This window comes from Pseudomonas serbica (genome assembly GCF_028823535.1).
Lineage (GTDB): Bacteria > Pseudomonadota > Gammaproteobacteria > Pseudomonadales > Pseudomonadaceae > Aquipseudomonas > Aquipseudomonas serbica.
On the sequence record NZ_JAQIYM010000090.1, the window covers coordinates 561024 to 666244 of the forward strand.

The 105221-nt window shown below is 54.2% G+C and carries 131 protein-coding genes (1 of these 131 only partly in view); 43 read left to right on the forward strand and 88 right to left on the reverse strand.

Going from position 1 to position 105221, the window contains the following annotated elements; all coding sequences use genetic code 11:
* Together NQL71_RS33235 and NQL71_RS33240 are read left to right on the forward strand one after the other, a co-directional pair.
* A protein-coding gene (locus NQL71_RS33235) for a hypothetical protein (RefSeq protein ID WP_274643844.1) crosses the window boundary here: on the forward strand, nt 1-303 show its 3' portion. 273 nt of this gene lie to the left of the window's left edge; 303 of the gene's 576 nt are visible here — the last part of the coding sequence; its start codon lies off the left edge, out of view; it ends in the stop codon at nt 301-303.
* A gap of 185 nt (nt 304-488) precedes the next feature.
* The gene (locus NQL71_RS33240; RefSeq protein ID WP_274643845.1) at nt 489-1502 is read left to right on the forward strand and encodes a hypothetical protein; all 1014 of its coding nucleotides are present in this window, start codon (nt 489-491) and stop codon (nt 1500-1502) included.
* A 70-nt stretch (nt 1503-1572) separates the two neighbouring features.
* Here the strand turns inward: NQL71_RS33240 and NQL71_RS33245 are convergent, their stop codons facing one another.
* Entirely contained in the window at nt 1573-2001 is a 429-nt protein-coding gene (locus NQL71_RS33245; protein WP_274643846.1) for a hypothetical protein, read from the reverse strand.
* A gap of 182 nt (nt 2002-2183) precedes the next feature.
* On the opposite strand from NQL71_RS33245, the gene dnaG reads away from it, so the two are divergent.
* The 3 genes from dnaG to NQL71_RS33260 all read left to right on the forward strand — a co-directional run bounded on the left by dnaG (nt 2184) and on the right by NQL71_RS33260 (nt 7960).
* Complete coding sequence (gene dnaG / locus NQL71_RS33250; protein ID WP_274643847.1) at nt 2184-4046, forward strand: DNA primase; 1863 nt, start codon at nt 2184-2186, stop codon at nt 4044-4046.
* Nucleotides 4047-4094: 48 nt separating this feature from the next.
* Complete coding sequence (locus NQL71_RS33255; RefSeq protein ID WP_274643848.1) at nt 4095-6419, forward strand: DEAD/DEAH box helicase; 2325 nt, start codon at nt 4095-4097, stop codon at nt 6417-6419.
* 422 nt (nt 6420-6841) lie between these two features.
* Nucleotides 6842-7960, forward strand: coding sequence for a hypothetical protein (locus NQL71_RS33260; RefSeq protein WP_274643849.1), 1119 nt, complete (start codon nt 6842-6844; stop codon nt 7958-7960).
* A gap of 49 nt (nt 7961-8009) precedes the next feature.
* On the opposite strand, the gene NQL71_RS33265 is transcribed toward NQL71_RS33260, so the two are convergent.
* Nucleotides 8010-8483 (reverse strand): hypothetical protein, encoded by a 474-nt coding sequence (locus NQL71_RS33265; protein WP_274643850.1) that lies wholly within the window; start codon nt 8481-8483, stop codon nt 8010-8012.
* Nucleotides 8447-9217, reverse strand: a complete 771-nt coding sequence (locus NQL71_RS33270) for a metallophosphoesterase family protein (RefSeq protein WP_274643851.1) — start codon at nt 9215-9217, stop codon at nt 8447-8449. The genes NQL71_RS33265 and NQL71_RS33270 overlap by 37 nt, the downstream gene beginning before the upstream one ends.
* A 96-nt stretch (nt 9218-9313) precedes the next feature.
* On the opposite strand from NQL71_RS33270, the gene NQL71_RS33275 reads away from it, so the two are divergent.
* On the forward strand, nt 9314-10048 hold the full coding sequence (locus tag NQL71_RS33275; RefSeq protein WP_274643852.1) for an EAL domain-containing protein: 735 nt from the start codon (nt 9314-9316) through the stop codon (nt 10046-10048).
* 42 nt (nt 10049-10090) lie between these two features.
* Here the strand turns inward: NQL71_RS33275 and NQL71_RS33280 are convergent, their stop codons facing one another.
* The 5 genes from NQL71_RS33280 to NQL71_RS33300 all read right to left on the reverse strand — a co-directional run bounded on the left by NQL71_RS33280 (nt 10091) and on the right by NQL71_RS33300 (nt 14457).
* Nucleotides 10091-10516, reverse strand: coding sequence for a DUF7831 domain-containing protein (locus tag NQL71_RS33280; RefSeq protein ID WP_274643853.1), 426 nt, complete (start codon nt 10514-10516; stop codon nt 10091-10093).
* A 1-nt stretch (nt 10517) separates the two neighbouring features.
* On the reverse strand, nt 10518-12818 hold the full coding sequence (locus NQL71_RS33285) for a DNA topoisomerase 3 (RefSeq protein ID WP_274643854.1): 2301 nt from the start codon (nt 12816-12818) through the stop codon (nt 10518-10520).
* 65 nt (nt 12819-12883) lie between these two features.
* Nucleotides 12884-13525: a lytic transglycosylase domain-containing protein gene (locus tag NQL71_RS33290; RefSeq protein WP_274643855.1), complete on the reverse strand. Its 642-nt coding sequence runs from the start codon at nt 13523-13525 to the stop codon at nt 12884-12886.
* Between the two features lie 3 nt (nt 13526-13528).
* On the reverse strand, nt 13529-14167 hold the full coding sequence (locus tag NQL71_RS33295) for a DUF1064 domain-containing protein (protein WP_274643856.1): 639 nt from the start codon (nt 14165-14167) through the stop codon (nt 13529-13531).
* Between the two features lie 47 nt (nt 14168-14214).
* On the reverse strand, nt 14215-14457 hold the full coding sequence (locus NQL71_RS33300) for a hypothetical protein (RefSeq protein ID WP_274643857.1): 243 nt from the start codon (nt 14455-14457) through the stop codon (nt 14215-14217).
* Nucleotides 14458-14638: 181 nt separating this feature from the next.
* On the opposite strand from NQL71_RS33300, the gene NQL71_RS33305 reads away from it, so the two are divergent.
* The 6 genes from NQL71_RS33305 (at nt 14639) to NQL71_RS33330 (ending at nt 21908) form a co-directional block, all read left to right on the forward strand.
* On the forward strand, nt 14639-16771 hold the full coding sequence (locus NQL71_RS33305) for an ATP-dependent helicase (protein ID WP_274643858.1): 2133 nt from the start codon (nt 14639-14641) through the stop codon (nt 16769-16771).
* A gap of 93 nt (nt 16772-16864) precedes the next feature.
* Nucleotides 16865-17854, forward strand: coding sequence for a Holliday junction branch migration DNA helicase RuvB (ruvB, locus tag NQL71_RS33310; protein ID WP_274643859.1), 990 nt, complete (start codon nt 16865-16867; stop codon nt 17852-17854).
* A 78-nt stretch (nt 17855-17932) separates the two neighbouring features.
* Nucleotides 17933-18241, forward strand: coding sequence for a hypothetical protein (locus NQL71_RS33315; RefSeq protein ID WP_274643860.1), 309 nt, complete (start codon nt 17933-17935; stop codon nt 18239-18241).
* A 12-nt stretch (nt 18242-18253) separates the two neighbouring features.
* Nucleotides 18254-20239, forward strand: a complete 1986-nt coding sequence (locus tag NQL71_RS33320; RefSeq protein ID WP_274643861.1) for an AAA family ATPase — start codon at nt 18254-18256, stop codon at nt 20237-20239.
* Entirely contained in the window at nt 20232-21137 is a 906-nt protein-coding gene (locus NQL71_RS33325; protein ID WP_274643862.1) for a hypothetical protein, read from the forward strand. The genes NQL71_RS33320 and NQL71_RS33325 overlap by 8 nt, the downstream gene beginning before the upstream one ends.
* A 183-nt stretch (nt 21138-21320) precedes the next feature.
* Complete coding sequence (locus tag NQL71_RS33330; RefSeq protein ID WP_274643863.1) at nt 21321-21908, forward strand: hypothetical protein; 588 nt, start codon at nt 21321-21323, stop codon at nt 21906-21908.
* A 53-nt stretch (nt 21909-21961) separates the two neighbouring features.
* Here the strand turns inward: NQL71_RS33330 and NQL71_RS33335 are convergent, their stop codons facing one another.
* From NQL71_RS33335 to NQL71_RS33345, 3 genes are all read right to left on the reverse strand, one after another.
* A complete protein-coding gene (locus tag NQL71_RS33335) occupies nt 21962-22396 on the reverse strand; it encodes an NADPH-dependent FMN reductase family protein (RefSeq protein ID WP_274643864.1) in 435 nt (144 codons plus the stop codon).
* Between the two features lie 83 nt (nt 22397-22479).
* Nucleotides 22480-25410 (reverse strand): hypothetical protein, encoded by a 2931-nt coding sequence (locus NQL71_RS33340; RefSeq protein WP_274643865.1) that lies wholly within the window; start codon nt 25408-25410, stop codon nt 22480-22482.
* A gap of 74 nt (nt 25411-25484) precedes the next feature.
* Entirely contained in the window at nt 25485-26630 is a 1146-nt protein-coding gene (locus tag NQL71_RS33345) for a hypothetical protein (RefSeq protein ID WP_274643866.1), read from the reverse strand.
* A gap of 343 nt (nt 26631-26973) precedes the next feature.
* Between NQL71_RS33345 and NQL71_RS33350 the strand changes: the two genes are divergently transcribed.
* Nucleotides 26974-27138: a hypothetical protein gene (locus NQL71_RS33350; protein WP_274643867.1), complete on the forward strand. Its 165-nt coding sequence runs from the start codon at nt 26974-26976 to the stop codon at nt 27136-27138.
* An 11-nt stretch (nt 27139-27149) separates the two neighbouring features.
* Here NQL71_RS33350 and NQL71_RS33355 read toward each other — a convergent pair whose 3' ends face one another.
* Together NQL71_RS33355 and NQL71_RS33360 are read right to left on the reverse strand one after the other, a co-directional pair.
* The gene (locus NQL71_RS33355) at nt 27150-28484 is read right to left on the reverse strand and encodes a hypothetical protein (RefSeq protein ID WP_274643868.1); all 1335 of its coding nucleotides are present in this window, start codon (nt 28482-28484) and stop codon (nt 27150-27152) included.
* A 2-nt stretch (nt 28485-28486) separates the two neighbouring features.
* Nucleotides 28487-29170: a hypothetical protein gene (locus NQL71_RS33360; RefSeq protein WP_274643869.1), complete on the reverse strand. Its 684-nt coding sequence runs from the start codon at nt 29168-29170 to the stop codon at nt 28487-28489.
* Between the two features lie 71 nt (nt 29171-29241).
* On the opposite strand from NQL71_RS33360, the gene NQL71_RS33365 reads away from it, so the two are divergent.
* Nucleotides 29242-29742: a hypothetical protein gene (locus tag NQL71_RS33365; protein WP_274643870.1), complete on the forward strand. Its 501-nt coding sequence runs from the start codon at nt 29242-29244 to the stop codon at nt 29740-29742.
* A 51-nt stretch (nt 29743-29793) separates the two neighbouring features.
* On the opposite strand, the gene NQL71_RS33370 is transcribed toward NQL71_RS33365, so the two are convergent.
* The 4 genes from NQL71_RS33370 to NQL71_RS33385 form a co-directional block, all read right to left on the reverse strand.
* On the reverse strand, nt 29794-30915 hold the full coding sequence (locus NQL71_RS33370) for a hypothetical protein (protein ID WP_274643871.1): 1122 nt from the start codon (nt 30913-30915) through the stop codon (nt 29794-29796).
* Between the two features lie 135 nt (nt 30916-31050).
* Nucleotides 31051-32769: a DNA topoisomerase gene (locus NQL71_RS33375; protein ID WP_274643872.1), complete on the reverse strand. Its 1719-nt coding sequence runs from the start codon at nt 32767-32769 to the stop codon at nt 31051-31053.
* Between the two features lies 1 nt (nt 32770).
* The gene (locus NQL71_RS33380; protein WP_274643873.1) at nt 32771-33223 is read right to left on the reverse strand and encodes a hypothetical protein; all 453 of its coding nucleotides are present in this window, start codon (nt 33221-33223) and stop codon (nt 32771-32773) included.
* 45 nt (nt 33224-33268) lie between these two features.
* On the reverse strand, nt 33269-33733 hold the full coding sequence (locus NQL71_RS33385) for a hypothetical protein (protein WP_274643874.1): 465 nt from the start codon (nt 33731-33733) through the stop codon (nt 33269-33271).
* 364 nt (nt 33734-34097) lie between these two features.
* Between NQL71_RS33385 and NQL71_RS33390 the strand changes: the two genes are divergently transcribed.
* From NQL71_RS33390 to NQL71_RS33405, 4 genes are read left to right on the forward strand one after another with little or no spacing between them, the layout of a single operon-like run.
* A complete protein-coding gene (locus NQL71_RS33390; RefSeq protein ID WP_274643875.1) occupies nt 34098-35225 on the forward strand; it encodes a hypothetical protein in 1128 nt (375 codons plus the stop codon).
* 10 nt (nt 35226-35235) lie between these two features.
* Nucleotides 35236-35874 (forward strand): hypothetical protein, encoded by a 639-nt coding sequence (locus NQL71_RS33395; RefSeq protein WP_274643876.1) that lies wholly within the window; start codon nt 35236-35238, stop codon nt 35872-35874.
* Nucleotide 35875: 1 nt separating this feature from the next.
* Nucleotides 35876-36343: a hypothetical protein gene (locus tag NQL71_RS33400; protein WP_274643877.1), complete on the forward strand. Its 468-nt coding sequence runs from the start codon at nt 35876-35878 to the stop codon at nt 36341-36343.
* Complete coding sequence (locus NQL71_RS33405) at nt 36340-38829, forward strand: DotA/TraY family protein (RefSeq protein ID WP_274643878.1); 2490 nt, start codon at nt 36340-36342, stop codon at nt 38827-38829. Before NQL71_RS33400 ends, NQL71_RS33405 begins: the two co-directional genes overlap by 4 nt.
* Nucleotides 38830-39106: 277 nt before the next feature.
* Here the strand turns inward: NQL71_RS33405 and NQL71_RS33410 are convergent, their stop codons facing one another.
* From NQL71_RS33410 to sbcB, 3 genes are all read right to left on the reverse strand, one after another.
* Nucleotides 39107-39472, reverse strand: a complete 366-nt coding sequence (locus tag NQL71_RS33410; RefSeq protein WP_274643879.1) for a hypothetical protein — start codon at nt 39470-39472, stop codon at nt 39107-39109.
* A 390-nt stretch (nt 39473-39862) separates the two neighbouring features.
* On the reverse strand, nt 39863-40834 hold the full coding sequence (gene thyA / locus NQL71_RS33415) for a thymidylate synthase (protein ID WP_274643880.1): 972 nt from the start codon (nt 40832-40834) through the stop codon (nt 39863-39865).
* A 70-nt stretch (nt 40835-40904) separates the two neighbouring features.
* Nucleotides 40905-42608 (reverse strand): exodeoxyribonuclease I, encoded by a 1704-nt coding sequence (sbcB, locus tag NQL71_RS33420; RefSeq protein WP_274643881.1) that lies wholly within the window; start codon nt 42606-42608, stop codon nt 40905-40907.
* 107 nt (nt 42609-42715) lie between these two features.
* Between sbcB and NQL71_RS33425 the strand changes: the two genes are divergently transcribed.
* Nucleotides 42716-43075 carry a hypothetical protein gene (locus NQL71_RS33425; protein ID WP_274643882.1) on the forward strand — a complete coding sequence of 120 codons (360 nt, stop codon included), beginning with the start codon at nt 42716-42718 and terminating at the stop codon, nt 43073-43075.
* 64 nt (nt 43076-43139) lie between these two features.
* Here NQL71_RS33425 and NQL71_RS33430 read toward each other — a convergent pair whose 3' ends face one another.
* From NQL71_RS33430 to NQL71_RS33555, 26 genes are all read right to left on the reverse strand, one after another.
* Nucleotides 43140-44183, reverse strand: coding sequence for an ATPase, T2SS/T4P/T4SS family (locus tag NQL71_RS33430; protein ID WP_274643883.1), 1044 nt, complete (start codon nt 44181-44183; stop codon nt 43140-43142).
* Between the two features lie 75 nt (nt 44184-44258).
* The gene (locus tag NQL71_RS33435) at nt 44259-44825 is read right to left on the reverse strand and encodes a type 4 pilus major pilin (protein ID WP_274643884.1); all 567 of its coding nucleotides are present in this window, start codon (nt 44823-44825) and stop codon (nt 44259-44261) included.
* Nucleotides 44826-45119: 294 nt separating this feature from the next.
* The gene (locus NQL71_RS33440; RefSeq protein ID WP_274643885.1) at nt 45120-45686 is read right to left on the reverse strand and encodes a type 4 pilus major pilin; all 567 of its coding nucleotides are present in this window, start codon (nt 45684-45686) and stop codon (nt 45120-45122) included.
* A 221-nt stretch (nt 45687-45907) separates the two neighbouring features.
* Nucleotides 45908-46975, reverse strand: coding sequence for a type II secretion system F family protein (locus NQL71_RS33445; RefSeq protein WP_274643886.1), 1068 nt, complete (start codon nt 46973-46975; stop codon nt 45908-45910).
* Between the two features lie 2 nt (nt 46976-46977).
* Nucleotides 46978-50175 (reverse strand): ATPase, T2SS/T4P/T4SS family, encoded by a 3198-nt coding sequence (locus NQL71_RS33450; RefSeq protein ID WP_274643887.1) that lies wholly within the window; start codon nt 50173-50175, stop codon nt 46978-46980.
* 173 nt (nt 50176-50348) lie between these two features.
* Nucleotides 50349-50717: a hypothetical protein gene (locus NQL71_RS33455; protein WP_274643888.1), complete on the reverse strand. Its 369-nt coding sequence runs from the start codon at nt 50715-50717 to the stop codon at nt 50349-50351.
* Nucleotides 50718-50743: 26 nt separating this feature from the next.
* Entirely contained in the window at nt 50744-51697 is a 954-nt protein-coding gene (locus NQL71_RS33460) for a hypothetical protein (RefSeq protein ID WP_274643889.1), read from the reverse strand.
* 8 nt (nt 51698-51705) lie between these two features.
* On the reverse strand, nt 51706-53070 hold the full coding sequence (gene pilO2 / locus NQL71_RS33465) for a type 4b pilus protein PilO2 (protein WP_343228896.1): 1365 nt from the start codon (nt 53068-53070) through the stop codon (nt 51706-51708).
* 10 nt (nt 53071-53080) lie between these two features.
* A complete protein-coding gene (locus NQL71_RS33470; protein ID WP_274643890.1) occupies nt 53081-54676 on the reverse strand; it encodes a secretin GspD/PilQ domain-containing protein in 1596 nt (531 codons plus the stop codon).
* Nucleotides 54677-54693: 17 nt separating this feature from the next.
* The gene (locus NQL71_RS33475; protein WP_274643891.1) at nt 54694-55527 is read right to left on the reverse strand and encodes a TcpQ domain-containing protein; all 834 of its coding nucleotides are present in this window, start codon (nt 55525-55527) and stop codon (nt 54694-54696) included.
* A gap of 67 nt (nt 55528-55594) precedes the next feature.
* A complete protein-coding gene (gene icmT / locus NQL71_RS33480; RefSeq protein WP_274643892.1) occupies nt 55595-55846 on the reverse strand; it encodes an IcmT/TraK family protein in 252 nt (83 codons plus the stop codon).
* 124 nt (nt 55847-55970) lie between these two features.
* On the reverse strand, nt 55971-57164 hold the full coding sequence (locus tag NQL71_RS33485) for a type IV pilus twitching motility protein PilT (protein ID WP_274643893.1): 1194 nt from the start codon (nt 57162-57164) through the stop codon (nt 55971-55973).
* A gap of 20 nt (nt 57165-57184) precedes the next feature.
* Nucleotides 57185-58078: a type IV secretory system conjugative DNA transfer family protein gene (locus NQL71_RS33490; RefSeq protein ID WP_274643894.1), complete on the reverse strand. Its 894-nt coding sequence runs from the start codon at nt 58076-58078 to the stop codon at nt 57185-57187.
* Nucleotides 58079-58086: 8 nt separating this feature from the next.
* Nucleotides 58087-58599: a DotD/TraH family lipoprotein gene (locus NQL71_RS33495; protein WP_116262820.1), complete on the reverse strand. Its 513-nt coding sequence runs from the start codon at nt 58597-58599 to the stop codon at nt 58087-58089.
* Between the two features lie 68 nt (nt 58600-58667).
* Complete coding sequence (locus tag NQL71_RS33500; protein ID WP_274643895.1) at nt 58668-61715, reverse strand: putative type IV secretion/conjugal transfer ATPase; 3048 nt, start codon at nt 61713-61715, stop codon at nt 58668-58670.
* On the reverse strand, nt 61712-61951 hold the full coding sequence (locus NQL71_RS33505; RefSeq protein ID WP_274643896.1) for a hypothetical protein: 240 nt from the start codon (nt 61949-61951) through the stop codon (nt 61712-61714). Before NQL71_RS33505 ends, NQL71_RS33500 begins: the two co-directional genes overlap by 4 nt.
* Nucleotides 61944-63134 (reverse strand): hypothetical protein, encoded by a 1191-nt coding sequence (locus tag NQL71_RS33510; RefSeq protein WP_274643897.1) that lies wholly within the window; start codon nt 63132-63134, stop codon nt 61944-61946. Before NQL71_RS33510 ends, NQL71_RS33505 begins: the two co-directional genes overlap by 8 nt.
* A gap of 90 nt (nt 63135-63224) precedes the next feature.
* On the reverse strand, nt 63225-63890 hold the full coding sequence (locus tag NQL71_RS33515; protein ID WP_274643898.1) for an HNH endonuclease: 666 nt from the start codon (nt 63888-63890) through the stop codon (nt 63225-63227).
* Nucleotides 63891-63947: 57 nt separating this feature from the next.
* Nucleotides 63948-64331, reverse strand: a complete 384-nt coding sequence (locus NQL71_RS33520) for a hypothetical protein (RefSeq protein WP_274643899.1) — start codon at nt 64329-64331, stop codon at nt 63948-63950.
* 127 nt (nt 64332-64458) lie between these two features.
* A complete protein-coding gene (locus NQL71_RS33525) occupies nt 64459-65913 on the reverse strand; it encodes a hypothetical protein (protein WP_274643900.1) in 1455 nt (484 codons plus the stop codon).
* An 88-nt stretch (nt 65914-66001) separates the two neighbouring features.
* Nucleotides 66002-67450 (reverse strand): DotG/IcmE/VirB10 family type IV secretion system protein, encoded by a 1449-nt coding sequence (locus NQL71_RS33530; protein ID WP_274643901.1) that lies wholly within the window; start codon nt 67448-67450, stop codon nt 66002-66004.
* Nucleotides 67451-68524, reverse strand: a complete 1074-nt coding sequence (locus NQL71_RS33535) for a DotH/IcmK family type IV secretion protein (RefSeq protein ID WP_274643902.1) — start codon at nt 68522-68524, stop codon at nt 67451-67453.
* Between the two features lie 119 nt (nt 68525-68643).
* Complete coding sequence (locus tag NQL71_RS33540) at nt 68644-69360, reverse strand: DotI/IcmL family type IV secretion protein (protein ID WP_274643903.1); 717 nt, start codon at nt 69358-69360, stop codon at nt 68644-68646.
* 6 nt (nt 69361-69366) lie between these two features.
* Nucleotides 69367-69678, reverse strand: a complete 312-nt coding sequence (locus NQL71_RS33545) for a hypothetical protein (RefSeq protein ID WP_274643904.1) — start codon at nt 69676-69678, stop codon at nt 69367-69369.
* A 704-nt stretch (nt 69679-70382) separates the two neighbouring features.
* On the reverse strand, nt 70383-70850 hold the full coding sequence (locus NQL71_RS33550; RefSeq protein ID WP_274643905.1) for a hypothetical protein: 468 nt from the start codon (nt 70848-70850) through the stop codon (nt 70383-70385).
* On the reverse strand, nt 70837-71562 hold the full coding sequence (locus tag NQL71_RS33555; RefSeq protein WP_274643906.1) for a thioredoxin domain-containing protein: 726 nt from the start codon (nt 71560-71562) through the stop codon (nt 70837-70839). Before NQL71_RS33555 ends, NQL71_RS33550 begins: the two co-directional genes overlap by 14 nt.
* A gap of 1001 nt (nt 71563-72563) precedes the next feature.
* Here NQL71_RS33555 and NQL71_RS33560 point away from each other — a divergent pair.
* The 5 genes from NQL71_RS33560 to NQL71_RS33580 all read left to right on the forward strand — a co-directional run bounded on the left by NQL71_RS33560 (nt 72564) and on the right by NQL71_RS33580 (nt 75336).
* Nucleotides 72564-72746: a hypothetical protein gene (locus NQL71_RS33560; protein ID WP_274643907.1), complete on the forward strand. Its 183-nt coding sequence runs from the start codon at nt 72564-72566 to the stop codon at nt 72744-72746.
* A 131-nt stretch (nt 72747-72877) separates the two neighbouring features.
* The gene (locus NQL71_RS33565) at nt 72878-73192 is read left to right on the forward strand and encodes a hypothetical protein (protein ID WP_274643908.1); all 315 of its coding nucleotides are present in this window, start codon (nt 72878-72880) and stop codon (nt 73190-73192) included.
* Nucleotides 73193-73203: 11 nt separating this feature from the next.
* Nucleotides 73204-73530, forward strand: a complete 327-nt coding sequence (locus NQL71_RS33570) for a hypothetical protein (protein WP_274643909.1) — start codon at nt 73204-73206, stop codon at nt 73528-73530.
* A complete protein-coding gene (locus NQL71_RS33575; RefSeq protein ID WP_274643910.1) occupies nt 73527-74051 on the forward strand; it encodes a hypothetical protein in 525 nt (174 codons plus the stop codon). Before NQL71_RS33570 ends, NQL71_RS33575 begins: the two co-directional genes overlap by 4 nt.
* 124 nt (nt 74052-74175) lie before the next feature.
* The gene (locus NQL71_RS33580) at nt 74176-75336 is read left to right on the forward strand and encodes a ribonucleotide-diphosphate reductase subunit beta (protein ID WP_343228897.1); all 1161 of its coding nucleotides are present in this window, start codon (nt 74176-74178) and stop codon (nt 75334-75336) included.
* Nucleotides 75337-75720: 384 nt separating this feature from the next.
* On the opposite strand, the gene NQL71_RS33585 is transcribed toward NQL71_RS33580, so the two are convergent.
* Nucleotides 75721-76260, reverse strand: coding sequence for a hypothetical protein (locus NQL71_RS33585; RefSeq protein ID WP_274643911.1), 540 nt, complete (start codon nt 76258-76260; stop codon nt 75721-75723).
* Nucleotides 76261-76341: 81 nt separating this feature from the next.
* Between NQL71_RS33585 and NQL71_RS33590 the strand changes: the two genes are divergently transcribed.
* The 4 genes from NQL71_RS33590 to NQL71_RS33605 are packed head-to-tail and all read left to right on the forward strand — an operon-like array spanning nt 76342 to nt 77653.
* Nucleotides 76342-76779, forward strand: a complete 438-nt coding sequence (locus tag NQL71_RS33590) for a hypothetical protein (RefSeq protein WP_274643912.1) — start codon at nt 76342-76344, stop codon at nt 76777-76779.
* Between the two features lie 16 nt (nt 76780-76795).
* Nucleotides 76796-77032, forward strand: a complete 237-nt coding sequence (locus tag NQL71_RS33595) for a hypothetical protein (protein ID WP_274643913.1) — start codon at nt 76796-76798, stop codon at nt 77030-77032.
* Nucleotides 77033-77064: 32 nt separating this feature from the next.
* Nucleotides 77065-77391: a hypothetical protein gene (locus NQL71_RS33600; RefSeq protein ID WP_274643914.1), complete on the forward strand. Its 327-nt coding sequence runs from the start codon at nt 77065-77067 to the stop codon at nt 77389-77391.
* Nucleotides 77392-77416: 25 nt separating this feature from the next.
* Nucleotides 77417-77653 (forward strand): hypothetical protein, encoded by a 237-nt coding sequence (locus tag NQL71_RS33605; RefSeq protein WP_274643915.1) that lies wholly within the window; start codon nt 77417-77419, stop codon nt 77651-77653.
* A gap of 757 nt (nt 77654-78410) precedes the next feature.
* Here NQL71_RS33605 and NQL71_RS33610 read toward each other — a convergent pair.
* A complete protein-coding gene (locus tag NQL71_RS33610; protein ID WP_274643916.1) occupies nt 78411-79112 on the reverse strand; it encodes a hypothetical protein in 702 nt (233 codons plus the stop codon).
* Between the two features lie 279 nt (nt 79113-79391).
* Here NQL71_RS33610 and NQL71_RS33615 point away from each other — a divergent pair, with 279 nt between their 5' ends.
* From NQL71_RS33615 to NQL71_RS33665, 11 genes are all read left to right on the forward strand, one after another.
* On the forward strand, nt 79392-80057 hold the full coding sequence (locus NQL71_RS33615; RefSeq protein ID WP_274643917.1) for a hypothetical protein: 666 nt from the start codon (nt 79392-79394) through the stop codon (nt 80055-80057).
* Between the two features lie 154 nt (nt 80058-80211).
* On the forward strand, nt 80212-80727 hold the full coding sequence (locus NQL71_RS33620; RefSeq protein ID WP_274643918.1) for a hypothetical protein: 516 nt from the start codon (nt 80212-80214) through the stop codon (nt 80725-80727).
* A gap of 356 nt (nt 80728-81083) precedes the next feature.
* Complete coding sequence (locus NQL71_RS33625) at nt 81084-81449, forward strand: single-stranded DNA-binding protein (RefSeq protein WP_274643919.1); 366 nt, start codon at nt 81084-81086, stop codon at nt 81447-81449.
* 71 nt (nt 81450-81520) lie between these two features.
* Nucleotides 81521-81673: a hypothetical protein gene (locus NQL71_RS33630; protein ID WP_274643920.1), complete on the forward strand. Its 153-nt coding sequence runs from the start codon at nt 81521-81523 to the stop codon at nt 81671-81673.
* 94 nt (nt 81674-81767) lie between these two features.
* Nucleotides 81768-82172 (forward strand): single stranded DNA-binding domain-containing protein, encoded by a 405-nt coding sequence (locus tag NQL71_RS33635; RefSeq protein WP_274643921.1) that lies wholly within the window; start codon nt 81768-81770, stop codon nt 82170-82172.
* A gap of 112 nt (nt 82173-82284) precedes the next feature.
* Nucleotides 82285-82638 carry a hypothetical protein gene (locus tag NQL71_RS33640; protein WP_274643922.1) on the forward strand — a complete coding sequence of 118 codons (354 nt, stop codon included), beginning with the start codon at nt 82285-82287 and terminating at the stop codon, nt 82636-82638.
* The gene (locus tag NQL71_RS33645) at nt 82639-82824 is read left to right on the forward strand and encodes a hypothetical protein (protein ID WP_274643923.1); all 186 of its coding nucleotides are present in this window, start codon (nt 82639-82641) and stop codon (nt 82822-82824) included. It abuts the gene before it with no gap.
* Between the two features lie 47 nt (nt 82825-82871).
* On the forward strand, nt 82872-83090 hold the full coding sequence (locus NQL71_RS33650; protein WP_274643924.1) for a hypothetical protein: 219 nt from the start codon (nt 82872-82874) through the stop codon (nt 83088-83090).
* Nucleotides 83091-83194: 104 nt separating this feature from the next.
* Nucleotides 83195-83425 (forward strand): hypothetical protein, encoded by a 231-nt coding sequence (locus NQL71_RS33655; RefSeq protein ID WP_274643925.1) that lies wholly within the window; start codon nt 83195-83197, stop codon nt 83423-83425.
* 16 nt (nt 83426-83441) lie between these two features.
* Nucleotides 83442-83750 carry a PapB/FocB family fimbrial expression transcriptional regulator gene (locus NQL71_RS33660; protein WP_274643926.1) on the forward strand — a complete coding sequence of 103 codons (309 nt, stop codon included), beginning with the start codon at nt 83442-83444 and terminating at the stop codon, nt 83748-83750.
* An 840-nt stretch (nt 83751-84590) separates the two neighbouring features.
* The gene (locus tag NQL71_RS33665) at nt 84591-84956 is read left to right on the forward strand and encodes a histone-like nucleoid-structuring protein, MvaT/MvaU family (protein WP_274643927.1); all 366 of its coding nucleotides are present in this window, start codon (nt 84591-84593) and stop codon (nt 84954-84956) included.
* A gap of 153 nt (nt 84957-85109) precedes the next feature.
* Here NQL71_RS33665 and NQL71_RS33670 read toward each other — a convergent pair whose 3' ends face one another.
* A complete protein-coding gene (locus tag NQL71_RS33670; RefSeq protein WP_274643928.1) occupies nt 85110-85268 on the reverse strand; it encodes a hypothetical protein in 159 nt (52 codons plus the stop codon).
* 33 nt (nt 85269-85301) lie between these two features.
* On the opposite strand from NQL71_RS33670, the gene NQL71_RS33675 reads away from it, so the two are divergent.
* Nucleotides 85302-85586 (forward strand): hypothetical protein, encoded by a 285-nt coding sequence (locus NQL71_RS33675; RefSeq protein WP_274643929.1) that lies wholly within the window; start codon nt 85302-85304, stop codon nt 85584-85586.
* A gap of 67 nt (nt 85587-85653) precedes the next feature.
* Here NQL71_RS33675 and NQL71_RS33680 read toward each other — a convergent pair whose 3' ends face one another.
* From NQL71_RS33680 to NQL71_RS33850, 35 genes are all read right to left on the reverse strand, one after another.
* Nucleotides 85654-85908 carry a hypothetical protein gene (locus NQL71_RS33680; protein WP_274643930.1) on the reverse strand — a complete coding sequence of 85 codons (255 nt, stop codon included), beginning with the start codon at nt 85906-85908 and terminating at the stop codon, nt 85654-85656.
* A gap of 10 nt (nt 85909-85918) precedes the next feature.
* Entirely contained in the window at nt 85919-86104 is a 186-nt protein-coding gene (locus NQL71_RS33685) for a hypothetical protein (RefSeq protein WP_274643931.1), read from the reverse strand.
* Nucleotides 86105-86200: 96 nt separating this feature from the next.
* A complete protein-coding gene (locus NQL71_RS33690) occupies nt 86201-86506 on the reverse strand; it encodes a hypothetical protein (protein ID WP_274643932.1) in 306 nt (101 codons plus the stop codon).
* A 43-nt stretch (nt 86507-86549) separates the two neighbouring features.
* Nucleotides 86550-86753 (reverse strand): hypothetical protein, encoded by a 204-nt coding sequence (locus tag NQL71_RS33695; RefSeq protein WP_274643933.1) that lies wholly within the window; start codon nt 86751-86753, stop codon nt 86550-86552.
* Entirely contained in the window at nt 86746-87069 is a 324-nt protein-coding gene (locus tag NQL71_RS33700; protein WP_274643934.1) for a hypothetical protein, read from the reverse strand. The genes NQL71_RS33695 and NQL71_RS33700 overlap by 8 nt, the downstream gene beginning before the upstream one ends.
* Nucleotides 87070-87072: 3 nt before the next feature.
* Nucleotides 87073-87333, reverse strand: coding sequence for a hypothetical protein (locus tag NQL71_RS33705; RefSeq protein ID WP_274643935.1), 261 nt, complete (start codon nt 87331-87333; stop codon nt 87073-87075).
* Between the two features lie 15 nt (nt 87334-87348).
* Entirely contained in the window at nt 87349-87588 is a 240-nt protein-coding gene (locus tag NQL71_RS33710; protein ID WP_274643936.1) for a hypothetical protein, read from the reverse strand.
* A 15-nt stretch (nt 87589-87603) separates the two neighbouring features.
* Nucleotides 87604-87999, reverse strand: a complete 396-nt coding sequence (locus NQL71_RS33715; protein ID WP_274643937.1) for a hypothetical protein — start codon at nt 87997-87999, stop codon at nt 87604-87606.
* A gap of 149 nt (nt 88000-88148) precedes the next feature.
* Nucleotides 88149-88562 carry a hypothetical protein gene (locus NQL71_RS33720; protein WP_274643938.1) on the reverse strand — a complete coding sequence of 138 codons (414 nt, stop codon included), beginning with the start codon at nt 88560-88562 and terminating at the stop codon, nt 88149-88151.
* A complete protein-coding gene (locus NQL71_RS33725) occupies nt 88535-88744 on the reverse strand; it encodes a hypothetical protein (protein ID WP_274643939.1) in 210 nt (69 codons plus the stop codon). The genes NQL71_RS33720 and NQL71_RS33725 overlap by 28 nt, the downstream gene beginning before the upstream one ends.
* Before the next feature lie 13 nt (nt 88745-88757).
* On the reverse strand, nt 88758-88940 hold the full coding sequence (locus NQL71_RS33730) for a hypothetical protein (protein WP_274643940.1): 183 nt from the start codon (nt 88938-88940) through the stop codon (nt 88758-88760).
* 35 nt (nt 88941-88975) lie between these two features.
* Nucleotides 88976-89254 carry a hypothetical protein gene (locus tag NQL71_RS33735; protein ID WP_274643941.1) on the reverse strand — a complete coding sequence of 93 codons (279 nt, stop codon included), beginning with the start codon at nt 89252-89254 and terminating at the stop codon, nt 88976-88978.
* A gap of 168 nt (nt 89255-89422) precedes the next feature.
* The gene (locus NQL71_RS33740; protein ID WP_274643942.1) at nt 89423-89989 is read right to left on the reverse strand and encodes a hypothetical protein; all 567 of its coding nucleotides are present in this window, start codon (nt 89987-89989) and stop codon (nt 89423-89425) included.
* Between the two features lie 135 nt (nt 89990-90124).
* On the reverse strand, nt 90125-90349 hold the full coding sequence (locus NQL71_RS33745; protein WP_274643943.1) for a hypothetical protein: 225 nt from the start codon (nt 90347-90349) through the stop codon (nt 90125-90127).
* A gap of 279 nt (nt 90350-90628) precedes the next feature.
* The gene (locus tag NQL71_RS33750; RefSeq protein WP_274643944.1) at nt 90629-91102 is read right to left on the reverse strand and encodes a hypothetical protein; all 474 of its coding nucleotides are present in this window, start codon (nt 91100-91102) and stop codon (nt 90629-90631) included.
* A 193-nt stretch (nt 91103-91295) separates the two neighbouring features.
* Nucleotides 91296-92003, reverse strand: a complete 708-nt coding sequence (locus NQL71_RS33755) for a hypothetical protein (protein ID WP_274643945.1) — start codon at nt 92001-92003, stop codon at nt 91296-91298.
* Nucleotides 92004-92006: 3 nt separating this feature from the next.
* Nucleotides 92007-92528, reverse strand: a complete 522-nt coding sequence (locus NQL71_RS33760) for a hypothetical protein (RefSeq protein ID WP_274643946.1) — start codon at nt 92526-92528, stop codon at nt 92007-92009.
* On the reverse strand, nt 92528-92998 hold the full coding sequence (locus NQL71_RS33765; protein ID WP_274643947.1) for a hypothetical protein: 471 nt from the start codon (nt 92996-92998) through the stop codon (nt 92528-92530). The genes NQL71_RS33760 and NQL71_RS33765 overlap by 1 nt, the downstream gene beginning before the upstream one ends.
* Nucleotides 92995-93363, reverse strand: a complete 369-nt coding sequence (locus NQL71_RS33770; RefSeq protein WP_274643948.1) for a PapB/FocB family fimbrial expression transcriptional regulator — start codon at nt 93361-93363, stop codon at nt 92995-92997. The genes NQL71_RS33765 and NQL71_RS33770 overlap by 4 nt, the downstream gene beginning before the upstream one ends.
* 70 nt (nt 93364-93433) lie before the next feature.
* Nucleotides 93434-94552 (reverse strand): hypothetical protein, encoded by a 1119-nt coding sequence (locus tag NQL71_RS33775; RefSeq protein ID WP_274643949.1) that lies wholly within the window; start codon nt 94550-94552, stop codon nt 93434-93436.
* Nucleotides 94553-94649: 97 nt separating this feature from the next.
* Complete coding sequence (locus NQL71_RS33780; protein WP_274643950.1) at nt 94650-95312, reverse strand: hypothetical protein; 663 nt, start codon at nt 95310-95312, stop codon at nt 94650-94652.
* A 102-nt stretch (nt 95313-95414) separates the two neighbouring features.
* On the reverse strand, nt 95415-95918 hold the full coding sequence (locus tag NQL71_RS33785) for a hypothetical protein (protein ID WP_274643951.1): 504 nt from the start codon (nt 95916-95918) through the stop codon (nt 95415-95417).
* Between the two features lie 27 nt (nt 95919-95945).
* On the reverse strand, nt 95946-96353 hold the full coding sequence (locus tag NQL71_RS33790) for a hypothetical protein (protein WP_274643952.1): 408 nt from the start codon (nt 96351-96353) through the stop codon (nt 95946-95948).
* Nucleotides 96350-96580 carry a hypothetical protein gene (locus tag NQL71_RS33795; protein ID WP_274643953.1) on the reverse strand — a complete coding sequence of 77 codons (231 nt, stop codon included), beginning with the start codon at nt 96578-96580 and terminating at the stop codon, nt 96350-96352. The genes NQL71_RS33790 and NQL71_RS33795 overlap by 4 nt, the downstream gene beginning before the upstream one ends.
* 93 nt (nt 96581-96673) lie before the next feature.
* Entirely contained in the window at nt 96674-97144 is a 471-nt protein-coding gene (locus tag NQL71_RS33800) for a hypothetical protein (protein ID WP_274643954.1), read from the reverse strand.
* Nucleotides 97145-97155: 11 nt separating this feature from the next.
* The gene (locus NQL71_RS33805) at nt 97156-97533 is read right to left on the reverse strand and encodes a hypothetical protein (protein ID WP_274643955.1); all 378 of its coding nucleotides are present in this window, start codon (nt 97531-97533) and stop codon (nt 97156-97158) included.
* Between the two features lie 40 nt (nt 97534-97573).
* Nucleotides 97574-97855 carry a TA system toxin CbtA family protein gene (locus NQL71_RS33810; RefSeq protein WP_274643956.1) on the reverse strand — a complete coding sequence of 94 codons (282 nt, stop codon included), beginning with the start codon at nt 97853-97855 and terminating at the stop codon, nt 97574-97576.
* A gap of 111 nt (nt 97856-97966) precedes the next feature.
* Nucleotides 97967-98677, reverse strand: a complete 711-nt coding sequence (locus NQL71_RS33815) for a hypothetical protein (RefSeq protein ID WP_274643957.1) — start codon at nt 98675-98677, stop codon at nt 97967-97969.
* Between the two features lie 109 nt (nt 98678-98786).
* Complete coding sequence (locus tag NQL71_RS33820; RefSeq protein WP_274643958.1) at nt 98787-99110, reverse strand: hypothetical protein; 324 nt, start codon at nt 99108-99110, stop codon at nt 98787-98789.
* Between the two features lie 14 nt (nt 99111-99124).
* Nucleotides 99125-99583, reverse strand: coding sequence for a hypothetical protein (locus tag NQL71_RS33825; protein ID WP_274643959.1), 459 nt, complete (start codon nt 99581-99583; stop codon nt 99125-99127).
* Nucleotides 99573-99821, reverse strand: coding sequence for a hypothetical protein (locus NQL71_RS33830; protein ID WP_274643960.1), 249 nt, complete (start codon nt 99819-99821; stop codon nt 99573-99575). The genes NQL71_RS33825 and NQL71_RS33830 overlap by 11 nt, the downstream gene beginning before the upstream one ends.
* An 11-nt stretch (nt 99822-99832) precedes the next feature.
* Nucleotides 99833-100030 (reverse strand): hypothetical protein, encoded by a 198-nt coding sequence (locus NQL71_RS33835; RefSeq protein ID WP_274643961.1) that lies wholly within the window; start codon nt 100028-100030, stop codon nt 99833-99835.
* A gap of 14 nt (nt 100031-100044) precedes the next feature.
* Nucleotides 100045-100422, reverse strand: coding sequence for a hypothetical protein (locus NQL71_RS33840; protein WP_274643962.1), 378 nt, complete (start codon nt 100420-100422; stop codon nt 100045-100047).
* Nucleotides 100419-100802 carry a hypothetical protein gene (locus tag NQL71_RS33845; RefSeq protein ID WP_274643963.1) on the reverse strand — a complete coding sequence of 128 codons (384 nt, stop codon included), beginning with the start codon at nt 100800-100802 and terminating at the stop codon, nt 100419-100421. The genes NQL71_RS33840 and NQL71_RS33845 overlap by 4 nt, the downstream gene beginning before the upstream one ends.
* 14 nt (nt 100803-100816) lie before the next feature.
* Entirely contained in the window at nt 100817-101227 is a 411-nt protein-coding gene (locus NQL71_RS33850) for a hypothetical protein (protein ID WP_274643964.1), read from the reverse strand.
* A gap of 111 nt (nt 101228-101338) precedes the next feature.
* Between NQL71_RS33850 and NQL71_RS33855 the strand changes: the two genes are divergently transcribed.
* Nucleotides 101339-101692, forward strand: a complete 354-nt coding sequence (locus NQL71_RS33855) for a hypothetical protein (RefSeq protein WP_274643965.1) — start codon at nt 101339-101341, stop codon at nt 101690-101692.
* A gap of 16 nt (nt 101693-101708) precedes the next feature.
* Entirely contained in the window at nt 101709-101987 is a 279-nt protein-coding gene (locus NQL71_RS33860; RefSeq protein ID WP_274643966.1) for a hypothetical protein, read from the forward strand.
* Nucleotides 101988-102113: 126 nt separating this feature from the next.
* Here NQL71_RS33860 and NQL71_RS33865 read toward each other — a convergent pair whose 3' ends face one another.
* The 4 genes from NQL71_RS33865 to NQL71_RS33880 all read right to left on the reverse strand — a co-directional run bounded on the left by NQL71_RS33865 (nt 102114) and on the right by NQL71_RS33880 (nt 104825).
* Nucleotides 102114-103427 (reverse strand): glutathionylspermidine synthase family protein, encoded by a 1314-nt coding sequence (locus tag NQL71_RS33865; RefSeq protein WP_274643967.1) that lies wholly within the window; start codon nt 103425-103427, stop codon nt 102114-102116.
* On the reverse strand, nt 103424-104335 hold the full coding sequence (locus NQL71_RS33870; protein WP_274643968.1) for a hypothetical protein: 912 nt from the start codon (nt 104333-104335) through the stop codon (nt 103424-103426). Before NQL71_RS33870 ends, NQL71_RS33865 begins: the two co-directional genes overlap by 4 nt.
* Nucleotides 104336-104446: 111 nt before the next feature.
* Nucleotides 104447-104578 (reverse strand): hypothetical protein, encoded by a 132-nt coding sequence (locus NQL71_RS33875; protein WP_274643969.1) that lies wholly within the window; start codon nt 104576-104578, stop codon nt 104447-104449.
* Between the two features lie 10 nt (nt 104579-104588).
* The gene (locus NQL71_RS33880; protein ID WP_274643970.1) at nt 104589-104825 is read right to left on the reverse strand and encodes a hypothetical protein; all 237 of its coding nucleotides are present in this window, start codon (nt 104823-104825) and stop codon (nt 104589-104591) included.
* Between the two features lie 193 nt (nt 104826-105018).
* Between NQL71_RS33880 and NQL71_RS33885 the strand changes: the two genes are divergently transcribed.
* A complete protein-coding gene (locus tag NQL71_RS33885) occupies nt 105019-105195 on the forward strand; it encodes a hypothetical protein (protein WP_274643971.1) in 177 nt (58 codons plus the stop codon).
* Nucleotides 105196-105221 lie beyond the last annotated feature (26 nt).

Below are 105221 nucleotides of genomic sequence, written 5' to 3' on the forward strand. Positions count from 1 at the left end.
TATCCCGACATGGGGATCTTCTTCTGGGTGCAATGGCCTGAAGGGATCAGCAAGGACGGGAAATTTGCGCCGCAACCCTACAAATGGGCCGTCTACTTCACCACCATGGGTGAGGTTCTGCGCATGATCGATCAGGGAATCGCCCACTGTCACAGCTATCAAAAACGCGCCGAGGAAAACACTGAAGAGTGGAAGAAAGAGCGGGGCATGACCAATGACGGTAATGCTGCGGCTAGTTACATTCTCGACACGCGTTGGATGACGCCCATTGCTGTCACCAGCAAAGATCCACGCGCTGCTTAACCCCCAAAACAATATCAATATATTGACCGCCTTGCCGGCGCTGGGTATATTCCTCCATAACTGGAAGAAATCCAGCGCCACATAATAATAAAAATAAGAGGCGTAGCCCCATGAAGATCTTCGGTGACGAGATCAGGGCGCTTATTGCGGCAGCATATCCCGCAAATGAGCTCCGTGTGCGAGACATGAACATCACCTTGAGGTTGTATGGCTGGGATGGCGGCGGTGGCTGCAGTCTTCAGCAAGCCGGTGACGAGTTTGGACTGACCCGCGAACGTGTTCGTCAAATCTCCAAAGCCTTTGCCAGTGAACTGACCCCCTTCGCGCACCAGCACCTGACCACCGTGCAACACCTGGTCACTGAAATCGCCCAACTGGCACCAGCCAGTGCCAATCGCATCGAATCCGTGCTGAAAGATAATGGCCTTGGCCCTGATCGACTGGAAGGCGTGCTCAAAGCCGCCTCGCTATTCTTTGACGGTCACAAGGCCATCCGAGTAGTGCAGGAAGCTGAAGCTCGACTGGTCATCTTTCCGTCAATGGAAGGCTTGTCCCTGAAGATTAATGCCCATGCACAGAAAGCCTGCACCCATTTAGGCGCTGTTCATATCGAGTCGCTGTTATACCTCGTGCCAGGCTTACCGACTGAAAAGGGTCTTTCATTCATCCGTGACGTCTTGGCGGAGCGGTCTGACACCGTGTGGCTCGATCCTGATCAAACCTGGGCCTGGCTTAAGAAAGCCCCGCGTAACCGCCTGATCACCTGCTTACACAAAATGCTGAGCGTGTTCAGCAGCACCACCGTCGAATCGGTGGTCGCCGGCACCAACCGGTATTTCCGCAAGACCAAGGAGGAGGGCACCGAGAGCCCGACAGTCTTGACGGCGCCAGTCGAGGTCATCCAGGCATTGATCAATCACTGGGGACAGGCGAGCTGCTCAGAAGAAGGCCGAGTGCGTAAAACACCACGCTTCAAATCCAAAGCCAAGCTCACCGAGTTCGAGAAAGGCATTGTCGAAATGATCTGGGCCACGCCCGAGAAAATCTGCCGCGAAAAGACACTGGAAAACGCGCTGGTGCCACTGGTAGGTGATAAAGCCCACCCGAAAAAGCACAGCTTCTCCAATGCTTTGAACTATTCACCGTTGATTGCCAAGGGCACTCATCGCGGCGAGTACATCGCAAACGGCGTAGTTTGACCACAAAAATGGGGAGCCTAAAGGCTCCCCTTGTTCAGCCCAGCCACGGCTGGGAGTACCGATCCTCTCCTCAAGCAAACGCCAGCGCCCTGATCAGTTTCTCCTCCTCTGTGTCCTGACGTGGCCCTAGCGCCGCAACTTTGTATTCCACCTGCGCCATCAAGGCACGAAGTCCGAACGGATTCGGGTGCGCATCCACGGCTTCGCTCAAATGCTCGAGCATCGTGCACAAACGACCATCTTTGAGATGAATCAGCGTCTGGAGCGCACGCTTTACTGTACGCTGGGTCACTTTGCAGTCATTCGCCGACCAATCCAGTTCGGAGCAAACCGATCTGAGCTGCAGGTCATCGATTTCGTCCCACATCTTCGCGATTTCGAAGGTGTAGTTGGCGTGGTAAAGCTCCGACCAGGTAGAGGCGTCACCCGAGTTTAGGCGGCAGTAACGCTCGACCCAGGGTTGAACGAGCGATTGTGTAGAGAAGCTAGAGAGATCCATCAGTAATCATCCAGAAATCGGGAGAACGGTAGGTCTTTTGCGGCTTTATTGCCTGGCCATGCCGGGTATCAACCCTGGCGAACTTACCGAAGAAATGTCGAGGACGCGCATCCTATGCAGTAGACTGGATGATGTCAATACAGTATAAATGTTGTCCATTTTTACAAATTGAGCTGCACGTGATGAGTGACAAAGGCCTATTAACGATACCGCAAAACGTTATCGATAAATGTATCGACCAAGTCGACATCCTGGAGATCGTCCAGGCCGACGTGAAGCTCAAGAAGTCCGGTCGCGACTACGTTGGCCTTTGCCCCTTCCACAAAGAGCGCTCACCCTCCTTTTCGGTTTCACCGGAGAAGCAGTTTTTCTATTGCTTTGGTTGCGGGGCAGGGGGCAATGCACTCGAGTTCATGAAGAATTTTCACAACCGATCCTTCATCTCGGTGATTCAAGAGTTTGCCGACATTGCCCGCGAGGATCTCACTCCCTACCTGATGAGCTCGCAGCAGGACAAACGGGCGATCAACCTGCTACCGGCGCTACAGGCCGCCAACGATCTGTTTGCCAATGGCTTGAATGACACCGTTGACAACCCAAAGGCTGAATTTGCACTGCAGTACCTGGACAGCCGTAAGGTTTCAGCCGAACTGATTCAACGATTCTCCCTCGGTTATGCCGGCTACGGGCCAAAGATTGTTGAGTTGCTTTCAGACCACCTGACTGCCCTGCTGGAGGCTGGGGTCTTTGGCCAGAAAGACCATGGCCCGTACTCCATGTTCCGCAACCGGCTCATGCTGCCGATCCGTGACATCAAAGGCAAAGTGGTCGCCATGTCCGGAAGGGCTCTGGATCCCGAGGATGAGCCGAAGTACCTGAACAGCAAGGAAAGCTCCGCTTTTACGAAAACAAACCTGCTGTACGGCTTCTACGAGTCCCTGAAGGCCTTCGGGCCGAACTTTGTCGATCAAATCTATGTCGTTGAAGGACAGTTCGACGTTATCGCGCACCATATGATTGAAAAGCCTGCGGCGGGCGCGCTGGGCTCATCGATCTCCATTCAGCAGTTGCGCCTATTGCGGCGCCACACCCGGCACGTCACCTTTGTGTTTGACGGCGACTCTGCGGGCCTCAAGGCATTGGTGAGCACCGGCATCTTATTGCTCGAAAGCTTGACCGACTACGACGTGACCTATGACATGGTGATCCTGGACAAAGGCGACGATCCCCACTCGCTGATCACCACCGTTCCGGATGTGTACCTGGCCAAGCTTGAAGACCGCCAACCGTGGCTGGATGCGCTGCTGGACAATCTCGACGCGAGCCCCCACCTGGCGACCCAGGAAGGGCGCATGGCCTATGCCAACGAGGCTATTGAGCTGATTCAACAAGCCCGCGACCCCCTGCTGCGCTACCAGACCTTGGAAAAAGTGGCTGAAAAGACCGGTTTCCCGGTGAAAGCACTGGAAGAGAAACTGGAAGCGATGCCGTTGCCGCGTTCTGGGCATGCCAAGAGCAAGGTGACACCGACGAAATCCATGAACGAGGCCGCCATTCGCCTGACCCGTATGCTCTGGGACAATCCATCCCTGAGCAAGCTGATTACCGAGCCGGTGCTCTGGATCCACCATGGCGACGAACTGGTGTCCCTATTGGGCTCGTGGGCACAACAGCATCAAGCCGGCGAACTTGATGCCAGCCTGACACCTGAAGACCAGGAGAAACTGGATCGGCCAGGTGACTGGAGCAAAAATGTGGCACAACACCGGCGATACCGTGGCGGCGCTGCTGCACTGGGGCGCATGCTGTCTGAGCTCCCGTCTCACTACATGGAACAATTGATGCGGGGAGAGCCTGAGGCCGTAGAGTCCACGGCGGTTAGCCTCAGTTGGCACATCACGGGCATCTGCGCTCGCAAGGTCATGGTGGAGCTATCCAGCAAGGCAGGGCAAGGCACCATGACGGATGAAGACCGGACGAACTTCGCGAACCTGGTAACGATCAACCGCAACGCAATGAATCGCTCGAAGTCAATTGATACTTAATGTTTGCTCATTTGGTAGACTGCGGGAACAACGAACAAGGATTTCACTATGTCGGTAGATTTCAACGCCAATTTGCTTTCACGCCTATTCAAACTGGACATCGAAAAGCCGACGGATCTGCTTTATCGCCTGCCGAACAGTTATGACAACTTCACAGTACCGCTGAAGAACGTCTCCACCATCTTGAAGATGCAGAAAGGCGCGTCGTTCTACGCAACGTTGCGCCTGGACAGTGTCACCATCAAGACCAAGGAGGAGGTTATCGCCACCAAGAAGGCGAGGGGCGAAACGCCTGATAAGAACACCAGGGGTTATGCCATCGTCGAGCTCAGTGATGGTCTGACCAAGACCAGCGCCTTCATCTTCGGCCCTACCGAGCCGTGGGCGCAGCTGAAGAGCTATCAGCTCGGTAAAGTGGTGCACGTCTGCGGAAAGATTGGCTTTAAAGACGGCTACACCAACCTCAATAACCTCGAAGTTGTGCCACCGGGAGATCGCAACCGAATTGTGGCCCGGTACAACGGCAGGGAAAAGGTGATCACGCCGGCCAAGGTCGCCGATTGCACCCGTTCCGTCCTGGCCTCAAATGATTGCGTAGCCGAAGTGGTCAGTGAAATCGTTGAGCGCTTCGATGAGGATGAAAGAAGCATTATTCGGATCTGCAACCTCGGTTATGGCTCGTTAAACGAGGTGATTCTGGCCCTCCACGAGCCAAAAAGTGTGGAAGATCTTGAAAAGGCGCTGAAGGCCGCCCGGAAACTCAACGCTTACTACGAGATCCGCAAGGCGCTCAATGCCACCGAACGCAAGCCGTGCCCGGAGGCAGCGATCCCTGTCGACCGCACCCTGATTGCCAAACTGGTGAAAGATCACCCATTTACGCCAACCAAAGATCAGCGTGCGGCCATCTGGGACATTATCCAGAACCTGGCCGAGCACAAACCCATGGACAGGCTGTTGTCCGCCGACGTGGGTAACGGTAAGACCATGGCGTATGGTATTCCGGCTGCGTACATGTGCTCCAAGGGCAAGAACACTGTGGTGCTGTTGCCGACCGAACCGCTGGCCGGCCAGGTGGCTGCAAACATTCAAGGCTGGTACCCGGACATCAAGGTGCACCTGGTCACTGCAGGCTTCAGCGATGAAGTGAAGCAGGGGGACATGCTGGTCGGCACAACAGCGGTCATTACCTGGCTGAAAAACCACCCTGAGTGGATCCCAGACTTCGCCATCACTGACGAACAACAAAAAATGGGTACCGGCCAGCGCGACGCCATGACCCATCCACGCACCCACGTGCTGGAGGCGACCGCCACACCAATCCCGCGCACCATGGCGCAAACGCAGTTTGGCAGCAAATCCGTGTCCTTCATCGATGACTGCCCGGTGGTCAAGTCGATCAAGACCAAATTGATCGGCAATGGCAAGGACGACCGACTCGAGGCCCTAAAAACCCTCAAGGGCTGGGTCAAGCAGGGCCGTCGCGTGGCGGTTATCTACCCGCTAGTGGCGGAGCAGCAAGCTTACGTCTTCCACATCAAAGCCGAGACACAGAAAGAGGCCGAGAAGATCGCCAAGCTGCTGAAGGCCAGTGGGGTCTCGGTACAGAGCGTAAAACCGCTGGCAGAGGCCACAGAGCTCCTCAACGAGCTCGATAACACCGCCTCCGACGGTTTCATTGCAGTTGTTCACGGCGAAGAACTCGAATTTGCCCGCCTGCAAAAGAAATACAACAAGTACATGGGCGACCATGCCTTGAATTGCCGCTACTTGGGTTCCCAACTGGATGATGACCTCAGCCGGAAGAACCGCACCACGATTGAAAGCGCTGCGCAGGGCTGGGAAAAGATCTACCCAGGACGCATCGCGGTCATTCACGGGCGTTCGCACAGAACCAAGAAAGGCGAAATCATTGAATTTATGAACAATGGCGGCGCAGACGTTCTCTTATCGACCACACTTATTGAAATCGGTGTCGACGTTAAAGACCTTAACTGCGTCATGGTGGTAGGCGCCGACAGGATGGGGGCCTTTACCTTGCACCAACTGCGCGGTCGGATTGCCCGAAACGGCGGTACCGGTGATTTCATCATGATGGCCGGGTCGGCATTTAACGATATTGATCCGATTGCCAAGGCGCGAATGGAATTGCTTGTTAAATACACACGTGGATCCGATATTGCCCAGTACGACATGGAGCAGCGTGGATTCGGTAACCTGGCGGCAGGCGGCCAGGCGCAGAAAGGCTTCGATGACGGCCTGTTCCCTGGGCTTAAGGTCTCAACCGCCGAGATAGAGAGCTTCCTGGTGGAGGTGGCGCAAGCCATGAAGGCAGAGCGGGAGGCCGGGCTCGGTTTGTCATTATCCGCGTAATGTCCTGATGGTTTGTAGGCAATACAAAACAAACATTTAGCATTCGGACACAATCGTTAACATTTGCCATGAAATGCCTGTATGAATGTACAGGCATTTTTTTTGGAACTTATTTGAAACACCGCAGTCTTATCACTCCGACACTTAGCATATCGCGACAAAATCCCCACAATTCAATGAATTAAGAACCACGTTTAGGAGTATTGATGTCAATTCATATCTTTTTAAGTCAACTGTATTGACACCTTGTCAAAACATGGCTATAAATTTACTCAGAAACGCAAATTTGGCAGGCCGAATGACTTGGCCTTCATTAGGGAAGTCCCTAAAAAATCCTCATGGAGGCGGTTATGAAATCGGCATCTAATATGAAAAAGACAGAATCTAATCAAACCCTGACACTTCCAAAAGAATTTGCGGCAGTGAATCAACGTCTCGCAACGTTGGGTGATGCTGTTGATCAAATGCTATCGACCTTCCAACGGTCGGTTTCAACTGCTTCCTCCCTCGACGATGTACGTCGTGAGGCCTTGAAGACTCACCTTGAGCTTCAGGGATTGCGCGAGGAGTATGACAACACCCTGGGCCTGGAAATGGTTGAGCCCTCCGAGCACCCAGCTCTGGAAGCCGTCACCGAAATCAGGAACCAATTGGGCGAATTGTACTTCACGTACAAAATGCGCTACGAAGCAGTGCGCGACACCATCAAGGCGGTCAAAGCCAAGGTGGCCCCAGATGTGATCGAAGGCCTGATGAACCTGCACAACCTGATCAAACAGGAAGGGGTGACGATCCAGGAAATGCTGAACACCGTACCGGAACTGGGGATGACCCAGGCGGAATGGGACAGTCTGGACAACGATCAGCGTCGTGGCCTGCGCAAACCAGGTCGCTCAAAGGCGCCTATCGAAGCGATGCTGCTTCGCACTGAACGTCACCTGCTGGATCTGGTGGCTACGGCGAACATGCTGTCCAAAGGCGAGATCAGGACGGTCGAGCAGGCTATCAAGGGCACTGAACTGAGTAGGCGCGGGCGCCCAGAGGTCAGCACTGTCGGCAAGATGGATCGTAAGCTGGTGAATCTGAAGAAGAAATTGGAGCTCACCGCTAGAACACCAAGCAAGATGCAAGAGCTGAAAATTGCACGCTTGCAAGCGCAGATCGAAGACGTTCAGTTGGAGATTGAAGCGCACGACGCGAACCTGACCGGTGCGGCACTGCACAAGCGTGAACTGGAAAAATTGCGTGCCAGACACCGTGACCTGGCAGTTGCTGAAGTCACTTCGACTGATCGCGAGCAGGCATCCTTGCTGATGGCGATTATGCGTAACGAGACCGAGCAGCTGGAAGTGATCGACAAGATCCGTGAGCTGGAGCCTGATGCGCGCATTACCGTGACGCACAAGGTTAACCCAGCCCAGACCATGGACAGGATCAAGCGCCTGCGCACTAACGGTCGCCTGAAGGAGAAAGAGCTGGAAGAAGTTGATCGCATGGAAAAAGCGCTCACCAACTACAAGTTCTCTCGCAATCGTTACTAAGCGGAATGAAAAAAAGCCCAGGGAAACCTGGGCTTTTTTATGGGCTGGATTATTTCGGGTTTTTTTTATTGGAGTGAAAATTGACAACCAGGGTTTCGCCTGGCTTTTTCACCCAATAAAAGTGCAGCCAGTAGCTTTTGGTCAACAAATCACCCAGCAGGGTAGTGGAGTGGCGGTTACGCACAATGTGCGCCGCGAGCCAACCCAGAACGCCTCCGACCGCCATAATCACGTAGCTGACCCACAGCGGATAGATCTCGATCCTCCCGTTGGCAATCAGCTTTGTGCCGATTTCCTGCAGCTCCTTCGTCCAGCCGTGGGCGTTGGCGTATTCGATCCACAACAGCGGGATGGTGGATTTGGCAATAATCGGTATGAACGACGCCAAAATCAGACCAAGCGCCACAAGGCCCAGCACGATTCCCAGCGCCAGGCGTTGGGTTGAGCGACGTTTGAGGGCAGTCTCGTACAAAAGCGCATCTTCGCTTACGAGTTTGACAGCGTGTCCAGCAGGCCTTGGCATTTTGACTTCTCCAAATTTTGTTCAATTAAACTGCTAAGTTCGACAAAGGGCAAGAGAGCAGGGCAGTCAAACCGGCGTCCCTGGTTAATCGGCGCGGAACTTAACAGGATGCAGCGGTTGGCATTTCTTGAATATATTCGAGTCGGTTTCTCAACTACCAGTGAAGAAATGTTAAGGCAAATATCATCTATTGCCTTATGTTCGGGCTTACCAATAAAACCACCCGCTTTTAGGCCATCCAAACGCGAACCCATTTTGCCGAGCGCCTCCGAATAGCTGGTCGATGCCTCCATTTGAGCCTTTGTTCCTGACCAGGATGCCCCCAAGGGGATGTGACGATGGCTGACCAGGCTGACCGAGTCCGCCTTGCGGAGCTCGAGAGTCATGGGGAGAACACCAAGCTGAGTCTTCAGCAGAGCCTGCTGTTCCTGACTCATCTTGCGTAGCCATTGGCCCACGAGCGTTGGCGTGCGCTCACCGCGCAGCTGCGCGATCAAGGCAATTTCATGCTCGCCCAGGATTGCCTTAACCCAGGGCTTGGCCAGCCAAGCTGGCGCCATGCGCGACGTCGGCGTAACGCCCAGGAAGTTCCCCGGCAGTACCAGCAGATCCGTTGACGGCTGAAAGTCGACCTTGATCAGCAGGCGTTGCAACGCATCAAAGTGCCCACCCAGTTCACCCACGCAGATCCAGCGCGACTTGGAATCCACTTCATGTCGTTCACTGATAATCATAAAGTTCCTTATTCAAATAATATAACCAACTTCCAGAAATACCGCGCCTATTCAAATCTGATTTAGCCTCGTACCATAAAAGAAAAAAGTGGTTTTATGGGGACTATTAACCTCCAATATCAATATCAGCCTATTGTTGATCTCAATACCCTGGACATTGTGCGACAGGAAGCCTTGTTGCGAGTCGAGGGGGTGACCGATATCGAAGCCTACGTCCGGGCCTTCGAGAAGCGTGGCTCTGTCATTGAGATCGATCTCCACGCGTTGGCGCACGCACTGGAGCAGATTGATCGGCTCGGGAAACCGCCTGTACCCATCGCCATCAACGTTTCGGCGCTGAGCCTGCTCAATCCCTGCTTTCAGCACGAAGTGCTCTCCAGTCTGCTGCAGATGCGCCCCTTGGGCCTGTTGAGCTTTGAAATCACTGAAACCTGGCCCATCCAGCACATGGATAGGGCGCAGGGGTTTGTCCGCCGCCTGAAACAGCAGGGCTGCAGTGTTGGCCTGGACGATGTCGGCGACGGCTTTGCCAAACTCTGTGTGGTGCAGCACCTGCATCTCAACTACCTCAAGCTTTCATCCAAACTCACGACACGGGTATTGCACTCTAAAACCGCGCAGGAGGCCGTCAGAGCCGCGATAAGCTTCGCGGCGATGCTCGCCATCCCAATCGTCGCCGAACACATTGACAACACGGCTCAACTCGCTTGGCTTCGATCTGCCGGCATTACCCATGGGCAGGGTTGGTTGTTTGCCAAACCTACCGAGCTGATCACGTCAGGGGCGGAGTTTAGTGCCGCACTACGCGCCCGACTCCGTCACGCTCCATAAAAAAGGCCCTTGCGGAGCAAGGGCCTCTTTCGTCGACAGTCTTCAAGGCGTCAGATCTGGGCTCTTGATCTTCATCTTCTTGCCGTTTTCCACCTCAAAATGTTCCTCGAGGATCTTGTTCAAGTAAGCCCAGGCTTTTGGACTCTTCTCCGACATTTTCGCTCGGCCTGTCCCGATCCCATCCAAAGGGAATACCAGCCGTTTGGTCTTGGCGAGTCTGTAGAGGTTCGCCAGAGCGTCCCGAACAGCCTTGATCTCATCTTCCTGGTCGCTGAAATACGCCTCATCCTTGGTGCTTGGCAAGCGTTTGGTGGGAATTCCGCAAGCATTTGGCTCAAAGCGGATCTCCGCCTGCCCGGCACCTTTGCGCTGGCCGGCATGAATCAAGTTGTCACCAAAGACAAAGATCTCATCCGGGTGCGCACGGCACAATTCCACGGAATAGAGTTTTTCAAAACGAACGCGCATATCAGGGTTTTCTCCTGCCTGTGGTGGAGCTGGATCTAGCCGCCCCCCTAGAGGCGCCACCCGCCGCACCGCTCTTAGTGCCGCCCTTCGCGCCACCTGAGGAACTACCAGTTTTACCAGAACCACCCTTGCCGGAGCCATTCTTCTTCGCCATTTGAGCGTCGATGAAGGCCTTGCACAGGTCACGATTGGTGAACGTCTCCGGCTTAGGCTGCTTGTCAGCCGGCAACTTGGCCGCCAGGTCACGGGCGAACTTCACCTGCGCTTCAGAAGGCTCCGTCGGTTTATGACGGTCGATGAATGCACGGATCAAATGACGATCCGCCTTTTCTTCATCGGTCGCTTTAACACCAGCCGCTGCCTCGACCTGGGCCAGAAACTTGACCTGCGCCTCACTCATGACAAAGGGGCCCGTCTGGACGGGGCGGGCGGTGGTGCCTTTGCTCAGGAAATTGGTGATCACACCGCTGTTGGCCGCTGCCACCTGGGCGCGAACAAACTCTTCCTGCGAGCGAACGAAATCTTCCAAGCCATGCCCGGTGCGTTCGATGTCTTTGAGCATCCGCTCGAACAACGCGGTCAGGATTGGGCTGCGCACCTCGTCAGGTACCGCGTCGATCAAGCTTCGACCTAACGCCGTACTGACAATCGCCTTACCTTTGAGCTCCAGGTATTCCTTGCGCTTGAGTTCGGTGATGATCGAAGCGCGGGTCGCCGAGGTACCGATACCGTCACCGTCCTTCAACTCTTTCTTGAGCGCAGGATCGCTGATGAATTTATGGATGTTCTCCATCGCCTTCACCAACGAACCTTCGGTAAACCGCTTAGGCGGATCGGTTTTGACCGCTTTGATCGCTGCCTTGGCGCAATTGACCGAGTCGCCTTTTTTCACCGGAGGCAGAATCTGCGCCGGCTTCTTTTTCTTGTTGTCTTCTTCGTCTTCGTCAACGTAGACCGCTTTCCAGCCCATATCGGTGACCGTCCTGCCAGAGACGCTGAAACGCTCACCTTCAACTTCGATCACAATCTTGGTGCTCATGTACGCATGCATCGGGTAGAACTGGGCCAGGTAACTGCACACAATCAGGTCATACAGGTTTCGCTGTTCCGGCGACAAACTGCCCAAACTGCCGATGTGCGAGGTCGGTATGATGCCGTGGTGAGCGGTAACCTTGGAGTCATCCCAGGTTTTCGATTTGATCTTCGTGTTCGCACCGTCGATGTACGAATCCGATGCTGCCTGGTTTTTCTTCAGGGCTGAAAGGATCCGGGGGGCGTCGCCAAACTGCGATTCAGGCAGGTAAGGGCAATCGGTACGCGGGTAGGTGGCCAATTTGCCGTCGTACAAAGCCTGGCAAATCTTAAGCGTCTGATCGGCTGAATAACCGAACTTCTTGGACGCCGCCAAAGTTATGTCTGCCAGCGAATAGCACTTCGGGTGACCTTCCTTCTCCGCTTCGTGGCTATGACCAACCACGAGGCCATCTTTCCGGTTGACGCGGTCGACGAGTGTTTTCGCTTCCGCCTCAATCGTCAGGCGGCCTTCAGCGTCCAGACCGGGCTGATCCTCTTTGAAGTCCATGTCCGCGCTGAACGTGCCATTGGCATGGACAAACCCACCATTGACCTTGAAGTGGTCTACCGCCTTGAAGGCTTCGATCTTGCGATCTTGCTCAACCACCAGCATCAGGGTAGGCGTCTGGACTCGGCCCAGGGCGAGGAGGGCGTTACCACCACCGCGTTTAGCCCGAAGGGTATAGGCACGCGTCAAGTTCATGCCGATCAACCAGTCGGCACGACCACGGCCCTGCGCCGCATATCCCCAGCCCACGTAACCTTTGTTGTCCTTCAGGTCAGCCAGGCCACGTTGAATACTCACGGAGTCGACGGCGGCGGCCAGGTAGCGTTTCACCGGCGCCTTGGCGTGAAAATGCTCAATAACCGCATCCACGAGCAATTGACCTTCTCGGTCGGGGTCGCCGGCGTTGACGATGAGGGTTGCTTGTTTTAGAAGCTTGCCAATGACAGCGAGCTGATCTTTGGACTCTTTTTTCGGGTGCAGCTTCCACGTCGTGGGAATGATGGGCAGATCACACTCGCGCCAGACCTTGTTGCCTGATTTGGTCGTTGGGATGTTATCCGGCAGGTATTCATCCGGGGGAGCCTGCTCCAACAAGTGGCCAAAACACCAGGTGACGTAGTCAGTCCCGCACAGGATAAAGCCATCACCTTTGCTGGTAACGCCCAGTTCAGCCGCAAGGGCTCTGGCGACAGTCGGTTTTTCCGCAATAAATAAACGCATGGTTCACACCCCCTCAACTGGTGAAAAGGAGGAGGGCGTCCCCGGCAATATCGGTATACGTTTCATCAATCAATAAACCTCAAGGTTTTGCGCCGGTTATCGATGGTAATAACCTTTGGCTTTGGTGGCTCTTGTCGCGCAATAGAGCGGCCCACGGGCGCCTGCAGGGCCCCTGGGTTGGTGTTGATTATTTCTTCCAGGCGGGTCAGGGACGGCACGACCATGCTCGGGTCTCGGCCCCAGTTGGTGGAGCGACCCATTGCTTGCGATTCCTGCCCGGTTCGACTCCCCGCCAGCAGTCGTGCGTAGGCTTCCCCCACCTTTCGCAGGTAGATCGACCGCCGCGATGGGGTTTTCGAGTGGTAGTTGCCCATGGCCAGCCAGTAGTGACCATCAGCGTCCTTCATGTGCTGGGCCAGTAGCCAGGCGCCGGCAGAGATGTTCTTACAGGCATTGAACACCAAATCTCGAGCACTAAACCCCAGCTGTCGAAAGATATTGGACAGGTGGATGGTATTGATCTGCATGGGCCCGAGGTCATACGAACCGTCGGTATTCTTTCGGATGGTGCCGATCTGGCCGCCCTCTACCGCCAGTAGGGTCTTTAGCATCCACGGCGAAGCGCCAGGATTCTGCTTGGCAGCCTGACTGACGCAATAATCAATCTGCATCAGCGTCAGTGGTTGTTCGGGTGGGAGATCGCTCACAGCTTATCCTCGAGGCCGCTTGGCTGATGGTGGGCGAGAGCAACTTTTGCCCGTTTCGAGGATGGTGATGCCGTGGATTTCTTTCATGAGCCGGCGCTTCTGGATGTAAGTGGCCGTCTTGAACCCTTTCGAGTCCTCAACGACCACCTCGCCCTCGCTGACGTACACGAAGTCGGCCACGTAGTTGCTGATGTGCACACCACCGGCGTCAAGCGAATAGGTTACTTGCCGGCGCAAGTCCGAGATCACACCGCCCGCCTGCAACATTTTGAGTGTCAGGTAGCGACGATACTCTTCCTTGGAGTCGAATTTACCTTCTTCGGTATAGACCTTGATGGCACCCATTTTATTGGGCTTTGACTCCCGCACGCCCTTGCCGCCGCCCGCCATGAGTTCACGGTATTGAGCGCTGGTCATGGTTTGCTGAGAGGTCGACTTTCCGGATGGCTTGCCAGGCGGCTTGCTCTTGGCATTAGACGTGGCCTTTTTAGCCTTTTCTGGAGCTGCCGGCAATTTATCGCCTTTGTTCTCGCCGCCCGGTGCCATTTCAAGGCGCAAGGGCTGACGCTGGCGAGGGGTAGAGGGCTTTGCAGCGCTCGCAGCACCACCTTGGGTCAATGCCCGATAGTCAGTCAGCGACATGCGCTGAACATCAGGCAATTTGAGTCCGGATAGCGAGCGGGTGCTCATCACTCAACCGATTTATCGGGAGACTTCCTGCCATAGCGCATTGCGCTATCTTCAGCAGCTTGCCAGTCGTCCATGCAGCTTTTGTCACACCAGCGGCGCGGCTTGGCCAGCGGTTCAAAACAAAACAGGCATTCGCCCTCGGGCTCAACCTCCAGTTTGTTGGGATCGGCCTGCGCATTGAGGAGACTAACCCTGAGGAAAACCTCTTCCGCTTCTGCTGCCTGATCAGCTTCATTAGCCATGTTGAACCTTTACATTAATTTGATTATCGATGGGTGGGGGCATAGACCTGTCACAGGATAAATGCCTGCTGTCAGTTATTCTTCCATTGAAGCTCCGGAGTGTCAATATAACGCTATTGTTCTGGATTGGCGTTTGATGCGATCATGAATCAAAGGAAGCCTTCCCCGTTTGGAGCAGCCCGTGAGCGTACCGATCACCCTTGCCAATATCAGAAGCCTGACCGACAAAGACGCTCAAATTGAGTTGCTCTTGTCCGGCATGAACGACGCCCAGCGCAAAGCTGTTTTGGTCGAGGAAGGCCCGTGGGCTGTGATCGCAGGCGCTGGTTCGGGTAAAACGACCGTACTGACGCGTCGTACCTGCATGATGCTGCATAGAGGTACTCCCGCCACCCAGTTGATGTTGGTGACCTTTACCAATAAAGGTGCTGGCGAAATCGTTGAACGTCTGCAGGTCATGGTTGGTGAAGAAGCCCAGCACATTGCCGCAGGTACCTTTCACTCGCTGATTTTCCGCCACATCCTCAAAGCGAATTTTGAGCACCCCTATTTGTTGAGTACAAACCTCAACATGGCGGAATGCGTAATTCTCGATGAGAGTGAAGCCGAAACCATCTTTAACGAAGCCATCAAGTCGCTGGATGAGCCATCCCAGGAACTTATTGATGAACTCGGCTTTGCCAAAGTGATCAAGGTTGAAATGGCGGCGGCGCGTGCCAGGGGTCTTACCCCTGACATGTATGGCCGGGAGAAGATCGGATTTGGCGATGTGAATGAAGTCGCCTACCGCTTGACCGTCGACGTCTGGAATCACTACAACGCGTTGTGCCGGGCAGCCAATGGCATCGACTTTGACGACATCATGGTCACTGCACTGACTTTGATGAAGAAAGACCCGACAGTCGGCCAGGATCTGGCCCAAAAATTCCGCCACATCATGCTCGACGAGTACCAAGACACCAACCCGGTGCAGGATGCAATCATTGAGGAAATCGCCAAGCACCACAGAAACCTGTTCGTGGTGGGCGACGACAAACAGGCCATTTACGGTTTCCGGGGATCGGATAACAGAATTATTCTTGGATTCGCCAAGCGCTGGAATGCCGGCGTAATTGAGCTGGATTTTAACTACCGCTCCACAGCTCCAATTCTCGAAGCCGCCAACTGCGTGGCTCGACACATGAACGAAAAGGCAACCGATGGGCAGTTGCAGAAGGGCAAGAAATACACCGGTAACCCGCCGAAAGTGTCCATTGTCGAGTTCAAAACCGCACAAGAAGAGGCGGAAATGCTCGCCCAGGCGATCAAGCGCGACATGAGCCGTGGCGTCAAGGGCAAAGACATTGCCGTTCTTTACCGCAAACGTGCCACGAAAACGCTGATCGAAGCAGAGCTGGTCAAACAGGGTGTCGACTACCAGATCATCGGCGACGTCGGTTTTTATCAACGTGCTGAAGTTAAAAACTCCATCGCGTTGCTGCGGATGACCTTCCGCCCCTGGGATCACATGGCCATTCTACGGGTACTGGAAAACACCTCTTTTGGGGTGTCTAGCTCCAGTGCGAAGAAGGCCATTGCCAAGGAAAAAATTTCGGCCCATGCCTACCTTGCCAGTCTGTCCACCAAGACCCGTGGCACCAAGGGCGAGCTGTCCGCCGTGGCGCAAAAGGTCGCGCCGCTCCAGGAGTCGATGCAACTCATTCGCCAGCTGGTTGCCTGCAATGAAGACCCCGAGTACATCCACGAGAGTGTCTACCGCCTGTGGGACTACTACATGGGCGCCAAACTCAAGAAAGCAGCAGCCAAAGACAAAGGCGCCGTTGACGAAGCGGCTGAAACTCGCATGACCAACGTCAAAATGCTATTTGACCGGTTTTTCGCCGAGTTGGGTCAAGGGCGCAAGCCTGAGGACATCCTTGATGAGCTCAGTCTGCTAATCGACCGCAAGCAGAAAACCGAGCGTGAATTGGAAAAGATGGTCGTCTTGGCCACCTTACACGCCTCCAAAGGTCTCGAGTTTCCACATGTTTACCTGCCTGGCATGGACGAAGACAATACGCCGGGGCTAGGTGGGGAGAGACAACCGTCCTACGAGGAAGTCGAGGAAGAGCGTCGCCTTACCTATGTGGGTATTACCCGCGCAATGAGCAAGCTGGGTATCAGTTACGCGAAGTACAAAGTCAAATTTGGCAAGCCGGCGTACACCAAGGCGTCTCCATTCGTGCTTGAACTGTCGAGGGGGACGAACAACCCCATCTTCAAGTACCCAGGCCAGGCGCTGTCAGGCCCCTCGAACTCAGGCCCGTCCCGGTAAGCAGCCGCTGCGCGAAGCACCGACTCACGTAGCAAACATCATCGCCATGCCCGCATGGCGATTTTTATTGTCCGGCGCCCTCGGAAGTGATGAATGACCACCGATGTTGTTGAAGATGTCTACCTACAAGATAAAGCACTACGCCCGCTGACCCTGAATCGCTTTGCCGGCCAGCCGGTGATCGTCGAACAGTTGGAAATTTTTATTGAGGCCGCCAAAAAACGCGGGGAAACGCTCGACCACGTCTTGCTGTCCGGCCCGCCTGGACTCGGCAAGACGACCTTGGCCAACATCATCGCCAATGAGATGGAAGGGCCTTTTACCTCCACGTCAGGGCCTTTGCTGCAAGACGCGACAGCGCTAGCGCCGCTTCTGGTGAGCCTGGAGCCTGGCGCCGTGCTGTTTATCGACGAAATCCACCGGATCCCTATCCAGGTGGAAGAAATCCTGTATTCGGCGATGGAGGACGGCATGCTCGATGTGATGGTGGGGGAGGTAGAAAAGAAGACCTTGCGCATCCAGCTGTCCCCATTCACCCTGATCGGCGCAACCACCCGGTCGGGCAATCTCTCCGCGCCGCTGCGCGACCGCTTTGGTATGACCTTCCGGTTTGAGTATTACCAGTTGGCTGACCTGACCACTGTGGTGTCAAACGCCGCAGAGAAACTGGGTATGGACGTAAGCCGGGCCAGTGCCGAACTGATCGCCCGGCGCAGCCGAGGCACCCCGCGAATTGCCTTGCGCCTTTTACGCCGGGTGCGGGACGTGTTGGAGACAAAAAACTACTCTGGTCAGGACATTGAGCACATCACACTGGCGCTGGAGCTGCTGCGCATCAACGACAAGGGTTTGTCGACCCAAGACTTGAACTATCTGCGAGCCCTGGTGGACGCGTTCTCTGGGGGCCCCGTGGGCCTCAATACGCTATCCGCTGCGTTGAGTGAGGACAGTGGCACCCTGGAAGACACCGTCGAGCCCTATCTGCTCCAGGAAGGCTACATTCAACGCACGCCACGGGGTCGGATGGCAACACCGTTGGCTGCCAGTTTACTGGGGCTGCCTGGCACTGTCGTGACGAAATAAACCCATAAACATTGGCCATAAATTGACGTTCTGGCAATTCATGGTATATTGATATCAACACCAACCCGGAGTAATCCCATGTCTCAAGAAGCTCAAATCTCCCCGAACCAGCGTCTGGCCAAAATCAAAGAGCGCCAGGTCGCAGCCCGTCGCGATCTGGATCGCATGGCCATGAGCCTGGAAAGCATCCAGGAAGAGCTCAAAAAAGCCACCGAAAAGTCCATTGCTGCCCACGGCACCGACAACGTGTCGGAGTTGCGTACTAAACTCCAGGCCGATAAAGCCATGGACGCAACCATTATGAAGGACGCTGAAGATACCCTGGACGTGGTGGAAGCGATTATTTCTACGGCCAACGCTGCCGTTGCTGCGCTGCGCGTGAGCTAAGGAGCCAGGCCCATGAAGAACCTTCAGCAAAAGGTGATGCAAACGGCCAGTAAGTTTTCTGTCCTGACCGAAAATGCCAAGCACGCTCAAGCTGAGGTCGCTCGCATTTCTCAAGAGATGGCCGAGCTAGACCGTCTTCTGGGGCGCAAAGACGACATTCTGAAGGCGTTGAACGAAGCTCAGACTCGCGCACAAGCCAAGAACAAGGGCGTGTATGAAGGACTCCTGACTGACCTGATCAAGGAGGTCATGCCCGAAAACCACAGCAAGGTCGTCTTGACCACCGGCATCAAGAACAATAAGGCAGCCCTGGACTTCGACATCGAGGTTGACGACGGGGATCTGGAAAGCATTGCGGAAGACCAGGGTGGCTCCATCTGCAACATCACCGCCATGGCCATCCGCTTTATCGTGCTTGCCCGCCACCCCAACCGCCGTGTGCTGCTGCTGGACGAATCCGACTGCCATTTGCGCGAGGAATACATCCCTGCGTTTGCCGCTGTGATCAGTCAGATGGCCATTAAGTTGGGCATTCAGGTGCTCTACATCAGTCACCACCCCGCCAGTCACTTCATGGGCTATGGCCGGGTCATTGAGCTGCATCGTGAAGGTCGCATTACCCACTCACGGATTCTGAGTGAAGAGGGCCCAGCGCCGGAGGGCTATGAACCGCCTGCCACGGCCCTGCGCTACGTCCGTCTGCAAAACTTCGGGCGCCTGCAGAATGCCCTGATCGAACTCTCGCCTGGTCTGAACGTTATCACTGGCGATAACAACCTCGGCAAGAGCAAGCTGATGCAGGCCATCTCCGAATTGTCGACGTTTGATGCGAAGGCGCGTCGAATCACCCACAAACGTCCGTTCTTCGAGGTCGAACTGGGCCTTGAGGAAGGCATGTCGCTGCACTGGCGCTATGCTCGCAGCGGTGAGGGAAAGACCGAGATCACCTTGAAGGATGCTCAAGGCGCTACCATCAAATATTCCAATGATGGTAAAAACCAGCCTGACTGGTTGCAAACGTACCTGGCTATGCCACTGGTAAACGGACAAAACATCCACTACCACAGTCAAAAGCTGCCCAACTACTTGCTCGGGGCGGAATTCTCGTCCACCGACCGCGCTGTGATGCTGCCGCTGGGCCGGGAATCACGTGACGTGTTACAGATGATCCAGGAGTTCAACGCCCGCCTGAACGCCGCCAGGCAAGACCGCACCCGCCTGGCCAAAGAGTTGCTCAATCATCAAAACCGTTTGGCCGTGATGTCGATCATCCTTGAGAAGGATTTCGACAGCGATGCCATGTTTGCCCGGTGCAAGCAGCTGGAAGACTCCCAGCGTGAGTTGCAGGGCCGCGAGGCTTTCATTGACGAGCTTGAGCGCTTGCAGACGCTGGCCGCCTTCTATCACGAAGGTATTGCAGCCTGTAATCAGGAACCGATTATCGATGTCGAACTCACCGGTACGGCAGCCCGTGAATCGCGGATCAGCGAGTTGGAGCGTTTACAGAAGCTGGAAGTCATTTACCGTGAAGCCCGCGATAAAATCGAGCGACAGGTGCTGATTGACGTCGAGCTGATGACCGATCCTCAAATGGAAAGTGACATCGGCCAATTGGAAAGCCTGCAAGGCCGGAAAAAAGCCCTGCTGCCCATCCTGGACGTCAAACCCTTCGCTCCTCTACCGGAATTGCATGACCTCGCCGCCATCATTGAAAGCGGTCAACAGCTGAAAAAGCTCCGCGCCCAGGTAGAAGCGCTGTCCAAAATTAAAGATGTCATCCCGTTCGAAGCCGTTGAGATCACCGATCACACCGAGACAGAGACGCTGATCACCAGCGTTGAAACCCTGCAGGCTCGGCTAGTCAGAGGCAATACGATGATCAATGCCAATAAGGCTCTGCAAGAAGAACTCGACCGTGAATACGCTCAAGTCATCGAGGAGCTGGGCGGGATCTGCCCAACCTGCGACCAACCTTTTGGAGTCCATCAGCATGGGTGATCAACTGCTCAGCAACATCGAAACCACCACCCTGATGGGCCTTTCGGGTTTTCTGGTGATTGGTGACCCCTGGCTGGGTTCGCCTCGCCGGGTAGGCCGGGCAGACGACGCCTGGGCCGCCTCCTTCAGCAAGCTCGAACAAGGGATCAAGCTAGCCAAGGAAAAGAACCTGTTGCCCATTATCGTAGGCGACATGCTCCATGAAACTCGTGACATCGGGCAGTTGTTGCCGATCATCAACCTCCTGAGCGGCGCTCGGGCGCTCTTGATGCCGCACAGTACCCGTTGGCAGGAGAGTTCGATTGCGGCCATCCTGCTAGCCGCAGGCATCGTCCAGGTGGCCGGCGCCAGTGCCAAACGATTCCAGTTGAAGATCGCCCGCGAAGGGAAAATGCACGGCATGATGCTGGAAGCGTTTACCTCATGGGGCGGTCATGAGCGCCTGGAGCCTGGCTGCCCGGCTTACCTCAATGTCGCGGACATGAACCTCAAGATCATGCAGAGCCGTCAGCTGCCCCTGATGGAAGGCGATGAAAGTGGCAACCGCATCGTTGCGGGCCGGCTACTGCGTTTGACTCCGGTCGAAGAGCAGATGACGGTGAACATCTACGCGGTGACCCTGGACGGCGTGGAGGAAATTCCGCTGACGGTGTTGCCAAAGGTGTTTTCAACGGTTGACGCCAACGCCCATGCCCAACACCTGGACTTGAAGCGCGACAGCGTATTTGTGGACAACCTGCGCAAGGCCGCCGCCGAAAGTGCCGAGGAAGAGGGGAAGGGGAGCTTGATCACCTTCATTGACACTCTGTGTGATGACCTCAAGTACGACGACTGGATGCGCGGTACCATGTTGTCTCTGGCCAAGAAGGTCATCAGCCAGGAAGCCAGCGCCGCTTGATGCAAGGATCCCGCTTCGGCGGGATTTTCAATTCGGCGATGCCACCCAGGAAATCGAGGCCCAAGGCATTCAGCGCGGCTCAATAGCGTTCTGCCGGGTTCCTTGAGCCATTGACCATCGTGTACCGGCCAAGCGCCCAAAACGGACGAGACGGGGCTTCCCCAGCTCCAACCGAGGTAACCCATGACTTATACCGATGCTCGCTCTTATCCAGGCAACGACGCGCAGAAGCCCGTGACCGAAGCGATGCTGTGCGAGCCGCATGGTCGGCACAACTATCACGAATACCGGCACGTGCTGACCGTCTCCAGCGGCAGTGCTGAGGGCATTCATTTCTGGGCCAGGTACGGCTTGCTCCGCACCTTGCATCGAAACTGCAGTTGGTTTCACGCCGCCCTAAGGTTCAACAGTTCGCACCTGGCCGCTGACGAATACGAGCAGGGACTGGATTACCTTCGAACAGTCGACCCGCTGCGGCGGGAGTTTTTCGACACCAATGCGACGATAGAGGCCTTTGTACTGGCAATCACGGACTACGCCGCGATTGAACGCTTGCTGGAGCAGCCGGCAGATGCGGATCAGGACGTTGTGCACTGGGCCTGGCGCGGGGTGATACTGGGACTGGAAAGCTGGCGCCACATGGCGACCATGATACTGGCCGGTAAAATGGAGGATTTCGCGATAACCATTCCCGGCACGGATCTGAAAGCCTTCATGCAACGTTCCAAGGGGCTGCTCGAGTTGTACAAGGCCGCTGGCGCCGGCCAATAAAAAATCCCGCAGACGCGGGACTTGTGGCAATTCATCTAAATGTTGGTTGTGCATCAGCCGTAGCTGAAGCTCAGCGACTCAGGCTGGCGAGAAACCGTTTTAGCCACGTGCTGCTCAATTGCCTTCCAACCCGCCGAGTTGGTGTGAATGATCAACTCGTCGTAGTGAGCCAGGTCAAAAAAGCCTTTCTCGGCCAATGTCTGTGCCTCAAGTAGCCATTTATCCTCCAGCTGCACGACCAGGATTTCACTGGCCACGCGCTTGAGCTTGCCCACTTGGCTGGACACGGCACGAAGCACCTTCATTTCCGACGGCGTTGGCATCAGTGTGAGCGCTTTATGGCAGTCCACACCCTTGAGGACGGCCTCCTGCTCAGATCGGGCCGACACGCGAAACACCCAATGCGTATCAGGGAAATCATGAGTGATCGGCGACACATGCCATTGGTTACTCGTTGGCTCGAGACTGACGTAATACGTTTCCTGCATGGTAAACCTCCTTTAATCAGGCCCTTGTGTCGTCACGGGCGCTGATCTTAGGCAATTAACATCAAATGTCAATTGCCCGTGAATCACAACTCGGGAGCTGCTGATTTTTCTTTGCTGAACGCACTCAAAAGCATCTTGATCAGCTTCATCAGCGCCTCAACGATTTTGTTCATCGCCGCCTGAACCTCCTTGGCAGCTTCACCAACCTTGCCTGGCTTCTTGGCTGACTCATCCACCAGCGGCTTGGTGTCATTGACAACTTTGCTCGCATGCTTCAAAGACGCCACCAGATCATCGGTGATTTTGCCATCCGGCAATCGTGCAACGCCCTTCAGGCCGGTTTTGATGTTCTGCACAGCATTCTTAAGCCCGCCCCAGTTCTGCAGCAGCTCATCCGCCGTCAATGTTCCGCCGGCAGCGTTTTTACCGGTCTCCAGCCGCTCGCGGATCGCCACGATCTCGTCAGCGTTCGTGTTCAGGAGCGCGGCCCGCTGCTCAACGTCGACCGTTATGCCCGCAACCCTGCTGCCAACACCCTCTATGGTTGCTCGACCAGCACGACGCAGACCGCCAAACAAGGTGCTCAAACCGAGATCGATGTTGTAGGTCGGCGGAAGATGCGAATTATTGCGCATGCCAGGCATGCCCATACCGCCCATACCGCCCATACCACCGCCCATACCCATGCCGGGCATACCACCGCCAGGCCCACGCGGGTTCATGGGTCGCTGCTGCTCCATCTGCTTGAGTCGCTCAGACTGCTTCTCTTCGAATTTGCGCTGGCGCTCCTTCTCGGCCTCACTGCGTTTGACGCCTTCCTCGTGCTTGGCATTCGCCTTTTCAACACGAGGGTCGTTATTTGAAATCACAGAGCCTTTGAGTGCCTCTGGGATCTTTCCGGTCTTCATCCACTCATCTACCTCTGCACGCATTTTCGCGGATACCGGAGGTATCTTTGTATCTTCAGACACCCCATGTTCTTCGATTAGATGGGTTTTAAGTTCTTCTTCATCCATTCCAAAAAGGGCGTGTGCGTCTACGAGATTCTGCAATTTGGCGGCCAGTTCATCGGCAGTCAGTTCTGGATTACCCGGCTTGGCAGGGGCGGCAGTTGGTGCGGCGGATGCTGGATTCAACTCCCTGGCGACATCAAACTGAACCAGAATGTCATTCTCACTATCGTCCACCGGTTTTTTTGCATCAGCCTCCAGATCAGGGGCCTGCGCGGACGACGTATCCGAAAGTACTGGATCGACTGAATCAGCAGCCGTTTCAACTGCCGGTTTTTCAACGGGAGCATCACCTACCTCGGCAGAAGTTGGAGAGTCCAATGCAATCCCAGGCTCAGCGTCCAAAACAGGCTCATCTTGGGTGTTCGGAACATCGCTGGAAGCTTCTACCGGAGAAACCTCGTCAGCAGGCGCGGAAGGGGGCGAGGAAGGCGCAGGAGAGGAGAGGTCGTTAACTTCACCCGTAAGGGTGCCTTCTTCCGCCAACGGCGCAGACGGGCTTTCAGGAGCCTCATGGTTCTGATTCGGTACCACGGTATTCACCTCGTGTTCTTTCTTACTGGCCAGTTCGGCCAGACGCTCATCGATATCTGCATCGAAGGCTTGCATTTGTCTTTCCTCGACCAGGTCTTCGTCATCATCGAAACCGTCTACCATGGTCACCAGGTGTTGCAATTCTGGAGGGAACTCCCATTCCAGCTTTTGAGGCACCTTCTCGACCTGGGGAATAGGCTCAATGTGGTACTTCCTGACCAGCGGGGAGTCCTCCAAGGCTAGCTTGGCATCCTCCTTGTCGTTGGCAGCCTTTAGCGCCATGACTTGATCCATGGTGAAGGTCTCGACCTCCAGGTTATTGAAAACCAGGCGGAAGCGTTTCTTCTCCGGGTCGAGGAACTCGATACGGTGAGGGGTTTGCAAAATGCCAAGAAGGCCATCTTCCTTTTCTTCCAGGACGGCTCTCACGAAATTACGGGGCACGTCATGCCGGCGCATAGGGCCGTTCACACCGCGATTGACCTCACTCATGTTGAAGTCTCTCAACGCCCAGTCAGACATCGCAAAAGCACGCACCCGAACCGAATCAAAGCTGAACTTGAGGAACCGTGGGTCAGATCGCTTGATCAAGTTTTCTTTGTGGTAGGCCATTAGACGGTCTTTGAACTCCGTCTGGCGGCCCATGATGCTTTCGAATGAGTTGTGCCAGTCCAGATTGTAAGGAGTTCCGACGGCAGGCAGTTTGAAAGCGTCGCCCAAGGGAGCAAACTTTTCCTTCATCTCGGCCTCGCGGCTGAGCTTAGCTGCTTTCAACGCCTCGATTTTTGCCAGGGGTGCATGCATTTCGGGGTGAGCGTCAATGTAGGCTTTCTGAAACGCATCGTCCGGAAGGATATTTTCTTCGAATATTTTGGCCCTGGCCACATTCCCATACTCGTTCCAGGTGCTGCTCGTCAGCTCCTCGATTTCGGCATCGAACTCCTGCAGATAGCCTTTGGGAGCCATCAGGCTGGCGATCTCCAAACGGGCAGCATCAATGTCTTCACGTTTCTGCCAGACTTCCGGCAAAAGCGTGAGTGGGAGCACTTTGATAGTGGGCTCAACCGCGAAATGCCGCTTGTTCTCAAAATCATAGATGCCATCAATCCCGCAGTACGCGAAAAACTCTTTCAGCTGCAGGTAGTCAATGGCATCACCACGGCGATAAGCCATGTGAGATAAGGTCGCGTCCAACTGCTTGATGATGACCTTGTCCACACCGCCGCCTTCGAGCAGGTGAAAAACGCCATTCCAACCATAAACCGGGCGATCATGGGGACGGGCATTCTGACCCTCGTCGTAAATGCTGCGCAACGCGGGCGTAAGGCGACTGTCGCACCAGGCGAAGGTTTCTCGAACGAGATTGTTGAGGTAGTCGCTACCCCGGAGAATGTTCCGGTAGTAATACCAAACCCCCAGCCCCATCGAGGATGGTACCTGCCATTTCTCAAGGGTGCTTAATTCAGACATACGAATGCTCCTGGGATCTCTTTATTTATTCTCGGCTTGGAGCAAACCCAAGAGCAAGTTCGTTAAAAACAGACTCACCCGCGCTTAGCAGGCGTTTCCAATTTCACGAGGTAACGGTTCAGCATCATCTGTTCCGTGACCAGTTGCGACTTGTAACGCTCCAGTGCCTGGTTGAATTTGAGACCGGTCATCAACAATGACTCCTTGCTCATCTCAGCAGGGGTGGTGTTGTTGTTCAGCGCTACCTTGTGAATCCAAGATTCACCAGTCGTATCGATTTCGCTGTTGCCATCAAACTTAATAGCCACAGGCATACCCAGAGCCATCAGCTTCGAAGGCTTATTGGGGTCAAGGCTGGTACGCATACCGATTTGTCGAGCAATGGTGGCGTTGGCCGTTTCGATGCGGAGTTTCTTTCTCAAGTCCTGGACGGCTTCACGCTCATTTACCGGATCCTCGCCATATTTGCGGACAAAGGGAGGGTAGGTGAGTCGTGCCATGTTCAACGCCATCTCCAGCTCCTCTGGGGAGTACGCAGGCGCCATGTCAGAGGTAACCAATAGAAGGGTTGGATCATTCGCTTTGAGAGCTTTTCCTGCGTCTACCCAGGCCTTGTTTTTGTCTACCGCAGCGATTTCATCCGCTACAAATCTCTTATAGGCCTTTGTGCTTTCTGTATCTGCATCGGCAGCGCCGGAACCGGAACCAGAACCAGAACCGGAACCCGGCGCGGCGGCACCGATTACTTTTGGGAGCAAAGAACCGACGATGGTTTTGGCCTTCTGCAAGATCTCCAGCGGGCCGGCGTCACTGATCCCCATCTGCTCAGCTACAGCATCGGCAATTCCGCCTTCTCCGCAGACCGCCTCAGCAAGACCGCCCTGCACAGATACCGTGGAGCAGGCATCCTGACTGGGCATACTGTTGGCCTTCTGATTAAGCATAAACACATCGGTAGCTTGCTGGTTCACCCTGGCGACCCAGTTGGCCGCGCCGTTGTTCCAACCATCAATCCTGGCTTGGTAGTCATAAGCGCGGGCAGCATCAATGGCTTGATACAGACCCGTTTTTTTGATGAAGTCCATGGAGCGATTCACATCATCCATGACCATGATCGAAAACTTCTTGAAGTCGGTGTTCGGCACTATGAAGGCCTGAGCCGAGGAGCACACGGCGCTCAACACGGCAATGGCCAGCAGGCTCTTTGCGTACTTATTCATATGAGCTCCCTGAAAACGCTTGGCTTGGCGCCTCTGTAACATGAACCATGAATTGCCCAGTGCAACGATTCGCGCCGTTTATTCCGGTCTGAGTTATCGATACACCTAAGTATTTCACCGCCGATGTCCTACTTTCCAGCAACTGGTGGGTGAAACGGTCAAAACAGTGACCCGCGTCCATTGATGGTGTGTAAGTCAGAAGCTCTTGGCGTTGAAGATCAGTCATGGCGTAAACCTCAGCGAGGAAATCCATGGCCGCAACTTCCCAGCAGCGGGCTAACAGGCTGTCGATCTGGCGAATAAGCTCGCTATGCCAAGGGCGGGTGACACGTAAACATGACCGGTGAAGCCCAAACGCAGGAAGCAGGCCCATGATCAACGTTCTGGCCCGGTGCAGCAGTTCGACTTGAGCCTGACCTGCATGCCCTACATCAAGCTTAAGCACCGCCTGCTCGAAGCAGGGGAGTGGGAGTTTAACCCCAACATCCCGATGAGCCTGCCGGTGTGAGTTCCCGATCATCAGGTGAACTCCTCACGAACACATTCCTTCCTGGCGACGATCAACGAGTCTGAAATGGCCCAGAGCCAGGCAAGGTGGCGCTTGGCGCGGTCTGCCACCTTGGAGAAGTCGATCTCCACATCAGCCAGGGGGGCCTCTATTTCATCCAGATGATCCATAAACCGATCAAAACACCGATTGGCGTCCATCAAATGGTTCTCTTCCACATACTTCGCCCGCTGCGGGGCCGTCATCGCATGCATCTCGGTCATGAACGCATTGGCGGCATCGTTCCAGCTTCGGGCCAACAGGCGATCAACTTCGGCGATATAGGCTGAGTACCAGCGGCAGGTGTCATTTAACGGCAATGTCGGCGGGCGCAGCTTCGGAAACAAGCCGAGCACCATGGCGCGAGCACGCGTAAACAACGCCTCGCGATCCTCATCCTCATAACCCACGTCCATGTCATCCACTGCATCCTCGAAGCGTGGCAGCTTCATGGCGGTGTCCGTGTAGAGGTATTCAATGGGTGGCAATTCTTTGAGAACGATCTCTTTGTAAGCGGTCTCAACGATTTCCAGGCAGTGGGGCAGGGAGGTCTGAAAGAGGTTTTCCTTGTCAGAAATCTCCGAGCGGACACTCCAGTTGTAGGCCAACTCATTGGCGAGGCTGACCGCGATCTGCTGGAGCTCCTGGATGACCTCAGCTGGCGTGAAGGAGCACCACATCGACTCAAGGTTCAACTGTGTCTTCAACGCCGCCGTAAACAGGGTCATGCGCACGGCAAGCAGGTTATCCGGACTGTTGTAGTCAGCACTGGCATTTTCGAAGTCCGTGCTGCTGAGCATCCACGACTGGGCCACCTCGACGAGCCCACGCACCTCACTGATCGGTGCGTAGCGGTAGAGATTGGCAAGGGCCGTTGCTAGTGACCTGCGCTGATAACGCAGCATAATGTCGGCAGCGTCAGCGTTGTTGACCTTCAGACACAGGTCAACCAGGGCCAGGTGGTCGTTGCAGGCAGCACCTATTCGCGCCCTGAGGGCCTGATCGTCCAATTCAGGATGGCGAAAACGCTCGCCCTGGTACAGCGGCCCCGATTCACGGATGGCTTGCAGGAACCCCTGCAAGGCTCGGTAATACTGAATACGGTGAATCCCCTCATCCTTTTTGGTCATGGGTGACGTGGAGGCCGGGGGCTGGTTTGGGGTCGTCGGACGTGGACGCTTAGGGCGACTGCGCGTGCTGCTTACTTTATCGTTATCGTCCAACCCATCCAGAAAGGTGAGGGCGTCATCGTCGTCCTGATCTTCAAGGATGTGGTTGGGTTTATCAGAACTCGTGCGCGAGGCCATGGTTAAACTCCGCTGCTCATTGCCGGTTCATTGTTGTCTTCACGGCGCTGGGCGATCAGGCGGTTTAACTCTTCCGCTTTCAACCTGGCCAAGTTCAATGCTCGCAGCGGCCCTTCTTGTCCAGCCAAGCCATGCAACTCGTTAATTGCCAAATAGTCGGCAGTGAGTAATGGAATGCATTGGCCATCAGTGTAGTTAACCGTTTGCTTGAAGGTTTTGTGCACGGTTAAGTTCAAATCCTTGGACTTGAGCAACTTATTTTCATGGTCGATATCAAAACATTGAGTGATCGCTTGATCGAACAACATCCCTTGCAAACCGTAGGTCAAAGTCGTCTCATCGGCGACAGGAATGGCCAGGGTACGCAGGGCGTTTGGGTCGTCCTTTTGCTCGCCAGCCAGACGGCTGGTTTCGGTGAGGACAAAGCCCGAGGCCATGTCGGTCTTGACCGTGTAGACCATGGACGGAAAGAGCCTGACCCCACAGATCAGGACGGCAAGCTCTTCAGCACGAAGAGCCAGACGAGGCAAAAAGACATAGGGATGAGTGGCGGCTTCAAGGGGGAATTCCGCACCATCGACGCTTACTTTGTACCCATCCAGGTTTAAACGCTTCAGCGATCTGACAAAACCTTCTTCAATCGCAAAAACATCAGTGAGCGTGACGGTATTATCCGGGTAAGACATCTGGTCATCCCTTGAATTGTTTTATAATTAATCCTACTATCTGGCAAAACAATTGACAAGGGAAAGTCCTTATGGCTAACAACCATCAATTAGTTGAAGGCAAAACGCCAGAAGAAACCTTGTTGCTCAATATTGGGCATGAGATAGAGAACTTTAAGCCGAATTTCCCGAAAGCAAATCTTAAACACACCTTTATCTTAAGCCCTTATGGCTCGAGCATGTTTGGACTTACGCCACTCAGCAGTGGGCAACTGTACTTCGGAATCCCACAACTGTTTTACGAAAAATTCAAATCTGCAAAATGGCTATACATGGCGCGGGTGAAAGGGCAGTCAGGGCTATACCTAGTGATGCAGATCGGCTTGGGAAAGAGTCAGCATCCGATTGCCTTGCGTATTTTCTTCAGGTCGCGCCGCCTGGGGGCGCTTGATGAGTCGATCACCAGTTTGCGCGCCGTTCCGATGAATAAAGACGGCGGTACTACACGGGAGATTGATGTACTGCAGGGCTTCAACCTCAAGCTGTTGCAGCTTGATTCGTTTGTTTGGGAGAAGCGGGACGAGAATCCCTAGGGTCTGCGTTGGATGGATCAGGCCGGGGTTTCCCGGCCTTTTCCTGAGGGGTTAGTTCAGCTTTGTCAGCTTTGCAGCCAGGCCGCTGAGGGCGTCAATTGCGGACTGGAATGCTTGAGTACACACCAGAATACCTTCGCTAACTTCGGCAACGGCTTGGCGATGCGCTTCTTGCTCTTCGCTCTTCACGCGCAGCTCTTCAACCAACCCGTCGAGTCTGTCTTTGAAAATTTGCTCGACAACCCGGCTGATTTCCTGGGAAATCTCGCCGAAGACCGGTGGCAGAGTGGGTTCTTTTGAGGCTGGGGCAGCGGGTACCGTGGCTGCCGGGGCTGCTGGTGTAGGGGCTGCTGCAGCGGGTTTTCTGCCAGCTGGCTTGGCCGCTGGTTTGGTCGCTGGGGCCGGAGTGGTTGGCGCTTGAGTAGCCTTTTGAGGCTCTACCACAGCAACTACCGGCGCTACGGCGGCAACAGGGGCTGGCTTGTCCTTGAGCTCCGGATAGACCACAAAAGCCTTATCTGCCAGATTGTAGACGTAGGAATCGATGATGTGTTGCTGCTCGATCAGCTGCTCTTTTTTCAATTCTTCCAGAACGTCGTCGACTGGGCCTAAAGCGTCCTGCAGATCGACTTTACGCAGGTCGGCGTCAACCAGCATGCGCAACACCGCCATTTTGAGATCGCCGCCTTCTACCACTGCGGCCTTGATCGGCGTCACGTTGGCGGAAGTGGTTGGCGCTGCAGCAGTGCTCGGGGTTTTGTCAGCAGGGCGTTCGAACTGGTGAACGTTTGACTCAGCCTTAGCTGCCGGCTTGCGGCCTGGCTTCTGCGCAGACGCCGTGGTGGCTTTCGGGGCCTTGGCAGCAGGTTTGGTCGCAGCCTTGGTAGCAGTCTTGGTTGAAGGCTTAGTAGCGGACTTGGCTGCCGGTTTGCTCGGCTTCGTGCTGATCGGGGTAATCAGCTCGTTCGCGGCAGTTTCACTGATCTTGAACAGGATCGGTTGATCAGCTTCACGGACTTCGATGACCTGACCGGTCGTGACCATTTTTTTCAAAAATGGGGTCACGCGATTACGCAGGGTGTCCGCCTTTTTCGCGATCTGATCAGCACTCAGGGGCTTGTTACTGGATTTGAGAATGCCGAGCAATTCAGGTATTTCAAAATTAGTACGCATTTTCAGCAACCTCCAAGGTTCGCCTGATAGAGCGCCGCGACAGCAGTGCAAGGATGATGGCAATTCATATGCAACTGAGTATAAGGGAATTATCAGGATCGACAAGAGGTTGGGATCACTTTTTTTGACAAGCTGTCAATACATTCCATATGTATTATCTATAAATTGCCCGATTTTCTTATCCCCTTGAATTTCCGTAGGTTTTTTGTCGGCTGCTGGTGCCGTTTTGACCCCAGAAGGTGCCCCAGTGCCGAGCAACACAGGGTTTTTCTTGAGAATTTCCCAAGCTCTGGCCAAACGAGTGCCAATTGAAGCCTCTTGCGACACATCCGAAACCACGTCTTCGATAGACCTGGCCGCCTCGTGACTCAAGAGCTCAGGCAGGCGCCGCATAACCTTTTCAATCATGATTCGACCACGCCCGTTCACCGATCCGTGCGAATCCAGGTATGAGGTGAAGGCTTTTTCAGAGAGCTTGAGCAGGGTAGAAGGGCGACCGAGTCCCAACGAAATCAGTCGTTCCATCACGACCTGGGTGGGCGAATGTGTCCATTTGGCGACCATTGCTTCTGTTCGGTCTGGTGCTCTGGCCAGCTCATGCCGCAGGGGATCCTGACGAAAGCCCGAAGGATCCGTATCGCGCACGAAACTCAATCGACTACCCCAGGCCTTGAGCACTTGTGCCCATTTGATGCTGGCAGGATCTTCTACCGATAAATTGCCGATTTCACGGGTGAACGCTTCAGCAGGTTCACCGATGTGCGCACTGTGACTCGCAATGCAGCGTATAACCGCCTGGTCGATGGATAGGAACGATGAAGGAATAGACGATGCGGCAATGTCATCCCCAAGCGGCAAAAGCGCCTGGTGAGCGTCATAGGAGCGATCCAGCACCTCACTTTGGCGCGTGTTGGCCAACGCTGGGTCGAACGGAACACCTTCTCGACCTGCTGCCCGCTCAATCCACTTCAGGCCCACCTCACTCAAGGTGCGGCTGTCCGTGCGCGGATAGCTAAGACGACCACGCTCATAGCTTTTTTGAATGGAGGCTTGAATTTGGCTCGGGCTATACGACAGGCTGCGCATGCACAGGCTCAGTGCCTCAGGGCCCGTAAGCGGTTTGTACTCAAACTCATGGGCCGTGGTCGCCGTCACCGACAACTGCGGAGGGGGGAGGGCGTGCAAGATGCCCAGCAAAGTATCGGCATGTATTGCCTGGGTGGTCTCAAGCCGTACAATTGCACTCCAGCCGTGATCCAGCTTCTTGCGCACTACGACGGCCTCACCGGGATTTTCCAGTAAGCTGGCCACCAAGGGCGTTACCACCCTGCCAATGCTTAGTCGCCAAGGATCTTCTGGATCATGCAGCCGGTAGCCAAGCAGGCGATCCAACACCCGACGGGCCTTGGCTGCACGCACCTGATTGGCTTCGATCACGCCGGCGTTTTTCAAACCAAGCTTCAAATCGTGACCGGTGATCGCCGCAATATGCACCCGGCGAATCGTCTGAGGCTGTGATCGATTGCGCTGGGCAATTAGGCACAAACCTTCAACCTGGCTGGCGATAAGCTCACCCTCCAGGTCGCTGTCCGTGGCAATGGCGATGTCGTCGCCTTGTGACAGCAGCTCGATCAACTTGCGAACCTGGTCGGCCCGTTTCGGCTCCCAGTGAATCTCCGAAGCGGTGGTGGGCTGACTGATCATGCTTGGGTCAAAACCCAATTCGTCGTCGGGCAAGTCGAACAAACGACCATATGTCGCCAATACAAGCTCACCTTTGAACCCGGCATCATTTAAAGCCCACTGGAACGCCTCTTTTTTTCCAGGGGCTTCAATAACCCAGATTCGCTTCATTTTAGTTCACAATGCCGCCAGGTAACGGGGCATTAGGTGCCATTTTGTCGTAGTTGGCCTTCACCGCCTGACCCACGTTGATACCGCCCGAGGCCTGAACACCAATGGTATCCACGGCAATATCGTCTACAGCCGACACGGCGGCGTTAGCTGCCGTCTGCATGCCCTGGTTGACCTCGTTGACCATTGTGCCGGTAATCGCTTTGGCAATTGAGCACATATTAAAACCGCCGCCGCCAATCCCGAATCCAGGCAGACCAGGCAATGCCAGGCCCAGATCGCACTGCGCATCCGGGTTGGTGTAGACGAACGGGTTATTCACCAGACTGGGCTCTCTGTTCAGGTTTACGCAGTGGTTGCCAATTGCGCCGTAAACACGGGCCAGCTTGGCTTTCGCCTCTTCGCAAATCCCGGCAGAAGCCGTCGAACTGGCCAGCGCCAGGGTGGTGAACATAACCGATCCGAACAAAAGTGTTGATGCTTTCATCTCGAAGTACCTTTAACTCGCTTTTAACGGCCAATTGGAGGCCATACCCATTGCCTGCCTGGCCTGCATCACCGTTTTGATGCGGGCCACCATAGCCTTCGCCATTGCGTAATGAATATGGTTGGGAGTGTTGTTCTGGATGTTCAGCGCTTCGAGGTAGATCAGCGTACCCCAGCCGATACGGCTCTCCTTGGCACGGTCATTGAGCCAATGCACAGCAAAAATGCTCTGCATGAGCGGCATGCTGGTCATCAAGGGGATCATTTTCACCAGGAGTTCCTGGTTTTTGCTGTCCATCGGCATCATCGCAACGTCCGGAAGGATCGCGGACATTTTGATGAAGAGCTCAGGGGTCTCATCAAAATTGTGCGTGAAGCGCTCTTTCTTCTCCAACAGTTCAAACAAGGCTCGCGTATCAGGATGCATGGCATCCCAAAAAGCCTTCTGAGCTTCTGGCGAAAATAGCATATAAGACATAGACATATCTGTCATATTGCCGTGCTCTTATTCTTGTTTTTCATATATTGAATGATTGACTGGAAAAATACCAGTCCGTATGATCAAGAAACAACAAAATAAAAAGAGGCATTACAATGCCCGATCTCCAGTCAGAACTTCAAATCGCGGTTAATCCATCCCGCGCATACGACTGTCAAACAGTCCTCGATTCCCTCGAGCGAAATGCCTCATACCGTGAATTCTCCCCCGCCAGACACGAGGTAGAAGCCTCTATCCTGGGCCTGAACCGGTATTTCGCTGAATTTTGCCGAGAGCGTCCAGTCCTGCGCAAAGGGCGTGATATCACTCCATCAAAAGAATTTTCTGCCTAACAGGTAAACTTATGAGCCATAAGCCATCATTTAAAATGAGGCCCTTAGTTGCTGCCTTAATTACGGTTACTGCTCTTACCGTTTCGTTGCCTGCCGTAACTCCAAAGGCTAATGCCCTTTTGCCGGTATCCGACTGGCCCGCTTATGTTCAAAACACATGGGCGGACATGAACCGAAGCTTGGAGGCGCTGAAAGAGCAGTCCATTCTTTTCCAAACGTTGAAGTCGATTGGTACGTTCTCCGGGATGTTGGTGGACAGCGCGAACAACGGGTTTGCCAACGTGATTGCGCGCCTGGGCAAAGGCGAAGAAGAACGCCAAAACATCGAGCAGCTTGAGCGCTCAATGCCGGCTCAAGATGCCTGTTCGACCGTCACCGTCTCCGAAGGGCTTGGGGATGCACTGTGTGACGGCATGGACGCGATTGCGAATGCGGTAATGGGGCGCTCTGGCAACAACAAAATGGCCACTGGTGGTGGGCACTATGAGTGCACTGGCGACACCTGCACCTTCAGGGAGGGTGTTCCACCGACCGCCGATGACGTTAACAAGAAAAACAAGGCCGACGCCAAAGAAGTGGTTGATACCTGCACCGCCTTGAGCGGCCCTGGCGGAACGTCGTTGTGCAACCAGCCAAGCCTTATGTTCAACCCGCCTAATGGCACGCTCGACGACAAAGAGTACAAAGCCGTTCAGCAGCAGATCATAATCGCAGGCAACGTCGAGAAACCGGTTCCGTACGCGGACGCGTCGATTAAGCTGGACAGTCCACAGTTCAAACGCGCTGTAGCCCAGGACATGCGTCGTGAAAACATGCGGGAAAGTGCCGTGATGGCGCAGACCAACCTGAACATCCTCATGAACGGCACTCTGGATGGATCAACGCGTAAAAAAGGTGAGGTTGAAAACCTTCAGCAATACCTGAACGACCGTCTGGGTAGCCAAAACTGGCTCTGCGAGGTGACCAACACCTGCCCACCCGGCGCTAAGTACGTACCGCCCGCCGAGTTGGAAAAACGCAAAATCCAGATGGACGCGGTAATGCTCTACATCCAGCTGCAATCCTATAAATCACAACTGCGTACTGAAAAGTACCTGACTGACATGGCTCTGATGGAGATCGACCCAGTCGGCAAATAAGGCATACCTGATGAAAGCCATAAAAATAACAACAGCTTCAGTCGGTTTACTACTCTCGACACCACTGTTCGCCGCAGAGGCCCCGGACGTCGCTGCCAATTTTGGTATATTGTTTGACGTCGCCGGGCTTGTAGCTTTCGTGATCGGCTTCTACATGGTCGCGACGGCGATCTACTCGCTATACACCTGGTCGAAAGGAAATCAGGGAAAGTCCATTGGTTCGGTCATCCTAAACATTCTGGTGGGCACCTTCCTGGCGTCGATTGGCTGGATCTACCAGCTGATGAAGGGCTCTTTAATTGGCGACTATGAAAAAGGCGTCAACATCACAGATGGGGGCGCATTCACACTCGCGTTGGACACCGCAGCCGCCGCTGCCGCGACCAGCGTCCATGCCTCAGGTTTCGGTAGATTCATCCCAGACTCAACGATCAAGACCATTTTGGCCTTCGTATTTTTGGTGGGATTTGTGGCGTTCATCTCCGGCGTTTACGCCATCAAAGACATCGGCACCCAACAAGGCGGACAGCACCCGCTGCTTAATCCTATCGTCAAGATCATTGGTGGCGTGCTCTGTATGAACATCACTTGGTTCGGCTGCTTTGTATCCGCACTGCTCAACATTCCAGCACTTTGCTCAGGGGGCTAAGATGGGTTTCATTGCAAGCACCATTACACAGTTGAAAAATGCTTTTACCCCCAAGCTGGACTGGCCTGCGATGGGCGATTCGGTCAAAGGTGCCTTCAAGCGTGGGCAAACAGCCGTTTTAATCAAGGACAACGATCTCGACGAATTCCAGAAGCGTTATAAAAACCTCCGAGGTACCGCAATTATCTCCTTGGTGTTCACTGGGATTGCTTTTTTTAGCATTCTCTTCGCTGGCAATTTTAGGGATTTCTTTTACTCCTGCAGTGCTACCACATTGTTTGGGATGTGCTATTTCCGCTATGCCTACATGCTCTGGGTATGCCGCTATGCCGTGGCAACTGGGGCAGACCTGAGCGCCCCTGTACAAGCCACCGGTGGCAATTTCCTGAGCGCTATTGCGGCCAATCCGCTCTCGCTTTTGCCACTCAAACTCCCTGAAGCCCGCCCCGAAAAAGGAGCATCAAAATGATCAAAAAAATGGGGGCGCTCCTCGGGGCGGTGATGTTGTTTTTGACATTATTCGCATCCTCGCCGGCTCATGCTGCCGATGCGGTTGGCGCGGGTACAGCAGAAGGCTACATGACTCACATCATGTCGATGCCCTACGACAGTACGGACTTGGCTCACAAGAGTATGGTTCGCCTCTTCGGAGGTTTTGTCTTTACCCCGTTTGGTGGGGCTCCATCAGACGCGCCAACGGTATTGGCAAAGGTACTAGGCTATACAAACATCGTTGCCATGATTTTGGGCGTCATCATCATGGGCTACGTCATTCTAGCCGGCACACTGAACACTGCAGCATCAGGTGAAATGCTTGGACGCAGCTGGTCAAGTGTATGGTTACCGCTGAGAACCTCGGTCGCCTTCGGCATGATAATGCCGGCTACCACTGGCGATGGTACATTTTCTGTAGCCCAGTCCCTGGTGATGTGGATGATCATCGTCGGCTCCAACTCGGCGACTTGGTTATGGCAAAAAGGCGCGGAAGAGCTTGCAACCGGCACACCGGTGATGCCGACCACGGTTCACTATACGTCTAATGAATACACCGACATTGTGAACACAGTGTATTGCAGCGCTGTGCGTAATAAAGTGCTTACCACCAAAGACAAACAGGCGCCATTTGTTGGTGAAGTTGAAAGTGCTGTTCCTGGATCCGGCTCACTCACAAGGTCAGTCGCATTCAAGTATGACGGCATTGCCGGACTTGATTTAAGTAAAGCAATAAGCATCAAGTTCACAGGATGCGGACAGGTCGACTTCCCAGTAGCCCAAGGCATCTTGGATGGAACTGCGCTTGAAAACGCAGCTGCTGATAGTAGTTTCTGGCACCACTCATCGCCGTGGGAAGTTGCCCTTCAGACAAAGTTCAACCAAGCCGTTCTTACAGATTACAAAGCCGTTCTTAACGCCTCAGTCGCGGTTGCCAACAACATAATAACCAACAACTTGAACGCAAAGAACTATAAGTCAGCCATGGAGCAGGGTGAAGAAGAAGCTGCTGACATGAAAGTTAAAATTGAAACAGCTGCCGTTACTTATGCCACTGTTGGTACGGCTTACGACAATTACATCGAAGGGGTTCGAACCAAGACAACCGCAAGTGGTGCTACGTCTGGATGGCGGGAGAGCATGACAAGAGGAGGCTGGATGAGAGCTGGCGCCTGGTTCTTTGAGGCTTCCAGACTCCAAGGGTTCGTACAGACATTGCTCGGTGGTATGAGTAGCATGGCCAAATATTCCAACACGCCGACGTTGGAAGCTTCTGGCTGCATGTTTACATTCGGCTTCGGAAAATGCGGTGAACAAGAGGAAGAGTTTAAATCCTGGATGAGCATCATTGAAGTACTAGCAAAGAGTGCGGATTCAAAAAGTTCTGGAAGGACAGCCATTACCAATGGTGCGGGTACTGGTAAAGTTGACATCATTTCTAACGAAAGTGGTCACGGGCTCTTTGACGAAAACGCAGTAAAGACTCTTTCGGTCTCTGTGTCCCAAACATTCCTTGATGGCATTATGCAAATGGGTGCAGATGACGCCAGGGGGCTAGCAGGTGGTGACGGGGCAGTAACAAGTTCTACTGCGACTGGAATGATATCGCCTTTCACGGCTGTATCAAGCATTGGCCGTGGGCTACAACAAGTGGCAGTGATGGTCTGGTCATCTGGCTTGATTGTCGCGACTGCCTTGGGCTGGATGGAATCACCGCCAGGTATATTGGCTAACGGTGGATCATTTGGTTGGCTCGGAGGCCTCGCGGGGATGGCAAAATATGTGATGGCCAGTCTTGCCCCGATTATCGCGGGTGTGGGCGCCCTAGCATTTGTGATGGCCTTCGCAATCCCCTTCATGCCGGTAACTGTTTGGATCATGCTGGTCTGCGGCTACCTCGTGACCATCATCGAGGCAGTCGCGGCGGCACCCCTAGCAGTCATCATGCTTGCGACACCGGAGGGCGAGGGCATGAGTAGCGGCAACTTCACCAAAGCCCTGCAGATGGTGAACGCGGTGGTCTTACGACCGACCTTGTCGATTGTGGGGCTGTTTGCAGCAATGACCTTGTCCTATGCCGGCTTCTCGATCTTGAACGATCTGTTCTGGTCGGTAGCAAATTTGACCTCGGACTTCAGCATATTCGAGATCATGGCCCTGATCTTCATCTACGCTTCGGTGACCTTCAAGGTCTGCGAGTACATGGTGTCGGTCATCCACAAAATCCCAGACCAGATCATGGACTGGATGGGTGGCGGTTTGAGCAGACCATTTGGTGAAGACTCTGCAGCCAGCGATGTCAGCGGTTCCCTGAAACAGAATGCCGGCGCAAGCGGCCTAACCGCCATGGCAGGCATGAAGACAGCTGGGGGTATCGTTCAGCAGCGCCGTGATAAAGCCAGGCATAAGGAGATGCTGAAGGCGATGGGTGGCGACAAACCAAAAGATGAGCCAGCCTCCTAACGTTTCCAACAAAACCCCAGCGCTGCTGGGGTTTTTCTTTACCACATATGCATCAAGCCACCGCTCTGCGGTCGGAATACTCTAGACCTTGCTCCGGGTGCCTGATCGTGCACCACCTCATGGCTGATGCCGTAGGTGCGGGCATGAAAAAGCCCAGCATCGCTGGGCTTTTTCTATTTCTCCATCAAGGCCTAGTAGCCACCGCGCTGCGGTCGGAGTGGTGGTTCACCTTTCAGGCCGGGTGAACCTTGCTAGCCACCGCAAAGCGGTCGGAGGGTTATTTACCCACCAGCAACTCATTGGCTTCCAGATCGGTCTTGCTGATCATCCAGCTGAACACTGGCGGCCTGATCAGGGCAAAGAGCAGGAAGGTAAGAATCACACCCATATGTTCCCAGACCATTTCACCGGCAAGTACCACCACACGGGTCGATGCTGGCAGAAGTTGCGCCACGAACGCTACAGTCGGGCTCATCACCGATGCAACAGCCCAAGGCAGATGAAACATTTCGTGCATCCCCGATCCAACGACCCAATGGGCTTCTTGGTAGGTAATGCCATCAACGGAGCCTGCGAAGATGAACGCTGGTGCCATAACCAGAATCATCAACGCCAACCAAACCAGGCGGTAGAGAGCAACCATGATGAATCTCCTTAATTCTTAGGGGAACCGGACGTCTTGTCTGTTTTGCCCCTTCTTGATTCCAATTATAAACAGCGTTGACATGATGTCAATACAACACCAATAAAATTTATGGCTTTTTGATTTCATTCTTCAATTCCAACGAATTCAGGCGCTCATTCCTGGCGTCAGCAATCAAAGCAGGCTTAGTCGGAAGATCTGGGTTGAGCCCAAAAGGGCCGGCAGGAATCGAGCCTCTTAACAGAGGAGGGGCGACTTCTCTCGAATGAGCCCTCAGGGGTAACTGCCGCCACACGCCCGCGAGCAAACCCTCCGACGCAGGCGTGGCTGATTTTGGCGTTCGTGGGGGCGCAGAAGGGTGTAGGGCGCCACATTGGACGCCCTGGTGGCTTACACCGCCATGGGAGCGGTCAGCGGAGCTTCGTGGGTGTAGTTTTCCAGGATGAAATCAGACGGTTCGATTCGATCCAGCCACTCCGGCTCATACACACCAGTTTCGGCAAAGGCCGGCACCCGGTCAGCGATCCTCAAAGTCGGCAGGGCATGGGGTTCACGCGCCATTTGCTCTTGGAGCATGTCCAGTTGGTTTTCGTAAATGTGCGCATCCGCGATCATGATGTTGAGGAAGCGCGGGGTGTAGCCCGTCAAGCGGGCGAACAGAGCCAGCAGGCACGCCGCCTCGCTGGTGTTCAGCGGGTTCCCGAGCCCGATGTCATTACTGCGAATGTAAAGCGTTAGCGATAACTCTTTATCCGCAACATTAGGCGTAAATTGATAAAGAAGGTGGCAACTTGGCAGGGCGACGGCATCCAGTGCTGCCGGGTTCCAACCATGAAACAGGATGCGGCGATCCTCGGGGGTGAACATGATCTTGTCCAGGCACTCCCTGACCTGGTCGATTTCCTTGAACAGGATCATCACTGGCTGTTCTTTGACCAGACGCTGAGCAATCTTGACGTAACCCTTTGCCAACGCATCTTCAACCTGCGCGGTGTGAGCCAACGGGATTTCCTTGTAAGCCTTCCATTTGCGCCACTGCACGCCGTAGATATCACCCAGATGATCCTCACCCTCACGGTACGGGTTGGCCAGCCACTGCGCGTTTTCATTGGCGTTCTGATCCCAAACCTTGCACCCGAGCGCCCTGAAGCCTGCTGCTGAGCTCTCTGCCCGGAGAAAGGCCACCAGCTCACCTACGCCGGTCTTGAAGGCCAAACGGCGCGTGGTGATCGCTGGGAAGCCGTCCTTGAGGTCATATTTGAGCATTTGGCCTGGTGCACCAATGGTAGCGACGCCTGTGCGGTTTTGCTGACGCTTACCGGTGGTCAGAATGGTTTTGATCAGTTGAAGGTATTGCTTCATCGAGTGTCTCCCAAAAATGAAAAACCTGGGAGCGATGCCCCCAGGCATTGTCAGTTCAAACTACGGCCTATCAGCCAAAGGATGGGCTGGACTCTTCTTCGCGGACGATGGGGGCTGTGCCGGTGGTAGCCATTTCGGCCACTTCAGCGACTGGCTCAGTCGTGACGACCGACTCCACCTCAGCTTCCACCGCTGCGGCTTTAGCCGCCTCAGCTTCCAGGGCGGCCTTTGCCATGTCGTTAGCCATGCTCTGGAGCGTATCGATCTTCGACAGCATGGTCGGGACGTACGCTTCGACCTCCTGCAGTGCTTTCTCCTGGGCCGGAGTCAACACTCGCTCGGCGCGAACCGCCAGCAAGTCTTTTTTGTACTTCTCCAGGTTGGTCTGGTTCTTCTCGTCGAACAGAGCCCCATGCCAGATGCGCTTGAGGTGGTCGACCCACTCCTGAAGCTCTGGCTGTGTGAAGCTGTTGAGCGCCAGCACCTCGTCAGTGTAGTTCGACCATTTTGCCCGCAGGGCCAGTTCAAACAGACGCGGTGTTCCTTCTGGTTGTTGCTCGGCAAGCTTGAACGGATCGGTCTTGATGATCGCCGGCAACGCCTTATTCCCAGGCCCAGGAACGTTGAGAACACGCTGGCGGGTGCGTAAGGCCTGTTCGTTGTAGTCGATCATCTTCATGCTGTAAAGGGTTTGGTAGATGTCAGGCGGTGTTGGGAAGTTTGATTTCATGGCCTTCTGCAAACGGTCACGGAAGGTAGGGTCAGCTTCGATCATCTGTGCATGCTTCATGCACGATTCCATGTCGAGAGCTGAGCGCTTGAGCAGATCTTCACGACCTTTCAAAACACCTAAAGGCGCCATCAGCGGACACTGGTTGGTCGTCAAATTGCGAACACCCTGAAGGTACTCGCCTTCAGTCAACTCAGTAGCCTTGGTGAAGACTCGGCGGCGGATTTCCTCAGGAGGTAACTTGAGCAATTCAGTTGGGTCGTAACGCAGATCGATGCAGTGCATCTTCTTCGTGTTTTGGAGATCGGCGATGATCGGCAACACAATCGACATATTCCCCAAGGAGCGGGGGATACCGTAATCGACCATGATCAATGGCTTGCGCTGTTGCAGCATTTCAGTGGTCTTGGTTTTATCCGACAGCGTCAGGAAATAACTCCAGAGCCGCTCATCTTTGCGTTTGATCACCCGCATCAGCTCGATGGTGGCATACACGTCAGAACGGGCATCGTGCGCGTGAGTGTGCTCGATCCCGTTTTCCTTAACGATCTCCTCCAGCTTCAGCGAGACACTGCCATCAGCTTTCGTTGGCCAGTTCAGGAGTTCAGGGCGAAGGGCGTAGACCAACATCACCAGAAGCATGGCATCGGAACGACAGTTACCGTCCTTCCACTCGTGGTCATAGACCTCAAGCTGGTTGCGATAAAGCATATTGCGGAATATTTCATCGTCATAACCCTGAGTGTTGAACCCTGTGATCATGGTGTTTTTGCGCTTGAACCATTGCTGAATGTGGCCGGCAGCCTCGAATTCAGTCATGCCGTTTTTTTCGAGCTGCGCCAGCGAGATCCCCGTGAGGGCGAAGGCATACGGGCCAGGAACCACATCCGGTCGCAATTTGATATCAAGGAGCAGCTCATCGCCCTTGATGTAGTTGAGGTCGGTGTCCACGGCGATACCGGCAAACTGAATTGCCTGGTCGAAATGACGGGATAGACCCGTGGATTCAAAGTCGTAGACGGCTAGGCGACGTATAGCGGCCATTTATTGCTCCAATTTGGGGAACCCAGGAAGTTCTAACTAATAGGGTTTAATTTCCTGTCAATACATATAGAATATCATGAGCAGTCGAGCAGTTGGGAGACCCCGGTATGCAGATCATCCCGTTGAAAACTAAGTACCAATTGACTGAGGATGATATCAACAACCTCAGCGCCTGGATGGTCGACGGCCATACCCTGGCGGACATTTGCGCCCATTTTGAGGCCAAATTGACCGAAGAAAAGGTGTTCATGCTGGCCGGCGTCATCGCCCGAGAAATGTTTGACATGACCCTGCAAGAGCTGTGTCCAGAGCTGGTCGCCGAACGACGCCGTATGAGTTCAGAGCGAATTCCGGAATGGCAGGCGAAAAAGTCCGGGCAGCAGCTGACGCGGCTGATCCGCGAAGTCCTGGAAGACTTGATGTTGTTTGAGATGGAATTGCTGACGAACGCTAGGCAGAAAGCCTGAGCAAAGATCGAACGAAATGGACGGCTAAGGCGCCTAAGCTGCACCTTAACCGCATTTCGATCCTTTATTCTGCGGGTCTTAGCTCAATCGGCTGGTTGCTGCGGAACAGATTTTGCTGGTGAGCCAAGTCATTTTTGAGGTTATCCAGAGACACGCTGCGCTGCTTGATCGTGCCGCACACCTGAAGCGTGTCCATCAACACACTGACCTTCAACTGGCTTTTTCCATTACCGTCTTTTACCAGCGATTGGTGCATGGCCATCCGGAAACTGGACGCCAGCAATTCACGCACCTCCTCGAGGGACATCTCCCGAGCCGCCATCGAGCACAATCGAATCAATGACTGCACCACGGAACCGGCGTGCATCGTCAGCATCACCAATCGCCCGTCGACTGCTGAGCGCAGAGCTAATGCAGCGGCCTTGGAGTCACGAATCTCTCCGATCATCATCATGGCATTGGTCTTGGCAGGATAAGCCCTCAGCGCGTCCTTGATCGCGCCTGCAAGGGCCTCTTCGCCGGTGATACTGCGCTGCAGGCAATACCCGGCGCCGTGGAAGCCATCCAGCGGCATTTCGACCGGGTCTTCAACGGTAATGCAGATCCCACCGAATTTGGTCAACCGGTCAACCACGATGGAGCCCAGAGTCGTGGACTTACCATTGCCAGGGAGACCCGAGACGATGATCAAACCGCCTTTGAGCAAGCGAGGGGAGAGCAGCTCACGGGTAATGACCTTGGGGATGCCACATTCCATGAGACTCATGATTTTGTTCGGCATGCGCCGAAGAATGTAGCGGTCGCCGGTGTGAGTCGGCATGACGTGGCAACGGAACGTTCGCCCTTGATACGCGACGGTGCTGTTCACCAACCGAGTCTTTTTCGCAGCATCTACCAGGGCGTTCACCATACCCACCATGTGGGGCTGAAGAAAACGGGTGCCCGGATAGAAAATCCCTTGCGAAGGATGATCTCCATGAAGGATGAAGTCGGTGATTTCGTCTAAATCAAACGGCTTTTCATCGGGTTCTACGTTGGATGCTGTATCCACGACGCAACCTCTTATTTTTTTGTAATCATCATTCGTCAATTGACGAATAATGTTCATGGATTTTGTGTCTACTGCCCTTTCAGGACATGAAAATGGCAGGCCATGCCTGCCACTTATTGCCCGTAACCAGGATTACTTCGAGAAGAAGTTCATGGTCACGATGGTGCTGTCCGCGCCCGAGACGTTACCGCCACAACCGGCTACAGCCGCAGCAATCGTGGTGTAGGTACCAGCGGAAGAGGCCGGGGCAGTACCCGATGTACCTTTGAGAACGCCGAAGCTTTTGAAGGTCTTGGTCACGATGTCAGTACAGGCCCGAGTCGGCAGGTCGCCCAGCTGAATGAAGAACTCGGTAGCAGTACCGGCGCCGTTGATTGGGCCGATGAGAATGGCGTTGGCCGCCGAGCTCCATGGGTGCTTCAGTTCGGTGGTGTCGTCGACACGCATCGTTTTCGGCACGTTGCCGAACGAGGCAACAACCTGCTCGTCGAGACCGGTGTAGTTACCCTGGGAGGCAAACTGGTTGCGGATCATCGACGTCAACGAAGTCAACGTGGTGACCACATCCTGCACTTTGGAAGACTGGCTTGCCGAGTTGTAGTAGGTGAGGGCACCGATGGTGATAATTGCCATCAAGGCAACAACCATGATGATCTCGATCAGCGTGGCACCCGCCTGACGCTTGAAGTTAAGTTGCATAACGCACATCCTCTTATTATTTTTATTGGTGCTTGTTACAGCAATAAAATTATCACCAAGATAACCGGGTTACAAGCTGGTCTGGAAGTATTTCTATTGTTTTCAATATGTATAACTTATTTGTCAACTTGGTCAAATATTGTATATTTGGTATACATAAATCCAATTACACATAAAAACTACTACCCATCTATACGAAAGCGGCAATTGTCTGTATTTGTTTACACTCAATCTGCCAAATTCCAGGCAAAAAAAATGGCAGGCCAAAGGCCTGCCATTTTCGATTTTTGGAACCTACTTGCTGTAGAAGTTCATGGTCACCACGGTGGTATCAGCACCGGAGACGTTACCGCCGCAACCAGCCACAGCCGTCGCAATGGTGGTGTAGGCGCCAGCGGCAGAGGCCGGGGCGGTGCCCGCAGTACCCTTCAGTACGCCGAAGCTCTTGAACGTCTTGGTCACGATGTCAGTGCAGGCGCGAGTCGGCAGGTCAGCCAGCTGAACATAGAAATCGGTGTTAGTGCCGGCGCCGTTCATTGGGCCAATCTTGATAGCGTTCGCAGCCGAGCTCCAAGGGTGCTTCAGTTCAGTGGTGTCGTCGACGCGCATTGTTTTTGGCACGTTACCGAAGGCCGCTACAACGACCTCATCGAGGCCCGTGTAGTTACCCTGGGAGGCGAACTGGTTACGGATCATCGACGTCAGCGCAGTCAACGTAGTAACCGTTTCCTGAACCTTGGAAGATTGGCTGGCGGAGTTGTAGTAGGTAAGGGCACCAATGGTGATAATTGCCATCAAGGCAACAACCATGATGATTTCGATCAGCGTAGCACCGGCTTGGCGCTTGAAGTTCAGCTGCATAACGAACATCCTTTATTATTATTGTTGTTCGAGTTGTTATAGGCATAAATTACCATTCATAACTTGCGTCAACAACAAAAAATACAATTTTTGTACAATATCGTATGAATTAACTAGTTATCTTTATTGGTTAATCGTGGTATACCAAAGCAACTTCTTGTTAAATGAAAGTCAAAATTAAAAAGGGGCGCCTGAGCGCCCCTTTGCTTCGCGAGTGATCTTTAGCCTGCAGATTGTCCGAGGGCGTTGGATAGTGTGAAAAACGCGTAGTACACCCAGCCCACATAACCCGTAACGCCCAGCAGCGCGAGGCCGTTGAGCATGCCGGAAATGGTCGAGATTTTTTCGATGCTTCGCGTCACAGCTTGACGACCAATTTCATAAATCGCGGCCTGAAAGTTGGCGTTGTGCGACATCATGTACACGCTGACCATCATGTCCGTGGACAGCAGCCCTGTATCCAGGGCTTCGCCCAAAGACGCACCTTCAGCCATTTTCTTCGTCATTTTTTCCAGGTGGCAGCAGATATACGGGCTGGAGAGTCGCTTCATGTCTTCCAGTGCCGCCACAAAAGGAATGCCTGAGCGCATCAGTGCCGCCAACGAGATCAACAGGTTGGCACCGTGGAAAGCTTTGTAGAAGCTGAATGGCGGGAAGTAATCCAGGACGTCCCTGACCCGACCCACCAGCCGCGATAACGAATAACTGATCAGGATCGAAAGGACAACCACCACGGCGATAACCCAATACCAATCCTCTCGGACAAAGGTAGCCATGTCATTCAAGCGTTTAGCCGGGTCTGGCCAAAGTTCCGGGTTCATCACCTCAGCCATCTTCGGAATAATCGCTACCGAGAAGAAGAATATCAAGCCGAACAACGCAACCAACAATACGGCGGGGTATGTCAGCTTGCCGAAGATGGTCGACATCATCGACGAAGAGGCGTCCAGGGCGTCTATGGTGTTTCGCATACCTGTTACCGGGTCACCGCTTCGCATACCGGCCCGGATGGACATCACTTCGCTCGTAGGCACCCAACGTGCCAGTGCCTCGGCGAAGTCGATACCGGAAGACATTTGCAGGTGAATGTCATCCAGGATCTTCACCTGGAACATCTGACTGCGAGCCCCGGCCTTAATAATCGACGTCGACAGCAAGTGGACGATATCGTTGATCGGGATACCTTGGCTCAGGTAGTCGACGAACGATTGGTAAACTTTCCGGCGAACACTCGACGTAAATTGTATCCGGTTGACTGTTTCGGTGATGGACTGGCTGATGGAGTTCATACTTAACCACCTTCGTTATTGTTGTTATTTTCGGCAGTCACAGAGCTATCGCCATCCTGCTGACCTACAGCCCCACCCTTGTCTTCGCTAAGGCGCTTTACCTTCACTGAAATCTTGGGATTGCTTGACCCTTTTTTGGCCTTTCCGGCCATTGAGCGGACATTCCCAGCCTTCTCTTTGGGCCGGTTTTGTTTTGACATCAACTGCGATTTCAGGCCATCAACTTCCAAACGCGTTGTGTTGAAGGCGGCAATGACCTGCTCGACCGGTAGCAAATGCGGTAACACAGCCTCAGGTGTGGCGATCTTGAGTGCCGCCAATTGCGCTTCATCAAGAGATTTGACAATTGATGCGATTCGTTCAATGGAATGCGGTTCAAAACCGTTCTGAATCTTCGCCATCGAGGTCAAATTTCGATTCAGCTGCTTACAAATCTTGTCTGCCACCCCGCTCTCATTCAGGGCAGGCGTCGACCTCAACACCTGACGCTGCAGCAACCGAATCAACTCGATGGACAACGGATTGAGAGCCACTTCAACAACTGGCTCTACAACAACCTCTGGCCCAGCCTCAGGTGCAACTTCAGGCGCCGGCTCCACCTGCGCAGTGTCGACCTCCTGCAGGATTAGCTCCGCTTTCCTCGGTACCAGACGGATGACCTCGGCTTCCTTCGTCTCAGCCTCAAATGATTCTGCAACCTTAACCTCCGGCAAAGCCAATACGATGCCAAGGTCTGTGGCAGCGTCAGCAGGCGGCTCGGCAACCACCACAGGGGCTGGCAACTCCGCAACTGTCTGGACATCGTCAGGCGCGACTACCAGGGGTAGGGCGACCTCAGGTACGGATTCGACCACGATAGCCTCAGTAACCGGCTCAGCATCGACCTGAGACGGCACATCTGATGGAGTGGCGGTCTTGGCCAATACAACCACATCACTCGGCTCCTGTGAGCTCAAGGCCTCTGCAGGCGCCAGGAGGGGCTCCTCTTTGATCTTCTGCTCGGAGAACAGACCCAACAGGGAAGATTCATCTGCCGGGGTCAGATTGGCACCTTGGGTGTCCACAGCTGGTGCCGCTGCAACCTCAACCACCATAGGGGCCGGTGCAGGGGCAACTTCGGCCACCGGGGCAGGGTCAAGTACAATGGGCGCAGTCGTCCCAGGCCTTACCAGAGGCTTACCGTATTGATCGAGCAGCACCCGTTTTGGAACGATGACCTGATTCGGGTCTTCGCCAATGACGACTTCTTCGAACACATCCTCGTTAATTTGGTAATCGATGATCAGCGGCAACTTGAAGTTCGTCCGTACCGAGGAATCCAGTTCCTCCAGTGCAGTGATCTGGTCAAGTTTCTTCTCGACATCGCGCAGGTCTGTTTCACCACGCAAGGCTTTGAGAATCCCGTGCTCCAGGGCGATCTTGCCGCCACGACGGCGATAATGCATAAGGGCATCAGAGTCCTGACGCTCACGGAAACATTTGAGCATGTAGGTATCTGGCAGGATGACTTCCGACGCCACGGAACGACCAATCAGGCCACCGGTGCAATTCGAGCATCCCGATTCGTTGGTGAACCGCAGTTTTTCGCGCAATGCATGAGGCATGTAGCGATAAACACGCTCCACAAACTCCCAGGCCAAGTCAGACTCGGCTTCGGCCTGAAGAACTTCCAGGCCGAAAGAGCAGACTGGACATAGCTTCTGCAGCAGTGTCTGGTAGATCAGTGCGGTAATAAAGTTCTGTCCGCCGAGCACGTCATCGGTCACGCCGTTCGAACGCAAACGGGCCACGATATCGATGCCACCAGAGGCGTGTACCGTGGTGAAAACCTGGTGTCCGGACTGTACGGCATGCTTCAAAAGTTCTGCGGAAGCCTCGTCTCGAACCTCGCCGACTAAAAGGAGGTCTGGGTCGGAACGCATGGCAGCACGTACCACAGCCGCGAACGGGTTGACCTGATGATCACCCGCTTTTGCCTGGGAACGAGAGCGTACAACGGGTACTTGCGTTGCGCCAATCAAGAGGTATTCAGGTGGATCTTCCACCGTGATGACCTTGATCCGACCTTTGTTGTTCTCGATTTTCTCGCCAACCATCGAGTTCAAGGACGTGGATTTACCCGAACCGGTGGTACCGGCCATGATCACCGCACCGACCGGCTTGTCAACCGCCCGGCGTATTTTGGAAAGGTGGACTTTTTCATAGCCCAATTTGTCCAGCGAGACGCGCTTGCCGTCCTGCCCCATCTTCAACAGACGCATGATCATGTCGAAGCCAGCAGGGTAGGCCGGGAGGGTGGCCAGACGTACGCGCAACCGGAGCGTCTCACTCAGCTCTCGGTCGATGATCGCATCCTGTGGCTTGGCCTCGTCGAAGGTCGTATCTTTTTCGTCCGCGATCACCTGGTAAATTACACTGGAGATCATCCTGGCGTAACGCACCGGCCAGGAACGGTGCTCATAGAGGTTACCGTCCTTACGAAAGCGCACCCTGGCTTCAGTCCGACGCACCTCGATGTGTATGTCGGAGGCACCAGCCTCGTCCGCTTGGCGTAACAGGTCGTCAAAGTCGAGCTGAATGGTGGTCGCTTGACGTTGTTGATCTTCCGTCGACTTGGTGGCAGTACTCGCCTCATAGATGATCGACAGAATTTCTGGATTCGCGAGAATTTTCTTGCGGCTATAACCCTGACTATGAAGACGTGCCGTAATAGCAAAGTAATCATCATCAATTTTAGTCTGGTCAATGTCGGTGGACACGACCAGGTAAACATCCTTACGCTCTCTTGAAATCAAAAGAATCGCATAGTTTTTTTGTAAATCACCCTCCAGTGGAAATGTACCGCCAGCCACCGACATGACGGAAACATGATGGGGTATATCATCTTTCTTGGAGAGGACATTAGGGGCTTTCTTCGGCGCCGCAGGTTCGTCAACTACGGAAGCCGCTTGTGCTTCTTCTAACTTAGAGGTAGACAGCGCCACCTCAGCAGGCTGACGCTCTTTATGAACGGGCTGAGTTGGTTTTGCAGCCGGTGAGGCTGAATTCACCGGACGGGTATTCGACGGTGTCGGACGCTGGGCCGGCGCCGATCCAGCTGTGCGGCCTGAAGGCTGCACAGAAGCAGGTGGCCGGGCGGGCACACGTATTTCTTGCTGAGGCTGGGGTTTAGCCCGGCTCCAAAAATTGAAGAGACCCATGCCTGCTCGCTTTTATTATTTTTATGAGTACAGGTTTCAGGCAATATACATTAAAACCATACCAGGTCAAAAGATCTTAGTGCAAAAACTCGATAGCTGGTTAGTTGGTCGATCCGAAACAAAAAAGCGGCTACTTAATAGCCGCTTTCATTGAAGTTAATCTAACCAACTTGTCAGTTTTCGACAACTGAATACAAAATTGCAATATCAAATCCCAATGGGAAGGCCGGGAGACTGCAGACTTTTATCTCATAACGAACCGCATCAACATCACGTTCAAACTGTGCACTCTGAGGCATTGATTCTTCAAAATCATCTTCAGCCACGATTTGGTAAAGGGCAGTAGCGAACTGCCTGAGTTGACTGGTTGGCCAGACCGCATATTCCTGCAATTCACCGTTTGCCAGTATCCGAATACGAGCTTTATCCGGCCTTGCGCTGAGGTAAATGGCCGAGGCCGCTGCGTTCACAGCGGCCTTCAGCACATCATCCAATTCAAGCAGGGCAGGATTCACTTGGGACGGCTCAGTAGAGAAATTCAAAGTTCATCTCCTGCGACTGCCTGGCATTAGAAGCCAGGTGGAGCATTCATTTTATTCGGCATGCCCGCTGGCGGGACGGGCAGGGTAGGCATGCTCATCCCCTTCGGCATGGCAGCTGGGCCGTTACTACCACCCATACCACCCATACCACCCATGGACATACCAGAAGGCATGACATTGGGCATCAATTGACTGCGCGAAGGCTGCATCATGCCCTGCTGAGTCTGATTTGACTTGCCGGATACATCGTAGGAGCGGCCATAGGCTTGTTCCTGCGTCGACAAGCGCACCGTACGCTTCTTGCCCTTGTATTGAAACGTTGCGGCCTTGTCGGTCACCTGAATCATCTTCACGCCCGCCGCAACTTCTTCACCAAGTTCGGCAGTGGTCACACTGTTTTTGATGTACACGGTCGCCGACTTTTTATCGCCAAACATGTAAATGCGTGTGACGTAAATGTCATCCAGGATCGAAGTCTCTTCGACCTTGGATTCCTCAGAGTCCGATTTACCCGGCGCCGTCGAAGCGGTTGGCGCTGCTTGCGCAGGGGGAGGGGATAATGCAACCCCAGCGGCAACATCTGCCGTGGCCGCAGCGACCGGGTCAGTTAAACGCTTGAGCTCAATGCGTGCTTTGTCCCGATCCAGTTCCGCACGCGCCAGATCGCTTTGAGCTTGTGCCAGCGCTTTGAGCCGCACAAGGTCGTCGATTTCTTTGTTGTGGTCGCCTGAGCTTTTCAACTCTTCGATCAGGTCAGCCGGCAGTTTGCTGGTCATGTCCTGCTTTTTGACAACGGCGACAGGGGCAGCCGGTGTGGCCGCGCTCACCTGCGGTGCCGTCGCACCAGGGGCGGCAGGGGCGGCAGCAACCGCTGCTACAGGCGAAGTCGCAGGCGCGGTCGTGTCATCGGAGAACGCCGGCGCGCAAAACGTGGCAGCGACAATCCCCGCCAGTAACGTTTTATTAAAAGAATTCATCATTATTGACCTCATAAGTCCTGCAGTATTCCGGTGAATTTCCACGAAAAGTCGCCACCTGTGCGAACGACTTCGACTGAATCAGGGGTCATATTTTCGACGTTCTGAAGCAGACTCATCAGCTTCACGAAACTGTCTTTGTTCTTGCCTGATAACCCGAAGCTCCACTTTTTCACGAAGAGCTGCGGAACGTTCTCCAGGGTTTTGTCTTTCAAGCCCTTGATGTTCGACGGTCGCTGAGTGGTGGTTACCGTACTGATCGAGAAGGGGAAACCTTCAGCAATAAAGAGGTCGACCAATTGGTGCTGACGCAGTCCGCGTTCCGGGATGAAGTGCTCGATGTCCTCAATCCCGCGATTACCCAGGCTGATCTTGTGACTGGCACTGGCCTGGCTGAAGTCGTTCGAGAACGAAACTGCGCCTTGACCCTCCAAACCATCTTTAAGGCTCGCCAGCGTTCCGCCATTGCGTTTCCATGTAGTGCGCAGCTCTTGGGGATTACTCCCGGCAAAAACGATGCTGTCGAGCGTCCAGCCGCCTTGCTGAAGCGGCATGCGGCTAGTCATGACGTACATATGCTTGAGTGCGTTGATCAGGCTGCGCGAGTTGAAGCTGTCACGTAACCAGGTCACCTCTTCTTCGCGTGCCTTGGCCAGAATCTCTTCGTCGGTCGGGCCCTTGGTTAAACCGGCCAAGCGGGCTTTTTCTCGCGATTCGGCTTCAAAGGCTTCTAGCGCAAGTTGCTCTTCGAGTGCACGCTGACGGAGCTCCTCGGTGTATTTCCAGTAACCGCCCCCGCCTACCAGGAGAATGCCGATGGCGGCGCCGAGCATGGTGGTGTTGGAAATCCCAGCCAGATTCTTCAGCTTGATGGCGTCAGTAGGTACCTGCTCAGCGAGAATATCCAACGGGTTGATGTCCTCAACCCCGTGACGAACTCGCAACGCTTGAGCCACATCCGAGGTCATCAGGAGCTGCATGTATGAGACTTGGTAGTCTTCTTCGAACTCTTGGAAAGCCTTAATGATTTCAGCCGCGTTGCCAATCCGGTCATAGCCTGGCAATACACGACCATTGTCTGTGATGCACAGCCAATACAACTCGCCGCTCAGTTGACTGATAGCAATCGCACTTTTCGAAATCGTGGCAATCTGCGCTGCCGCAGCCAGAATTACGCCTTTGACCTTTTTCTGGGCCAGACCCACCTGGTGAATCACGTGGCCATCGCTGTCTGTAACCGTACGGAGCAGCCCCAATGAGCTTTTCCTGGCCTTTGCCATGGTACGGGCCGCCAACAGTGGATCCGCCCCCGAAAGGGGGTTCCACTGCAGGCCAATGATGTACCGATGGCTGCCAATTTCGAGAATTTGCTCCATGAGGACTCTCTTATTTCTGCATGATGTAAGGGGTCAGCACGATCATGGTCATGACCTTGCGCTTACCACCTTTTTGGTTGCCACCGAGCATCCACGAGTAACGACCAAACTTGGAGCCAATGTTAGCCGTGTTCTCTGTCCGCTCCAGGCCGGCAATCATCAGTGGCTGACCACTGTGTACCGCCACCAGGTTCTGGTATTTGTTGGTCGAACGGTTCGGGAGCTGGATCTTGCCCTGAGCCTCGGTACCGTATTCGTCAATCGAGTTGATACGCGAGGAGTCCACGGCAAAGGTCATCATCACGCGGCCATCGGACAGGATCCTTGGCAGGATCATCATCGAGAAGCCCTGACTGGTTTTGCCAGGCGTCAGCGAGGACTGCGGATTGACGTTTTGACCCTGGGTTACTGTGACCTGCGCCAGGTAACCGATTTCATCCATCTGCTGGAACGGCGTGGCCTGCCCGTTCATGGCGTAGATGGTGGATGAGGTCACCAGGCTGGCATTTTTGTTGGTGCGCAGCAGATCCAGAGTGGCCTCACCCTTGGAAAATTTGTTATCGGCGGCTTTGTCATTGGAACCTAGGCCGAAAGACAGCTTCTTGCCGTCCAGACCGATGTTCAGGTCGCCCTTCCAGTCGTACAGAGCCATGATGTTGGTATCAAAAGCGCCGTTCTCGTCCGAGGTAATCTCGTACACATCGGCTTTCACCGCAATTTGCTTGCTCGCAATGCCGTTGACGCCCTTGATGAAATCAGCGACACGAGCCTGTACCTGTGGCGTGTCCGTCACGGTAATGGTGCCCACAGCCTCGGCGTAAGCCACCTTGCCGCTGTCGCTCAGGATGGTCTGGAGCGATTTGTTCAACGCTTCCCAGGAACCATCCGGCTTGATCTCGCTCTTGGTGGTATGCACCGAGCTGCCGGTCTTGTCATCGCCAGACGCCAGGTCGGACTTCATTTCAGCCGAGAATTCGGTTTTGCCAGGCGTGATGTCGATGACATACGACTTGGTTTCGTTGCGCTTGATGACGATTTCGCCATATTCATAACGCCAGAACAGACCGGTTTTACCGGCAATCACGTCCAGCAGCTGAGCAACAGAACCCTTGTAATCAAGCGTCAGTTTGGTGTCCGAGCCAATACTGCCGGACGATCCCATCTGGCCGAAGACACTCGCTTCTGCCTCGCCAACGCTTGGCCCATTGTTTTCGGCCTTGCTGCTGGACTTGCTGCTCTCAGCGCTGCGAGATGTGTATTCGATGGCATCCTGGGTGAGAATGATCTTCAGCCCTAGATCCATGCTCAACATCGACACGAGATCGCCGACGGAAATCGGATCGAGCTGTTTGAACGCCACGTTGCGCTTGAGGATCGCCGGCGCATTGGCGGAATCCGAAACCTTGTAGGCCTCGCCACCCAGCCAGATGTCTTCAGATTCGACGACCGAACTCTTTTTCATCGTCGCGCTGTTTTTCATTTCCTTTTTGACGTTGCTCATGTCCCCACGAACAGTGTCATACGACTTGTCGACCACGGTGCTGCAACCACCGAGCATGGTCAAGGCGGAGAGGGCAACAAGGCTGGCTTTTTTCTTATTATTCATTTTCAGTACCTTGAGCCTTAAATGGAATCGTCAACGTTTGGGCGTTTGGCGTCCTGGGCCTTGTAGCCGGACTCCTCGATCACCACCACGTGGTTGCCGGTGTAGAACCGACCAATCAACGGTGTTTCACGGGACTGGGTGGCCGAAAGAACACGGTCAACCACACCACCTTCACCAGAGAACTGGCCTACCAGCGTTGCGCCATGGTCAATCGGGTAGTCGACAAGGGTGCGCGACCAATCAACATGCCAACCGGCTTTTTCACCCCACGCCTCCAGGTTCTCGCGCAACGAGGTACCTGCTTTCAACTGCCAGACGTTGGTGCCCGGCTGAACGAGTTTGGCGTTCATGCCCGGTGAGTAGGTGACGGCAATACGCTTGCCGGCCTCGTTGATGCCGATGGTCATGCCGTGGTTCTTGCCGATCTGGGACAGCGCTTCGCGCCAATCAGATGCGCCTTTCCAGGACACCTGACGATCTTCGGTTCCCGGTTCGAATACCACCGACCAGGAAGCGCGATCTGGAATAAGGTTCTGCATGGCCACACCCAGCGGCACACTTTTGCCGTACAGGGACGTATCCCGAGCTGGAGCCACCGGAGCCGGAGCTGGGGCAGCTGCAACAACAGAAGGGGCAGGGGTGGCCGGCACCGTCGAAACCGCCGATACCGCAGGCGCAACTTGCGGTTTGACCGCCAGCGGGGCTACATAAGGGCGAGGGGCCGGAGCGGGCGGAGTGCTTGGCTGCACAGCAGCGCGCAATACAGGTGAAATGTACAACTCTGCATTCGCGTATTGTGCGGACACCAGAGCAGCCAATGCGGCAGCCAGGATACTTACTTTGGGGGCCATTCGGTGATGTCCTCTTATTTTTATAGCCGTATAGTATTATGTAAATTGACAGAAACAAAGTTGAATTTTACATATCCAAGTTTCTTCGCCATGGAGATCGGATTTGTCGGTTATTTCCAACAAGCCATCGCCGGACAATTCTACCCATCATCATCACGTTCACCCCTTTACTTGATAGGTACCAAAGAAACACGACCATCACAAGGAAGATGTAAAACGTCCACATTCTTGGGTGCATCATCAGCAAAAGCAGGGGGTAGACGATCTGGGCGTCTATCGGCCCCAACCTGGCCCGACGTGTAATATAGTGCGCAGTCATCTCCGAATCCCCTGTGTATGGCAATTTGTATATAAAACTTCACGAAACTTCAGGCTGCACTTAACAAACCAACTTAATTGACGGCTTGTCACATGTTTGCCTTCCAGTCCGCCACCGAAGCCACTCATGCTTTCAGGTCTGCCTTCAAACTTGAGTAGTTCAATTCAATCATCTTCAGCGTGTCTTTACTGATAAGGCCGTCTTTGAACTTCTCCAATGCCGAAGCGACCATTGGCTTGCCGTGTGCATCCAGCAATCTAAAGGCCTCGCTGGGCAAATCGTTGGCGGAAAGCAGTCGGTCTTTATCGGCTTGGTCAAGTTTCAGAATTTCACGAAGAGCCGTGCGTTTGCCATCAACCGTCGGCACCAGCCGCTGAGCCATCACCAACGCCATCGGCTGTAAAACGTCGAGCTTGGCCTGGTTCTGCATGTTCCCAGGGTAGGTGTACACCAACCGCTGAAACGTCGAAGCCACATCGTTGGAGTGCACCGTTGAAAACACGACGTGGCCCGTCATTGCAGCCGTAAGCGCAGCCTGAACAGTCTCAAAGTCACGCGCCTCACCGACCAGAATCAGCTTTGGCGCCATCCGCAGAGAGTTCTTTACCCCGTGATAGAAACTCTTCAGGTTCAGACCTACCTGCAGCTGCGAGATGATGGACGACTGGGTGTCGATCTCGTCGTAGGTGAACTCGATAGGGTCTTCGATGGTGACCATCACGATGTTCTTACCAGGGCCCTCAACGCGCTCACGCAGGATCGAGGCCAACGCGGTGGACTTACCATGGCCGGTACCACCCACCATCAACACCAGGCCCTGTACGAGCTTACTGGTCACGTCGATGACATCTTTCTCGATCCCGTAAGCTTCCCAGTGCGGAGGCGCTGAGGGGATCGTCCGCATGGTCACGGTCAGGCTGTTACGGCTCGACCGCAAGCACCCGACGGCGTTTACCCTGAAACGATAACGGGGAATTACCAATCCCTCGGAGTCAGTCGGATCACCGAAAAACTCGTACGTCGTGTCGATAGGGGTCTGAGCCCCGAGCAACGACTGGGCGCTGGTGTTGTAGATAATCCCCAGCAGGTTCATCACCTCTGAGTCACTCAGGCGACGGCGGGTTAGCCGGTGAATTTGGCTATAGCGCGTCACGCAGACCTCACCGCTGCCCAGTAGGAACATGTCGGATGCACTGATCGCGACCATCTGCTTGAGCAATGCGTCGAGTGTCTGCGCGTTGTCCGCTCGCGCCGGAATAGGAATGGTAAAATCCTGTACGTCTGTCACGGTTGGCCTATTATTTTTATTGTGAGCCAAGCTTTCAGTGCTTTTGGCAATTATTGCCCATTGTTTATTGCACGCACCTCATCTGGGGTGCGATAGCCGGCGCGAGGGTCAAGATCCAATGGGATCCAGTCCTTGTCGTTGCCGTTGAATGCCGCAGGTGCCGTAATTGCGAACGTGCGCTGGTTCAGGTGCAGGTTGCTGCCCTGATTGACCTTGTTGCGGTACTGCGAAGCCACGTACGACGGAGTCAGCTGTTTGTTTTTCACCAGACGCAGGTACTTGACCATGCCGATGAAGTCGGTGCCCAGGTTACGCGTACGCGCCACCATTTCGGCGTTGGCCTGGAGAATCCCGGCTTCCCAACCTTCAGAGGCCCAATCAGACCACTGCTGTTGCTCCGCAGGCGTTTTTGGGAGCAAAGCCCCAACCGGTTTGGAGACGTCCACCGGCAGGTCAATCATCAGGTATTCACGCCAGTCGGGCGGGTTGGTAACCAGGCGCTCACGCTTGACGATCTGGTAGTATTTGCCTGACACCAGGATGCGATTGTTGTCATCCGAGTGGGAAGTAACGTCATCAGCCTCGACAATCACTGCCGGCAGGAAGTACAAGGATTTCTCACCAGGCGTAGCCAGGCGCATCAGATCCTTGAAGGCCCACATTTGGTCGAGCCACTGTGCTTCAGCCTGAAACTGGCGACGCAGCTGGTTCATGGTCTGGACGTAGGCATGCTGTGCCCCAGAGGCCATGGCGGCATCCCGCATAGCCTGCAGGCGCTTGTTGGTCACGTCGTCATCACCGCCCATGGCCATGCCAGGGGTGTAGTGCAACGTCTGCAACTCTTGCAGCGTCAATGCGCCAGACTGAACGCCTGGTACCACTTCAGCAAAGGCCGCCGAGGAGCCGAGCAGCAGCCCCATAGCAAGTGCTAATGGCTTAAGCATGGTCGACCTCACTTTTTGTACACAACGACCATACGAGGAGGGGTGGTTTGCTCATCAATCTCGATGCGAATCGCGCTCCCCGTTTGCGTACCCAGCTCCTTGAGCGCCTCATTGAGCGGCAGTTGATTCACGTTAATCGTGACCCACGGCTCGTTGGGTTGACGCTCACCTAAGGTGCGGAACTTGTAGCCGGCAACCTGCGCCAGCGCCATGGCAGCTTTGGTCGCCGGGCCGGTGTAGGAGAACTGGGAAATCTTCTCGAAACCAATAGGCACATGCACCGACTGGAATTCACGTTGAGCGATTTGCTCTTTACTCAGGCTTGGGGCAGCCGTGGCATCGGAAATTTTCGCTAGCAGGCGCAGTTCATCACGCGCCTCCACCGCCACAGCACGCATTTCCGTAATCGGGTCAGCTGGAGGCGTGACCAGAACGTTGGTCGCCCGAAGAGTTTGATTCGATGCACAGCCGGTCAAGGCAAGTGCTGCCGCAATAGATGACAGCAGGTAGCGGGATTTCATTATCTATTCTCACCTTGGAGAGTTTTTAACTCTCTCTCATCATTGCCGCAATATTATGGGAACAAAAACTATCCAGCAACCGGCATTTTGGCCGGGTCAATAAGTTTCCCATGTTCTTTGATCAAACGGTCGACCAACACGTCAAACATGTTTTGGTTTTCATCATTTGATTCCAGTGCCATCGAGTTATCCGCCAACATCTTTTGAATATCAGCTTTTGCCGACCCTTTAGGGTAGGCTGTGGAAAGAATCGCCAGCGCGTTGTTCAACCCGATCTTATCGGACATACGTTTACGCAACGAAACGTCCGTCGGGGTGGTTGAATAAGCCCAGATTTCGGTCGGGCCTAGCGTCAACCGCAGCACTTGCTCGATTTTCGGCGCCGTTTCACTGGTCAATTGACCGATATAAAGCATGCTCGAGCCTTCAGGGCCAGGGCCGGTCAACCAGCGGTTCATGTAACTGATGGCATCCTCGGACGGTGCAAACCGTGCTCGAATCTCTTGTAGGGACATTTCAGAAATACCCTTCGAGAGAATGATGATGTTATTCACCAGTTTGACCATGGAAGGGTCAAAGTCCTCGAGCAATTGCGACAACAGGGACACGTGCACGTCATACTTTCGACCTTCACGAATATCGATTGCCGCTTGCTTACGAACTGCCGGTACAGAACTAGTACGGTGGAATTCGTCCATGCAAAACTTTTTCGGCACGGCCTCATCGCGCTCGATGATTTTACGGTGATAGTTCTTGTACTCATCAGGGATGTCCGGAATCGTGTGAATCGCCTTGCGGTAGTAATCTTTTGAGATCAATTGCCGAGCGTAGAGGTACATCACTCCCGTTTTTTTCTCTGCCTGAGCCGAACCTTCACGAGCCACGCTCATGAGGTCGATGGCCACAATCCGGGCCTCACCCAGAGAGAACACCGTCGGCATCGACAGGATCGGGTAGTCGGTCACCGCCGAGTTAATCATGGTGTTCAGGAAGTCGATCAGACTTTCCTGGCCGTTATCGACCATAGAGGTGCCGTAAATGTCCTTGATCGAGCTGGCACGAGACAACACGCTGGTCGCATCACTGAGTGTCGGCACCGCGTAACGCTGCGCCAGCGACGCTTCGTTGGACAGGCCCTTGCGGTGCAGCTCGCGTACGACCGCCCACCAGCTGATGTTCGTGCGCAGCTTGATAGCGTGTTCTTCAATGGCCTGGTCAACCTTGGGATCCATGCCCGGTTCGTAGTAATTCGGATTGTTGTCCTCGGCGAAGTACTTGTACATCTCGTCGACGAGGGCTGACACCAGCTCAGGCAGACGGGAAGGGGCCTCGCGACCAGCTGGTGTACACAACAGGGTCATGATGTTAACCACAAACTCCCTGTCTACTGGCAAAGGCTTTTGACAGCCGAGGAGAGTGTCGAAGAAGTTCACCGCATACTTCGGATCCATCTCCAGCTTGAATGACTGCGCCAGGTGCTTCTGATTGGCCGGCAGGGCATCTCGCACCATGTCCACGAACATCGCCGAGGAGAAGCCGATGTCGACAATCCCAATGCGTGGCAAGATTTCGTTGCCGGGCTTTGTGATCAACCCCATGTTGGCTGCCGCGAGGTAGAAGGACTTACCAAAACCAGGCGGAGCGAACACGAGTTCCATGTTCGCGTTCTGCAGGTTGGAGCCGGGCAGATAAGGGAACACCTTTTCGTCGATGGTGCGGTACAGCATCGTGCCGTTTGCCCAAGGCGATACTGGCCGAGTCAACGGGGCCATGCCGAGCGCTTCGGTGACGGTAAACGGGATAGGTGTCGCGAGATGCTTGGCGGAGAAGCCCGGCAAGGTGTTAAACCATGCCTCAACCGGATCCCCGCGCTCTTCGATCACCTGCAGCTGACCCCAGGCTTCAACAGCTGAACGCAGTTTCGAACGGTTTCGGCGCGTTTCTTCCAGCGAGCGACCCCAGGTGGAAAAGGTGAGTTGCGCGCTGACCAGGGTGTTGTTTTGCGATGCCAGCAGAAGCATTTCAGCCGCGTCACGGATCAACGCGTTTTCACTTGAGGCGAAGGCCACAAAGGAAGCGAAGGTTTTGCGGCTCGAAATCATTTGCTGGATGCGTTTGTGGCCAGAATCGATCACCAGAGACATCTGGTAGGGGACGTTCCGGTCAATTGATGCAAATAAATCGGCGAACGGTTTCGGCTCCTGAGGACGTTGATCCACCATTATCGGCGCAATCACCCAGTCACCGATGTCCACCAAGGTGCTGTCAGCGGCGTGAACCTTGGGCTCACGCGTGAAGAGTTGGTGGCTGATCTCCGGCGCCAGCAGATGGGATACGTCGTTGGCCATCGGGACTTCTTCGACCAATCGTGCCGCCAAGACGTGATCGCCCGGTAGCATCGCCTTCCAGCGATCACTGACGTCGAATTGAGTGATCTGCTTGCGGATCGTGTGCAAGAACTGGTGCACGGTCATTTCGGATACCGAAATGCGCTCTTGCAGCTTGCCGATGATCTGGGTTGTGAAACCTGAGTGAATCATTTCCAGGCCAGGCATCTCAATGTTCGAGGACTGGGCCATGGCGCCTGACTTCAAACCACCATTCTTCAGGCTGTTCGTCGCTCGAACTTTTGTTTCCTGCTTAAGGATGTCCGGGTGCAGGGCAGTAGGGTAGGTGGTGATCACCAGGTGACAGGTTTCAAGCACCGTCTTGCGTTCGAGCAACTCGCCGCGCTCGAGCAGCATCCCCTCAAGGTCGAGGTTCAGCTTTTGCATGGTCTTGATCGCACCGCTGATCGAGCTCCGCAGGGCCTCCTTGGAGTTGAGCGGGTCGCGCCTGAAGATGAACTGCAGTCGATGTCCAGGACGCTCCAGCGCAGCAGAGTAGCCTTCCACCAGCGATTGCAGCTGAGACAGAAACGCATCATCACCTACGATGCCAAAAGTGCCCTTGATCTCATAGATGCTCATCAAGCCGCCATCGCGAGTCACCAGGTTGTGACTCTGATTGGTTGCCGGGTTGATAAGGCCGGAAGCGGTCTCGATCTGGCAATAATCCATGACATTGGTTTTGAAAATTTTGGCAATGAAGCTAGAGAACGTATAACCGATGCTCATTGGGAACCCCCCTGGGATGCCACGACGTTTAGGGACTTGCTCAACAGCTCAGCGACAAGCTTTGCCCTCATCTGAGGGTCAAGCGCGACATCTGCGGGGAAGTCTGAAATGGAATCGAATTCGGCCAACGCTGTCAGCGCCTGCGCGTTGGCCTTCAGCGTTTTGATCAGCATGAAACTGGTGCTGGCTTGGCAACCACGTTGGAGGGCCACAAAAGCCTCGTTAAAACTATGCATCGCTCAACTCCTTGGCTAACGGCGGCACCATACCCAGTTCCAGGGCAAGTTCACTGGCTCGATCACGCTGACCTTCGTTGATGAGTAACACCACCCGCCCAGAGCTGTAGGAACCCACCACGAAGCCGGCGTTGTGGAACGCAGCAGCCATCCGCCCGCACGCTGCTCGGTCGTAGGCCCTCACGTAAGCCCCCAGAGCCGTACTGCGCTTGTTTACCGGCGAGGCCAGCGCGACGTACAGGTTTTCGAACAACAGCCCTTCAGCGAGCCCAAAGCCCGTCGCCTGGCAATATTCAGGGAGATGTTCGCGAATCGTGCCCGCCGTGGTACTCATCGATTCGTAAATCGTCACCACGGAGTACTCGAGCAACTCCAGCAGCTCAGGCCAAGTGACCCATACACGGGGCTCACGCGAGCCGGCGCCGAACGAGGCAAAAGCCCGGTGTGAAGGTTCATGGCTCTTCACAGAAATGCGAAAGAACGTCGCTCTGGCATTATTGCGGAAATAATCCCCGAGCTTTTTGATGAAGGTGTCCGTCAGCTGCAGCTTCTTGCCATCGCGGGTACCACAGGTGAACTCGCGGTCAATGTTGTCGCGCTTCCAAACATTGCCCACCGGGTAAACCCGTGAAATGAGCCACTGGCCGTAGGCATCGCGTGGAAATCCGAACGACACCGGGCTGCTCCTGTCAGGTCGCTTGACCCCGGACATGGCCTGGTTTTCTTGTGTCGCGTGATCAATCACCAGCTGAATGGCGCTCGGATCAATGCCTTGCACCGGCTCATGCATGCCTGGCACGTGCAAGCGAGAGCTCAGCGCCTGGTGATAGCGGTAGTTGAAGTTGGTCGGATCAACTCCAAAGCCGTTCATCCCAGCTTGCGCGGTACGGGTGAACAGCTTCGATAGAAATTCGGCGAGGTGCTTGTGATCAGTAATCCCCAGTTCCGCTTGCAGAAGACGAATACTGGTGCGGAAGTATTGATCCTGAGTCATATGCCGCAGGCGCAAAAAGTTGAGTTCCTTGAAGATCGGGAACTCTAGGTTGGTGACCCACAGAGTGTCAGTGCTCAGTTCATGATGACCGGCCACGTACATTGCGGGACTACCATCGACCGACGAATAACCCGCTCTGGGGGCTTTCGGGTCATCGAAGATACACACACCTATTATTATTTTTTTCATGTGTAGTCGGACGCTGATCATCCATTGTCCGATCCTCCAATTTGAGGCCAACAATTCTCCATCTAAGCGGAGTCATGATCTTGGCGAATCTTATACAGTTTCAGTCCACTGCGCAAACTTCTCTTCGGCCTTCTTTATCCAGTCGTTCGGGCCAAATTGCTTAGTCTCTTTTACCCAAACAGCAATATGCCCCGCATATGCTGATTTTTTTGGTAGCAAATAGACACCTTGTAACGACACATCGCGATTGGCATAAGCCTCTTCGCTTAAAGTTGACATAAAGTCACCAATAACGCTTGGATTGGTTGTACCAATGTGATGCGTGGCCAATATCTCAGCTCGCTCTAAACGCGAAAGCAATTGAGCGGCAGTACTTTTCAAATCACCTTTGGAAAGTTCTTCAGCAATCCACAACGTGCGCACCAGTTGATTGAGTCCACCCTGGTCAATTGGATGACCTTCGAGGTAGATCAGGCTACCTCGATTCTTGGTACCGGCAAACGCAATATGATGCGCCATGTGGCACAACACACAGGCCGTGATCAGGTTCTCGACCTTGTGGTCATCGTGGTCATCGTTGGCATGGTGGGTTTCGTTCTTTTCACTGCGAAAGCCGCAAAACCGGCACGTGTAGTCATCACGCTTAAGGGCTTGCAGACGGGCCGAGCGGTACACGGCGTCAGAACCAGGAGGGGAGGGTTCGTCGGAGCGGAACGCCCCACGCTTCACGGACAAACGAATGGGCAGTAGTTTCACGGTCATCACCTTGTATGAAAAAAGGGTGGCATGAGCCACCCTTTTTTAATCACCGACTTATGTGAGGTCGGTACCTTGCGATTTGGTTACCGCCTCGTCACCTTTACCCGTTGCGACGGATTCAGTGAAAAGGCCGAGCAGCCAAGGGATGATCATCAGACCGGTACCTACCAGCATCGCAATGATACCGGTTTTGAGGTGACCTTGACCTTGCTGCTTGTTGTCCTTATAGAAGTAGAACAAGCCAGCGGCGAACATGAAGAAGCCGACCACGCCGAGGACGAGCTTACCGATGCCCAGGATAGCGTTGAGTTGGATTTTCCACTTCGAACCGACAATGGTGAGGTCTGATGCAGCGCTGGCATCACCAACGAACATAGCGAGGCACGCACCCACGGCAACTGCCGTAATCAATGAAGCATGCTTTTTCGAGATGTACATAAAAGCCCCTTTTTGTTGTTATTTTTATAAAGGTCTTTGAAGAACTTTAGGTATAACTTAAAGCAAAGAATTGACATTGGCAAGTGGCGTGAAAACATTTTTCTTGCTTTCACGCCACTTAACTGAATCAGTAAACAGATTCGATCACGAAATTACCGACTTTCAAGTTACCGTCGGAATCCAGGCCGTCAACAACACCGACACCTTGAACGTTTTCACCAACTTTAAAGGTCTTGAAATCGCCACTGTTGGTGACAACACCAAACGACTTGTCATTTTCATTGCCATATACCGCATTCAGTGTGTAGTTCTTCAGCACACTGGTTTTGACAACTTTTGGCTTGTCCTTCACGGGTTTGGCCGGCGCTTCACGCTTGGACTCGGCTTCACGCTTGGATTCGACCTTTTTTGGTTCCGGCTGCGGCTTAGCTTGAGCTGCACGCTTCGCCTCGGAGTAATCCTCCGCCACCGTGTCGATGTAGTACTTATCACCAATGATCAGCAACTTGCCGTTTTCCAACACTTCGTTAACACGGTACTGGCCCTTCGGTGTATTGATCTTCTCACCCTCGAACATGGTGAAGACACGACCATTGCTGACCTTTTTAACCACGACCATATGGCCCGACGCCGTCGAATCGACAACCTGCAGACCAGGTACACGAACGCGGCCCTCGACTTTAGGGTTCGAGTTAGCCGCAACCGCCTTGGCAGGCTCGCTATCGGCCTTAGCACCCTCGGGGGTGGCTACCGACGCAGCGTCAGGCTTGGTGCTTTCCAGTTTGTCATTGAGAGCTTTGACCTGCTCGCCCAGGAGGATCTCTGTTTCACCGTTCTTTTCCACCACGGCAGACAATCGAGCCAGGGCTTGATTGATCGCGGTGACGTTTTTCGCCATCTCATCAGCAGAAGCCTGCTGTTCCTCAACACGCTTTTTCAGCGCATCGTGCTCGGCCAGCAATTCCGGACTGATCGCCGCACCCACCACTGGAGCCGGGGCCGTGGTCGGTACCTGAGAGAGGGTAGGGGTAGGAGCGACAACAGGCTCACCCCCAGGCTGCGTCATGTTCAGCACCTGAGCAGCAGTCTTCGGTGCGTTCACCGGCGCGACATTGTGAATCACTTCACGCGCTTCACCGGCAACGGTGATGTCAGCAGCAGCGCCGAAATCAACTTCGCCGGCTGGCACTTCAGATTTTGTGTTAGCGACTGGACTGGAAACCGGATCGGCTTCTGCACCAGAGTTCTGGCTGACGCGATAACCAGCGACACCGATACCGACAACGCCCAGGGTCGCGAGGCCCATGACAGCGATGCCAAACGGGGATTTCATAAACGGCTTTGGTTGGCCGGCCTGAGCTGGAACCTGGCTGTCGAGTGCGGCATCAGCATCGTGCTCAGGTTCAAAGCCCTGGGTGTCCGCGTCAGTATCATCAAAATCGGTCGTTGACTGGTCATCATCAGCATTGTGACCGTCAGAGAAACCATCTTGATAATCTGTATCGCTGGTGAAGCTCGAAGAGTCGTCGCCGGCGAAACCTTCATCATCAGCAAACGGGTCTTGTTCTACATTCTTAGCCATAACCTGCTCCGGCACTCTTGTCAATTTATAGATATTAATCTTGTTTGGGAGTCAACACAACGAGGCAGTTTTACCTGCCCCGTCGGCCTTAGCGTTGGGTTGGCTTATCCAAGTCCAGCTCCTGCATAAACATGATAATAATGCTTTTGTTCGGCTCGACCGTAACCGTTGGCGGTCGATCAAATTCTTTGGCATAAATCGGCGACATCTTCTTACCGATTTCACCAATACCAACTTTGATCTGCGCGCCGGTATCCGGCAAGGGATCCTTCCTCGACGACGAGGATCCGTCAGTATTTGTGATCGTCTGCGTACCTGACAAGGCGTCTGCATAACCTTCAACAAAGGCCGCCGCAAACAGCTTCGAGTAACGTTCAAAGGTGTGATTGTCCACCCCGTCCGCCAGCACTGACCGGTAAGTGTCGACATCGAGTGCAACAGCGTTGATCGAGTAACTTCTGCCGTTCAAACTCATGCTGGTGAACGTAAGCTGGGCTTTCTCACCCACACGTTTCGGCTCGCCGGTTAAAACCGCGCCTTCCAGGCGACCTTTTTCAACGGTCACAGCGCGAATAGGGCTGATCTCATCAGTGTTTACGCCAATTTGCAGCACGGAATACACCGTAGAACCAACAGGAACGGTGCCGACGACGGTAGTCTTCTTCATTGCCGCCTTGGCAATCCGTTCGCTAGGGTAATCCGGAACGTTTTCAACCTCAGATTCTTCTTCTGTCACCTCGTCAGCATCGACGTTGCGACTGGAGCCTTTTTGCAAGGAACGCTGAGAAGCGCCCTGGGCAGTAATCTTACCGTTGCCACCACCCGACTGAGTAGCATTCCCGCTCAGGTATTGCTCATAACCAGTACCACTGGATGAACTTCCTGTATTAGCAGAACTGCGACCAGACGCCGACGAAGCCTTGCTTGTGGCGTCTGTGCTTGACTCGTAGTTCGGTACGGGAAGCGTCCTCGAAGGTTTCAGAGTACCCATCATTGTCGCCAACGCCACATCATAGTCGGCAGTCATGGCGCGTTCGCTATCGACAAAGGCCTTCCAAGGGTTTTCCTGGATGGGTGTCGAACCACCACGAGCCTGTCGCTCACGATCCTGCGCTTGCTGGATCTGAACACGCTCCTGCCTCAGCTTTGCCAGCTGGTCTGGCTCCTCAACCTTTGGAGCTTCGGCTTTAACCACTGGGGCACTTTTTGGGGGATCCAGACGTAAACGAACCTCGTCAACGTGGCTGGTATCGCCCTTAACTGCCTCTTGGGCGCGCTTCTCTTCATCTTTTCGGTACAACTGCCCCACGGTCGTGTTTTCGCCAAAACGAACGACCTCAGTCGGCTTGTCGCGACCGATCTGCTCTTTTGACGGTGGCAGGTTGAGGTTCGCACCACCCGCGCTGCCCCCCTGTTCACCCGAGCTACCCAGGCGAAGCACAGTAAAGCCAACCGCTACGATGACACTCAATACCGCCAAACCGATCATCAAACGCGTTTTAACCGGAATCTTGCGAAGGTTGTCAATTGCACTCATTTATTGTTTTTCCTTATCGAAAACGCTTCGCGCATGACGAATTTCGGTCGAGTACACCCGCTCAATAGTGCCGGTTTTACGCTCACCATTGACCGATACCGTGATCATTGGGGTTGGTGTCACCTTGTAGAGGAAGCGCCCGGTTGGGCTGACCGAACTGCTCAGTGGGGGAGGGAGTAGCAGGCGACCCGGCAACGACAAGTACAGGAAGCTACCGTCGTACCACGACTCCGCATTGACGATACCCTCTACACGCAGAGGTTTAGACCCCGTCGGAATGTTCCCACCCTGCAGCTTAACCAGCTCAGGCGAAACGTTTTCGATCTCGTTTTGATAGATAGGCATGATCTCGGCTTTCGGCCCCAGGCGCGGCAAGGTCACCGTCATTCGCCCGTCCACAGTTGACGCGGTACCCTTAAGCAGGATCGGGATCGAAGCCGGCAACCCCTCAAGTACCACCGAAGCGTTGGACTCCTTGTAGGCGCGATTAAGCGAGAAGGACGCAATATGCCGATCCTCTCCCATTACACGCTTCGTAAAGGATTCGCTGTCACCCACCACACCATCTTTGCGAATCGGCCAGGGCTTGCCAGACGAATCGTAGAACTCAATCTGGGCCGAGTAACCCGGTGCCACAGATATGGATAACGGTTGATTGGAGTCAGGGTTGTACGTAACGTTGCGGATTCGGAACGCAGTGTCGCCATTGACCGGCTCATTTACGGCTTTCTCGGTCTTTGCCAGGCGCTTGCGTAGTTCACTGATTTCGGAGGGCTCGAGTGGCATTTCTTTGCGATAAATCTTCTCCTTGATCTTCGCAACCTCATTACCCTGCAGCATCTTGCGAAGGTCTTTTAATTGATCTTCCTCGTACAACGTACCCGTCAGAGCGCTGCGTTTCGCTGCCGCCATGTTCTTGTCCCAATCGACAAGCTCTTTGGGATCAATTTTCTGCTCTTGCTCAGGCCGTTCAGCTGCCGCAGCCCCCAACGCCTTATCGAAAGTATCGGCAGCATGCGAGAGCGTCCCAGAAAGGGCTAAAGCCATCGCAATCACCAGCGGCGACTTGCGCATTTAGTTGATCTCCGAACTGTACATGCAGAATTGCGGTCAATTTACATCAATCGTTTATGAAAATAAAGCTAATAACCACCCTCGCAAGGCGAGGGTATATTGACAAACACACTTCATTACTAGCGATTTGTCATCACGATTTTTGCAATACCGAGGCCTTCCACATTATCAAGAACCGAACGGCGCTCAATTACGACAGTGAACCTGACCTTTTTCGAATACTCTTTACTCTGGGTACGGAACGTCAAAACAGCATCCGCCTGGAAGTTCCAGGAGTAAACCGTTGACCCAGGTGCATAACCCTCGCCGATCTTGATCGGCGTGTGATCAAGGGTCAGATTCATGATCATTTTGCCATCTTTAACAACATCCATATGCCCGGATTCTTTCATTTCACGCAAAAACTGGTCAGCACCGTTTTTGGTGAACCAATGCTGAGTTGTATAATTCAGCCGGTTATTAATATCGGTGAAGTTAAAGCTGAACGTGTCGACCAGTGCATCTTGCATCCACTGTGCAACAACTTGCGGCTTCTGATTCGGCTGAGACAGTGGAATCAGATTGATTAAGGAGCCGTTGCTGTCGGTCGCGATGTAGACCCGCTCGTTTTTTGCGGAGATGCCCGAATAGGCAATCATCACCTGGGCAAAAACACCGACAATGGACACGATGGCCGCGACATACATCTTTTTGTTCCCGTCGCGGTAATATTCGTTGCGGTGGTTCACCACCTCAAGACCCTTCTTGACCTGGGCCGTCTTGATAGAAGTGGATTGGGGCTTCGGAGCCGGAGCGCCGGGTTTCTTGGCGACTGCGTCGCTCTTATTATTGGTCACGATGGGTTATTCCTTGGGTAACGGGGTTTTCTCGATGACGCGACCGTCCTGGGTAGTCACGAAGACAGTAGGGGCGGGAAGCGCTGAGTACGTGATCGACCCAATCAACAGAAAGACAGTGCCAAAAACAACGCTGACGAAGATCAGATTGAGGCTCATGCGAAAGCGATTGCGCACTGCATCAAAATTCGGCTCGGTCTCTATGGCTTCGCCGACTTCCTCATTCATTTCTGTGAGCAACCGTTCTGTCAGTTCTTTCCGCTGGTCAGCGTTAGCGCCAGCAAACAGTGACGGGGAATTGGGCTTCGGTATTTCCACAACAAGACCCTTTCTTATTATTTTCTAGGAAGAATAACATCAATTATTGACAAACTGAAATTCGCTATCGTCCTGAGCCGATACGCTTTATTTATAAAAGGCTTTGCAGTTTCCGCACATTAATCTGCGCTAGGCGGGAATCCACTCCAGACGAGTGCTAACGGATAATACGTTCACAGTCCCGCACTGCGGAATAAGCCAAGAACGGCAGGTGGGCTTTGCATGAACTGACCATTTCCATTTCTAGCTGAAACAAGGCGGCCTCTATTAGTAGTCAACCAACAGAAAATTTCCAGATCGTCGGAGTAGGGGAAGCGGGTGATTAATAATTAACTATTTTAGTTAATTTAACTCGGAGGGTGCTCCAGCGAAATATACTCTTAGCGTACCTGCACAGACCGATGCAGTGACTCAGCAACATAGAGTGTGAATTGGCAAACAGCTGGAGCGAGTTCTGATGCACCACGAAAGTGCAACCAAAATCGGGGCACGCAGCCCCAACGAGTAAATATTTGCCGTAAATTGTCGTGCGCTACGCCAAATCTGGCTCACTATTGGCCAATTCAGGCCAGGATTACGCCAGAAATGGCACAGTCACATCCAGAGGTTTTCAAACGCCGCATTTGTTGGGATGTTTCTCCAGGCCGTGACCCTTATTTTATTTATAATTCTATAATTTCTACAATAATTATAAGACTTGTAATCTACCCAGCACTTTCAAGGGCATCAAGTCGACATTTGAGCGCTAATTCGATGGCCTGAGTGATTCCATGGGCTTTTATGGGAAATCTCTGGCGTTTGGGTTTGCTTTCAACCTGAAAACTGGCCACAACATAGAGCAATCTTCCCCTGTGATACCCATAAGCAAGACCAGGGGGTAAATCTGGCAGTACTTCACCGGTGTCTGGGTCTTTATGCTCTGTCACAGGCCCTCGTCGACTCAGTTGATGCACCTTCTCCAACACAGGTATCCCATAAAGGCGCAGGTGTTCAGCATCTCGCCAATGAACTGCAGCAGCCATGGCATGACCGAGGGTAGGGTAGCTTCGGATGGGGAAGTGTCGCAGGTGAGGTTCACCACCACGCTCGATCTTGACCCTCACCGAACCTTCGCAGATCGTGATGTACTTGTATTTGATCCGGGGATCTTTCCATCCGTCACTCAGAGCCATTGCCACCTCTCAAGAGCGAAAGTGCGCTCATCATCAGATCGTGGTAACCCAGACCACCACCCAGCTCCAACAATTTGTCCTTGCCCACCAGGATCGAAGGGACACCTTCGAGACCAATAGCTTGAGTCAACTTACGAGACTCGGAAATTTTGGTGTCGATGGCCGGCGTGTAAAGCTGGCTGATGACTTGATCGGCTGTCGAACGGAACAACGGGTTGGTTTCACGCTCCTTTTCCAGCACACCCGACATCAGTAACTCTTTGAGAGATTCGAGATCCGTTGGGCGGTCTTTAACGTATCGCTTCATGACGCGATAGTGACCAGCCTCGCTGAAACCCAACTGCTGAAGCGAGTAGTACACCCGAGCATCGAGTTCCCAAGAACTGTCCAAAACCGCAGGCACCCTGGTGAAAATTGCCGTGTGGCCTGCCGGCGTCACGGAGGAGCTAGCCGTTCCGGAGAAGTCGATTTGTCTGAATTCCTCCTCCAGCTTCAGACAGTGTGGGCAGCCGTACCAGAAGAACAGTACAGCGTCCGCACCGGCCTGAGCCGGTGCGACGCTGCGATAGGGAGGGGTGTATGTCGAAGATGAAGTTGAGTGTGCGTGTGAAGCGGCATTTGAACCAACCCTTGCCAGGGCGAGTAACCCACCGCCGAGAATCATAAGCGCAAGACCCGCAACCATTAATCTCTTACCGCGATTCATGCTCAAATTTTAGTCTCCGTAAAGAACGATGAAGCCTACCCAATTGTGTTCTGTCTGACAATGGCACCTCCTGTAAACACTTGATGTTCAAGCGATATGAACGCAAAAGGAGTGTAGATCATCATGCTAAAGATGCAGGGAAATCGCTGAACCAGGTGTCCGCCAATGTAGGAGGTCGAACAGGTGAGGGCTGCGGCGGTGTGCCGGCAACGCCAGCCTCGGGCTTAGCCCAGCCAGCGTCCGACTCCAAACGCGTCTGTAGGGCTTTCCAGACCATCCAACAATGCGTGACATGAATGCTCTTGATCCACCATCCGGCGCGGAGCGCGGCTTGCCTTTGATGTGCCTTCGGCGCGGAGCGCGGCTGGTTTTTGATCTGGGTTCGGCGCGGAGCGCGGCTTGCCTTAGACGTTGCTTTCGGCGCCTTGGCGCGGCTTTTCTACTCCAAGACAAATGCGAGGAGTTCCCATTTTCAAACTAAAGGGAGGAAGAGCTCGGCGGCGGGGGCTTCCTGGTGGGCTACCAGGCCGCTAAAACCACAAGATGTAGTGCATTGACAGCGTGCAAAACCACCATATGTGGGTGGCTGCTCAAAAAATGAGCAGCGCGAACATGGTTTGGGATCAAAAACCAAGCAGCAGCCTAAAGGCTGCAAATAAACCGATCTGGTCTCGGCCCTCCAGCCCACCACCCGATCTTGCGTCCCCTTTCCTTCATCTTCATTTGGCTAGATCAAGATCAAGAACAAAACATCGCATGCCCGAAGGGCACAGTGGATCTCAGTATCGCAGTACAGTGTGAACCAGGTTGGGGATGGGTGATCGGTAGAGAGCCGCTTGTTTTTGGAATCAATATATATACTCCGTCGGGCAAAAAAAATTTCAAGGGGGGTCTTTTGAAAATAATTGAAAATAATTGTAGGTATGACTCTAGAGGTGTACAATTGTATTAAATGGCCACCAGGAGTTTCTGGTGGTAAATCTCAATACGGAACCCCAGAGGTTGTAATGCTGTTCTCCAGAAATGCCCGCGTCACCTCCACCGCAGATGTTGTGCGTCCAGCTCGTGCTCATTCGGTGGGCCGCATCAGTGTCGGACACAGTCAGGTGCTCAAGGCGAAAGCGGGTCAATTGGGGAAGCGCTCGCTGAAGGTGCTCGCCGCTGTCCTGGTAGAGATCAAGTTTCCGTAAGTCACCTGGGTCGGTGATCCGGCCAGGTCAATGGATAAGCCTCCGGGGATACCGACAGGCATCCATCAACAAATAAAAGGGTAGTCCTGGCACCGATCCAGGTTGCCTGGCAAGTGAGCCCGGAGGGCAGCATGGCAAAGCAGATTGAACGCGATGGTGTGAAGTACGTCGCTGAGCGTGAGCGCTTCTACTGCCCTTGCTGGGATCATTTCAGTCAGAGCCGCTATATGACGTACAAGTGGGGTTGGAAGCTCACCCGTGAAGATGGCGTAGTCATTTTTGAGGGGTATGACCCAAACAAGAAGGACTGCCATGGCATCGCCAGGCCGGATTTCCGCACATTCCTGGATCTGAAAACCACGGTCGAAGACCAGTCATCTGCCATGTGGGAACGCGAGATCAAGTACGCCCAGGGCAAGCACAATCGTAAAGCGGCAGCGGTTTAGGAAGAAAAAAAGTGGACATGGCGTACGTAAACACCCAGTTGATGCGATTGTGCAGCAGCCTGGCCAGAGTTGACCTCATCGTTGAGGACATCAAGGCCAGGACTGAGATGCCTGTCGACGCGACCCCAATGACGAAGATGTTTACCGTCAGGGTGAAGAACGGTGGCTCACGCTATGGTATTACCATGATGGGCCAGGGGCTGATCTCCTTGTTGGACTACAGTGAGGGGGCCCCAAGGGTCATCAGGCGCGTAACGGTGACACAGGCCGTCGACATCCTCCTCGCTCTCACCCAGAATAATCTCTTCGTTCACCTGGAAGAGAAACTGGCGGCATGAAAAGCAATTTGCTTGATGATTTGGCGATCCGGTTGGCTGCCACGTGTCAAACCATGGGTCTGGATGATGCTGACGAAGATCTGCTTTGGCGGTATCTGATGGAGCTTCCCAGCGGGGCACATCTGCCTAGCGAGGTCGCTGAGGCTCTGAACGGCCAATCTGAAGGTACACCGGTGGCCGTCCTTTCCTACTCATGGAAAGCGTCTTTTCCTGAGCGGTTTTATAAGCCCAGGCGAAAAGGGCTGGCCAAGCTGGGAATGGGACTGAAGGCCGGTGGGGTTTGCGAATTCAACAACCGACCTCTATACGTCCGTTCTCTGGCTGAGTATGAAGAGAACATAAGGGCTGAGATTGCCAGTACGTGCTTCCAAAAATGGTTCGAAGACATCACCACCTGCATCCGAGAGGACGGTCGGAACTGGGAACCCCCTGCGGAATCCGACGTACAGATCGTGCTCAAGGTCAAAAAGCTCGACCTCTCGGCGAAGCTCGACATGTTGACGGAAAGTCAATTGATGTGAATCGTTGCCACCGGTCGGTCTGCTCATGGACAATGGTTCCAGAACGAGCAAAACAACGCTCGAGCATCTAAGCTGAAGGGAAGTCCGGATACGCTGGATTCCCTTATTTTTCTGGAGAAACACCATGCTGAGTTGGGATGAACCAACGACTCCTGAGGCCGGTGAGGCCCCACAATCCACCTCCGTGGACATGATCGCGTTGGCAAAAGCCAGCCTGGGCAGCCTGGACATCGAGGCAGGCAAGCGGGAACTGGCTGAAGGTTACAAGGGCCGCGTGGAGGTGAGTCAAAAGCAGATCATCAACGCTCGGGCCGACGTCAATCAGCTGGTGCCGTTCAAGTACGATTGGGCCTGGCAGAAATACCTCGACGGTTGCTCGAACCACTGGATGCCGCAAGAAGTAAACATGAGTGCTGATATCTCGATGTGGAAGTCGTCCGACGGCCTCACCGAAGATGAACGTCGGATCGTGATGCGCAGCCTGGGTTACTTCTCCACCGCTGACTCCCTGGTGGCCAACAACCTGGTTCTGGGTGTATATCGCCTGATCACCAACCCGGAATGCCGTCAGTACATCCTGCGCCAGGCTTTCGAGGAAGCCATCCACACCCATGCTTATCAGTACTGCGTTGAGTCCCTGGCCATCGATGAAGGCGTCGTCTTCAACATGTACCATGAGGTCGATTCAGTCGCTCAGAAAGCGGCCTGGACACTGCGGTACATGCAGGACATCACCGACCCGACATTCAACACCGGTTCCAAAGACGCGGATCGCCGGCTGCTCAAGAACCTGGTGGCCTACTACTGCGTGACGGAGGGTATCTTCTTCTACTGTGGCTTCACGCAGATCTTGTCGATGGGCCGCCGCAACAAAATGACCGGCGTCTCCGAGCAGTTCCAGTACATCCTGCGCGATGAATCGATGCACCTGAACTTCGGCATCGACGTGATCAACACGATCAAGTTCGAAAACCCACACGTGTGGGACGAAGAGATGAAGCTCGAGTGCACCCGCATGATTCTTGAGGGCACGATGCTCGAGATCGAGTACGCCCGCGACAGTATGCCGCGTGGTGTCCTGGGCATGAACGCCGAGATGATGGAGGAGTACCTCAAGTTCATCGCGAACCGTCGTTTGCTGCAGATCGGCCTGAAAGAGCAATACCCAGGGGTGACCAACCCATTCCCGTGGATGAGCGAAATCATGGACTTGAAGAAAGAGAAAAACTTCTTCGAGACCCGCGTGATTGAATATCAAACCGGTGGGGCCCTGACTTGGGACTAAACCAGACCAGATGATTCATGAACCCGAGGCTTGCCTCGGGTTTTTTGTGGACAGCGGTAAGGGGGTACGCCGGCGACCGTTTCAAGCTGGCCAGGCGCTAAACCGGTTGGTCGACATTCATTTGGAATTCGATCCCGGCTTGCAAGGCCTTGTCAGATCAGCCCACTGCAGATGGGTGAGTTCCAGATGGCTGCGAGGGCGGGGCAGTCGGCTGGGGTGAACTTTCTTCAGTTTTGTTGTCATATATTGACAACATGTCCAAAACCGTAAAAAATCCAATAAAAAAGAGCTACCCGAGGGTGGCTCTTTTTGTTGTTCGGAATTGGTTGTGTTCCATGCTTTGTTTTGCATGATAATCAATATTTTAATATCGTCAACTGAGGCTTAAAGATTCAATTCTTTACCCAGGCGATTCAAAATACCGTCAGCAACAAGAGTGCCAGGAATAACGTCGCACAGCGACATCGTTCCTTCACTGTTGAGTTGGTACAGCAGGGACAGGTTTTTATCGGTGGACTGGGCCGGAATAACCCGCAAGGTGACCAGCGAGTGATCGCCGGTGCTTAGCTTGATGTTCTTGACTGAAACCAGGTCTACCTTGCTTCCAGGCCTGGACAGCACGTCCTGGAAGGCTACGACCAGGCGGGATCCAACGGTCTTCGCCACATCTGTTCGCATCTCATCAAAACCGTTTTCCGGAAGGTTGATGAGCTCACGGTAACCACAGCGGTCATCGAGTTGTTTCGGCAAGTTATCCGAGAGGATTTGCTTCCAGGCAATCCCTTTGCCACGCAATTCAACCAATTCAGAGATCAAATCACGTGCAGCGGTTTTGGCATGTTGCTCAACAGCCTTCGAAAAGTCGTCACAAAATGCTGCAGAGCTCATAAAAATAAGGGCTGAAGCGACAATTAATTTCTTCATTAATAGCTCAATTTACTTGACAAACAGGGGCTCCAATTTAGAATCAATAATAGGAAATTTCAAGATTTAAAGGACTGCACCATGGATCGACGATTTTTAGCATTGGCGATGGCTTCAACGATGGCCATAAGCGGATGCGCGGGCAATTCCGGGTACAACGAAGCCACCCGGATGGAAACTGCCAGGGTTCTTGACGTCCAGCAGGTGGCCAGCAATGGCAGCTGGATGCCAGGTGCTGCCATTGGCGGTGTCGCCGGCGTGTTGACTGGCGGTGGCCATTCGACGGAATCGAAGCTCTACCGTGGGGCAGGAGGCGCTCTTATCGGCGCCGCGATTAACAAGGTGCTGACAACCGGAAACCTGCACACCAGTCTGGTGCTCGAGAGCTCCAGGGGGCAGATGATCCAGGTTGATCACGATGCTAATGACTTACGGCCTGGTGACTGCGTAGTCATCAACACCCGAAGCAATGGCAATGTCAGCATTCAGCGAACGAGCCAAACTCAGTGCTCGTTCTGACAAAAGGATTAGGATCATGAGCTCTACAATACGCTGCGAAATCCCCATCCAGGAGGGGATTCCAACACCTGACATCGCTGTCTTCAACTCGGCAGGCATCATGCTGATTGCGGAAGATTTGATGACCGACGACCTGCCGCTCGAATTCTACGTGGATTTCGAAGGTAACCAGTTCAACGTCCACAAAGTCGGCGACGATTTCGTGGTACACGATGACGACAAGGACGCCTTTACGGCGCTGGTGTTCGGATGAACGGTAGACAAACAGGCCAAACCAGGCCCTCGGTGAACAACGCGGTACTCGTAGACCTGCTCTGCACCTTGGGCTGGGGTAGTGCCGTGCCGGGTTACGAGGATCGTACGGATGCCTTTACCTACAAAGGTTCGACGGCGACCGTGGAGATGGACAAAAACAACGGCGCAATCCGTCTTTTTTGCCGTGGTCAGGAAATATCGGTCTACGACAGTCAGCACCCTGAAGCCTGCAAAAACCCAGACTTTGTTGACGATCTCGTCATGGAAGTAAAAGGCGAAATGCGCAAAGCGCTGGTTGTCCAGATCGAATCGGAACGTCAGTTCATGCTTGCTCGACGGGCCAAAAGAAACGTTTAAGGCTGCACCCATGGAGGGCTTTGCAATGCATCAACAATCCGCGACGCCGGTGGAAGCCCGGCGCTCAACCCTCTTCAATCTGATGGGAGAGGTCTCCTGTCTCAGCGCCCAGGCTGCCCTGTGCGTGGTCGGACAATTCCCGGAGTACCGGGCGGCCAAAGACGATCCTGCTCATGCTTTTTGGGATCAAACTGCAACCGCCATGATTGGCGCCCTGGAGCAGCAAGAGGCTCAACTGGTGTCACAGGTCGTCTTCAACTGAGCGAAGATTGTACAAAATTAAATTTTTTGTACAGGTTTATTGATAATAATTGTCAATTAGCGCTCGGCCCTATCTCGAGCTTGGCGAGCTTTCACTTCTTCAGCACTTGGCTGGTCGGTTTTTCGGCTTCCAAGGCCTGAGGTCGCGTGACTGATGTGCATCCCACGTGCACTCCCTGCCTGAGCCATCAAAACCCCCGTTTCACCCAATGAATCCGGTAGTGGCACTCTGCTTTAAAGTGTCAATTAAGGCCTCAACTTTAACCCCGTCAGCCAAGAAACCCTTGATATTGAGCCAGGCGAAGAAGCCGCCTGGAGGAAATCCGATGTTCTCTCTTCGCTCTGAAGGCTGCCTTCATCTATTTTCTTCGGATCACAGATATTTGACGTCAAATATTTCGTGTCGCCGTGACGCGAGGAAGATGTTTGTAACCAACCCGACACTTTTTCGGCCACCCGCAGGATGACTGCCTGAACGGTTTGGTAGAGCGGATGTGGGTGGTAACCAGGGATGAATGGTCATTGGATCCATGGCGAGGATAGGATCACGAAGATCCTGGCCGTGGCGGGCCCCGCAGGGCTGTTTGGCGAGGCTGTTGTACAGGATCGGATCAGCGCCGGCGAACACCATCGTCTCGCTGACAGCTGGCCACCAAGGCCTGCAGTGAAATCTGGTGCGAAAACCAAGCGCAAAACGAAAAAGCCCAGAAGGGGTGGCCTTCCGGGCTAAATTCTTCAATACAGCAGCAGGACGTGAGTTACTCGCCGCTAACCATGCTGGTCAATGGTTCACCCTGTGGCATACGACGTGCTGGGAAGACCAGGTGAACGACCTTGTCACCCAGGCATACGGTTCTGACCGGCGCGTTGGAGGCTTTTTCGGCCTCGAGCATGGCTTTACTGTTGCTGAGCATGGTCGCGATGTCGTTCATACGCGAGTTTATGGTGGTGTTTTCCTGATTCAGCTTCACGGTGTTGATCATTTTTTCGGCTAGCACCGTAAAGATATCATCACCTTCCTGGGCGGCTGCCTTGAGGCCTGCTGCCAGGAGCTGTACCGCTTCATCAATGTGCCCTCTGGCCACCAGATCGTTGCAGCTGATCGGGTCTTCTTCATCCAGGGGCTTGATAACGCTGTCGATCAGCTTCACGTTGCCGGCAACGTGCAGGGCAGCTGCTTCGCGGGTGGTTGCTCCAGCTTCGAGGATCGACAGCGAGTCGAACGTGTAAATCAGGCTGTTGGCCAGCTGCTCGCGGGTCTGCACCGTGTGATACAGGTCTCCATCACGCTGAAGCGAGACATAACGCGGGCCGATTACGCTGTTCAAAGCGGCGGAGCGGGCTACCAAGAGATCGCTTGCACCATTGATGGCTTCTGCTGATTCATCCAGCTTGGAGAGGGCCTCATTGATCGGAGCTAGGGTCTTCTTGACCTGTTTCATGATTTCTTGCTGGGCCATCTTTCCATTTCATCCTGAGTGGTTTCAGCACGTCTCTTGCTAAAATCTATTTTTATTTTCAATGACGCCATTAAAATGCCGCTACAAAATATACCGAAGCCGTTACACAGGGTCAACAAAATTTCTGAAGGGTCGGAACTCAAAATGACCAGACTTGTCAAAGCTCGTTTTTGCCAGAAAGTGAAAACACTGTCACAATTTTAAAAGAAGTAGGTGACTTTGGTGTAGCGCAGCATTTATAACTATAAATTGACAACAAATACAGAGGGTTTTGTCAGCATGTCCAAAGATTTCGATATTTCTCAGGTTACCAAGGGCAACGGCTGGTACATCGACGTCAAGGGTAAGGACGACGGCAAGTACACCGTCCAACTCACCGAGATGGTTGAAGGCGTTCGCCAGATCAGTCGCTTCGGCTTCCTGGACGTAGTGACGGGCGGTTCGACCCCTTTCATGACCATCCGCGCTCCGTTGCGCCAGGTAGATGCTGAAGGCAACTTCCTGACCCGACCACGTGAGAAAGACGGCCAGTACCTCGACGCCAAAGGCAAGCCGGTTGAAAGCGTTGACCAGGCGGCACTGGAATACGTCTACCAGACGTTCAAAGATGAGCCGGGCAAACTGGTCTACGGCCAGGTCGCCACGCTCAACGTGAAGAACGACAAGAAAGACGGCGACAAGGTAGTGCCAACGGCCTACACCCTGGTCAGCACCAAGATCTACTCCGACGCCCAGGCGAAAGAGTGCGAGGTGATCTACTTCAAGATGGGCAAGGTGGGTAAGGACTCGCCTGAGTACAACGCTCTGAACACCGATCTGAAGACCAAGCGCAAAGAACTGGGTGAGTGGCACAACTTCTTCATCCAGAAGGGCCATGCGGCCCTGCGCGACCTCGGCTTCGAGATCCGCGAGAAAGAAAAAACCACCGAAAACACCCCAGGCTAAGGCCCAGGGTAAAAAAGGGCCTTCGGGCCCTTATTTTTTTTGGAAAAAACATTAGATATGTATTGACGCGTCGGTATAGCCTACCTATACTGTGAATGTGAGCTGATGACAACGAATCAGCAGCTTAATCCCAACGCGAAATGAGGATTCAAACATGTACTTAGCAACCATCAAAGTCGTCGGCAACCTGGCCAAAGACGCAACCATCACCAAGACCGATAAAGGTGACAAGGTTTCGCTGGTTGTCATCGACAACACCGGCATGAACCCAGAAACCTACCCGGTAGCTCTGTACGTGAAGTCCGGCGAGTTCGACAATCGTTGCCAGCACTTCACCAAGGGCAAGAGCGTTACCGTCTCCGGTGACATCGTGAAGCTGAAGCCAAACTTCTACAACGGTGTGATGATCGAAGGCATCATGGTTTCGTGCCGTGGCAACCGTTCGGTGTTCCTGAACAGCACCGGCCAGACCGCTCCAGCGGCCAATCAGGCACCGGCAAACAGCCAGTCTCAGGCGACTAATCAGGCACCGGCGACTAACCAGTCCCAGGGCACTCAGCAGGCCACTGGCGGTGCTCAACACGACGACCGTGTTCAGCAAGCAGCTGATCAGCTGAACAACGCACCGGCTCCTGATTTCGACAGCTTTGATGACGATATCCCGTTCTAGAGCTGAGAATGGTTCTCATTTGAGAGCCATACAAGATAACCTAAAGCCCTGATAATCAGGGCTTTTTGTTGTCTTGAGCATAGAATATTGATGTCATGTGCGAAAATCTGCTTCGTTGGAAATGACAGATAATGTCGTTTCATTATGGCGAGGTAGCCACTCCCAGGGAGCGGATAAGACGATTGGCTCAGGTCTTTACTGATCCGCGTTTTACCGGGAGCCAGGTGAGTGAAAAAGTCGAAAAAAAGTGTCAATTATTGGTATTTGTTGTTGATATCTCGGTATAGCCTGTCTATACTGTAATTGTGAGTCGGGAAGAGACCTGACCACCTCCCAACGCGAACGAGGATACAATCATGGCTTTTGGCACTCTGATGGGCAACATCGCTGCAGACGCAACCTCCAACAAGGTAAGCGACAAACAAGATGCGGTGAACTTCACCATCGTCATCAACAAGCAGCGCAAGAACCCCGAAACCGGCAATTACGAAGACCTCGATGCCGATTTCCACAACTGCGTACGCTACGTCGAGGCCGGCAAAGGTGCCGAGATCGCGGCCAAGATGGAAAAAGGTCGTCACTACATCGTGGAAGGTACCTACCAGACCAGCAAGGATCGTGACGGCAACCACAAAGAACACGGTGCCATCAAATTCCGCAACAAGCCATTCGTTGTGGAAAACATGAAGCCAACTGGCAAAGCAAAGGATAAAGCGGCATAATCCGCACCTCTGCAGGCGATACACCGAAAAGGGAGCCCTAGGGCTCCCTTTTTGCATTCCAGGAGTTTTACATGAATCTGAAACAAGCCCGCCCTTTGGCCCAGGAATGGCTGAACAGCGATGTCGCGAAACGTACGAGTATTGCCCAATCCCTCAAAGGGGCCCACGCTCAGCAGGTGTTCTTGCAATGCCTGGCAGAACTGGTGGCAACGAAACAGGGTTGAGAGTTGGCCATTGCGTGGGGGGAGGATCGAAACTCCTGCGCAGCAGGCTGCCGTGTCACTGAAGATGCCTTACTTAGAGATCGAGTTAGCTTAAATGGACTATATTGACAATCTGAGCGTAAATGAAGCCACGGTCACCGGCGTGATGGTCGGTGAATCGAAAACCTTCCCACATCGTACCAACCTGCGCACCCTGCAGGTGTCGGCTGGATCCTTTGGCAAGACCTTCTATGACGACAAGCGCGAATCGCACCGTGAGCGCTTGATGATCGAATTGCACGACAACGCTGCCGAGAAGGCTGAGTATTACCGTCCAGGCGACATCCTCCACCTCAGGGGCCAACTTGCGGTGCGCGGGTGGAAGGATGGCAACGGCACACCACAGCACCGTGTGGTGATCGTGGTCGAGGATCACCGCAAGGTGAACAAGATTGGCGAGAGCCACCAGACCCAGGCGGCCCAGGCACCAGGGGAAGAAGGTGGTAGTCAAGTCGGTTAACCTGGCATTGAATAGCGACCAGGCCTTTTGCATTCAAAAGGCCTTTTTTTATATGTATTGTCAGCGTGTTTAGACTATACTCGAAATATTGAAAGCCACTGGATGTGCCGCCATGTTGATCCCCCCGTCGAGCGCGACGTTCAAGGTCATCGGCTCTGCTGATGAGTACCAGGATTCGCTCCAGGTGCGTTGTAGCCCGGTAGGGTATCTCGATGACGCGGTGGTTATGCACGTGCGTAGCGACCGGGCGTATCCGACGGCCAGACCTTCGGTAACATTCGATCATCAATCGCATCGCGATCCTTCTGTCGACGATATCCCGGCAGCCTCGGCGTTTGTTGAGGCCTATGCCTACCTGGTGGATCTCGCTCAATGGGTCGTCAGCCGGTGTGCAACAGGTGCCAGAATCAGCAGCCTCGAGCACAGCATTGAGGCTTCTCTGCGATTTCATAAGGAGGTGGCTTAAATGAGCAAAGAATTAACGGACTCGTACACCTGCACTCGCTGCCAGGCGGTTCACACCCTACCGATGTACGTGTATGCCAAGTGGGACGAAAAGCTGTTCCACACCTGCAACTGCGGTGCCAAGCATTCCCTGTTGCGTGGGGTGGCCAAGCCTGTTGCGGACATGGAAGCGAGTAAGAAATGCTGAGGGCCCTACGGTACGAAATTATCCGGGACTGGCCGGTAAGCGGGCTTGTGGGTAAACCCCTGGCTGAAAAGCCGCTTAAGGTGGCCACCATCATTGATGAAGAGGCCTTTATTGCCTCAGGCTGCCAGCTTATTCATAACCAGACGGTGTTTCTGGAGGATCATTTCAGCGACTGGCAATGGAAGTCTGGCCAAATGTATTACTACAGCCGGGTGTGCTCCGTAGGGGATGTCCTGCTGGTTTACGAGCTGGAAAATAAGACCTGAGGCGCGGTATAACCGACACATCCAAAGGCAGCAATAAAGCCTGGACGCCTCGTATTAAATTCGTATGCTACGTCAATTGATTAACACTGTTTTGGAACGAAATAATGCTTGAATTGATTCCTGTAAAGTCCGATACCCTGGCCGGCGCCTTGGTATCCAACATGACATTCGAAGGCCAGGGTGACGCACGCATCCTCCATACCCTGATCAAGAAGAACGGGGAAGAGGGCACGATCACGCTGAGCCTTCCGAACACCATTCAACGTGGCGATCTGCGTAAGATTGCTGACGAACTGAGCCTGTATGCGCAGGCTCTGGAAAAACAACCGTCATAAGCCCTGGGAGACCGACATGCCAAAGCCAATGAAAGATGTACCCGTGCTGCTCGTACCGGGTGAGGTGAGCGCCTCGCATTTCGACCGTTTGGTGAAAAAACACACCGACATCCGAAGCAAGTACACGATCCCGGCGATGCGTGAACACCTGGTGAATGGAGTTTCACAGGCTGAGGCGTGCCGGATGCACGGTGCAAGCCCGTCCTCGGTGTCGGTGTCCCTTGATATCTTGAATACAGCGGCAGGGGAGATCCTGGAGCTGATGCAGGATCCGTTCTACCAGCAAGCCCTGGCTGGTCAAGCCGGCGAGCAGGCATCGGCATGACGGGTAGGGCATTCAGTCCAGGCATTACCAAAGCCCGTGTCGAAATGGTCTTTCGTGAAGCCACACCCGGTAAATGGTGCTGGTGCAGCTGCTCGACAGGGCTCGCTTCTAAGGAACGATTCGATTCCTTCGCCCAGGCGGCTGATGATGCGTTTGCCGTATTGGGTCAGGGCATCGATCTGTCCACTGATGAACAGGGCAGGGTTCAACGGGCTGGGCTAAGGTTTGATAGTTCGACAGACCCACGCACCGGCGTAGTCGATGTGGGTTGGTACAGCCTCACATTTAAGCGAGGCGCAGAGTTTCGAAGCAGCAGTAAGCGGGAAGCACTGAAAGATGCAGTGCATGCCCTGGGTATTGTTTCTGCATGATGGCAATTTAATTGATTTAGTGGTTGCTAGGTCTCCTGAGGGTACTTATACTGCAAGGGTACCTCACCACGGAGCCAAGAAAGTCTCGGTTCGCCAGGGGGTTAGGACACTGTGACGCTAGAATAGGCCAATGTCCGATTTCGTTTCGACGAAGCCCTGGTAATGCCTCTGTAACGCTGGGTACGCTGCCAGGGGAGGTTTTGATTAAGGTGGTTGTTATCGACCACTGCAGTTTTGTCCTAAATAGCGTTGGGACAGATCATTGGGGCTGGTTATTGGCCCGACCATGACTATGTAGTCATCAGGAGCCCTCTATAGGGCTCTTTTTTTTGATCACAAAAAGACCGCCAGAATAAATAGCCTTTTAATGCCAAAAAGAATTGACACTAAATCAATTCTTAAATATATTCCTTTCCACCAAAGGGGCACTAAAGTCACCCTGAACCAACGCACTGTCGAGGACGACAAAATGAGCAACAAGATTAACGAATACAGATCGACCGAAGCAGCGATTCTTGAGCTGCAAAAGAAATTGGCTGACCTTAAGCCGCATGTTGAGCCGGAACTCGAACTGCAGAAAGAACTGCAGGCTTTCGTTGCTTCTAAAGGCCTCTCTCTGCGCAAGGGTGCTTTGCTGATCTACCCTGATTTCGACACCAACATCACTGCCGTTGCCGGCACTCAAACGAAAACCCGCCGCGCTCGCGAAATCAAGGTTTACCAGAACCCGCACACTGGTGAACTTGTTGAAACCAAGGGTGGCAATCAAAAAACACTGAAAGAGTGGAAAGCCAAGCACGGCTCTGACACTGTTGAAAGCTGGCTGCGTAAGTAAGCTAGGTTTAAAAAAGGCCCCTTGAAGGGGCCTTTTTTGTTTCTTGTGGGTTCAAAATGTTGTTTGCCTGAGCTGGTTACTGGCAGTCTGGCTGGGTTATAAAAGGCTATGGTAGGCTGAAATTGAGCACTGTCCGCATTGATCGATGAGGAATTAAGCATGGATGTAACTAACCAGGTGCAGGGCTGCTGTGAACACCTCCTGAGGGCTGAGAGCTTCATAAAGACGCTGCTGCAGCAGCACTTCGCCAAGGCCGCCGATCAATGCGCTGTAATCATTCAGCAAGGCTGCACCGAGCTTCCATTGCGACATGCCACTGCAAGACTCCTAGGTAAGCTGCAGGGGATGCGGGGTCTGACTGAGCAGTACAAGCGGCAGGTGCTGGCCGACACCGATGGCCTGCGTGGCATCCAGGCACTCAGAGCCTGCCTAGAGTACTGGCTGGCTGATCTGGATGAGTGGATCGAATGCCATGCCGTGGGCTCCGCCCAGGCAAGCACAACCGGCTTCACCGCTCATCTCGGTAAAGACCAGGCGGAGGAAACTTACCTCCTAGATTCGAACCTGGTGCGTGTCTACACCGAAATGCGCAGTGCCTCAGCAGCCTGGCTAGCTACTCAAGCGATCTGAGCGGGTACCCGTAGAAACAACAAAAGGCCTCGATTGAGGCCTTTTGTTTATTCGGGGATCCTGAGATTTAGTGCAGCACCACATCAGGCTCGCCGGCCTCACGCTGGGCTTGTATCAGATCTTGTTGAAGACTCTTGGTGTGCCGTCCACCAATGAAACCCTGGCTCGACAGGGCTTCACTGATTGTCAGGGATCGGGCCTGAACGTATTCCAATACGCCGCTGAGGCTTGTGATCTGCCCGGATTCAATGGCCCGCTCGATGTCACAGGCTTCACTCATGCGCCCATACATCTCGTCGACCTGGTCATTTTTGATCTTCATGCAGCCAACCTTACTGGCCGGCCAGGCGCGACTCGAGGAACTCGAGCAGGGAAGAGTCATAAGTAAACCCGTGCTTCACGCATAGTGCCCGGATTTTGTGCATGTGCTGTTCAACCTGCTCCAGGTGAGCAAGCCGCTCTTCAGCCGTGGGTGGGGGGTTGAGATCGAGTTCGGGGTGTATCTGCGGTTGATTCATCCTTGTCACCTTTGAGCGTAACGGCGGGGAGAAGACTTTATTTGAGCACAAAGCCCGGAGCAAGCCGTTTAAGCATTGACCAGGCGATGAGGGAGTTTAACGCTCGATGACCTTGATTTCACCAGAGTCAAGGTGCTGGGTATTCAATCGCTCTTTCGTGGGATTGCTGATTTCAGCTTCAATGATGTCAGCGGCACGAACTAACTCGGCGGCCATCATTCGAAGTTCAGCCAGGGAAGCTTTCGTCGGTAGTTTAAGACTGACAGTCACTTCATCGGCGGGTTCGGCGGCCATGAATGTGTGCTGCAGGATCGTTTTATGTTTTTTGCCGAGTGTCACCTCGCAATACAAGCTACCAGCAACATTGACAGTAGTGTCGCCGTACATAAATTTGTCGATCATAAATTCACTCCCTTTGTGAAGTGTTTTTTCGATATGTGGCTGGTTAGTTTTTCTTGACGATTTTAAAGCCGCCAGTGTTGCTTTTGCGGCACTCGGCACACATGTTCAACACCACACCATTATATTCGTTCCGGCTGCTGCCGCCCGTCACCTGGCTCCGCAATTGAACGGTTTTTACGTCCTTATTATTGCAGAACTGTTTGACGCCGTGCTTGTCGCAATCCGGCTTTTTCTCGGCATTACTCATGGGTCAGTTCCTCCTGACAAGCAGCTGGCTTAAATAAAGTTTCATCAAAGGCGTCAGCAGGGACATTGACTCCCCACCATTCAAGTGCTTTTTCCCTGAACAAGTTCCACTCCTCGGCACCAGGCTGGCCGTGAGTGCACAGCCGGCACTCAGGAGCGCCGTTCATTTGTTCGGACACCGTGTTGTGCAGGTCGATGCCCTGGCGGCCAAATCGACCCACGGTCGAGCCGTCAGAGGCATGAATCCAGACCGCTGTACGGCTGTCAGAGAGCTGGAGCTCATAAAAGAACTCGGGCTTGGTCGTCTTCTGGGCCATGGCTCAGTACCCGCTCGGGCTGAGCAGATTGCCCAGTTTCAACCATACCCAACCCAAGAGGTCTTCATGATCAACTTGGAGACTCACCGGTTCATCGCAGCTGTCGCGGAACGCAACGGCCCAGCAGTCGAGGTCAGCATTGCGCGAGTAAGTCACCGATGAGGGTGGCTCCATCCCGTCGAGATGCACTCGGTTAGCTCTGAGGAAGGCAACTAGCAAAGCGCCAAAGGAGTCGACAGGTTGATTGTGTTCGGCCTGGTTCATACGGTGCTCCGGTGGTTATTGATCAGCGCTGGTCTGAGGGGCTTTGGTCGGAGCCTTATCAGTTCGCAATGCTCGAAAGAGCACGACGATTGAGGCGATCACGCCAATTGCGGTGAAGATCCGTGTAACCGAATGAGTGGTGTTGAACACGCCGAAAAGGTTAATGAGCAGAACGACAAACCAGATGCGGGCGGATGAGCGATTCTTTCTCTCGACGTTTTTCACTTCATTCTCGCCATTTTTTGCGGTGTTCATGGGCATCTCCTTTGCTCAGACTGCTTGATTGAGTTGTTCATCAGCCGCCATGCCTGCAGCCGTGTAGCCGGCCATGTACTCGCTCCCGTGCACCCCATCCGGAGCTGAGGCTGGCTTGCCCTGACGAGCATCCATCCAGCCATCGCTATAGAAGGTGCTATTGGTGTTGATCGGGTTCACTACCGGCTGAAAGTCTTTGGCCAGGATCTTCGACGACCGGAACACCGTTTCGGGCTGGGCAGTGGCCACCGCGATCTCGGTCGGGTCTTCACTGACTTCCCAGTAATCGCACATGATCCGGATGGAGACGCCTAGGAGTTCCGAGGCGCGCTTTTGGGTGGTGGCTGCCACGATGGTGGGCCGTTGAATGCCCATCACCTTGACCAGTCCTGAAAACACTTTGAGCGCCATGCTGAGTCCTACCTGTCTGTCTGTGGAAGCGGGTTGCTGTATGTTGGTAGTTTACTCGTAACTTTTGTATTACGCCAGAGATTAATTGGCAGCAAGAAAAACGACCCACCAGGCACTTGGGGGTCGTTTATTGACATAAACGTGAGGTGCTATGACGCAGGGGTCGCGGCAAGCATCGCGTCAAGTGAATCGATTGCTGCCTGAACACCGTGGATCTTGTCGATAAGATCCCTGCCATCGCCATTCAGAGCATCAGACAGCGGCCTGGCCGCCTCGAGGAGTTCGCTTAAGGCACCAGGGAACGCGTTCATGAGGCTGAGCATCACCAACTGGGCTTCGGAGGGGTTCAACGGTACTGACTCTGTGTGCCGGCCACGACGAATGCACAGGCGCTTCTGGCGCGAGCTGACCATGGATTTTTCCACTGAAACAGAAAAATCAGCGATCATTACGTTTTCCAGATGCTCTTCGTGAGATATTTCCATGGCGTGAATCCATCTATGGTGGGTGTTGGTTTGAAGGTGGGTTTGAGCGATCAGCGTGGAAACTGCGTCCACATCCATCCAAGCAGCTCATCTGGATCAATGTTGTAGACCATCGACTCATAGCCGCCCAGGTCAAGCTTCACCTCCCAGCTGCCTGTTTCATCACGGCTGATTTGCTCAACAGTGATACCGTCATCGAGCACGCCCAGAGCCTTGAGGTACTTGCATACCAGGTCTTTGAAACCTTCTTGTGGAGACATAGGAACTCCTGGTTTAGTGGTGACCGCCTGCGGTATTCACGCAGGTTGGGCTCTGCTGGATCTGCTTGTTGGAGGTTTGCGTGCAAAACGACTCCATCTCGGCTGACTTGTCATGAGCGTTCGCAACGCGCATGGCGACGGTGTGCAGGCAGGCCAGCGCTACAACAGCGCCGAGGAGGTGGCGAATCTTGATCATGAAGCGGATCCTACTGAAATCGGTGGTTGCGTGGGTTAGGTTAGCTTTCGCGGCGCGGTAGCCGGGCAGTAGGAGGCGAGCTTGTCCAGGCCGCCTTCGAACGTGATGTCGTAGTCAAGGCCAAAGCAGATCTTGACGTAGTGCTGAACGCTCTCGGTCGCGCCGTCGATGATTAGGCGGCCTTTGCCCAGGAACACGCCGAAAAGCTCGCGTTGCTCTTTCGCCAGGAGGCGACCACGCCAGGTACCGCACACAGAGCCGGTCTTCTCCAGAAGGAAGAACGCCAGGTTCGTTGCGATTTCGAATTTGGTCATGGTGGCACCTCATGGCAAGGGCGAGAGCCTGGGTGGGTCACCGAGGCTGCTTGTTCGTTAGGGGTATGTTATTACTATACTCTAAACATTACAAGCAAAATGCCACTTTTCCAGACGAAAAGCCTGTAGCAGCAGGGCTATTCACCTGCTGCTCAACAGCCGGCTGAGTTATTTACTGAGAATTGTCTCAGCAAGCGCTGTGGCTGAATCGCTTCTGCTCATGGAGACCTGAACGGCATCCCATTCCTGCCCGTTGACGTCTGGGTTGGCAGCCTGTAGAGCTGCAACAGCTGCACGCAGGGCCAGGAGCTGGCTCGCCGTCTTGATCAGGAGCTTGAGGTTCTCCTCGCTCTCCTCGTTGTGCCGACCTGCGGCCTCTTCCAGCGCCGATGAGATCGGGCCAACAGCTTCGGAGTCGCCATGCTCTGCTGTCCAGCATTGGCCGGAAGCGATGGATGCGGTAATCGCCTGGACGGCTTCCAACTCGGCAGTCATGTCACCAGCTGGTGACAAAGGGCCTTGCCATTCAAATTCCGCGCTATCCATTTCAACGACATACAGCCAGCCGTCCTCAAAATCGCGGGCAGACGGGGAGCCATTGAGGTTGACCATCAGTCCATCGGGGGTCTCAGCCACTTCCACGGCAAAGGCCTGGGTTTCACCCAAAGGACGGGCAAAATATGCGCCTGCAACATCAGGGAGGTTGGTTGTCCAGAAATCGGCAAGAATTGTCATGACATATCCAAATAAATGGCGGGTGAGGGGCCTCACCGCTTGATAGCATATTACCACTATAGTCATAACACTTCCATGAAATGTTAACTATTTTGGTTATGTCTATTGCCCCCAAATGCAGGCCAGGCATGGCTCTCAGCCACGTTCGGGTGTCGGCATCCCAGCGCCTGTGTGGTCGAATTTCACCTCGGCAAAAGCCAGGGCGAAGCTCACCAGGCCGATGACCAGCAGCAAGGTCGCCAACGTGCTGAGCAGGGGTGCTGGGTGAATCATGTAATAGCCGATCAGAGCGCCGGCAAGGGCGAGCAGCAAACCGATAGCGGCCATGACCCAGAGAACCACTTTCTTGAGGATTTTCATGCTTTTAGCTCCTTTTGAAGAAATTCAATTATAGGCTCAGAGCTGGCTTTTTACCATCAATTGACACTAAAAACTAACATTTAGCCACCTGGTAGAGCCGCCTGGCAGGGGATATGGAGAGGATCGACATTTCCTGGCGAAGCCAGGGCTGAGGCCTTGAACACACCACCAAAACGGGAACCAAGTGGCATCCGAGCGGGAGCTGGCTAAAGGCGGTGGCCGCAGCGACGCGAAAGCGGCCCAGACCGCCCAGACCGCCGCGCAGAAAAGGGCGGTGTCCTAAGCGACCTTCGCCTCGGGGTGAGTACGGTTCCACTCGGTATACGCTTCTGCCGTGGTCTCGCGGCAGATCTTCTCTTTGCAGATGTTGCACATGGCAATCCCCATGCCTGCACCGACGTCACGGTGCCCCAGATGGCAAGGGTTCATGATCCAGTCATCATCAGCGTCGCTATCGACTTCAGGGGCAGTCTCTGCAATAGACTGGCCGTCGACGAAGTCCTGGAGCGACTTGTTGCTTCGCTCATGAGCCAGGGCGGCATCGATGTTGCGCTGCAGCGGGTCATTGGCCATGAAATCGAAACGGCTGGCCTTTGCTGTCCTGAGCAGTGACAGCAGGTGATCGCGATCAGCAAGAAGGGCAGCATGATTGGCCAGGGCCTCTTCATACGCCATGGCGGAGAGCGTTACCGACGAGCCAAGGTCTTGATTCGGGATGCCGTGGTCAACCTTGCCGGCCTTGCATGGGTTCATGTCGATCTTCCTGTCGTGCTTTTGGTGGGGGAGGGTTGCTCTCAAACACAAGCGCTGTATTGCCAGTATACTAGCAATAGTATTGAATGCCTAGCGTATGACATGCTTTGTTTTGGGCAAAGCTGAGGCCAGGCTGCGCCTGGAATAGGCGACATCTCTCTGACCTCGGCCCGCTTTTGGCTTTCCCTGGGGATCAGACGTCTCGAATGACATACCCGACGCGGGTGAGATGGCGGGCCACGTTCGAGACAGTGTCGCTGTCCCACTCATTACCATCGAGCGTCTTGTGTATCCGCCTGATGAGCTGCTGGCTCTTGACCGGGGTCAAGTAGGGCTTGCCGTCGCGCTCCGGGGTGACAGCGAGGTCGCCGGCCTTGAGCCCATTGAGGACACTGGCCAGCTCCGGGCTGTGGGTTTGCGTCTGGGCGACGTAGCGCAGGCCGTTGGGGTAATCATGCTGCTTGCGGCTGACAAACAGCTGCGCGGCCTCTTCGGAGATCTGCGTGCACACATAATCCCACTGCTCGGTACGCCCGATGATCGTGTGATTATCGTGGCGACTCAGCGCGGTGTACTGCTCGTCTTCGCTCAATTTGAGAAAGCCATTCAGGGTTCTTTCGTCCAAGTAGGCTTGTTCCTCCTCAGTGCAGGATAGCCAGTAGTCCTGAACGGTATGGAACGCTTGGCCATTGAACAAGATGGCTCGGTTGTCAGTAAACGCGAGGTCAAGGCCGTAGTGGTGACGCAATGCCTGGACGATGAACAGGCTGATGACACCGGCTGAGTAGGATTCCGTCCCGAACGTTTTGGTCAGGCGGAGGCTGAGGTCATCAAGTCCCTTGTCGGTCAGCGGTGCGCCGAGTGCCAGGCATTCTTTCTTGAGCTTGGTGGTATTTGGCATGGTTCAGTCCTGCTCGCCGTGGGTTGGCTTGTAGCCGCTGTGCTTATCGGTGTCGTAGTCAAGAATGAACGGATCTTCGTCGAGTTCGCCGATCAGGTAGCGAAGACGGTCAGCTTCATACCGTATACGCTCTGGGTACTCGGATCGCTCATAGGTGATGCCATCAGAGAAGTGCTCGTCCTTGCGGTGAAGCATTATCGTAAAGTTCGACTTGCCATTCGATTCAGGCATTGCGCCGCTCCAAACAGCCAGCTCAACAGGAGGCTTGGGGTCGGTGAACAGTGCGCGGACTGTCCAGCCCTTGCTGATCGCTTCTTCGACGTCATCCTCCGGCAGCGGCCACCAATTTCCACCGTCCATTTGCGACATGCGTTGCCAGGCATCAGGCTTGCGTTTGACCACGGGGGCATCGAGAACGGCTTGCAGCTCCTGGGCTCGATTCTTGGGGCCGGGCCCTGAGCCGCGTTCAAGTTCCCGGATAATCGCTTCGGCCAGTTCCTCGCTGATCTGTATTTTGCGGCCCATTACAGTGTCTCCGGCTGCGACGCGGTGGAAGTTTCGCACAGGCCGACATTGCACTCTGGCAGGCCGTCAAGATAGTGATCCATGTCTTCTAACGACATATTGGCGCAGATGGCGCCCATGCGTTCCACTTCCTGCCAGCCCTCTTTGACGTTGGAAGCCATCCAGTTTTGGAGCTTTCTGTAGCGATCCGCGTTGATCTTAAGATCGGCGGTCACCAAATTGTGATCCTCGACGGTCATGAGCAGGCCACTATTCGCGCCTGGCCCAGGCATGTCGCCATGCCACGTCTCGGGTTCGACCTGCCCACTGCCGACATTGGGGCGGGCGTCGGATTTTGGGAGCAGGGCAGTCAGCCGTTCGATTTCCTGCAAAAGGTCACGCGTGCATTTGGGATCAACCTTGCACCCCATATCGGTTTGCGCACGGATATGGGCAACACGCTCGGGAGTGATGGCTTTGGTGTTGCTCATGACTGAAGTTCTCCGGCTGTGGTGGCAATGGCAGTTGTGAGCGCGTTATGGAGGTCACTCGCGATAGCCTGGCTCTGAGTCAGCAATTTCGCGACATTGGCTTGCTGGGCCCGCTCAGGAGCGCACAGGGCTATCATCCTGGCCTCTCGGGCGATTCGCTTGTTCATTCGCTTGAGGCTTTGCGAAAAGTAACTACGGCTTACGCCGTGCTGGCTGTACGAGGTTTTCGCGCAAAGACCTTGAACAAAATGGGCGCGTAGGGCTTTGATCGCCCCTTCGCTGGTAATGTCAGCATCCTCGATCAGCATGCTGAACACTTCTTCAGTCAGCGTGCCGGGAGCCGGGTTGTTGAGGTCATTGACCATGGGGATTCAGGCTCGGGCGGAGGAGGGAAGCCCCGCTGCCGGTTTTCACTGGCAGCGGGATCGTCGGTGATCAGGCTACGGCCTGTTCCGGCTCGTCCACACGGGTCGATTGACCTTCGATCAGCAGCGGTTCGTCTACGCGGGTCGCTTGACCTTCGATGAAGGCTACTTGGGTCGACTCACCATCGATGAAGTCATCCGAGTTTTCCTTGTCTGCGGCTTCGGCTGCCTTAAGCTTGGCCATCAAGTCCTGCAGCAGGGTCTGGTTCTCGGCGCTCAGTTGTTTGAACTGGGGGTCGGAGGTGATTTTCTTGGCAGCCTCGTAGAGGTCGCCACCATGCTTGGTCACGGCCTTTTTCAGCTGGGCGCCTTTACCGTGCTTGCCAGTGACGCGGGTCTTGCCCTCTTTTGAAGCGCGGAACAGCATCGCTGCCAACTCTGCGACGGCCTTCTCGGGGCCGTATTTGTGCAGCAACTCGATAGCCAGGGTGGCCGTGATCTTGTTGAAGATCACCGCATTGCGGATCTCGAACGGGCTGCTCACCAGCATGATCAGGTTGGTGGTGTGAGGCACGCTCAAGTTCATCTTCTTGGCGATCATCGGGATCTCCCAATTGAAGCGCAGCAGGCGTTTGCAGTTCAGGCCCACTTCGTATGGGGTGAACGGCTTACCGGTGTTGCTCTGGTGCAGCTTCACGATCAGCTCTTCAATCGTGGTCGCACGGTCTTCGGTCACTGCTGGAATGGTCTTCAGCGGGGCACCACGGGAAATGGCACGCAAGCTGGCCTTGGTACGGCAGTGACCACCGGTGATGTACTTGACGTCCACCTCTACACCGTCCACCACCTCCCTGATCACCATGATGGTCACAGGCTGGTCGATGTAGAAGCCGTTCTCGATAATCGACACGGTCAAGGCTTCGATGTGTGCCTCAAGATCCGGCGTATCCAGGCGGGTGTTGAAGTCCTCAAGGAACTTCACAGTAAGCGGGTCTACCTGCCACAGGTCACGGCTTTTGACACCGGCCATACTGGCCTTGACGCTGCCGTGGTTGAAGATTTTGGTGAATTGCTCCAGGCCATTCACGGTTTCTTCGGTGACCGGTTTCAGAGCCCCGGCGCTGGCCAGGAGGCCCTCAAGGCCATAGGTCTTGGGCTCGGTTGCGGTCTTCAGTTCAGTGGCGGTCATTTGCGGCGTCCTACATGGTGGGTGTAGGGGTAAGTTTACTCCTAGAGATTAACTTGTCAATTGTTGTTTATCGTTTGGAGTAAACATTTCGATTAATTCAGGCCTTTCGAGCGACCGGCTCCAGGCTTGGGTGAAAACTGAAGGCACCCTTGTATTCGCCCAGAGACGACATAACTTGCTGAGAGTAGGCCGGATCGGCCTCCATCACCTGAATGACCTGCAGGTTGAAGTGCGCTGGGTCTTTGAGCCCAACCTTGTCGTGGAATACGGCGAGGGCAATCGCTGCCTGCTTGGCTGCTTCAAAGTCGCCGGGCACCATAACTTTGTAGGTGCCGGCGATCTGCAAGTCTTCACAGTTCAGGCGGCTGCGGGGCACCGTGGTCTCAACGTTTACGTAAACCTCGGCCAGCTTGGGGCTCTCCTGAGCCAAGCGATCCTCGGCGATGCGCTTGCGCAGGGCATGGAACTGCTCGCGTAGCCCGGCTTCTACGCGTTCGGCGTAGTGGTCATTCGAGTTCATAGGATCGAACGAGCCTGTATCCCGTGGGAAGCCGTAGATGGTTTCCATGTCGCCCAGGTATTTTGGATCAACACACATAGGCTGATCGCCACACAGGGCGAAGGCTTCATTGATAATGGCCGCGTTTTCCAGATGGATTTCCGTGTCGCCTTGGCTGTTGTCCCAGGTCATGGCTTTGACCAGGCGGGTCAGAATGTCGAATGCCAGAGCGCCTTGCAGTGCGGTGGGGGTGTTTTTCATGGTGTTTTGCCCTTAAAAATGGAGACCAGGCCCGAATTGGTCACGGGCCTGGCTTTAAAATGGGTGGCCGACCGGGTAGTGCGTCAATTTACAACCTTCGTTTCAGAAGGGAAGGTGTGCGTCCCACTGGGGGTCGAATGGTCGCGGTTGATTCGTGGCCTTCGCGGCCTCGATCAGAAGGGGAAGATGTTCACGACCCAGGCGGAAGTCGCCTTCGCCGCTTTTGTCCAGGGCTTGAATCAACTGGCTAAGCAGGTCGTAATGCCTGTCAGCTGGGTTTTCGTCGGGCTTTACCGTGCTGAAATCACCGTGCAGGGCCAGCACGCGGTCATCCGTGCCATCTTCTTCGTCAGCAACCGGGTAGATGCCGTAATAAAGGGCGTTCAGCTCCTGAATATCCACGTCACCGGTTTCAAACCGTTGCCCGACACCCTCGTTCAACCAGGCGGAATAGCCTACGCGGCCCACGGCAGCGCTGAAGTCCAGCTGATTGGCGATCTGTGCGGCCTGCACCGGGCCTTTCGCGACGATCTCATTGACCGCTACGCGAACAGTGAGGAACACGTCGACCTTGAAGCGTTTGAGTTCGTTATCAGATTGGCGCATCGGTGCAGCTCCATTTTATCGCGTGAATTAAAGGCCGAACTTCTGGAAATTCCAGTCGAAATCGCTGTTGATGCCCTGGAAAGTTTCAAAGAGTTGTTCAAACGTAAGGAGCACGGTGGGTGCTTCCTCGGTCAAGCTGAACACTTCAAATTTGTGCAGCGGATGATCCAGCTCAGCAACGTATTCGTCGCTGTCTTCGTCCGGGGTCAGGCTATCAATGCCGACTTGCTTGGGCAGAAAGCATTCCCGTTCGTAAAGCTTGGTCGCGATGACTTGCAGGGCCTCAGGAGAGGCTTGTCCGGCGACGACGATGGTGCCTTCCGTCCCAAAGTTGCGAGCGCAGTGATAGGTGTACTCAATCTTGGTATTGAGCGGGCCCTGATGCTCGGTGGCGGCGTCTTGATTGAACGTAAAAGGCAAAGGCATATGGCTCATCCGATGTGTCCTACGCAGAAATTGCAGCAGCAGTCAGGCTTGCAAAAGCTCTGGATGAAGGTCAGGGGCTTACCGTCCATGGACAGGTTGCCGATGGTACGACCGCCGTCCAGTTTCTCAACCCATTCTTCGTGGGAATTCCCACCCTGGGTGATAATATGACGGCCTTCGCCAAGAGATTTGACCAGCTCGTACCCAGCCTGGGCGAGGGTTACACGTCTACGCATGGTGTCAATTCCTGCTACTTCAGTTGGTGTTTAGAGTATACTCGCAACACACAACTGAAGCAACATATACAATCAATTGACAGCTTTTTTTGCTTAACTGGTGACTACGATCAAATGCTCTTGGGCGTACTGATTGGCCTCGGCTTTGGTCTTGAACCTGGTTCCATAAGTGACTTGGCCGCTTTCTGACTTCAAGACCCAGCACAGAGAGGTGTCTCGCTGTAACTTGGCCACGATGACCCCATCAGGACTGCCTTCAACTCGGGTTTTCACGTGTTTGCGCAGCTCCACAGGAAGATCATTCCAGCGGATTTTCTTACCAAGGCCTTGGCGGTGGGCATCGCACTCACCGAACTGGCTGACACCCATGTTCGGGGACGTTGGGTTTTCATTGAAGCCCAGGTACGGCACGGTGCGGCCCATGCGCTCTTCCCACAGTGGCCAGCCGAAACAGACGGTGTACCGGTCATTAACCTTTTCGCCGGAATCGTGAATGCTCAGCACATAAGCGGGTGCGTCTTCCATCCAGCGAGCGGAGGCGCGTTTTGGGCGGTAGGTGCTCATGTCGATCTCCTTCAGGCTGCGTAGGATGCAAGCGGCAGGGTAGGGTTTGGTGTGCGGCCTTCCGGCAGAATCAATTCAAGTGCGTTTCCGAAATCTTGAAGGTCGTTCAAGTCGCCTTCGTGATTCATGCCTCCCATCCAGTTCCACTTACCTGTGTGCGGATTAAGCCGCGAATATGAATAGTCTCCAAAATAGCCTTTAGCGCGATCAACATCTTCAAAGCGGCACATCAGGGAATCGTCCCGAACCGAAATAGATAGGGCTCCAAGGGTGGTTTCCACGCTGTACATGTAAAAACCAGTCTTGTGGAGCTGAGCACCGGCGTTACGCAAGATGATGAGCGCCGCGTTCCGATAGGTGCTGGTTTGCTTGATTGTGCGGTTGCGCATGACGGTTCCTAAAGGAGAATTGATTGGCTAGCCATGCGGCTTATTGGATATCGGCGGAAAGTTCTTTATCAGCCGTCTGCAGATCTTCTTCGGTGAGCGGGCGTTGAGAAGGGACGAAGCTATCACTGTCCAATCGGTCGAGGTCAAAAGCGTCTGCATCAGCGTTAAGAACGTCGATCACGCTCCGGCCTTCCTGAATGTGCTGCAGGGCGGTTTCTTCGTCAACGTTGAACTCGTTTGCGTCCAACCCGTAATGCTTAACCGCCATGGCATCGGCCAGTGCAACAAAGCGTTTTGGGGACTGGGTATGCAATTGACTCATGATGACCACCTCTGGCTAAAGGGGTGGAACTGACCACCCCGGCTGATGTTGTGAGTATAGTCATAACGTGCCGGAGGGTCAAAACAATTATGATGAATTGACATCAAATTATCAGCTCTGGTTTTCCTCGGGCTGACGCGGCTCGCGGTGAAACAAAATACCCTGGGCGTCCAGCGCGGCCATAACTTCGTCCAGCATCTGCTGACGGCCTTGGGCGATCAGGTCAGCCTGGGGGCTGCCAGTTACCGACTCTAGGGGCAAAACGGCGGGGAGGGTGACCTTCATAGAGTTGACCGGGTACTTTGGCCGAGCGGTCATCATGGCGCGATAGACCCTTTCGGCTAGCTGTATCCGTTGAACGTCATTGGGATCGACCGGGCCGAAGTGTTCAATGGCGTTCAGGCCTGCGCGCTTCATTTTGGCGTCGATGTGATGCATGTACGGTGCATTCCAGACGTTTTCGATAATCGTGCTGCTTTGATCAGCGAGGTGCCCCAGGTTCTCCACCAGCTTGTACGCGTTGTCCTGCAGCGCTCCAATGGAGTCACGCAGCAATTGCTCGGCTTTGATTTTTACCGCTTCTTCAAAGCTGTCCAGGCGGGCACGTTGAACCCGCTGCAACAGCATCCTGCCGCTGAATTCAGAAATCATCGCCTCGAATGTCGCGTGGGTGATGCGAACATCGTTGACGTGAATAGTGACCTGCATCCTCTCAGGGTTAAATCCTGGGTCGTCGGTCAACTGGTCTAATTCAAGTTTAGGTGTGTAACTGAGCAGGATGTGGGTAAACCAATCACCTTGACTGCCGTCGGCATTGCGCATGTCGTTGAACTTCAGCGTCTCGAACGGCAATTCTTGGTCAGCACTCACGCTGCGTTCAACGAAATTCTTGTTTTGAGGCATTTTCAGTCCCTTGGGTGTTATGGGTGGATTATTGGTGATAGCAGACGCTGCCGCTGTCGCTCATCAGTGCACGGAAGTGGGTGAGGGGCCTGCCGCACTCCGGGCAACCCGGCGCGGTTTCCAACGTGATGCCGTCGGCTGGCACCAGATAGGTCTCGCGCTTACGGCCCAGGGCCTCGCGGCGCACCTGAACCACCAGCTTTTTCTTGATAAGAGCCTTCAGCTCGGGCGAGCGCTTAATGATCGCGCACCATTTGTTGTTGACCAGCATGCCGAGCCCGCCGACGCGGGAGCGGTAGCGGATGATCGCCATGGCCAGGTTACGCAGCTGGGGGTTGCTGAGAGCTGTCATGGCCACCTCGAAAGTTAGTTTGCCTTGGTGTGTTGGATCATCGCCTGGTACATCAAGTAAACCGGAGGATTGGGGTCATCAAGCAGGGCCAGTTCATCCTTCGTCAAGTCGGCCAGATCGAATTCAGGGTCGTTCTTTCGCATATGACGCAACATGGTTACGTCGAACATCAAGGCCAGCATGTCTGAACCGGCCTTTTCCATGCCTTCTGACACGGGTTGTGCAAAGGGTTCCGGTGCGACAGCGTCCATGGCCATGAACATCAGCACAACGCTGGACTCCGTCCGGCCAAAGTACTGGCTGATTTCTGGCGGGGCTTCGTCCTTCTTCATGCTTCCGCCAAGACCATTCATGGTTTCGGCCACGCCTGCGGTGATAAGGTTTCCTGCGGCCAGGTCGCCGGCTTCGCACATAGCCGGGGTAATGATCAGCTTCGCAGGATCTGGCAATTCAGTCGAAATATTAGCGCTCACGCCACCACCTCACGGTTTTTTCGCTTTCGTTGTACGGTTCCGGCTCGAAACCGCGTTTGCGGATGTAGGCCTCGGCGGCCTCTTTGTTGCCAAACCGCAGGCTTTGTGGACAATCCGTCCGCCAGTGCCGGCCATCGTGGTACTCGATGCGGTACAGGTAGCCATCGCCGTAATCCCGGTTGAGCCCAATGAAATTCCGGGCCCGCCAACGGGTGTATTGTTTCCACCAAAGTTCCATACAAGTCGATCCTATTGACTGATGTTGTACAGGTTGCCTCGGATCGAGACCATGTGGCTTCGAGCCCCGCGCTTGCGGGAACCCTGGCCGATGATGACGTTGTACGAAACGGTAGCCAGGTTAGCCTCAACCATTTCAGTCAGGCGCTTTCGAGCGGTGCTGATCGAAATGCCCTGTTGTGTTGCGTAGGCCGCTGCGGTGGTTGCCATCATCGATTTCCTTATTATTTGCGGACGAGCTGCATGGGCACTTCGAAAGAAGCCTTCGGCGACCATTCATTGTCGTAGAAACGCATGAAGGCCTTCCCGCCCTCCAGCTCGATGGCGGCCAGGTGGGCGTTGCAGAAGTCTCGGAACAGACCCGAGCGGGCGGCATCGAAGGTGACATTCAACCGCACGTCGGCATGCATATCAGCCTCAACGACCATAACGCGGTGGTTGAGGATGAAAGTCACAGAATCGCCCTGGTGACCGCCAATGCGGTAGTAGTCGAAGGGGCCAGATTCCTTGTCGGACTCCCGATACCGTAGGTGGCTGGCCGAGTTATTGAAGGTTAGGACGTAGCGAACGCCAGTGCGCATCAGCTCGCTCTGTTGGCTCATGACTTGCTCCCGATAACCGACACTTCACCCATGACGATCATGATGATTGGCTTCTCGCTGCCGATGCTGTGGTGGTCGATGAAATCCTGAGGGTTGCTGAACACGGCAGCGCGATCAGACTTAGCCTTGATCAACTCGGGGTTCATCGGAACCTTGCAACGATTTGCCATGTGGATCGCACGACCGGCGCACTGCGGGGCCTGGTCAGCCTGTTCCTGCCAGTCATCCTGTTCATAGTCGACGTGCAAGTGGCAGGGCATGCGCAACTCAGCCTCGCTTTGCTGCAGGAATTCCACAGGGCTGCTCGCGCCCAACCAGCCGCGTGGGCTGTCAACGCGCCAAGGGCAGGCTTTGCAGGCGGTGCTGAGTTCTTTGCACATGTTTCTGATCCTTGTTACAGATGAGCGTGTTTATCGGCGAAGGCGATCAATGCGGAATGGAGGGCGGCGATAAAAGGCGCATCCCCCTCGACCCCTTCGAACTCGCGGGCCAGTTGCCGGGCGGCGCTGCTTGGCTTCAACTGACTTGAGCAAATGCCAATAGCGTCCGCATCGGCAGCACAGTTACGGGTGAAGACTACGCAGACAGCCGACTCACCCATCTGGCGAACGGTGAACTGACCGTCAGGAGCGCGGCTGCTGTCGTCATAGACGGCCTGGATTTGTGGAACCAATGCCGAAATCGATTCTTGAGAGTCCACACCGACAGCCAAAACGTAGGTTCGACCACTGTCGATAAAGTTCAAGGTGCTGTAGTGCGCACGTTCTTTCTCGGTGTAGGTGAAGATTCTGTTGTCAGTCGGCATGAGCATGTTCCTCGTTGGAATGTTGTCACTATAGTCATAATAAACTTGCGTGTAAACCCCTAGCGTTATACAATTCTCCTACATTAAGTCACATGCAAAAGGGCGAACCTCATGACTAACAAGGCCACTGAAAGCCGCGAATACTTTGAGTTCAGCAAGGTGACCTGTGCGCCTTTGCGTAAAACAGCCCTGCTGATTGCCGGGGCGGCTGCGTTCATGCTCCTGGCTGGCTATCTAGAGAACGACCCTGTGAGCAGCGCCTTCGGTAACACGCTGATCGTGGTCTCCTACTTCACGTTGCAGATCTGGTGCGACCTGTCGAACATCAATTTCAAGAACACCCCGCGTCTCAAGACCCTCCTGTCTGTCCTGTCCTTTAGCCTGTCGGTTATCGGTCTGGTGGTTGTGGCTCTGGTGATGAAGTCGGGCCGCATCTATAACCACATCTTGTGGCTCATCAACTGAGAAAGAGGTTTCCAGCATGGTCAGTATTTCGTTCAAAGAAATGTACGGTGCCTATTCAAGCCTGCTGAGGGACAACCTAGGCAAGGGCCTAAAGCTCTACGGCAATGAGATCGTCGCTCTCGATCTCGATAAGGATGAGGTAATTACCTTGACCTTGACTGAAGACGGTAGGGATTACGTATACATTGGCAGTCTGGATCCGCGTAGCTGGCAAGATGACGAAGACGCGGCCAAGGTGATCGCCAATCCAACCTTCGTTGACGTGAGCCACCTCGACTTCAGACGCGGCGACTGATCTCCCGCTCTCGGTAAGCAAGATGCCCGGCAAGCCGGGCATTTTTGTGTCTTCGGTCAGCGCCGATACCAATGGGATGGTCACCCCTCTTGATGAAGGGGGAGATCGACCATCCCGAAGGGCTATTTATCGAATCATGTGCGGCAGGCACCGTCCGCTGTCGCGATCCAGGCTTTCGTCGAACTCGCGAATGCACAGGGCCGACGCATAGGCTGGGTGATCGGTGGTTTGGCCACGATACCCGGAAGCCATCCAGACACCCAGGGTGAAGACCGTGCCAGGCTCTAAGGATCCAGCAGGGCAATACGCCTGGTGCACCTGCGGCATGTCGCGCAAGTCACCCTCGGTTCTATGCATCAGGCTGCTGGCCTCATAGAACTCGATATTCTGAGCTCCATAGCCCTGGGCGGGTTTGGACACAAACGGCAGGCCGTGCTTCAGGAAATGATTCGGGGTCAGGTGGGTAGGAATCATAGGCACATGTAGCCAGCGGCGCCGATAATCCTCATCAGTTTCCAGCAAGTGGGTCACGTAGGCCATAAGGCCCTTATGGGACATGAACCAACGCCAGGCCGGCTCGATGAACGCCACGTTATCCGCCCAGGACTTCCATTGCTGGAAGGCTTCAGGGCTAGCCTCGACGATCTCGTCCCATGGGAGGTCAAGGTAGATGACGTCTAGCGGCAATTCTTGCGTACCGTGCTCGTTCTCGACGGTCAACATCCAGGGCTTGGTCGGGTTCATCAGCTCAAAGTAGGGGCCTTGAGACAGATCGCGCAGGTGCGTTTCCGCGTGTGCGCCGAACAACTGAGAGACCAGCTCGGCATTGGTGAGATCTTCCGGGTAAGCCAGGTTAGCGACCACGGCCACGCGACGCCCATGCTGCAGGTTGTAAGCGGCCAGTGCATTCGTTGTCAATTGAGACCAATCGTTTAACTGAGCCTGGTTTGAACCGGTTACTTGCTGCACCAGATCGTTCTGCAGACTGGTCGACTCGAACAGCAGGCCGGTGACGGCGCCGTTGAACTCGTAGATACCGGTGACACGGTCGGTGTCCGGGTCAAACCCCATGTCGAAACGTCCGCTGAGGGATTGGCCGATCATCCCACGGGACTTGAAGGTGTGGTGGGCATAGTGGATGAAGTACCGGCCATGCTCACGGATCAGCGGGCTGTCGAAGTACTCGCAAATGTCCCAGGGCTTGTAAAACAGCTGATCCAGCGCTTCGATCATCATCTGATAGGAGTCGTTGGCCTGCGCCTGCACCTGTTCGACCGCGTGTTGCGGAATCGAGTAGAAGGGCAGCGCGTCCTGATTGTTCAACTGGAACGCGTACTGCCCCTGCAGGGCGCTGATATCGATGATCTGCTTAACGGTGGGCAGCTTGTCACCGACAAGCTGATTAAGGTCAAACCGGACACGGTGGTCTTGCTTGATCATCGGCGACGGCTCCCGCTGCTCGAAGACGTCTTGAAGGCCGGGGCCTTGTAGGGCTGGGCTTTCGGAGCTTGGTAAGCCTGGGTCTTCGGAGCCTGGTAGGCCGGGGCCTTGTACGCAGGCGCCGGGGCGGCTTTGTAAGCAGGTTCGATACGGGTGCTGATCTTCGCCGGCTGATAACTGGTCGTCGCGTTCTGGCGACTGTAGTCATTGCCGGAAGGCGCTGCCTGGCGGGTCGGCGCGTAATACTGCGAAATCTTCTGCTGATCGGAAGCGACTGCGGTCGACGGTGACGCCACATTCACAGTGCGCTGAACCACGGCGGCAGGTTTTGGCTGGTTGAAGCTGTTGCGGTCGTTGTTGTAGCTGCTACGGTCGTTCGTGTAGCTGTTGTACGCCTGCTTGGGCTGCGCCTGGTTCTGATAGCGATTGCGGTAGCTGTCGTAGGCACGATTGCGTTCGGCACGCTCGTCATCACGGCTGTAGAACGATTGGGCGCGGGCCGGTGGGTTGTAAGAAGCGTAATTGGAGACGCCACCACTGGAGGCCATCTTGGCAATTACCGCACCAGCGGCCATACCGCCGAGCAACGGCCACACTGTGCTGCTGAGCGATGAGGCACTGGCGCCGTTGGTTTCTTCGCGAACGACGTTAAGCACACGCTCGCCTTTTTCATCGACACCGTAGTACGCGTCTTTGACAGTCGGGTCGATGGCCTGGAGTTTGGCCAGCTCATTGCGCAGGTCGTCGTTTTCCGCTCGAAGCTGACTGACTTCCTGGCTTTGAATAGCCGGTTCCTCAGACTCCATGGTGGTCGATATGTCGGCCACAGGTTTAGGCGGAGGGGTGGAGTTGTCGCACGCGGCCAGCAGCATGGACGCCGTTGTCAGAAACAGAACGGAACGCTTCATTCGCAAACACCTTGCAGTTGAGTTGGGGAGTGGAAATATAACAACAATTGTTGCTGGCAATACAGTTAGTTTATTCGGCACCGTCATCGAGTGACTTCGGTGCCGCAGGTCTTAGTTGCTCTTCGTAGCCAGACATTCTGAGGCGTGATAACCACTTTGCGTGAACTTTTCCCACGCATGATTCAGATCAGAGGCGAAGATCAGGATCGGCTGACTGATGGTGAAAAAAGTAAAACGCTTCATGGCAGGCCCCTTAGAAATGCATGTCAGAAAGCTTTTTTACGATGCGCTGCTGACGTGCTACGCGGCCAACCTGAATCGCCGAGAGGAAATTCTGGAAGTCAGCGCGGGTCAGGTGGTTATCAACCGGGGTTTCCAGGCTGGTCGAAGGCTGCTTGACGAGGGCCGGATAGGTCGGCTGCATCCGCTTTGGCGCAGACATGGTCGGCTTGGAAGCGAGGGTGGACGTGGACTTCAGAAGTGCGTGCATGGGGGTCTCCAATCGGTATGTTGCGAGTATACCGCAAATAAATTCGACTTCAATATGCCATCAGTCGGATTCAGGGGCGTTGGAGAAAAAAGATACTAAATTGACACCATGAGCTACAGAACGGCCACTTGCTCTCAGGCTTCTGCACTCTCTATGATGACTCTATCAATTGATCCGCATTCGGAGAAAACCCATGAGCAACAACAACAAACCCGCTGAAACCGCACAAGCCCAGGCAGTCCAAGCCAAGCCGCTGATGGATTGGGATACGGAGGATAGTGCCACCGACGACTTCCTCGGCGACGTCCAGGGTCAGGAAATGCCTAAGGCGTGCTCCATTTTGGAGCCAAATTGTGAGGCTTGTCAGTGACAGCACTAAGTTCTTGATTTTCAGGG

What these genes read in the sequence shown, in the direction of transcription:
- NQL71_RS33330 (WP_274643863.1), top strand. Translation starts at nt 21,321, where the DNA reads ATGACTTATACCGATGCTCGCTCTTATCCAGGCAACGACGCGCAGAAG.
- NQL71_RS33340 (WP_274643865.1), bottom strand. Translation starts at nt 25,410, where the DNA reads ATGTCTGAATTAAGCACCCTTGAGAAATGGCAGGTACCATCCTCGATG.
- NQL71_RS33640 (WP_274643922.1), top strand. Translation starts at nt 82,285, where the DNA reads ATGTTGATCCCCCCGTCGAGCGCGACGTTCAAGGTCATCGGCTCTGCT.
- NQL71_RS33240 (WP_274643845.1), top strand. Translation starts at nt 489, where the DNA reads ATGAACATCACCTTGAGGTTGTATGGCTGGGATGGCGGCGGTGGCTGC.
- NQL71_RS33355 (WP_274643868.1), bottom strand. Translation starts at nt 28,484, where the DNA reads ATGGCCTCGCGCACGAGTTCTGATAAACCCAACCACATCCTTGAAGAT.
- NQL71_RS33475 (WP_274643891.1), bottom strand. Translation starts at nt 55,527, where the DNA reads ATGGCCCCCAAAGTAAGTATCCTGGCTGCCGCATTGGCTGCTCTGGTG.
- NQL71_RS33445 (WP_274643886.1), bottom strand. Translation starts at nt 46,975, where the DNA reads ATGAACTCCATCAGCCAGTCCATCACCGAAACAGTCAACCGGATACAA.
- NQL71_RS33855 (WP_274643965.1), top strand. Translation starts at nt 101,339, where the DNA reads ATGACTAACAAGGCCACTGAAAGCCGCGAATACTTTGAGTTCAGCAAG.
- NQL71_RS33755 (WP_274643945.1), bottom strand. Translation starts at nt 92,003, where the DNA reads ATGCCAAATACCACCAAGCTCAAGAAAGAATGCCTGGCACTCGGCGCA.
- NQL71_RS33470 (WP_274643890.1), bottom strand. Translation starts at nt 54,676, where the DNA reads ATGAATAATAAGAAAAAAGCCAGCCTTGTTGCCCTCTCCGCCTTGACC.
- NQL71_RS33325 (WP_274643862.1), top strand. Translation starts at nt 20,232, where the DNA reads ATGGGTGATCAACTGCTCAGCAACATCGAAACCACCACCCTGATGGGC.
- NQL71_RS33760 (WP_274643946.1), bottom strand. Translation starts at nt 92,528, where the DNA reads ATGGGCCGCAAAATACAGATCAGCGAGGAACTGGCCGAAGCGATTATC.
- NQL71_RS33530 (WP_274643901.1), bottom strand. Translation starts at nt 67,450, where the DNA reads ATGAGTGCAATTGACAACCTTCGCAAGATTCCGGTTAAAACGCGTTTG.
- NQL71_RS33615 (WP_274643917.1), top strand. Translation starts at nt 79,392, where the DNA reads ATGTCCAAAGATTTCGATATTTCTCAGGTTACCAAGGGCAACGGCTGG.
- NQL71_RS33725 (WP_274643939.1), bottom strand. Translation starts at nt 88,744, where the DNA reads ATGTCTCCACAAGAAGGTTTCAAAGACCTGGTATGCAAGTACCTCAAG.
- thyA (WP_274643880.1), bottom strand. Translation starts at nt 40,834, where the DNA reads ATGAAGCAATACCTTCAACTGATCAAAACCATTCTGACCACCGGTAAG.
- NQL71_RS33885 (WP_274643971.1), top strand. Translation starts at nt 105,019, where the DNA reads ATGAGCAACAACAACAAACCCGCTGAAACCGCACAAGCCCAGGCAGTC.
- NQL71_RS33425 (WP_274643882.1), top strand. Translation starts at nt 42,716, where the DNA reads ATGCAGATCATCCCGTTGAAAACTAAGTACCAATTGACTGAGGATGAT.
- NQL71_RS33800 (WP_274643954.1), bottom strand. Translation starts at nt 97,144, where the DNA reads ATGAGCACCTACCGCCCAAAACGCGCCTCCGCTCGCTGGATGGAAGAC.
- NQL71_RS33265 (WP_274643850.1), bottom strand. Translation starts at nt 8,483, where the DNA reads ATGCCAAGGCCTGCTGGACACGCTGTCAAACTCGTAAGCGAAGATGCG.
- NQL71_RS33380 (WP_274643873.1), bottom strand. Translation starts at nt 33,223, where the DNA reads ATGTTCACCACCCTGGCGCTGGCCAGTTCGACGGCTTCTGCCGGGATT.
- NQL71_RS33830 (WP_274643960.1), bottom strand. Translation starts at nt 99,821, where the DNA reads ATGGAACTTTGGTGGAAACAATACACCCGTTGGCGGGCCCGGAATTTC.
- NQL71_RS33505 (WP_274643896.1), bottom strand. Translation starts at nt 61,951, where the DNA reads ATGCATAGTTTTAACGAGGCTTTTGTGGCCCTCCAACGTGGTTGCCAA.
- NQL71_RS33395 (WP_274643876.1), top strand. Translation starts at nt 35,236, where the DNA reads ATGAAAGCCATAAAAATAACAACAGCTTCAGTCGGTTTACTACTCTCG.
- NQL71_RS33280 (WP_274643853.1), bottom strand. Translation starts at nt 10,516, where the DNA reads ATGCGCGTTCGTTTTGAAAAACTCTATTCCGTGGAATTGTGCCGTGCG.
- NQL71_RS33680 (WP_274643930.1), bottom strand. Translation starts at nt 85,908, where the DNA reads ATGAAGATCAAAAATGACCAGGTCGACGAGATGTATGGGCGCATGAGT.
- NQL71_RS33410 (WP_274643879.1), bottom strand. Translation starts at nt 39,472, where the DNA reads ATGGTTGCTCTCTACCGCCTGGTTTGGTTGGCGTTGATGATTCTGGTT.
- NQL71_RS33705 (WP_274643935.1), bottom strand. Translation starts at nt 87,333, where the DNA reads ATGAACCAGGCCGAACACAATCAACCTGTCGACTCCTTTGGCGCTTTG.
- NQL71_RS33775 (WP_274643949.1), bottom strand. Translation starts at nt 94,552, where the DNA reads ATGACCGCCACTGAACTGAAGACCGCAACCGAGCCCAAGACCTATGGC.
- NQL71_RS33590 (WP_274643912.1), top strand. Translation starts at nt 76,342, where the DNA reads ATGGATCGACGATTTTTAGCATTGGCGATGGCTTCAACGATGGCCATA.
- NQL71_RS33565 (WP_274643908.1), top strand. Translation starts at nt 72,878, where the DNA reads ATGGCAAAGCAGATTGAACGCGATGGTGTGAAGTACGTCGCTGAGCGT.
- NQL71_RS33400 (WP_274643877.1), top strand. Translation starts at nt 35,876, where the DNA reads ATGGGTTTCATTGCAAGCACCATTACACAGTTGAAAAATGCTTTTACC.
- NQL71_RS33835 (WP_274643961.1), bottom strand. Translation starts at nt 100,030, where the DNA reads ATGGCAACCACCGCAGCGGCCTACGCAACACAACAGGGCATTTCGATC.
- NQL71_RS33510 (WP_274643897.1), bottom strand. Translation starts at nt 63,134, where the DNA reads ATGAAAAAAATAATAATAGGTGTGTGTATCTTCGATGACCCGAAAGCC.
- NQL71_RS33675 (WP_274643929.1), top strand. Translation starts at nt 85,302, where the DNA reads ATGCGGGGTCTGACTGAGCAGTACAAGCGGCAGGTGCTGGCCGACACC.
- NQL71_RS33520 (WP_274643899.1), bottom strand. Translation starts at nt 64,331, where the DNA reads ATGTACATCTCGAAAAAGCATGCTTCATTGATTACGGCAGTTGCCGTG.
- NQL71_RS33765 (WP_274643947.1), bottom strand. Translation starts at nt 92,998, where the DNA reads ATGAGCAACACCAAAGCCATCACTCCCGAGCGTGTTGCCCATATCCGT.
- icmT (WP_274643892.1), bottom strand. Translation starts at nt 55,846, where the DNA reads ATGACTGCGCACTATATTACACGTCGGGCCAGGTTGGGGCCGATAGAC.
- NQL71_RS33375 (WP_274643872.1), bottom strand. Translation starts at nt 32,769, where the DNA reads ATGAAGCGAATCTGGGTTATTGAAGCCCCTGGAAAAAAAGAGGCGTTC.
- NQL71_RS33370 (WP_274643871.1), bottom strand. Translation starts at nt 30,915, where the DNA reads ATGCGTACTAATTTTGAAATACCTGAATTGCTCGGCATTCTCAAATCC.
- NQL71_RS33625 (WP_274643919.1), top strand. Translation starts at nt 81,084, where the DNA reads ATGGCTTTTGGCACTCTGATGGGCAACATCGCTGCAGACGCAACCTCC.
- NQL71_RS33865 (WP_274643967.1), bottom strand. Translation starts at nt 103,427, where the DNA reads ATGATCAAGCAAGACCACCGTGTCCGGTTTGACCTTAATCAGCTTGTC.
- NQL71_RS33880 (WP_274643970.1), bottom strand. Translation starts at nt 104,825, where the DNA reads ATGCACGCACTTCTGAAGTCCACGTCCACCCTCGCTTCCAAGCCGACC.
- NQL71_RS33795 (WP_274643953.1), bottom strand. Translation starts at nt 96,580, where the DNA reads ATGCGTAGACGTGTAACCCTCGCCCAGGCTGGGTACGAGCTGGTCAAA.
- NQL71_RS33315 (WP_274643860.1), top strand. Translation starts at nt 17,933, where the DNA reads ATGTCTCAAGAAGCTCAAATCTCCCCGAACCAGCGTCTGGCCAAAATC.
- NQL71_RS33845 (WP_274643963.1), bottom strand. Translation starts at nt 100,802, where the DNA reads ATGTGCAAAGAACTCAGCACCGCCTGCAAAGCCTGCCCTTGGCGCGTT.
- NQL71_RS33270 (WP_274643851.1), bottom strand. Translation starts at nt 9,217, where the DNA reads ATGATTATCAGTGAACGACATGAAGTGGATTCCAAGTCGCGCTGGATC.
- NQL71_RS33525 (WP_274643900.1), bottom strand. Translation starts at nt 65,913, where the DNA reads ATGGCTAAGAATGTAGAACAAGACCCGTTTGCTGATGATGAAGGTTTC.
- NQL71_RS33595 (WP_274643913.1), top strand. Translation starts at nt 76,796, where the DNA reads ATGAGCTCTACAATACGCTGCGAAATCCCCATCCAGGAGGGGATTCCA.
- NQL71_RS33495 (WP_116262820.1), bottom strand. Translation starts at nt 58,599, where the DNA reads ATGAAATCCCGCTACCTGCTGTCATCTATTGCGGCAGCACTTGCCTTG.
- NQL71_RS33710 (WP_274643936.1), bottom strand. Translation starts at nt 87,588, where the DNA reads ATGAACACCGCAAAAAATGGCGAGAATGAAGTGAAAAACGTCGAGAGA.
- NQL71_RS33295 (WP_274643856.1), bottom strand. Translation starts at nt 14,167, where the DNA reads ATGTCGCTGACTGACTATCGGGCATTGACCCAAGGTGGTGCTGCGAGC.
- NQL71_RS33610 (WP_274643916.1), bottom strand. Translation starts at nt 79,112, where the DNA reads ATGGCCCAGCAAGAAATCATGAAACAGGTCAAGAAGACCCTAGCTCCG.
- NQL71_RS33715 (WP_274643937.1), bottom strand. Translation starts at nt 87,999, where the DNA reads ATGGCGCTCAAAGTGTTTTCAGGACTGGTCAAGGTGATGGGCATTCAA.
- NQL71_RS33655 (WP_274643925.1), top strand. Translation starts at nt 83,195, where the DNA reads ATGCTTGAATTGATTCCTGTAAAGTCCGATACCCTGGCCGGCGCCTTG.
- NQL71_RS33620 (WP_274643918.1), top strand. Translation starts at nt 80,212, where the DNA reads ATGTACTTAGCAACCATCAAAGTCGTCGGCAACCTGGCCAAAGACGCA.
- NQL71_RS33770 (WP_274643948.1), bottom strand. Translation starts at nt 93,363, where the DNA reads ATGGTCAATGACCTCAACAACCCGGCTCCCGGCACGCTGACTGAAGAA.
- ruvB (WP_274643859.1), top strand. Translation starts at nt 16,865, where the DNA reads ATGACCACCGATGTTGTTGAAGATGTCTACCTACAAGATAAAGCACTA.
- NQL71_RS33390 (WP_274643875.1), top strand. Translation starts at nt 34,098, where the DNA reads ATGAGCCATAAGCCATCATTTAAAATGAGGCCCTTAGTTGCTGCCTTA.
- NQL71_RS33785 (WP_274643951.1), bottom strand. Translation starts at nt 95,918, where the DNA reads ATGCGCCAATCTGATAACGAACTCAAACGCTTCAAGGTCGACGTGTTC.
- NQL71_RS33460 (WP_274643889.1), bottom strand. Translation starts at nt 51,697, where the DNA reads ATGATGAATTCTTTTAATAAAACGTTACTGGCGGGGATTGTCGCTGCC.
- NQL71_RS33255 (WP_274643848.1), top strand. Translation starts at nt 4,095, where the DNA reads ATGTCGGTAGATTTCAACGCCAATTTGCTTTCACGCCTATTCAAACTG.
- NQL71_RS33670 (WP_274643928.1), bottom strand. Translation starts at nt 85,268, where the DNA reads ATGTCGCAATGGAAGCTCGGTGCAGCCTTGCTGAATGATTACAGCGCA.
- NQL71_RS33335 (WP_274643864.1), bottom strand. Translation starts at nt 22,396, where the DNA reads ATGCAGGAAACGTATTACGTCAGTCTCGAGCCAACGAGTAACCAATGG.
- NQL71_RS33790 (WP_274643952.1), bottom strand. Translation starts at nt 96,353, where the DNA reads ATGAGCCATATGCCTTTGCCTTTTACGTTCAATCAAGACGCCGCCACC.
- NQL71_RS33575 (WP_274643910.1), top strand. Translation starts at nt 73,527, where the DNA reads ATGAAAAGCAATTTGCTTGATGATTTGGCGATCCGGTTGGCTGCCACG.
- NQL71_RS33385 (WP_274643874.1), bottom strand. Translation starts at nt 33,733, where the DNA reads ATGTCTTATATGCTATTTTCGCCAGAAGCTCAGAAGGCTTTTTGGGAT.
- NQL71_RS33450 (WP_274643887.1), bottom strand. Translation starts at nt 50,175, where the DNA reads ATGGGTCTCTTCAATTTTTGGAGCCGGGCTAAACCCCAGCCTCAGCAA.
- NQL71_RS33585 (WP_274643911.1), bottom strand. Translation starts at nt 76,260, where the DNA reads ATGAAGAAATTAATTGTCGCTTCAGCCCTTATTTTTATGAGCTCTGCA.
- NQL71_RS33685 (WP_274643931.1), bottom strand. Translation starts at nt 86,104, where the DNA reads ATGAATCAACCGCAGATACACCCCGAACTCGATCTCAACCCCCCACCC.
- NQL71_RS33720 (WP_274643938.1), bottom strand. Translation starts at nt 88,562, where the DNA reads ATGGATGTGGACGCAGTTTCCACGCTGATCGCTCAAACCCACCTTCAA.
- NQL71_RS33875 (WP_274643969.1), bottom strand. Translation starts at nt 104,578, where the DNA reads ATGAAGCGTTTTACTTTTTTCACCATCAGTCAGCCGATCCTGATCTTC.
- NQL71_RS33730 (WP_274643940.1), bottom strand. Translation starts at nt 88,940, where the DNA reads ATGATCAAGATTCGCCACCTCCTCGGCGCTGTTGTAGCGCTGGCCTGC.
- NQL71_RS33245 (WP_274643846.1), bottom strand. Translation starts at nt 2,001, where the DNA reads ATGGATCTCTCTAGCTTCTCTACACAATCGCTCGTTCAACCCTGGGTC.
- NQL71_RS33300 (WP_274643857.1), bottom strand. Translation starts at nt 14,457, where the DNA reads ATGGCTAATGAAGCTGATCAGGCAGCAGAAGCGGAAGAGGTTTTCCTC.
- NQL71_RS33605 (WP_274643915.1), top strand. Translation starts at nt 77,417, where the DNA reads ATGCATCAACAATCCGCGACGCCGGTGGAAGCCCGGCGCTCAACCCTC.
- NQL71_RS33560 (WP_274643907.1), top strand. Translation starts at nt 72,564, where the DNA reads ATGCTGTTCTCCAGAAATGCCCGCGTCACCTCCACCGCAGATGTTGTG.
- NQL71_RS33815 (WP_274643957.1), bottom strand. Translation starts at nt 98,677, where the DNA reads ATGCGCAATGCCGACGGCAGTCAAGGTGATTGGTTTACCCACATCCTG.
- NQL71_RS33645 (WP_274643923.1), top strand. Translation starts at nt 82,639, where the DNA reads ATGAGCAAAGAATTAACGGACTCGTACACCTGCACTCGCTGCCAGGCG.
- NQL71_RS33535 (WP_274643902.1), bottom strand. Translation starts at nt 68,524, where the DNA reads ATGCGCAAGTCGCCGCTGGTGATTGCGATGGCTTTAGCCCTTTCTGGG.
- NQL71_RS33365 (WP_274643870.1), top strand. Translation starts at nt 29,242, where the DNA reads ATGGCTAACAACCATCAATTAGTTGAAGGCAAAACGCCAGAAGAAACC.
- NQL71_RS33360 (WP_274643869.1), bottom strand. Translation starts at nt 29,170, where the DNA reads ATGTCTTACCCGGATAATACCGTCACGCTCACTGATGTTTTTGCGATT.
- NQL71_RS33660 (WP_274643926.1), top strand. Translation starts at nt 83,442, where the DNA reads ATGCCAAAGCCAATGAAAGATGTACCCGTGCTGCTCGTACCGGGTGAG.
- NQL71_RS33780 (WP_274643950.1), bottom strand. Translation starts at nt 95,312, where the DNA reads ATGAAAAACACCCCCACCGCACTGCAAGGCGCTCTGGCATTCGACATT.
- NQL71_RS33405 (WP_274643878.1), top strand. Translation starts at nt 36,340, where the DNA reads ATGATCAAAAAAATGGGGGCGCTCCTCGGGGCGGTGATGTTGTTTTTG.
- NQL71_RS33870 (WP_274643968.1), bottom strand. Translation starts at nt 104,335, where the DNA reads ATGAAGCGTTCCGTTCTGTTTCTGACAACGGCGTCCATGCTGCTGGCC.
- NQL71_RS33635 (WP_274643921.1), top strand. Translation starts at nt 81,768, where the DNA reads ATGGACTATATTGACAATCTGAGCGTAAATGAAGCCACGGTCACCGGC.
- NQL71_RS33665 (WP_274643927.1), top strand. Translation starts at nt 84,591, where the DNA reads ATGAGCAACAAGATTAACGAATACAGATCGACCGAAGCAGCGATTCTT.
- NQL71_RS33850 (WP_274643964.1), bottom strand. Translation starts at nt 101,227, where the DNA reads ATGCCGACTGACAACAGAATCTTCACCTACACCGAGAAAGAACGTGCG.
- NQL71_RS33435 (WP_274643884.1), bottom strand. Translation starts at nt 44,825, where the DNA reads ATGCAACTTAACTTCAAGCGTCAGGCGGGTGCCACGCTGATCGAGATC.
- NQL71_RS33745 (WP_274643943.1), bottom strand. Translation starts at nt 90,349, where the DNA reads ATGAAAATCCTCAAGAAAGTGGTTCTCTGGGTCATGGCCGCTATCGGT.
- NQL71_RS33740 (WP_274643942.1), bottom strand. Translation starts at nt 89,989, where the DNA reads ATGACAATTCTTGCCGATTTCTGGACAACCAACCTCCCTGATGTTGCA.
- NQL71_RS33550 (WP_274643905.1), bottom strand. Translation starts at nt 70,850, where the DNA reads ATGGCTCTGAGTGACGGATGGAAAGATCCCCGGATCAAATACAAGTAC.
- NQL71_RS33735 (WP_274643941.1), bottom strand. Translation starts at nt 89,254, where the DNA reads ATGACCAAATTCGAAATCGCAACGAACCTGGCGTTCTTCCTTCTGGAG.
- NQL71_RS33700 (WP_274643934.1), bottom strand. Translation starts at nt 87,069, where the DNA reads ATGGCCCAGAAGACGACCAAGCCCGAGTTCTTTTATGAGCTCCAGCTC.
- NQL71_RS33860 (WP_274643966.1), top strand. Translation starts at nt 101,709, where the DNA reads ATGGTCAGTATTTCGTTCAAAGAAATGTACGGTGCCTATTCAAGCCTG.
- NQL71_RS33695 (WP_274643933.1), bottom strand. Translation starts at nt 86,753, where the DNA reads ATGAGTAATGCCGAGAAAAAGCCGGATTGCGACAAGCACGGCGTCAAA.
- NQL71_RS33275 (WP_274643852.1), top strand. Translation starts at nt 9,314, where the DNA reads ATGGGGACTATTAACCTCCAATATCAATATCAGCCTATTGTTGATCTC.
- NQL71_RS33490 (WP_274643894.1), bottom strand. Translation starts at nt 58,078, where the DNA reads ATGCTTAAGCCATTAGCACTTGCTATGGGGCTGCTGCTCGGCTCCTCG.
- NQL71_RS33630 (WP_274643920.1), top strand. Translation starts at nt 81,521, where the DNA reads ATGAATCTGAAACAAGCCCGCCCTTTGGCCCAGGAATGGCTGAACAGC.
- sbcB (WP_274643881.1), bottom strand. Translation starts at nt 42,608, where the DNA reads ATGGCCGCTATACGTCGCCTAGCCGTCTACGACTTTGAATCCACGGGT.
- NQL71_RS33820 (WP_274643958.1), bottom strand. Translation starts at nt 99,110, where the DNA reads ATGACAGCTCTCAGCAACCCCCAGCTGCGTAACCTGGCCATGGCGATC.
- pilO2 (WP_343228896.1), bottom strand. Translation starts at nt 53,070, where the DNA reads ATGGAGCAAATTCTCGAAATTGGCAGCCATCGGTACATCATTGGCCTG.
- NQL71_RS33805 (WP_274643955.1), bottom strand. Translation starts at nt 97,533, where the DNA reads ATGCGCAACCGCACAATCAAGCAAACCAGCACCTATCGGAACGCGGCG.
- NQL71_RS33580 (WP_343228897.1), top strand. Translation starts at nt 74,176, where the DNA reads ATGCTGAGTTGGGATGAACCAACGACTCCTGAGGCCGGTGAGGCCCCA.
- NQL71_RS33345 (WP_274643866.1), bottom strand. Translation starts at nt 26,630, where the DNA reads ATGAATAAGTACGCAAAGAGCCTGCTGGCCATTGCCGTGTTGAGCGCC.
- NQL71_RS33285 (WP_274643854.1), bottom strand. Translation starts at nt 12,818, where the DNA reads ATGCGTTTATTTATTGCGGAAAAACCGACTGTCGCCAGAGCCCTTGCG.
- NQL71_RS33320 (WP_274643861.1), top strand. Translation starts at nt 18,254, where the DNA reads ATGAAGAACCTTCAGCAAAAGGTGATGCAAACGGCCAGTAAGTTTTCT.
- NQL71_RS33690 (WP_274643932.1), bottom strand. Translation starts at nt 86,506, where the DNA reads ATGATCGACAAATTTATGTACGGCGACACTACTGTCAATGTTGCTGGT.
- NQL71_RS33430 (WP_274643883.1), bottom strand. Translation starts at nt 44,183, where the DNA reads ATGAACATTATTCGTCAATTGACGAATGATGATTACAAAAAAATAAGA.
- NQL71_RS33750 (WP_274643944.1), bottom strand. Translation starts at nt 91,102, where the DNA reads ATGAACCCATGCAAGGCCGGCAAGGTTGACCACGGCATCCCGAATCAA.
- dnaG (WP_274643847.1), top strand. Translation starts at nt 2,184, where the DNA reads ATGAGTGACAAAGGCCTATTAACGATACCGCAAAACGTTATCGATAAA.
- NQL71_RS33440 (WP_274643885.1), bottom strand. Translation starts at nt 45,686, where the DNA reads ATGCAGCTGAACTTCAAGCGCCAAGCCGGTGCTACGCTGATCGAAATC.
- NQL71_RS33500 (WP_274643895.1), bottom strand. Translation starts at nt 61,715, where the DNA reads ATGAGCATCGGTTATACGTTCTCTAGCTTCATTGCCAAAATTTTCAAA.
- NQL71_RS33840 (WP_274643962.1), bottom strand. Translation starts at nt 100,422, where the DNA reads ATGAGCCAACAGAGCGAGCTGATGCGCACTGGCGTTCGCTACGTCCTA.
- NQL71_RS33810 (WP_274643956.1), bottom strand. Translation starts at nt 97,855, where the DNA reads ATGAGTCAATTGCATACCCAGTCCCCAAAACGCTTTGTTGCACTGGCC.